The sequence below is a fragment of the Embleya scabrispora genome, assembly GCF_002024165.1.
Classification (GTDB): Bacteria; Actinomycetota; Actinomycetes; order Streptomycetales; family Streptomycetaceae; genus Embleya; species Embleya scabrispora_A.
The window spans coordinates 574,921-690,263 of sequence record NZ_MWQN01000004.1 but is presented as its reverse complement, the minus strand read 5'-3'; the positions used below and the strand labels follow the sequence as shown (position 1 = coordinate 690,263).

Here is a 115,343-nt window from a genome sequence, read left to right as displayed (position 1 = left end):
GCGCCTCGTCCGGGGCGACGGAGCCGACGAACTGCCGTCCGTGCTGGGCCGCGACACGAGCGTCGTCGTCATCGCCGCCGGTGGCCGATTCCCGGTTCCGTCGGCGTACGCGCCGGCCGCCGACGCCGTGGACACGCTGTCGCTGCTGATCAACGTCTGCGAGGCGGTGCGCACCCACAGCCCCGACACCCGGATCGTATTCCTCTCCTCGGCCGGCGGCGTCTACGCGCCGGGGCCCGAGCCGGGACTGCGGGCCGAGACGCATCGCGCGGAGCCCACATCCCCGTACGGCATGTCGCGGCTGACGGGCGAGTCCTACCTGGAGTTCTACCGAAGGGTGCACGGGCTGGCCGGCACGGTCCTGCGCTGCTCCAACGTCTACGGCCGACTGCTTCCGGCCGCCCGGGGGCAGGGCGTGGTGTCGGCGGCGTTCCGCTGCGCGCTGTCGGGCGAGCCGTTCCGGCTGCACGGAAGCGGAGCACAGCGGCGGGACTTCGTGCACGTGGACGACTTCGTACGCGCGAGCCTCGATCTGCTCTCGTTGCCGACGCGCGTGCCCGCCACCGTCAACGTCGGCTCCGGCGTGGGCTATTCCGTGGCGCAGGTGGTCGACCGGGTCGCCACCGTGTTGAAGAAGGACATCACGATCGCGCGGGGACCGAGCGCCGGCACCGACCTGGGCAGCCTGGTGGTGGACACCTCCCTGCTGCGATCGCTCGTCGATTTCGCGCCGTTGGACCCGGACACCGGCATCGAGAAGATGGCGCGCGAGCTACAAGCCGACGCCGGTGGGGAGTTGTCGTGAGCAGGACCCCGGTGGGCGGGCCGCGCGAAGGGCGAGTGGGATGTCGATTCTGATCCGCGGCGCCGAGGACTTCCTCTCCTCGGCGCGAACCCTGGAGACACCGCTGACCCCGGACCCGGAGGCCTTTCTCAAGGAGCGCGAGGCCGCGTCCACGTTCCACACGGAAGAGGTCCCGCTCGGCTCGCTGACGAACTGGCATCTCGGCGACCGGATCAGCCATTCCTCGGGCCGCTTCTTCGCCATCGAGGGGCTCTCTGTCCGGACGAACTTCGGCCCGACGCCGCAGTGGTACCAGCCGATCATCGTGCAGCCGGAGATCGGCATCCTGGGGATCCTGGTCAAGCGCATCCACGGCGTCCACCACTTCCTGATGCAGGCGAAGATGGAGCCGGGAAACAGCGCCCTGGTCCAGTACTGCGCCACCGTGCAGGCCACCCCCAGCAACTATCAGCGGGTGCACGGGGGTCGGTCGACCCCCTACCTCGACTACTTTCTCGACCCCGGCCCGCGCGTCGTCGTCTTCGACCAACTCCTCTCCGAACACTCCTCGTGGTACCTCTACAAGCGAAACCGCAACATGATCGTCGAGGTGCCCGAACACGAAGAGGTCCCGGCCGCCGACGACTTCACCTGGCTGACCCTGGGCCAGCTCCGGGGCCTGCTCGCGCAGGGCAACCGGGTGAACATGAACGCCCGGACCGTGTTGTCGGCCATCGCCTACGCGACGCCGAACCCGTCGGCGGGCGTCGCACGCGAACCGGACGGATTCCACGGGGAGATCGTCCGGTCGCACCGCAGCGGTGCCTCCGACGACGCGCTCGCGTCGGCGATGACCTGGCTCATCGACCAGAAGGCCGGCTTCAGCCTCGACGTCAAGCGCATCGACCTGCCCCGGATGGCCGGATGGATCTGCGACGAGCAGGGCATCCGGCACCACGAGGGACGCCACTTCCGCATCGTCGGCCTGTCGGTCGGGGCGACGAGCCGGGAAGTGGGAACCTGGGCGCAGCCGATGTTGCAGCCCAACCCTGGCAACGTCGTCTGCTTCGTCTGCCGGCGCCATCAAGGCACCCTGATGTTCCTGGTCCAGGCGATGGCCCAGCCCGGCGCCACCGACCGGGTCGAACTCGCCGCGACGGTGCAGTCGACCCTGGGCAGCTATCGCGGGCCGCGGGATCTGCCGCCGCTGGCCGAGGTGTTGGACTGCGATCGGTCGTGGGTGGTCGTGGACGCCGTGCAGTCCGAGGACGGCGGGCGCTTCCGGCACGCCGACACCAGGCACCTGGTCGTCCGGATCCCGGACGACCAGGTGATCGAGGCACCGGCGAACTACCGGTGGATGTCGCTGGGTTTGCTCAACCGACTTCTGCGCCTCGGCTACTACGTCAACGTCGAGGCGCGCAGCCTGATGGCCTGCCTCCTCTGATCGCGCACCGCACCACGGGCCCCGGCCGTCAGCCTCGCGGCTCCCCGGCCGGGTCCTGCGCCGCCGCGTACCTCCCCAACTCGCTGTCGCGCAGTGCCGCGTTGTCGTGGATGCCGATGACGTAGCCGTCGATGTCGCGGAAGTAGAACACACGCTGACCGACATCGTCGGTGAGGGGCCCCTTGATCACGGTGGTGTGCCGGGCGACGTGATCGTGGAATCCGTCGAAGTCCTCGACACCCATGTACAGCATGCCGGCCAGGCTGATCGGGGTCTCCGCGAGTTCGGGCAGCCAGTTCTTCAGGTCGGCGTTGCTGTACAGCAGTCCGCAGAAGTCGCCCCGGTAGAGCAGCATGTGGATGTCGTCGCCGGGGCGCGAGATCGCCGAGTCGACGTCGAATCCGAGCTTCTCGTAGAACTCAATGCTGGCCGCCGTGTCCTTGACGCTGATGCACGTCGCAAACGGCATGACAATCTCCCGTGGTGGTCGCCGGTGGTGTGGAGTAGAACTGCTCGGCCCACTTGCGATAGCGGCCGATGGGCCCGTCGCCGGGCGCCAGACGTGGGGTCTCGCGATACGTCTGGTAGTGCCACACCGGCAGGTCCAGGGAACCGCCGTGGGCGTGGATGACATAGAAGGCGTCGCGAATCAGGCGTGCGGCCACGCCGCTTGCCGGTTTCGACCACATCCTCGGCACTCGCTCGCTCGGTGCGACCCTCGCCGTGGCCGCGAACCGGAACTCGGCCCGCCAGGGATCGACGGGATTGGGGAGGGCGAAGAACCTGGTCGCGACGTGGTCCGACAGGGCGCATTCGATGACGGTCAGGCCGAGGCCGTACACCCGGAACGTGTAGGTCGCCGAGACCTGCCCGACGCGCGGGAGCCTTCGCACGACCCGGAAGCGCCCGCCGCACTCCCGGCCGTCGAAGGACACTTCGGGGGCGGCGGCGAGCGTTGCTCCGTGCAGGTGCTCCAGGTGCCCGAAGTCGACCACATTCTCCGTGATCTGCTGCGGGTGCCCGGCGACCTCGTACATCGTCCCGCGAGGGGCGCGCCAACCCGAGGTCGAGAGGGCCGGCGGCTCCCACGTGGGGGGCGAGCCGTCGCGGGCCCGCCAGACGAGGATGAGGCCGCCGGTCTCGCGCACGGGCAGCGTGTCGAGCGTCGCCCTGGGCGGTGGCCCGCCGTACGCGGTACGCCGGCAGGGCCCGTCCAGGCTGAACGCGAACCGGTGGAACCCGCAGACGATGTCGTCCCCGGTGACGGTGCCCATCACACCCAGGTGCGCGCCCAGGTGCGGACAGTGCGGGCGCAGTGCGCGGAGTCGGCCGCTCGCCCCTCGGGCCAGGACGACGTCCTCGCCCGTGGACCGCCGGGTGATCACCTCACCCGCGGCGACCTCGTGGCCGAAGCCGACGCAGAACCACCCGTCGGGGTGGGGCAGCGGGGCCGACGGGAACGCCATGTGCGCCGGCGTGGCGCCCGCTCCGTCCCGGAACAGCCGCAGCGACCTGCGATGGCCCGGAGTCCTCCAGGACATGACCTACTCCGTTTTCTCGGGTATCGGTGCGGGCGGACGCCGCGCACCGGGGCGCGACGCGGTCGCCCGCGCTCGATGTCACCACCGCACCGGAAGTTCGGCCGGCCCGCCGGTCACCGCGTCCGGGCGCATCCGCACCGCGTCCGGCTCCACCGCCAAGCGCAGCGTCGGAAGGCGGGCGGCGAGTCGGGTGAACACCGCGTGCAGTTCGATGCGGGCCAGGGGCGCGCCCAGGCAGTAGCGCAGGCCGTGCCCGAAGGTGACATGCGCCGAGGCCGCGCGGGTGATGTCCATCCGGTCCGGGTCCGGGAAGGCGGCGGGATCGTGGTTGGCGGAGCCGTTGTCCAGCAACACCAGGTCGCCCGCCCGGATCGCGACTCCGTCGACCTCCAGGTCCCGGCGCGCGTAGCGGGGGATTCCACCGCCGCCGCCCGTGTTCGACGCACGCAGGATCTCCTCGACCGCGCCGGCCACCAGCCCGGGGTCGTGCACCAGCGCCCGCCACTGGTCCGGGTTGCTCAGCAACAGCAGCGCACCCATCCCGATCTGGACCACCGTGGTCTCCTGCCCGGCGAACAGCAGCGCCATCGACAACCCGGCGATCTCGTCGTCGCGGACATCCTCGGCCGCGCACAGCCGGGAGATCACGTCGTCGCCCGGCTCGACCCGCTTGCGGGCGACCAACTCGCGTCCGTAGCCGTACAGTTCGGCCAGGCCGCGCCGTGATCGGGCGGGATCGCCGACATCGGCGGCATCGGCCGTCCAGGCGCGGAACCGCTCGCAGTCCCGGTACGGAACGCCGAGCAGCGCGCAGATGACCAGGATCGGCAGCGGCACCGCGACCAAGGCGTGCAGGTCCGCCGGCGGCCCGTGCGCGATCAACTCGTCCAGCAGGCGTGTGGTCAGGGCCTCCACGCGCGGGCGCAGCGGTCGCATGCGCCTGGGCGAGAAGTGCGGTTGCAGGAGCGCCCGGGTGCGGGCGTGATCGGCCGCCTCCGTGGCGAAGTCGCCGAGCACCGCGTCGAACAACGTCTCCCCGGTGCGGGCCGCGGTCTCCGGGGTCGGATGGGTGCGGCCGAGCCGGTCGTCGTCCAGCAGCCGTCGCACCTGCGCGTGACCGGTCACCAGCCACGCCTCGTCGCCCATGGCGGTGCGTACCCGGTGCACCGTGCCCAGGGAGCGCAACTCGCGCAGCCGGGGAGCGGTCTGCAACGGCGCCTGTGGGAACGGCAATTGCGCCACGACGTCCATGCCACCTCCGGGTGTTCGGTTCACGGGCGCGGTTCAGCCGTCGAGCGGCCGCTGTGCGACGACGAGGAGATATCCGAGCGCGGGCACGTCGATCACGGACTGCGGGTTGTAGAAGCAGGCCGCCTCGGTGTCGTCGAACTCGAAGCGGAGCTTGTCCGCGCGCTCGGCCAGGAAGGCGAACGACTTGGGCAGGGTCTCGTCGGTGATGTCCCGCAGTTCCAGGAATCGCAGGCCCGACGTGCGCATCAGCTGTGGATAGTCGTCGATCCGCACGGTCGTCGACCCCATCGTCCGCTGGAGGGCCAGCCGGTCGGGGGAGGGCGATGCGCTGCGGCCGTGGAAGTCGGTGGCCACGATCCTGCCCCCGGGGCGGAGCACCCGCCGCATCTCGCGGTAGACCTGCACCCGGTCGGGCATGTGGCACATCGATTCGAGCGCCATCACGGCATCGAACGAGGCGTCGGGAAAGGGAAGTTCCATGGCGTCGGCGACGCGGAAGTCGAGGCGGTCCGGGAACGGCGTCTCCCGTGCCAGTGCCTCGGCGCGGGCGATCTGCTCCTTGCTGACCGAGATGCCCGTCACGCTCGCCCCGGTGAGGCGGGCGATCCGCACCGCCGGCGCGCCGACGCCGCAGCCCACGTCGAGCAGCCGGCCGCCGGCGCCGATCCGCAGGCGTTCCACCATGACGTCGGTGAGCCGATCGGTGGCCTCGTCGTAGGTGAGTTCGCTGTCGGGGGTGTCCCAATAGCCCAGGTGCGCGTTGTAGCCCTGCCGTGCGTCGTCGCCGAGGAAGTCGGCGGCGATGTCGGTCATGCGGTCGTAGAGCTGCCCGACCTCCTCGGCCACGGGAGCGGTCGGCGCCGCGGTGCGTTCTTCCATCGTTGGCCCTCCTTCAGGTGTGGTGGATGCCCCGGCGACGTGGGTGGACGACGGTGTCGCGGGACACGGTGGGATCCGTCCGGCCGGCGTCCGGCGTGCGCTCGCGCAGGGACATCGGGAGCGAGCGGGGTGTGGACGACAGGCGTGGCGTGAGCCGTTCGCGGGCGCCGGGCAGCGGGTCGAGTTCCCAGCGGGCCGCGATGGAGGCCAGCGCGAGGGTGGCCTCGGTCAGCGCGAAGACCTCCCCGATGCACTTGCGGGCGCCGGCGCCGAAGGGGGTGAACCCGCCCCGGGGCGGTCGGGGGCCGTCGTCCAGCCACCGGTCCGGGTCGAAACGTTCGGGCTCGGGGAACAGGTCGGCGCGGTGCTGCACGATGTGCGGGCTGTACAGCACGACCGAACCCGCCGGCAGCCGGCGGCCCGCCAGTTCGGTGTCCTTGGTGGTCACCCGGGTGAACAGCCAGCCCGGCGGGTACAGGCGCAGCGACTCCATGATCACCCGTCGGGTCAGGTCCAGTTTCGGGATGTCGTCGAACTCGGCGACCCGCCCGCAGAGCACGGCGTCGACCTCGTCGTGGAGTCGCCCGCGGATGTCCGGGTTGCGGCCCAGCAGGTACAACGACCACGCCAGCGAGGGGGCCGTGGTCTCACTGCCGCCGAGGTAGAACGTGAAGACCTGGTCGTGGATCTCGGCGTCGGTCAACCCCCGGCCGTCCTCGTTGCGGACGGCCAGCAGGATGGACAGCAGGTCCCCGTGGTCCACGCCCGCGCGCCGGTAGTCCGCAGTGAGTTGGACGACGTAGCGCCTGAGCCGTGCGCGGGCCTGCGCGAAGCGGCGGTTGGCCGGGGTCGGCAGCCGGTTCAGGAAGGACCAGGGCAGGAGCATCCGGCGCATCATGCCGGTCATGACGGTGTGCATGCACAGCCGCAGCTCCTCGAATGTGGCGTCGTCGAGTTCGGCGGCGAACAGGGTGCGGGTGGCCAGGCTCGCGGCGAACTCGTTCACGGTGACCAGCACGTCGAGTTCGCGGTTCGCCGTCCAGCCGTCGAGCATCGTGGACACCTCGGCGGACATCACCTTGGCATAGCCGGGAAGCCGGTCGCGGTGGAACGCCGGCTGCAGCAGCCGACGTTGCCCGCGGTGGTCGTCGTGCGGGCAGGTCGCCAGGCCGTTGCCGGCCACGGTGCGCACGAGGTCGAAGATCGCCCCGCCCTTGTCGTAGGTCCGGTCGTCCACGAGGACCTGGTGCACCAGATCGGGGTCGCAGAGCACATGGAACGGCACGGGTCCGAGCCTGATCTCGACCAGGTCGCCGTACGCCGGCAGGGAGGCGAGGAAGTCGAGCGGTCGCCTGCCGAGTCGCACCGCGTGACCGAGCAGGGGCAGCGCTCCCGGAACCGGGCCGAACCTCGCGTTGTCCGTCATGTTCGCTCTTTCGTTCGGAAGGACGGTTCGCGGCGTCGTCACCCTCGCCTGCGGGCGACCCAACAGCCCATGATCACCTTGCCCGCCGTGCATGCGTCGCGAAGTGCGGGCGCCGACGCCTCCAGCAGGGATTCGAAGCTCTCCGGCCGAGAGTCCGAGCCGGCGCCGGCGCCCGCCCCGGCCGCGCTCGCCGCATTGTCGTCGCACAGCCGCCAGTTCGGGGCGACGTCGCCGTGGTCGTCGTACCGCGACACCGACTCGACCTCGAACCCGGCGGTCTCCAGGTGTTCCCGGACCGCGCCGAACGGGATCACGCGCGGGATGGCGAACGCCCGACACATCGGCTCCACCCACCGCGCGTAGTCCGCCTCCGAGAGGTCGTCCGCACAGAACCAGTCCGCGCCCACGAACGCGCCGCCCGGCTTGACGACCCGGGCCACCTCCGCGTAGGCGCGGGATTTGTCGGGCGTGTAGCACAGCGCCTCGATCGAGTAGACGCCGTCGAACTCCGCCGGACCGTAGGGGAGGTGCATCGCGTCCGCCTCGACGAAGGTCAGTCGCCTGCCCACGTCGCCGGTGTGCAGGGAACGGGCGACCCGGACCTGGTGGCCGCAGATGTTCACACCCGTCACCGTGGCACCGGTGTACTCGGCCACGTTCGCGGCCGGGCCCCCGATGCCGCAGCCGACATCGAGGAGTTCGTCGCCCGCCGTGAACCCGCCCCGGTCCGCGAGCCACCGCTGCATCGTGCGCTGCGCCTCGTGCAGTCGTTGCCCCTCGGCGAACCACGCGAGGTGAAACGAGTCCGACCACACGTCACGGCACATCGGCGTCACGAGTTCGTAGTACCGATCGACGACGCGCGCGTAATGGTTCTCCCGGCCGCCGGCCGTCTCCACCAACTCGAGATATTCGGTGTTCTGCATACGATGCCCCTTTCGGCAACGGGGACGACGATCGACGGGGACGGCGTCGTCGACGGCCGTTCCCGCGTGGGATCCTTCGTGGTGCGGGGACACGCGCGGGTCGGCCACGTGCCCGGAACTGTCAGTCGCGCGGGCCGATCACCCGTCCGTTCTCCGTCACGGTGACGGCCCGCGCCGGGCAGCAGTCGGCCGCGTCGAGCACCGTCTCGTCCGGGGCGACGTGCTCGGCCCGCGGCCGGGAGCGTTCGTCGTCCAGGACGAACAGCGAAGCGGCCAGGGCGACGCAGACGCCCGAGCCCATGCAGCGGTCGCGATCCACCACCACCCGCCAGAGCGGCACCGCCCTCACCACCCCACCGGCATGGTGTGCGGACCTCGGACGAGCGAACGACTCTTCCAGACCACGGCACCGGCCGGATACAGGCTCGGCATCCGCAGGGCCAGAGCGCGCAGCGCCTCCTGCAACTCCAGGCGGGCCAACGGCGCGCCGACGCAGTGATGCACCCCGTGGCCGAACGCCATGTGCCGATTGCCCTCGCGGCCCGGGTCGAGCGCGTCGGGAGCGGAAAAACGCCGCGCATCGCGGTTGGCGGCGCCCACCGAGACCATGACGGGTTCGCCCGCCCGCACCAGCATCCCGCCGACCTCGACGTCCTCGGTGGCCCAGCGCGCCGCGAGGGCCCCGGTGCGCAGCGGGACGAAGCGCAACAACTCCTCGACCGCCGCCGGGATACGGTCGGGCTCGTCGCGCAGCCACCCGAGCCCGCCGTACCGGCCGAGCAGAAGGTGGACGAAGTTCGGAATCAGCATCGCGGTGGCCTCGTGGCCCGCGATCAGCAGCCCCATGCACTGCTCGACCAACTCGGCCTCGGAGAGCCGCTCCTCGACGTCGCGGGCCTCGATCAACTCGGTGATCAGGTCGTCCGCGGGTCGCACGCGGTGTTCGGCGATCAACTCGACCATGTAGGCGCTCAACTCGCGCATGCTCGCCGCCACCTGCTCGGCGGCGTTGCTGGACACCGCGTCGTCGCTCCAGGCGCGAAAGAGCGGACGGTCCGCCTCGGGCACCCCGAGCAGTCGGCAGATCACGGCGACGGGAAGCGGGAGCGCGAAGGACTCCACGAGGTCGGCGGGCGGGCCCGAGTCCGCCAGGTCCTGCGCCAAATCCTCGGCCAGGGCGCGGATGCCCGGGCGCAGCCGCTCCATCCGCTGCACGGTGAACGCCTTGGCCACCAGCTTGCGCAACCGGGTGTGGTCGGGCGGGTCCGTGGCACCGATGCCCGCGGTGACCCGGCCCGGTTGCTCGCGCGGCTCGTCACGCACGGTGCAAGCGGCGCGGCTGAACCTCGGGTCGCCCAGGACCAGTCTGGCATCCGCGTAGCGCGTGACGAGCCAGGCGGGTTCGCCGTAGGGCAGTCGCACGCGCGGCAGTCCGTCGGCGTGCTGGGCCCGGGCGTACCGCGCGGACAACTCCAGGCCGGCGGCTTCGTTGAAGGGGTAGGCGACGGGGTCGCCGACGGGAATGGGCATGCGTACCTCGTGTCTCCTCACCTGGTGGTCGACCCGAGGATCAGTCGCCCGACGGGCGTCGGGGGGACCGACCGGGCTCTGCCGAGCGCACGGGCGCCGGTGTCAGCGAGAAGAAGCGCCGCTGCCACAGGGCGTACAGTTCGGTCCTGAGCGGTTCGGTCGAGGTGCCGGCCGCGAGGGCGGCGAACGTGGCGACACCGTCCGCCCGTTCCAGGAGCGCGAACATCTCCGGCGAGACCGCGGCCCGTGGTCCGGTGGCGTAGTCGAGGACGATCTCGTGGAAGACGACGCTTCCCCCGGAACTCGTCGCCTTGGCGGTCCTGATCAGTCTCGTGACCGGGCGAAGACGCGGGACGAGGTCGTCGAGGGCCGTCAGGAATCCGGGGCGCCGCCGAACCACGAACTCGTCGACGACCAGACCGTCGAGTTCGGTGGTCAGCAGACAGGTCACCGCGTCCTCGACGCTCTGCACGATGGGTTCCGCGTCGTTGTTCATCGACGTGTTCAACAGCACCGGGGTGCCGGTGAGTTCGCCGAAGCGGGCGACGAGGCGGTGGACCCGCTCGTTCACCTCCGGCTCGACGACCTGGATCCGGGCGGTGCCGTCGACGTGGGTGACCGCGCCGAGCGTTCGCCGATGCTCGGGGCGAACCCGCACCACGAACGACATGAAGTCGTAGTCGGCGGCCGTCTTCGGCAGTTCGAAGTAGGTGTCGGCCGCCTCGGACACGACCATCGGCGCGAAGGGTCGGAAGCTCTCCCGCTTCTTGATCATCGCGTTGATCCGGGTCCGGTTCTCCGCCGGCCGGGGATCGGCGAGGATGCTGCGGTGGCCCAGCGCGCGCGGGCCGAACTCGGAGCGGCCCTGCGCCCAGCCGAGCACGGCGCCGTCGGCGAGCAGCCGGGCCGTGGTGTCGACGAGGTCGGCGGGCCGCTCGTACTCGATCAGCCCCTCCCATGCCGCGAGTTGCCGTTCGATCGTATGCGTGCCGCCGAGGCCGGGGCCCACGCTCGCGCTGCGCAACCGCTCCCCGCGCCGCACCGGGCCGGCCAACGTCTCCTGCGCCAGCAGCGCCGCGCCCTCCGCCGTACCCGCGTCGTGGGAGGCGGGGTGTACGAACATCTCGTCGAAGAGCCCCGAGCGGAGAATGGCGCCGTTGAGGCTGCAGTTGTGCGCGACGCCGCCGCTGAACACCAACGCGGTGTACCGCGCGGATCGGCTCCAGTGCCCCATCAGGTGCAGCACGATGCGTTCCAACATCTCCTGCAGTCCGGCGGCGAAGTCCTTGTGTCGCTGCTCCACCGGATCCGTCGAGCGCCGGGGCGGCAGTCCGTGGGCGAGGAACACCCCGCCGACGTAGTCCAGGGACAGCGCGTGCCGGTCGAAGTCGTAGCCTCCGTCCGCGTTCAGCGTGTACATCGACTCGAACACCGCGCGGTGGACGGCGGGATCCCCGTACGGCGCCAGGCCCATCACCTTGTACTCGTCACCGAAGCGGAATCCGAGGTGTCGGGTGGCGCCCATGTAGAGCAGGCCGAGCGAGTTGTGCATCGGCAGCTTGGCCAGGGTTTCCAGCCGGCCGTCCGGCGCACCGAAGATCGTGCCGGAACAGTCCTCGCCCATGCCGTCGAGGACCACGACCAGCGCGTCCGCCATGCCGGAGCGGGCGAGGCCGGACATCGCGTGGGCACGATGGTGCGACGCGAAGAAGAGCTTGTCGTCGCCGAGTTCCCAGCCCAGGTCACGGCTCAGCCGGTCCTTGACGAGTTGTCGCGAATAGCGGGCGGGCACCGAGGGATTGTCGACGTAGAGCCCGTTGAGCATGAAGTCCAGGTAGGACTCGGGAAAGTAGTAGCCGACCGCGTCGACGTCGGCCGGGGTCACGCCCGCCGTTTCCAGGCAGGCACGGATGGCATTGCTCGGGAACTTGGTGGTGTGTTTGATCCGGTTGAGGCGCTCCTCCTCGACCGCCGCGATCAGGACGCCGTCGCGCACCAGGGCCGCGGCCGCGTCGTGGTACATGTACTCCCGTAAGCCGGGGACGAGATCCGAATCCCCGGGGGAGAAATTTCCGTTCAGCCCGATCGTCAACACGATCGTGAAGCTAACCGCAACGTTGGACGGGCACAACGCGGAACGGGGAAAAGGGCGACGGCTTCACACGTTCGGCTTAAGACGAAGTGTCGCGGTCGATGGCGGTGGGTAGGCAACCCGGCTTCGGGGCGCGGGAGTCCGCCGGGAGACACCGGTAAGTCCGCAGTCATTGCGGCGACTTGCACCGGCGCGCAGTGTGGTCCCGGTTCCGGCGACCGGGTGTCGGGGTGTGCGTCTTCGACGAGGTCGCGCAGCCGGGAGCGGGTGGTGACGGCCGGCTCGGGGAAGCTGCGGTACAGGTGCGAGCCGACCGTGCGCGGGGACGGGATCAACCGCTCGCCGAGCTCGCGGTTGGTCGGTCCGCGGGCGGCCGGCCGGATGATCCGCTGCTGTCGCGGGGAGGGTTCGGCGAGCGCGTCGGGCCCGGAGTCGGTGACGTCGAGGCCCGCGGCGCGCGCCTCGGCCCGGGCCCGTGCGAGGAGGAGCGCCGGGCCTGGGCGTGACCAACGGGTGCCCGACCGGGGATCCGGGCCGGAGTTCCGGCGCCGGATTCCCCGCGGGGGCGGTGGTCGAGGGTCAGGACACGATCTCGACGTAGCCGTCGGTGCCGTGGACCCGGATCCGCTGCCCGTCGCGGATCAGCCGGGTGGCCCCCTCCACGCCGACGACCGCCGGCAGGCCGTACTCGCGGGCGATCACCGCGCCGTGCGTCATCAGGCCGCCCACCTCCGTCACCAGGCCCGCGATCCCGACGAACAGGGGCGACCAACTGGGGTCGGTGTGGGCCGTGACCAGGATGTCGCCCGCCTCGAGATCGGCCTGGGCCATGTCCAGGATCACCCGGGCCCGGCCCTCGACGGTGCCGGCGGAGACCGGCAGGCCGACCAGGGCGCCGGCCGGCACGTCGTCGCGGCGGTAGGACCCGTTGACGGCCTCGCCGTCCGAGGTGAGCACCCGGGGCGGGGTGAGCGCGTGGTACGACCGGAAGGCTTCCTCGCGCTCCCGGATGAGCCGATCGTCCACCCGGTGTGAGCGTACGACGTCGTGGAATTCCCGGAAGGTGAGGTGGAAGCAGTCCTCCCGGTCGGCCAGCACGCCGGCGCGCACGAGGCGGTCGGCCTCGGCCAGCAGGGCCTGCTTGTAGACGAAGTAGCGGGTGATGATGCCGTACTTCGGGTACTCCCGGTATCCGATGAAGGTGCGGACCCGGTCGATCATCCGTTTGGTCTCGTCGGCCTTTCGGTCGCCGTCGGGCAGGGCCCGCAGCCGGGTCAGGACGTCCCGTTCCTTCGCCAGCGCCCGCTGCCGGCCCTCCTCGAAACGCCGTTCGGCGGCGCCGGGTTCGAAGTTCCTCACGTGGTCGAGGAGCACCGGGACGAGTGTGCTGGGGCGTTCGCGCCACCTCGGCCTGGTGATGTCGATCTCGCCGACGCAGCGCATCCCGTATCGGTCGAGGTAGGCCTCCACGGCGTCGCGTGCCTCGACTCCGCCCGCGAGCTTGGGCAGTTCGTCCAGAAAGTTCTCGTCCTCGACATCCCGAAGGTAGGCGACCACCTCCGGATGCCGGCGGATCTCGTCGGCGACGTCGAGCAACGCCAGGCCCATCTCGGAGGTGACGTTGCCGGGGGCGGACAGGGTGAGCGTGTCGGCCGCGTTCTTCTCGCCCAGCCACTCCCACAGCTTGTCGTTGAGCCACCACGTGGCCTCCATCCCCGCCATGACGACCCGAAGGCTCAGCGGATCCCCGAGGGCCCGCTTGTGCTCGGCGAAGGCCTCCGCCAGGAAGTCGAACAGCGCCGGTCCGGACTTGCTCCGGATGTCGCGCCGCAAGGTGTCGACGGACGTGCGGTTGCGCTCGATCAGTTCGGCCACGATGGCCGGATCCGTCTCGATCGGGGTGGGCGCCGCGTCGACGATCAGCGGTTCGGGGGGACCGGCGTCCGGGAGCGACGGGACGAAGCCGTCGTGGGCGAGGACGGTCTCCAGCGCGTCCCTGACCAGCGGATCGCCGCGCCCGACGAGGTCCAGGAAGGCGGTACGGCTCGCGGGTGAGGCCAGGCGCCGGGTGACGTCGACGAACAACCTCCCGCCGGCGGTGCACATCGGGGCCATGGCCGTCAGCTGCCACACGGACAGCCCCAGGGGCTTCATCGGGTCGGTCATCATCTGCCCGTGGCCGACCGAGACGTAGACGTGGTTCTCCCGGTCGTCGCTCTCGGGAATGGGGAACAGCGTCGTGATCGGCCGGCTCTGCACGATCCGGAAGCCGTCGTCGTCCAGGCACCACTCGATGTCCTGCGGGCGGCCGAAGTGCGCCTCGATCCGCCGCCCGAGCCGCACCAGCTCCAGGACTTGCGCGTCCGTCAGCGCCGGCTGCCGCTGTCGGTGCGGGTCGATGGCCACCTCGTGCGTGCCGCCGGCCGGCAGGGCGTGGAGGGCACGCTGCTTGGCGGCGATCGTCCGAGCGACGATCTCGCCGTCGCGCACCGCGAAGACGTCCGGGTTCACCATGCCGGAGACCAGCGCCTCGCCCAGGCCCGGGCCGGCGTCGACGGTGGCGACCCTGCGGTTGCCCGTGACGGGATCGGCGGTGAACAGGACGCCGGCCGCATGCGGGAAGACCATGCGCTGGACGACCACGGCCATGTGCACCGAGCGGTCGTCGATGCCGTTGCGCCGACGGTAGGCCACCGCCCGCTCGGTGAACAGCGAGGCCCAGCACCGGCCGACATGGCGCAGGATCGCGTCCGGCCCGACCACGTTCAGGTACGTGTCCTGCTGGCCGGCGAACGAGGCCGTGGGCAGGTCCTCCGCCGTCGCGCTGGATCGTACGGCGTAGCCGGCCCGCTCGCCGAACCGGGTGAGCGCGCCGGTGATCGCCGTCGCGACGTCGTCCGGAACGGCGATCTCCTCGATGGTTCGGCGAATGTCCGCGCTCAGCGTGCGGATCTCCTCCCGGTCGTCCGGGTCCGTGCGGGACAGCCGGCCCAGCCGCTCGTCCAGCGACGGCGCCTTTGCGACGACCCGTCGGAAGGCGTCCGTGGTCACGCAGAAGCCGGCCGGCACCCGGACGCCTTCGACCCCCGACAGCGCGCCCAACTGTGCGGCCTTGCCGCCGACGAGGGCGACCCGTGTCGCGTCGATCCCGCCGAGATCCGATACGTAGCGGTCGATCACCCGTTGTCGTCCTTCCCATTTGTGCAGGTAGTGGCCATGGCCGAGCATTCTGCGCCCCGACCGGGGCCTTGCCGCAAGCCCCCATGTGCGCTATAAATTGAGACAGGCAGGGAGAGGTATCTCCTTGCCTTTGCTCATTTCGCGGCCACGGTGATGCGCAACGTGCGCCGATGAGCCACACCTTCCTTCCGTCGGCTCACGCCACCCCGCCCCGGCACGCGCCCGCGCCGACCGGGCGTGTCGGCGTCGACCGTCCGGGGTGTCCCGGTTCCGTGGCGGAACTGTCACATGCCCGGGGCGAGTCGGTGACATTTCGTCCGTGTGCAGAGGGTGTTCGTATGCTGACCCGGTGCTGCCGGACCGCTGTCGGGGTACGTGGCCGACCGATCGGCACGCCATCGCGCTCCGGTACGCGCACGTCCGCGGATGTCGGGGAACGGCGATTGTCCGCTCCGGGGCATCGACACGCATCAGGACAGCGACCTGAAGGAGTCCCTTCCTTGAGCACTCACCTTCGACGCAACACCCGCCCACGAACCGTACTGGCCCTGGTGACCGCACTGTTCGGGATCATCGGTGCCACCCTGCTCGGCACGACCCCGGCGGCGGCGGCCGATTCGCGTCAGGCGATCTACGCCATCGCACACCGCGTGGACACCGTCGACGGCGTGGACTTCGCCATCGACCACGGTGCCAACGCCATCGAGATCGACGTCTGCGCCTGGTGGCAGCCGAACGAGTGGCGGGCCTGGCACGACTGTTCCTCGGCCGGTGACAACCGGTACGGCCCCAGCTTCGACAGCATGATCGACCGCATCCTCTCCAACGCCGGCCGCGGACGCCGGCTCGCCCTGGTGTGGCTGGACATCAAGGACCCGAACTACTGCGGGGAGGCGCCGAACCGCACGTGCAGCGTCGCCGGACTGCGGGACAAGGCGCAGCGGTTGACCAATGCCGGGATCCAGGTGCTGTACGGCTTCTACGAGTACCACGGCGGCAACACCCCGGACGTCGGCGGCAGGGGTTGGCAGAGCCTGGAGAACCGCCTCGGCCCGTTGGAGGGCATCACCACGACCGGGAGCCGGGATCGGGTCCGCGACGCCTTCAACCGGTCCGGATCGGGGTTCCCGAAGGGTCGCCGCGTGATGGATTACGGCGACTCCGACATCACCAACGGATTCGGCAACTGCACGGAACCCACCTGGAACACGTGCGCGGAACTGAAGAAGGGCGCCGCCGACCGCGCGGCGGGACAACTCGCGGCCACGCTGTCCTGGACGACCACCTACAACGACCCGTGGTACATCGACAAACTGCTCGGTGACGCGCGGGTGGACGGGATCATCGCGGGCTACGGGGCGTTCACCGGAGTGCGCGACTACGACAACAGTTGGCAGTGCGCCAACGCGATCAACCTCATCCGCGACTGGGTGAACCGCCACAGCGGTACGCATCGTATGGCGACCGGCGCCGACCGCATGTTCCGGTAGCGCACGGACCGTTCGTGGCGTGGCGTGGCGTGTGAGCCCTCGCGGGCCGTCGGCCGGGATTCCGGCCGACGGCCCCGGGCGGCGCCGGTACACGACGGCGGGTTCGGTACTGCGTACGATGGCCGAATGATCAAAGTATTGCTGCGGACCTCGAGCGGCGACATCACCCTGGAACTCGACGAGGCGAAGGCTCCGAAGTCGGTGGCGAACTTCGTCGACTACGTCAAGGCCGGTCACTACGACGGCACCATCTTCCACCGGGTGATCCCGGGCTTCATGATCCAGGGCGGCGGACTGACCGCGGACATGGAGCGGAAGCCGGCGCCGAACCTGGTGGAGAACGAGGCCAAGAACGGTCTGCGCAACGACAAGTACACGGTGGCGATGGCGCGGACGTCCGATCCGCACTCGGCCAGTGCGCAGTTCTTCATCAACGCGGCAGCCAACGAGTTCCTCGACTACCCGGGCCAGGACGGCTGGGGCTACGCGGTGTTCGGCAAGGTCGTGGACGGCAAGGACGTGGTGGACGTCATCGAGGGCGTCCCCACCACGTCGAGGAAGGGCAGCCGCGACGTGCCGGTGGAGCCCGTGACGATCGTGCGGGCGCAACTGGTCTGATCCGTGCGCCCGGCGCCCGGCCGTGCCGGCTAAGACGCGTCGCGCGCCGGCGCCGCGCCGGCCGGGCGGCGGGTGTGGCCCGGGGTGGTGCCGAAGTGTTCGCGGAAGACCCTGGTGAAGTGGGACTGGCTGGAGAAGCCCCATCGATGCGCCACGTCGGCGATGTTGGGTGTCGGTGATGCCGGATCCACGAGTTGGGCCCGCGCCGATTCCAGGCGCCGGGTCAGGATGTAACGCGCCGGTGTGATGCCCTCGGCGGTGAAGATCCGGCTCAGATGGCGTACGGACACCCCCAGCGCACCCGCGACGCGCCCGGCGTCCAGGCGTGGATCGTGCAGGTGGTGGTCGATGTACCGCTTCGCGAGCGCCGACCGCGCGGCGCGGGTCGAGGCGGAGCCCGCCGCCGGGTCGTCGGCCCCCGTCAGCCGCTCGGCGGTGAGCAGCCGGAGCAGGCCGAGCACGGTGTCCCGGGCCGCGACCGCGTCCGTCGTGTGCGGCTCGCGGACCAGGCCCAGGAGCAGCGAACGCAGTGTCGCGGTGTTCCCGGCTTCGCGCGCCGCGCCGCGGCCGAAGCGGGTCGGCGTCGAGACCGCGGCTCCCGGGCAGTGTTCGGTGAACAGTTCGCGGGGGATGTCCACGAGCAACTGCCGCATCGACGACGAGAATCCGAACAGATAGGGCCGCCTGGTGTCGTACAGGAGCAGGTCGCCCGGGGCGACTCGCACACTGCCGTCGCGGTGGTAGAAGACTCCGTCCCCGGCGAGCAGCAGACTCGCGAAGACGGAGTCCTTCGGGAGCGCCCGACAGGTCGCCGGGGGCCGTTCGATGACATGCTCGTTGCCCGCGATGTCGGCCATCCGCAGTTCCGCGAACCGGACGTTGACCTGGGTCGCGAGCAGACCCTCCTCCGCGTAGGACGAGCAGGTCAGACCGACGAGGGCCCGCGAGTTGTAGTCCTCCCACAGGCTCTCGCGGTCCGCGGGCGCGACGGAGCGCGTCGAGACGCGGGATGTGACCGCGGCGGTTCGGTCGGCCATGTCGGTCTCCTCGCGGTGGTCCTCACCGAGTGCGGATCGAGTCCGGGCACAGCCACGATCGTACGCCGCGGGGCTCAGCGGAAGAGCGCGTCGACGTATTCGGCGCCCAGGCCCACCTTCGTGTAGTGCCGGCGGCACAGGGCGATGTAGTCGTGGACGTCGAAGTAGCCGGTGGCGTCGCCGTTCTCGTCCAGCCAGACGAGCGGGCCCTTGACGATGAACATGGTCTTCATCGGCTCGTCGCTCTCGTAGGCCACGAGCGTGTGGCCCTCACCCGGGGCCTCGTACACGAAGTCGCCGGCGCAGGCGGTCCACGGGCGCTCCAGGTAGCCCCACTTGCCCGAGATGGTGTACGCGAACACCTCGTGCGGGTGGTAGTGCCGGTTGACCAGGCCGGCCTCCTTGGCGCGCAGGATGTCGCACCAGGAGTTGTCCTTGACGTTGATCCACAGCGGGCGGGATCCGACGGTTTCGGTGAACGGCGCGTAGTAACGATCGTCGTCGGTGGCGACCTGCGGAAGGTAGACCTCCGGGAGGGCGTCCGGCTTGAACGAGTTTTCGATCGGCTTGAGTTCCTTCCAGAACTCGCCGCGAGGGGCTTCTGGCATCTCGGTGTCCAATCGTGGAAGGACGGGTGGCGCGTGGCACGAGTGAACCCGGGCTGCGGCGGCGCGTCTTTCCGATTTCGGACCCGGGCGCCGGCCGATTCGGGACATCGGCACGGCCGGCCGACATCCACACGGCGAAGCGCCGGACGGGGGTCGAGCCCACCCGTCCGGCGCTCGGTGGTGCGGTGGTGCGGTGGTGCGGACGATCAGGGGTGCACCGTCCAGTGGTGGTTCTGCGCGGCTCGGGTGAAGGTCAGCGACGGGCACAGGTAGTCGCTGCCGCGTGGGCTGGTGCTGGTCCACGGGGAGTCGGTGGGGGTCGCGAGTTGCCACGCGCCGCCCCTGCGGAGCTTGATGTCGCTGCTGTCGAACGTCGTGTTGCGGGCCTCGGTGCAGTAGTAGCCCTTACCGGTGGCGGGGTTGACCGTGGCGTAGATCTCGAAGATGTCCCAGCCGTAGTTCAGCGCGCTCTGGTCGGTGCCGGACGAGCGGAACAGCGACTCCCAGGCCTGCGTCTTGTAGTTGTACAGGAACGACGACCACGCGTTGCCCGAGGTCGCGTCCTTGCTCAACTGCACGCTGTAGGAGGTGATTCCGTTGACGGTGGTGGTGTACTTCGCCAGGAACGCGGCGTCCACCTTCAGCGTCTTGGCGGGGCCGCTCGTGCCGCACCAGTCCCACGCCCAGATCTCGGCGCCCTGGCTCCAGTAGGCCGTGACGACCTCCATGCAGGACTTCACCGCCTTGGTGGTCGGCGCGTAGGTGAAGTTCTGCGAGTTGGTCACCTTGTACGAGGGATCCACGCTGTGCGTCGCGGTGATGCCGTCGTGGGTGCCGGCCTGCGGGAAGATGCCCCAGAAGTTGTGCGTCGGGGCCAGGCTCGCGCCTGCGGCGGCGGTCGCGGCGTCGTTCGGGGTGCCGGCGGAGTCGCCGGACAGGGTCGCGCGCAGCTGGGCGCGTTGCTCGACGAAGGCTTGAACGGCTTTGTCGCGACCGGGAGTCGGCGCGTCCGACGAGTTCTGCGCCACGACCCCTCGGTGTGGCGCGGTGGGGGACGGAACGGCGCCGGACGATCGCGAGCCCGTCGCGCCGGCGGGCCCGGCCGGGGCCAGTGCGAGGAAGGCGACGAGCGCGGCGATCACAGTGGTCACCAGGCCGAGGGGGAAGGGGCGAGGACGTAAACGTGGCGTGGTGCGGCGAGACATGCGTCTCCTCGGGAGGGGGAAGGGGTGTGGAACCGGAGGACGGGCACCGCCGCAGGGTCCGAACCAACCACCGTCGAGCGGGACGTTCTCGTACAGCTCCGGTCGGACGGCCTCAAGGTAGGGGACGGTTCCGCTCCGGGGGTAATCACATCTGTCGATAGCATCACAAGAGCCGTGCGTCACAGGGCTGTTCGAAGACCGGACGAGGGGCGGGGAGTGGTGGTCGTGGCGCTGCGGTACGCGACGAACGGTGAGCGGTACGACTTTTTGCCGTTCGCCGGCCTGCCGCCGGTTCGCTACGTGCTGGCGTCGAGCCCGCGCTGCGGCAGCAACATGCTTGCCCGCGCGCTGTGGCATACCGGGGTGGCCGGCTTCCCCGAGGACTACCTGGCCGACGCCTACGTCCTCGACTACTTCGAGCGCTGGGGATTCGACGCCGACGATCCGGACGGGCTGCCCGCCGCCCATGTCCGCGCGCTGATGCGGTGCCGGACCAGTCCCAACGGCGTCTTCGGCATCAAGGTGCACGCCGGCCATCTGGCGGCCCTGGAGGTCGACCCGCACGAACTGCTGAGCGCGCCGCGCTACCTCCACATGGTGCGCCGGGACCGCCTGCGGCAGGCGATCTCGTACACCGTGGCCGAGCAGACCGGCGTATGGATCGTCGACGGAACCCACCTGCCGACGGGGCGCGCGAGTTCGAGCCCGCGCTACGACTCCGACGGCATCCGTCGGCACCTGCGCATGCTCGATCGCGACGCGGCGACCTGGGCGCGGTACTTCGACCGCCACGGCATCACCCCCCACGTCGTCGTCTACGAGGACCTGCTCACGAAGTACGAGGACGGCGTACGGGGATGTCTGGCCTTTCTCGGCGTCCAGGCGCCCGAGCGGATTCCCGCGCCCGGCATCGCGCGCCAGGCCGACGAGGCGACGAACCGGTGGGTGGCGCGCTTTCTCGACGAGGCCGACTCCTGGGAGCGCAACCTGCTTTCGTCGAGCGGCTGTTGACACACCACCCCACACCGCTACCGTGAAGGCGTCAGCCACCATCGCGCGCCAGGGGAGGGATCATGAGTGTTGCACCGCCCGAGGTGACGGTTGAAACCGCCGCCGACGAGGAGGAGTTCACCGAACTCGACGACCTCGAAGTGATCGAGACCAGCGAGTTGAAGGTCGGTGGGGCGTACCACTCCTACACCTACATAGCGGCGAACAACGAGGAAGACGTCTCCATCTGAGACCCCGGACTGCCGAGGTGGGAATGTGCCGTCCGAACGGGCAGGCGGCGGTGATCGGGTCGACGTCCTCCTGATCTTTCCGCCGCAGACCGAGGCCAGGTTCTTCCCGTACCTGAGCCTGCCCTACCTGACCGGCCACCTGCGGCGCCGGGGTCGGCGCGTCCACCAGGCCGACCTCAACATCGGCCTGGTGCACGACGTGCTGCGGCACCCGGAGACGCTGACCGTCGCGGTCGCGGCCCGTGGCGGCACCGGTCTGGACGGCTGGTATCGGCAAGCCATGGCCGACGTGGTGATCCGGCACGCGGGCGAGATCCGCGGCCGAGTCATGGAACAACAGGCCGACGCGCTCCAGGCGCTCCACGCACCCGACGCGTTCGACGCGCTTCGGCTCGCACGCAACGCCGTCGAACTGCTTGTCGGCGACACGCTCCTCACCCGGACCTGGCGCGATCTCGGACAACTCGACGACGCCGTGCGCGCGGCCGCCGAGGCGCCGCCCGCCGCGTCCGGTGTCGCGGTCGAGCGGCTGCACCGGCACGTCGTGGACCTGCTGACCCGATACCGGCCCCGCGTGGTCGGCCTGTCCGTGGCGTTCTTCAGCCAGTTGGCACCGGCGCTGCTGGTCGCCGCCTGGGTGCGGCGGCTGCGACCCGACGCACACGTGTGCCTCGGCGGCCAGCAGGTGATGCTTCGTCACGAGGATCTGGCGGCGCTCGCCGGCGTGCGCCACAGCGTCGACGCCCTGTGTCACACGGCGGGCGAAGAGCCACTGGAGCGTTGGCTCGACGCGCTGGACGGGACCGCCGCCGAGGCGGACGTACCCGGCATGACCTGGATCTCGCCCGACGGCGCCGCGCAGCACTCGACGCGCCCGCTCCGGCTGCGCTTTCGCGATCTCGGCCCACCGGACTTCGCCGACCTGCCGATCCACGCCTACCTCACGGAGACCACCCAACTGGCCATCGTGTCCTGCGTGGGCTGCTACTGGGGCCGGTGCGCCTTCTGCTCCTACGGCAATCGTTCCCTGGCCCGCGGCGGCTACCAGCAGGGCACCCCCGGGCAACTGGCCGACGCCGTCGAGTCGGTGGTCCGGGACACGGGAGCCGAACTCGTGGCGATCGCCGACGAGAACACCAACCTCCGGTTGATCGCCCGCGCGATGCGGCTGGCCCGGGCCCGCGGCGTCCGGGTGCGCTTCGACGTGCGCGCCCGCCTCGAAGCCGGCCTGCTGGACCCGGAGTTCTGCCGCGAGTTGGCCGACCTCGGCTGCGCGCAGATCGCCATCGGCTACGAGGGCACCTCGCAGCGCCTGCTGGACCTGTTGGACCGGGGCGTGCGCGCGGCCGACTACCAACGGATCGTCGACAACCTCACCGACGCGGGCATCACCATGCGACTGTCCGTGATGGGGCACGTCCTCGACGAGACGCCGGACGAGTTCGAGGAATCCCTGCGGTTCCTCACCGACAACCAGGACCGGATCGGCATCGACGCGCTGGAACTGCTGATCGCCGAACCCGGCAGTCGACTCGCCCGGCACCCCGAACACTTCGGCCTGGCGCTGGACACCACCGGGCCGCTCACGGGCAACCCGGAACTCAACTACCTCGGCGGCCGGGTCGGTTACCCGATGACGGTCGGCGGCGGCGCGGCCCGCGCCGAGGCGCTGGGCCGACTGGAACGAGTCTTCCGCACGGTCGCCCCGGGCCGGGCCGGTCGGCTCTCGCCCCCGAGCACCACGCCGGGGGCCGGCCCGCGCGAGGCCGAACTGATCGGGCCGCACCCGTGGGTGCGGATCGTGCCCGCCGAACTCGACGGCGCCCACGACCGGATCGCCATCGCCGATCTGGTCCGGGAACGCTTCTACGCGCTGCCGCGCCGCGACGTCGCGCAGCGTGCCGACGGCCTGCTCGCGGCGCGCACCGCACGCGGCCGACTGCTCCTCGGCCGCCTGGTCGGCGCACTGGCCGGCCGACCCCATCCGGGCACCACCACCGAGGCGGACGTCGAGTACGCCGGGAGGCCGTCGTGACACCACCGTCAGCCACCACGACCAGGCTGGGTCTGGGCCTGGTCATGGACATGCCGTGGAGCGGAGGCACCCTGGGCAATCGGGGGATCGGCTTCGTCGAAACGCCCGACGGCGGCGACATCTCGCCGCGCGTGCGCGCGTTCTTCCGGCGCCACGGCCACGACTTCGCCTACGCGTGCCCCTCGTTCCAGCCGCGTTCGCGGGCCGCCGTACGCATCGCCGACTACGCCCCCGCCTACGACCGCTTCTTCGCGGAACTGCCCGCCGGGACCGGCCGCGCACTGCACCAGACCGAGCTGAACATGGGCTCGCCCGAGCCCTACGACCGCGGCCCCACCATCGAGTTCACCAACGCACTCACCGCCCGCCACGACCTGTCCTGGGTCGTCGAAGACCTCGGGATCTGGAGCCTGCGCGGCTGCCCGCTGCCGTATCCGCTGCCGCCCCCGCTGACCGAGCGCGGCCTGGAGATCGCCACCGCCAACACGGCGGACACCGCCCGGCGCCTGGTGGCGCCGCTGCACGTGGAGTTCCCCGGCTTCACCGAGGGCGGGTCCTTCCACCTGGGCGGCCTGGACGCGTTCGAATACTTCGCCAGGCTGGCCGACGACGCCGACGTGTGGGTCACCCTCGATGTCGGCCATCTGCTCAGCTACCAGTGGCTGCGCGGCCGCACCGGCCGCCACATGTTGGACGGGATCGAGGCCCTCCCGCTCGACCGCTGCCGCGAACTGCACCTGTCCGGGTGCCAGATCGTCGGCGGCAAGTTCCGCGACCTGCACCACGGCGTGCTCCTGGACGAGCAGCTACAGCTCACCGAATACCTGTTGCCGCGCTGCCCGAACCTGCTCGGGGTCGGCTACGAGGACCCGATGTACCGGGAGGACGGCCGGCTGGTGGAGCGGTCCCGGCCCAACTTCGAGCGGCTGCGCGACCTGGCCGACGCGTGGCGGCGCGGCGACGACCGCCTCGTCGGTACCTGCGCACCACCGCGCGAGGCGACGTCCACAGCGCCGGCGACCGGCGCCGGACTGGCCGGCGGGCAACTCGCCGACCTGCTCATGCGCCTCCTGCTCGACCGCGACCTGCGCACCCGCCTGGCCGACGAAGGCGCCGCCGAGGTGGCGGCGGACCCGGGCGAACTGGAATGTCTGGAGAGCCTCGAACTCGACGAACTCGACGCCGCGGCCCGCCGGTTCCGGTCCCGGATTTGGCGGCTCGGCCGCGAGGGCGGGCTCGCCGGCTCGTTCCCTCGCAGCCTGCACACGCTCCGCGCGGCCGGCCACGGCGACGCGGACCTGCTCGACGGGTTCCTGACCTCGACCCACTTCGGCGCCTTCCGGCTGGTGCCCCACCTCGGCCCCGGCCTGTCGGTGGAGGAGGCGTTCGCGCGCTTCCTGCTCGACCTGCCGGAGGCGACCGCCACCACCGTGCGCGAGACCGTCGACCACGAGCTGATGCTCTCCCTGTTCACCGCGCTCTGCCACGAGCAGCCGCTGTCGTTCCTGGTCGAGGTCGAGGGTGTCGTGCGCACCGACCACGGCCACGCGGCGCTGCGCCGGTATACCCGGGCGACCATCGCGGGCTGGGGCCCGAGCGTGGCCGGACCGCCGGAAGAGACCACGCTCTACGCGTACTTCGCCACCCCCGCCGGACTCGCGCACGGCCCGGTCTCCGCGCGGGTGGCCGCGGCGTTCGAGGCCACGCCGACACCCGCGGGAGACGCCGCCCGCGCCGCGCTGAGCCGGCGCGGGCGCTGGTGAGCGACATGCGCGTGGTGCTCGTGGACATGCCGTGGTCGTCGATCGACATGCCGTCGTTGGCCCTCGGCATCCTGCGCCGCCGCGTCCTCGACGTCTTCCCCGACGCCCACGTCGAGGTGGTGCACGCCAATCTCGACTACGTCGACTGGCTGGTCGCGCACACCGGTTTCACCGCCGAGGAGTACGAGTTCTGCGCCAACTCCTACTTCTCCGGACTCAGCGAATGGATCTTCTCGGCCGCGCTCAACGACCGCCCGCGATGGCAGGTACCGGAGTTCGCCGCCCGCCTGGCAGGTCGAGTGCCCGACGGCATGTCCGCCAGGGCGCTCGAACTGCACGAACTCGCACCGCGATTCGTCCGCGAGACCGCCGCCCGAATCGTCGCCGGCGCGCCGGACGTGGTCGGCTTCACCACCACGTTCGCGCAGAACGCCGCGACGTTGGCGGCGGCGCGTACCGTCAAGGAGCTCGCGCCGCACGCGCTCACCGTGTTCGGCGGCGCGAACTGCGACGGCCCGCAGGGCGCCGCACTGCACCGCAACTTCCCGTACGTCGACGCCGTCGTGCGCGGCGAGGGCGAGGCCGCCTTCCCGCGACTGCTCGCCGCCACCATCGGCGGAGACCGCGACGAGAAGGTCCTGGCCGATATCGCGGGCCTGTGCTGGCGCACGTCGGACGGCGCGTGTGTGGTGAACCCGATGGAGGCCGGGCCACTGCCTCCCGGGGCGCTCGTCGCGCCCGACTACGGCGACTACTTCGAACGGCACGCGAGGTCGACCGCGGGCTCCTGGGTCGAACCCCGGCTCGTCGTCGAGAGTTCGCGCGGCTGCTGGTGGGGTGCGAAGCACCACTGCACGTTCTGCGGACTCAACGGCTCGTTCATGGAGTTCCGCAGCAAGGACCCGGGCCGGTTCGTCGAAGAACTCCTGTCCCTGGTGGAACGACACCGCATCCTCGACGTGTGGGTCACCGACAACATCATCGACATGGCCTACCTCGGCTCGATGGCACCGCGCCTCGCCGAGTCCGGATACGACCTGCGGATCGGCTACGAGATCAAGTCGAACCTGCGCCGGGACCAGCTCGAAACCCTGTACGCGGCCGGAATCAGCCATGTGCAACCGGGGATCGAGAACCTGAGCAGCAAGGTGCTGCGGCTGATGGACAAGGGCGTGACGGCCTGTCGCAACGTAAGGCTGCTCCGCGACGCGCAGACGGTCGGGACCGAGGTGAGCTGGAACCACCTGTACGGTTTTCCCGGCGAGAGCGACGAGGACTACGACGACGTGATCGACCAACTCCCCGCGCTGCACCACCTCATGCCGCCCGCCGGGGCCGGCCGGGTCAAGGTCGAACGCTTCAGCCCGTACTTCGACCGGCCGGAACTGGGCTTCGGCCCACCCCGACCGGCCGCGCACTACCGGCACATCTACGACCTGCCCGAGGCGGAACTCGCCGACCTCGTCTACATCTTCGACGTACCCGGGCGCGGCATCTCGGCGGCGTGCCTGGAGCGATTGCGCTCGGCCATCGCCGCCTGGATCGCCGCGCATCCGCGCAGCCGGCTCACCCACCACGACCTCGGGGACCACATCGTCCTGGTCGACACCCGACCCGGGTTCGACTGGCACCTGCTCGAACTCGTCGACCCGGTCGAGACGACGGTGTTCCGGCTGCTCGACACCCCGCACAGCCCCGCGGCGCTGCTGCGCAAGACCGCCGCGCGCCACGTCGGCGTTGCCGCGGCGGCGATCGAGGACCTGCTCACCCGCTGGCGGTCGCTCGGCGTGGTCTTCGTCGAAGGCGGCGAGGTCGTCCAGGTCGCCCCGGCCGCGCGCAACCCGGCGCCGATCCGGCCGCGACGGCCGACCACGCGACGGAGCGCACCGCTTGTACCCGCGTCGGCTGCCGAATGAGCACCGACCTCCCGCCCGTACGGCTGACCCTGTGGCGCGACCGCGACCCGGAGGCCATGCGGATACCCGGGATGTACCTCGGCGAGGTGGACGTCGGCGGCGACCCCCTGGACGAGGTGGCCCGCCTCGCCGCGGGCGGTGCGTGCCTGGCCCGGCTGCACGCCGCGATCGACCTGTCCGACGCCGACGGCGCGGCGGCCGTGGCGGGGCTCGTGGTCGTCCGCGAACTCACCGCGCACGCCATCGCCGTCGACTGGACGCTCCGCCCGCCCGCCGGGCCCTGGGACTGGCGGCCGCTCGGCCACCTGCACCCGCCGACCACCGTGCCAGGCGGCGACGGGCTCGCCGCCGCCTGGAGTGACGACTTCCGCCCCGCGAAGTTCGGCTACCGCCACGGTCCCGGCTTCATCGAGGTCCGCGACCACCGCGCCGACCCCTTCCGGCGCCTCGTCATCCGCAATCCCCGCTACGAACAGGTCATCGAGCCGCTGCTGCGCGGCGTGGCCACGACGGACCAGACCGAGGCGGTGACCGCGCGCTACCACGGGGCGGGCCTCCTGCACCGGGTGGGGCGATACGTGTGGTGGACGCCGTACCGCGTCCGCCACAGCCCACACGGCACGGGACCGCCGTAATCGGAGCGCCGGCACCGGGCCGTGACGCCGAAAACGCCTGGGCGGGCGGCGGGTACGCGCCTTACGCTACGCCGCATGATGTCCCCGGATCGTCTCCTCGCCTTCGCGGCCATGTCGGCCCTGCTCATCGTGATACCCGGCCCCAGCGTGCTGTTCGTGGTGGGGCGAGCCCTGGCGCACGGGCGCCGCGCCGCGCTGATGACCGTTGCCGGCAACACCGTCGGGGCGTACACGCTGGTGGTGGCCGTGGCGCTGGGCGTCGGCGGGATCGTGGAGCGGTCCGTGTTGGTCTTCACCACGCTGAAACTGGTCGGCGCGGCGTACCTGATCCATCTGGGCGTCCAGGCGTTTCGCGAGCGCAAGGCGCTGCCCGCGGCGTTCACCGCGGACACGCCGGCGCCGGCCGGGAATCTGCGGACCTTCCGGGACGGATTCCTGGTGGGCGTGGCCAACCCCAAGACGATCGTGTTCTTCGCCGCGGTGCTCCCGCAGTTCGTCGACCGCGATCAGGGCCACGTCGCGGTGCAGATGTTGCTGCTCGGCCTGGTGTTCAACGTGATCGCGGTGGCGTCGGACAGTGTGTGGGGCGTGGCGGCGGCGACCGCGCGCGGCTGGTTCGTCGGCTCGCCCCAACGGCTGGCCGCGGTCGGCGGCGTGGGCGGACTCGCGATGATCGGCCTCGGCGTGACGGTCGCGGCAACCGGTCGCAAAGACTGACCGCCGACCGGTTCGGGCGCTCTCGGGCCTGCCTTCTCGCGCACGGCGTCCCGCGCCGGCGCGGGCCCGCCTCGCGTCAGTCGCCCTCGAGGTCGTGCGGGGCGAAGACGGCTGCCATCCCATTGCCGCGAGCGCCGTTGAGGATGTGATTTCGGCCCATCCGCGACGCGTAGCCGATCACCCGCCCACGCAGGATCGGGACCTTCAGGTCTCGGAGATACCGGCCCTCGTGGGTGTCGACGCGACCGGGCACGACGCGTTCCTGTACGAGCCACCCGCGCCGCGCCGGGTCCCGCAGCAGCCCCGCCCAGGTGTCCGCGTCCGTATCGGCCCCCAGATGCACGGCCTGTCCGCGGTAGCCGTAGGGAGCCTTGAGGACCAGCTCGACCCGGCCGGCGATCGCCTCGGCCGGGGACACGCCGTCGCCGAGTTTGCGACTCCAGGGCACCAACGCGTCCAGCGCCCTGTGCTGTTCGGGGGTGAACAGGTGCCGGAACCGGGGGTCGGACAGGACGGCCAGGCACAGTTTGTTCTCCGCCACCCACCGCTCCGCCGGAGGATTGGGTGCGACCAGGTCGCCTGCGGTCAACCGTGCGCAGAGCGTGTCCCACCTCTCGACCTCGGCGGCGTCGTCCGGGATGTACTTGAGGAACGCCAACGCGAACCCCGACAGGGCGGCGTCGTCGTCGGCGTCCACCGCCGTCAACGTTCGGCCGCGCGCGGCGAACTGCGCCCGCATCATGTCGGTTTCGAACCGGGTCCGCCACCGGCCCCACACGAGTGCGATCCGCTGCGTGTCCGCGTCCGACACCCCCCGCTCGCGGCCGTGGGCGAGCAGCCAGTCGGCGAACCACGCCGGCCGTTCCACCGGTGTGGCGGGCACGCCCCAGTCGGCCAGGACCGCGCCCACCGGCGACCGGCGCCACTCCCGGTTGACCGCGCCCGCCACCAGGACGCCGCCCGGACTGCTCGGATTGAACTCCAGCACCCGCACGGAATCCAGACCGGCGCCGAGCAGATCCAGCCGACAAAAGTCCACTCGAAGCCGCTTCGGATGTTCGTGCCGCAGGATCCATCGGTGCAACACCGGCGGGATGTCCAGGAAGTCCCACAGCCGCCGGACCTCGGGGTAACACTCGATCACCCGCTCCAGGCAGGCGACAACCGTCAGTACCCGACGGCGCAGCATGCGCTCGGCCCCGCGGTCCAGCACCGAGACCGCCGGCAGCAGCGCCCCGGGTTTCAGTGCGCCCTCGGCCACCAGACGCGCGCCCACGCCTTCGAACGCCGCCCGCACCCGTCTCGCGCACGGCCTCGACCAGCCCGGTGCCCCGGGCAGGGCCAACAGATCACGCTCGGGATCCCATAAAGGCAACGCATCATCCATTCCGGGACTTTAACACCGTCGTGATCACGTCGCCACGACTCGTGGTGGAGTGGTGGGAATTCGACGGCGAATCCGATACGGGCGCGGCTTTTTGATTCGATTTTCGAGGCTCGACAGATCCCGGCTCGGTGTCCTACGGTGAAAATCTTCCGCGTATCCGACGAGAAATTCGGAGGTGGGTCGTGATCGAAAATCGTCTCAAAGTCGCAGCCGAGCGGATCGCCCGAGAGATACCGACGCCGTTTTACGTCGTCGATCCGGGCGGTGTCGAACGGGATTTCACGGCGATGGACAAGGCATGGCGCGAGTGGTTTCCGCGGTTCACCCTCGCGTATTCCTACAAGAGCAATCCACTGACGGCGTTCACGCGGCTGTTGTGCGCACTGGGGGCGACGGCCGAAGTGGTCTCCGGCCCGGAACTCGAAACCGCCCTGAAGGACGGTTTCCCGCCCGATCGCATCCTCTTCGACGGGCCGGTGAAAGATGCCGCGGAGTTGACCCGGGCGCTGGCTCTCGGGGTCGGCGTACAGATCGACGCGACGGCGGAGATCGAACACATCGCCGCGGCGATTCCCGCGGGCGGTCCGCGACCGCGCGTGTGTTTACGCCTGGCCATCAGGACCGATTCGGGGGAGTGGTCGCGATTCGGGTTGATGCCCGACGAGGTGCCGCCTGCCCGGCGGATTCTGGCCGATGCGGGAGTGCGGGTGCGGGGGGTGCATCTGGGCGTCGGGACGCTGGTCCGCGGCCCGCAGACGTATCGTGCGGCGATGCGTTTGTGGCGGGAGACGTTGCCGGAATTGGCCCGCGACGCCCCGGAGCCGTTCGTCCTGAATATCGGCGGCGGGTTTCCACCACGCGGCGGCACGGCCGATCCGGCCGCGCCCTGGGCGGAGTTCGCGGCCGAGGTCGCCGAGGAGTGCGGGCTGATCGGTCTGCGGCCCCGGGACGTGCACCTGGTCGTCGAGCCGGGGCGCAGCCTGGCGGAGGAACACGGCGTGCTCGTCGCCCGGGTGGCGGTTCGCAAACGCCGCGCCGAGGGTCCCGATCTGCTGGTGCTGGACGCCGGTACCAATCTCGCCCGAACGGTGAAGTCCCGCACTCACCCGATCGAGTTCGTTCCCACCGGCGCCGACTTCGCCCGGCAGACGTACGCGGTGTACGGCAACAACTGCTACGAGGGCGACGTCTTCGCCGAAGCTGTCGACGGACCCTCGTCGCTGCGCCCGGGGCAGCTGGTCCTGGTGGGCTCCGTCGGCGCCTACGACATGCCGTTCGCCCACGTGTGGGTCAGGCCGCGTCCCCCGGTGTACGCGCCGACCGACACCGGCCACGTCCTGGTGCGCGCGCCGGGGCGGGCCATCCGCTGACCCGGTCGAGCCCCACCGACCGGTTCCGGGCGGTGGGTGGGGCTCGCGCCGGGGCCCCCGGCGGGTCGTCGGTCGCGTCACGAGTGCGTCGACTTCCGGTGGTAGTGGACGTAGCGGTCGAAGACGTTCGCGTCGATGACGGGCGGTCGCAGGCCGATTCGTCGGGCCAGCCGTTCGGCACGTGTGACGGAGAACAGCGCCGTGCCGTCCTGGAACACGTCGGCCAGCCGATCGCGGCGCGATCGCGGATCCCCGTCGGGCGCCGGCAGTACGGCCAGTGCCCCCGCCAGGGTGCGGTCCCCGGGCGCGGCGAGCGAGGCGTCGTGCAGGGCCGCCCAGAACGTCTCGTATCCGACCGGCTCCAGCCCGAAGGCCGAGCCGAACGCGCCGAGCAGCCCGCCCAGTTGCACGGGCGTGGGATGCAGGAGGTGGAACCAGCCGCGTTCGTGGTGTGCCACGGCGGCGGCCAGCAGCGCGCCGACGGTGTCCAGGGGCGTGTAGTCCAGGAGCAGCGGATTCGTGGGGTGCGCGCCCACCCGCAGGCACGCCCGGATGAACAGATCCGTGCGGGAGCCGGTGTTCGGGACGCCCGTGTCGGTCGCGGGCATGACCTCGCCGAGCCGGTGCACCGCCGTCGGCAGGCCGCGCTCCGCCGCCTGGAGGACGAGCTGTTCGGCCACCCACTTGGAGCGCCCGTACCCGGTTGTGGCGGCGTCGGCGGCGGGCCACGGTGCCTCGGGCGCCCGGGACCCGGGGCCGTCGGGGACCGGCGCCCGGCCGCGCGCGGCGAGGGTGGACACGAAGTGCAGCACCTTGGGTCGACACCGCGTGGCGAACCGCAGGATCTCCACGGTGCCCTCGACGTTCGCCGGGCGGTGCGCCGAGTATCCGCGCACGAGGTTGACCAGGGCGCCGGCGTGCACGATCGTGTCGACGCGCTCGGCGAGACGGCGCGTGTCCGCGTCGTCCAGGCCCAGTCCCGGTGCGGCCAGGTCGCCGACCACGACGCGCAGGCGTTCGGCGTGCTCGTCGCGCCAGAGGTTGTAGTGGCGCAGGTTGTCCGCCACCCGCCTGCGCGCGGATTCCGCGTCGTCCGCGCGGACCAGGCAATACGCGGTGACCCCGGGCAGGCGAAGCACGTCGTGCAGCAGTTGTGCGCCGACGAAGCCGGTCACGCCGGTGAGCAGCACGTGCTCGACGCGCGGTTCCGCCGGCGCGTACGGGAGTCGGATGTCCGGAGGGAGCACCGGATCGTGGCCGAAGTGCTCGGCGGCGTCCCGGCGGGTCCGCCGTGTGGCGATCGAGGCGCCGGTGCCGTTCCCGGAGCCGTTTGCGCCGCTGTTTCCGTCGCCGTTCGGCCCGGTTCGGCCGCCCAGGGCCGCGAGTTGGTCCGTCACGGTCGGGGCCGCGACCACGTCGCGTACGGAGAAGTCGGTCCGGAAGCGGGCCGCGATGGCCAGGGCGAGGCGCTGGGCGCTGAGCGAGTCGCCGCCGCTGTCGAAGAAGTCCTTGTCGGCGTGTACGACGGGCTCCGGAAGCACCTCGGCCCACAGGTCGAGCAGTGCCTGCCGCGCGTGTTCCGCGGTCGGGGGGCGGCGGGTCGCGCCGCCGGCGGTGCCCTGCGGGGCCGGGGTGGCGGGGGCTCCGGCCTGCGCCGGGCGGTCGAGCAGTCGTTTCAGGGCGCCGCGATCGGCCTTTCCGTTGCCGTTGAGCGGCATGTTCTCCAGGATCACGATGCGTTTCGGGGTCAACTCGGCCGGGAGCGTCGCGCGCGCGTGGCGGATCAGGTCGTCGGTCGAGGTGTCGCCGCCGACCGTGACGAAGGCGGCCAGGTAGGTGGAGCCCCCGTGTTCGTGCGCCACCACCTTCGCCTCGCGGACGCGGGGGTGTGTGGCGATCGCCTGCTCGACCTCGCCCGATTCGACCCGCACCCCGCCGATCTTGAACTGTTGGTCGCGTCGGCCGCCGAAGAAGAGCACGCCGTCCGCGTCGTGGTGACCGAGGTCGCCGGTGCGATACATCCGCGACCCGGGCAGCTCGGCGAACGGGTTCGCGACGAACGCCGCGTCGGTGCGCTGTGGATCGCCGAGGTAGCCGAGGCCCAGGCACTCGCCGCCGATGTGGATCTCGCCGATCTCGCCCGGCGCGACCGGCCGGTTCCGCTCGTCCAGGACGATCGCCCACGTGTTGTCGATGGGGCGGCCGATCGGCAGCGGACTGCGGCGGTCGCGGGTCACGTCGTGAAAGACCGACCCGATCGCGGCCTCGGTGGGACCGTACGTGTTGATCAGCGCGACGTCGGGCAACATCTCGTGGAACAGCCGGACGGCGCGTGCGTTGATCTCCTCGCCGCCGATCAGCAGCCGTCGCAGGGAGCCGAGTCGTGGCACCGACTCCGGCCGCGAGTGCAGCAGTTCGACCAGGCTGTTGAAGATCGTCGGGACGAAGTCGGTCATCGTGATCCGGTGCCGTGCGATCACGTCGACGGTGGCGGCGAGGTCGAGCATGCCCCGGGGTTCGGGGATGACCACGCTTCCGCCGTGGGTGAGCGGCCACAGGAGTTGCCACAGCGACGAGTCGAAGGTGTGTCGGCTGTTCTGGAGCACCCGTTCGGGATCGCCGGTCACGAATCGGTCGGTCATGTAGAGGAATCGATTGAGCAGGCCGCGGTGCGTGTTGAGGGCGCACTTGGGTACACCGGTGGACCCGGACGTGTAGAAGCCGTACGCGAGGTCGTCGGGGCGGGCCGGCGGGCCGAAGCGGTCGGCGGTCGGGGCGCCGAGCCGGTCGAGGTCGACCGCGAGGATCACGGGAGCGGCGGAGTCGTCGCCCCACGTCGGCCGGGCGTCTCGGCCCGGGCCGGCTCCGGCGTCCCGCGTCGTGCCGACCGCGACATCCCGCGCCGCGCCCGGGCCGGCGACGGACAGGACGACCTTCGGGTCGCACGCCCGGATCATGCCGCGCAGCCGCTGCTCGGGCCAGGTCGCGTCCAGCGGCACGAACGCCGCGCCCGTCTTGAGGACGGCCAGCATGGCCACCGGCAGGCCGAGGCCGTTGCGGGCGTGGAGCGGTACGAGGTCGCCGGGCCCGGCACCGTGTTCGTGCAGATCACGGGCCAGCGCGCTCGCCATCCGGGTCATGCGCTCGTAGTCGAGGACCCGGCCGGCACATTCGACGGCCGGGGCGTGTGGGGTTCGCGACGCCCACGCCTCGACGAGGTCCAGGACGGTCCGGTCGGGCGGGAGGGAGACGGCTCGGCCCAGGAATTGTGCAACCTGTGTCTCGCGCAACCTCTGCATGTCGATGAAGTCCCCTGTCGCATGGGTGCGAACAACTCGTGACAAGCCGCGGCCGCGACGCCGAAAAAGGTGGGAAAGCCCTCGCCGATGGGTCGCCGAGGGCCTTCCCGTCAGGAATTTCGAAACGCCGGATCAGACCTCGGTCGCCACCCAGCTGATATACCAGCCGTGACTCACCGCGTATTCCACGGGCAGCGGCCGACCGTCCTGCCAGCGCACGTAGATGCGGAAGCCCTTGGCGGTCGGCGTGTAAATGGTGTTTCCACCGGTGGTGGTCCACATGGAGTCGCGCCCGCACAGATTCGCCGTGTACACCGGGGTTTCCGAGAAGTTGCCCGCGCTGGTGTCCACGTCGATGTAGATCCCGGTGCCGTTGTCCTCCTCCACGTGCTGCTGCCAGTCGTCGATGGCGGTGTTGCCGGCGATAAACCTCGGATTGCTCATGTGATCTCCTCGGTCGCAGCGAAGACGCGTATCCGCACGTCGGCGTCGCGTTCGAGTGTTAGCGATCGGTTCCGTAGATCACAAGGCACCCCGGCAATCTTCATGGAATTCGACAGAATGATCTGTTCCGATTTCGGAGCACCGGAACGGAAGGATCAATTCCTGCTCGATCGATCGGTAGCGAACCCCGCACGATCGCTTCCCGAACGAATCATCGACAAGCCTTGACAGTCGCAGGCCCGGCGTGAAGCATGATTGTTGGCCGATGCCCAGTAAAGATCACCCGGCGGTCGATAAAGATCACTCGGCGGCCGATCGGCCGCAGCCCGCCGCATTTCGGCAATTCTCCTGTTCGGGTCGTCGATGAGACACGCACCCCGAACTCTTTCGCATGTCTGCGAGGTGCCTTTGCCTGTGGATCAGACCCGATCACGTGTCGACGGGTACGATTTCCGTGCGCCGGATTCATGGGACCAATTCGCCGACGTCGTCGCCCTCGCCTACGGCGGATACGAGGCGGTCCCGGAATACCGAAAAATCATCGGCGACATATTCGAGCCGAAACGCTCGCTGCTCGCGCACCGCGCCGGCGAGACCTGCGCCACGCTCGCCCTGTACTCGCTGGACATGAGCGTCCCGGGCGGTCGACAGCCGATCGCCGGCATCGGCTACGTCACCGTGGATCCCACGCACCGCCGTCGCGGCCTGATGCGCGACCTGATCCGACGCACCCTGACCGGCCTGCACGACCGGGGCGAAGAGGCGGTCGCCGCGCTGCACACCACGGAGCCGGCCATCTACGGACGCTTCGGATTCGGCTCCGCCACCCGCGCCGTCCGAATCCGGATCCCGCGCTCCTCCCGCGAGTTGTCGACACGACCTCCCGCCGCGCCCACCGACCCGCCGCCGTCCGTGCGCGTCCTGGACCCGGCCCGATGCGGCGCGGAGATCACGCGGATCTACGAACACGCCATCGACCGGCGGCCGGGCATGCCCCGGCGCGACGGCACCTGGATGCGCCGGGCCCTGCTCGACCTGCCGGAGCGGCGCGGCGGCGCGGGACGGTTGTTGTGCATGCTGGCCGGGGCCGACGACGGCGAGCCGGCGACGGGATACGCCCTCTACTCGCTGACCGCCCACTGGGAGAACTCCTACCCGCGCTACGAGGTGCACGTCCGCGAACTGTTCGCGAACGACCCGACCGCGTACGTGAATCTGTGGCGGGCGCTGCTGGACATCGACCTCGGCGGCACGGTGATCGCCGACCGCCCGGTCGACGACGCGATCCTGGCCCTGCTCGACGACCCGCGCAGCGCCGCACCCGTCGCACGCGATCAGCTCTACACCCGCCCGGTGGATGTCGCACGTGCCCTCGCCGGACGCGGATACGGGGCCGAGGTCGATCTGGTACTGGCGGTCGCCGACCCGATCTGCCCGTGGAACGTGGGCCGTTGGCGACTGCGCACCGGCACGTACGAGGGCGAGTGCGCGCGCACCTCGGCCCCGGCCGATCTGGCCCTGACCGTGCGCGAGTTGGGTGCCGTCCACCTCGGCGGCACCTCGTTGACGCAACTGGCCGCGGCCGGACGGGTGGTCGAACACCGGGCGGGCGCGCTCCGGGCCGCGACCCGGGCGTTCCACCACGACCCGGCGCCGTTTTGCCCGACGGTGTTCTGAGTCCACCGCACCGGCCACGAACACGACGTGAGGAGGCGGTCGCATGCCCGGTCCCGGGTACGCGTCCTTCGGTGACGAGGAACGACGCAACATCGCGGAGGTCCTCGACGCCTGGCAGAACACGGTCGGGGTGCACTCCCAACCCGTGGCACAGGACTCGCAGTGCCGCCGGCTCGAACGGGAGGCGGCGAGCCGGCTCGCGTCCCCGCACTGCCTGACGGTCAACAGCGGGACGTCGGCGCTGCTGACCGCCTTCGCCGCGCTCGGCATCGGACCCGGCGACGAGGTGATCGTCCCCGGATACATGTACGTCGCCTGCCTGTCCGCCGTGGCCTACAGCGGCGCGACGCCCGTACTCGCCGAGATCGACGAATCGCTCACCCTCGACCCGGCGGACGTGCTCGCCAGGATCACCCCGCGCACCCGCGCGATCATGCCCGTGCACATGCTGGGCGCGTCCTGCGACATGGACGCCCTCACCCGCATCGCCCGCGAACACGACCTGCTCCTGATCGAGGACGCGGCGCAGGCGTGCGGCGGCACCTACCGCGGCCGCCCGCTCGGCGGCATCGGCGAGGCCGGGGCCTTCTCGCTCAACGTCTTCAAGGTCGTCACCGGCGGCGACGGCGGTCTCCTGCTGACCCGCGACGCCGGCACGTTCCAGCGCGCCTACTCCTTCCACCACCACGGCTGGTTCCCCTACGCGCGCGAAACCGGGCCCGGCGACGTGCTGTTGGGCCTCAACCTGCGGATGGGCGAGTTCGGTGCCGCGGTGGCGCGCGCGCAACTCGCGCGCCTGGACGACGTCCTGGCCCGCACCCGTGCGCTCAAACGCGAGCTCACCGCCGCGATCGGCACCCGCGACGGCGTCGCCGAACGGGTCCTGCACGACGCCGAAGGGGACTGCGCCACCGTCGCGGTCTACGTCTTCGACGACCGCGAGGCCGCCGAGGAGGTCGCCTCGGGCCTCGGCTCCAAGACCCTGCTGCACTCGCCCAAACACCACTACGGAGGCCTGCCGGAACTGCGGGCGCTGGCCGATCCCGACCACCCGTCCTGCCCCTTCCGCCCGGTGGAACCCCCGGCCCGCGGACACACCTACCGCCCCGGCGCGCTGCCCCGTACCGACGACGTCCTGAGCCGGTCCCTGGCCCTGACGGTGGGGTTGACCGACACCTACCTCGGAGCCGACTTCGGAGTCGACGTCTTCAGCCGCCCGCACGACATCGCAGCCGCCGCCGAGAAGTTCCGGGCGACGCGCGACGCCGTCCTGGGCTGAACCGGAAGGAGTCCGCACCGTGTCGCAGCGAAAGGCGGACGGACCCGCGCCGCACACGCCGCTGATCAGCGTGGTGGTGCCGTGCTACAACGAGGGAGAGGTGGTCGCGGAGGCACATCGCCGCATCTCCACCGTCATGCGGGCGCTCGACGGATACGACCACGAGATCGTCTTCGTCGACGACGGCAGCCGGGACCACACCTGGGACGTCCTGACCTCCCTGGCCCGCGCCGACAACCACGTGCAACTCGTGCAACTGACCCGCAACTTCGGTCACCAGCCCGGCATGATGGCCGGACTGCGCGAGGCCCGCGGCGACGCCGTGGTCACCCTCGACGCCGACCTGCAGGACCCACCCGAACTGATCCCGGCCATGGTCGAACGCTGGGGCCAGGGCTGGCCCGTCGTCTCCGGTCGACGCGTCGCGCGGCACGGCGACACCCGGTTCAAGGTCGCCACCGCCTACGTCTACTACCGCCTGCTCAAGTCCCTCGCCGACCATCCCATCGCCCTCGACACCGGCGACTTCCGCCTGCTCGACCGCTCGGTCGTGGAGACCTTGACCCGACTGTCCGGCGACCCGGGCTTTGTGCGCGGACTCGTCGGCTGGGCGGGCTTCGCCGAGACCAGCATCGAATACGGGCGGGCTCCGCGCTCGGCCGGCCGCTCCAAGTACACGCTGCGCAAGATGGCGAGCCTGTCCCACCGGGGCGTGATGACCTGTACGGCCACGCCCGCCCGGCTCCCGACCGCCGTCGGCGTCGCCTGGCTCGGCGGCGTCGCGCTCACCTCCGCGGTGCGCCGGCGGCCGATGCCGGTCGCCGCATGGACCTTCGGCGGCGAAGCGCTGCTCCTGGGAATACTGGGCGAATACCTGCGCCTGGTCCACCACGAGGCGCGCGGCCGCCCGCCCTACGTGGTCGCCCGGCGCGACCGGCAACACGCGGTCACGCCGGTGACCGCGCTCGCCGAACCCGAGGAGCAGGCGTCGTGAGCCGCGAGGACACCCGGTTCGACGTGGTGGTCGTCGGCGCCGGATTCACCGGGCTCGCCGCCGCGCACGAACTGGGACTGGCGGGCCTGAAAACCCTGATCGTCGAGGCGGACGACCGCATCGGCGGCCTGGCCGGTACCTTCGACGTCGGCGACGGACACCTCGAACGCTTCTACCACCACTGGTTCGAGTCCGACCACGACATGTTCCGGCTGTGCGCCGAACTCGGCCGCGGCCACCTGGTGGAGCGCCGGCCGGCACGCACCGGCTTCTACCACGCCAACACCATCCACCGCCTGTCCAGTCCGCTCGACGTGCTGCGCTTCGCGCCGCTTCCGCCCGTCGACCGGGTGCGCCTGGGGCTGATGGTGATGCGCGCCGCGCGGGTACGCCACTGGCGCCAACTCGAAGCGCTCACCGCCGAGGAATGGCTCGTGCGCATCGGCGGACGCCGGGTGTTCGACCTGGTGTGGAAGCCGCTCCTGGAAGGCAAGTTCGGCGCCTACGCCCCCCAGGTCGGGGCCACGTGGATGTGGACCAAGCTGCACCTTCGCGGCGGCAGCCGCAGCAGGTCCGGGCGCGAGATGCTGCACTACCTGCGCGGTGGATGCGGGGCCCTGCTCGACGCCTGGCGACCCCGCTTGTGCGAACTGGGCATCAGACTGCGGCTGCACAGCCCGGTCTCCGCCGTCCTGGTCGACTCCGGCGGCGTCACCGGGGTCCGCGTCGGGGACGAAGTGGTCTCCGCCCGGCGGGTGTTGGTGACCACCGCGCCGAGCGTGCTGGCCGACATGCTGACCGGTCAGGACGACGAACACCTCGCCGTACCCGCGCTGCGCCGCCAGTTGGGCAGCATCCCCTACCTGGCGAACATCTGCCTGGTGCTGGAGAACACCCACGCGCTCTCCGACACCTACTGGCTCAATGTCACCGACCCCACGTTCCCCTATGTCGGCGTCATCGAGCACACGAACTTCGACGACCCGGGCCACTACGGCGGCCGACACATCGTCTACCTCTCCAAATACCTCCCCGAGGACTCGGCGCTGTATCGGATGAGCGACGAGGAGGTGTTCCGCTACAGCCTGCCCCACTTGCGCCGGATGTTCCCGCGCTTTCGCGACGAATGGGTGCGCGGCTACCACGTCTGGCGCGCGGAACACGCACAACCGGTGATCACCCGGAACTACTCAAGGATCGTGCCCGGCGTGGAATGCGCGGTACCCGGCCTGTACATGGCCGGCATGGCGCAGGTCTTCCCCGAGGATCGCGGCACCAACTACGCGGTGCGACACGGCAGAAACGCGGGCAGGCTCGTCGCCGATCGGGCGCGGGCCCACGAACGCACCGGTCTGGCCAGTCTACGAACGGGAGACGGGACGTGAGCGAACTGCTCGACGCCGAGGCCTGCGAGCACCTGTCGATCGACCGGGTGCACGATCTCTACCGGCGCCACGTCAGCCGCGGCCAGGTCGCCCTGATCGGCTCGTTCGGATTCGGCCGCGACCTCGTGGAACACGCGGAAGGGTGCTGGATCACCCTGCGCGACGGCCGCCGCGTCCTCGACTTCACCGGCGGGGTGGGCGTGCTCAACCACGGCCACAACCACCCGCGGATCCTGGCCGCGCGGCGCCGCTTCGCCGAGCGCAAGAGCATGGAGGTACACAAGAACTACCTCTCCCCGTACGTCGCCGCGCTCGGCCACAACCTGGCGATGCTCCTGCCGGGTGACCTGAACATCGCCTACTTCCCCAACTCCGGCGCCGAGGCCGTGGAGGGCGCCCTGAAAATGGCGTACAAATACCACCGAGGCCGGCGCGGCACCGTCCTGCACACCGACATCTCCTTCCACGGCAAACTCCTGGGCGCGGGCAGCCTCACCGCGTCGCCGGAGATCCACTTCCCCTTCCCGAGCCTGCCCGGCACCGACCGCTTCGGCTACGACGACTCGGACTCCTTCGCCCTCGCCCTGGACCGACACCGCACCGGCGACGGCGGCAGCGACGTGTACGCGGTGGTGCTCGAACCCTTCAGCGCCTCCGGACTGCGCGAGTGCTCCGAGGAGTTCCTGCGCACAGTGCGCCGGATGTGCGACGAACTCGACATCGTGCTCGTCTTCGACGAGGTCTTCACCGGGTGGGGACGCACCGGGTCGCTGTTCCACTTCATGCGCCACCGCGACCTGGTCCCCGACGTGCTCGTCACCTCCAAGTCCTTCGGCGGCGGCAAGGCGTCCATCGCCGGCTACGTGGCCCGCGAACACGTCTTCCGCCGCGCGTACGACAACCTCGCCGACGCCACCTTGCACAGCACCACCTACCACGGCTTCGGCGAGGAGACCGTCACCGCGCTCGAAGCCGTCGCGATCGCGGTCGAGGACGACTACCCCGCCCGGGCCCGGCACATCGGCGAACGCCTCGGGAACGGACTGGCCAAACTCGCCGAGACGCACCATCGCCTCGTCGCCGCGACCACCGGACGCGGCGCGCTGCACGGCGTGTTCCTCAAGGCCGGCCCCGCCCGGCTCGACCGCATCACGCGGCTGCTCCCGGGGTCCTTCGCCCGGGACCCGCAACTGCGCTCGAAACTGGTCACCGGAGCGGTGATCTCGGCGCTCTACCACGACCACGACGTGCTCACCTACTACGGCTCCAACCACGGACTGCCGCTGATCGCGGCACCGCCGCTGATCGCCGAGGACGAGGAGATCGACCTCTTCCTCACCGCCCTGGACCGGGTGCTGGACAAGGGCATCACCCGGCTGGTCACCGCCTTCGTGAAGGACCGGGTGACCGCGTGAGCGGCGGGGACGTCGCCCCCGACCCGGCGGGCCGCCGGGCACTCGCGCGGACCTCCCGGGCGTTGCGGGCGAGCGGCCTGACGCGCGTGTGGGCGGTCCGGTATCCGCCGCTGCGCGAGCCCGAGGCCGCCGCGCCGGCCGCGAGGCACGTCGCGGGCAGCCTGGCCGCGACGGCGCCGCCCTATCGGGCCGCGTTCATCGTGGTGCTGCGCCTGGTACCGGCCGCCTTCCGGCTCGTGACGGGTCGTCGGCTCGATGCCGCCTCCCCGAACGTGCTGTCGGCGGGCGCGGCGCGGCTGGAGCGGCTGCCGGTGCTGGGCACCGTGGTGCGGACCATCGGCGCCCTCGCGTGCCACGGGGCGCTGGACGGCGTTCGGCCGGCGGTCCCGGTGCCGGCGGCGGGGACCGAACTCCCGGAGCGGGCATGGCCGAACGACCCGCGGTGATCGACTGCGACGCCCTCGTGATCGGCTCCGGCGCCGGTGGGGCCGTCGCCGCACTGGAACTGGCTCGCGCGGGCCGGCAACCCATCGTGCTGGAGGAGGGGCCCGAGGTGTCCGTCGCGGACATCGCCGAAGCGTCGCCCGCCGAGAACATGCGGCGGCTGTACCGCAACGCGGGACTGTCCCCGATCCACGGGCGCCCCACGATCGCCTTCGGCGAAGGGCGCTGCGTCGGCGGTACGACCGTCGTCAACGGCGGCCTGCTGTGGCACCCGCCCGCCGACCTGCTCGACCGCTGGGCACTGCGTTCGGGCATCGACGGATATCGGGCCGAACACCTCGACGCCCACCTGCGCGAGATCACCCGCCGGTTGTCGGTGATCACGCACACGGAACGCCCGCCGGCCAACCGGGACTCGCGGCTGCTCGCGGTGGGCGCGGACGCCCTGGGGTGGCGCCGGCAGGACGCCCGCCGCGCGGTGCGCGGATGCCGACACAGCAACCGCTGCGCCACCGGTTGTCCGACCGGGGCGAAGCAGAGCATGGCGCTCACCTACCTGCCGCAGGCCCGGCGGCGGGGTGCGCGCGTCGACGCCGGCACCCGGGCGGTCCGCATCGGGCACGACGGGCGCACCGTCACGGCGGTATACGCGGTCGGCCCCGACGGACGGCGGACGACCTACCGGCCGAACGTCGTCTTCCTCGCCGCCGGCGCCCTGGGCACACCCGCCCTGCTGCAACGCAGCGGCATCCAGGCGCGCCGGGCCGGTCGACACACCGCGATCCACGTCAACCTGCGGGTGAACGCGCGCTTCGCCGATCCCCTGGCGGCCCGGAACGGGACCATCTTCACCACCCAGCTCCACGAGTTCGCCGACCTGGGCATCCTGATCATGCCCGCCAACCTCACCCCCGGCACCCTGGCCGCGAGCCTCGCCGGGCATCCGCCCCGGGTACTGGACCGGGTGCTCGCGGACATCGACCACGTCGGGACGTACACGGTCCAGGTCCGGGTGTCCGGCGGCGTCCGGGTCACCGCGCTGCCCGCCGGCGGCCTGCTCCTGCGGCATCATCTGCGGGCGGGCGACCGGGAGTTGTTGCGGTTCGGACTGCGGCAGGCGGCGCGGGTGTTGTTCGCGGCGGGCGCGGTCGAGGTGTACGCGCCCGAGCGGCGCGTGCTGCGCTCCGTCGCAGAGGCGGAGGCATTCGTCCCGCGCGCCGATCCGCGGCGCTGGGACCTGGTGTCCGTGCACGCCATGGCCTCGTGCCCGATGGGCCTGCCCGAACGCGGCGGGGTGTGCGACGGATACGGCCGACCGTACGGCCTGCGCGGACTGCACCTGTGCGACGCGTCGGTGCTGCCCGGCGCGACCGGGGTGAGCCCGCAGGGGACCGTCATGGCGTTCGCCCACGAGATCACCCACCGGTATCTGGCACTGCCCAGGATGCCCAGACTGCCCTGACGCGGAATCCGGGAAAGGAAAACACCCACGTGCCGAATACCCCTCCCGCGCACCTGCCCGGCCTGCTCGAACCGTGTGCCGACGAGATTCGGTGCGATATCGCGATCATCGGCTCCGGCATGGGAGGCGCGACACTCGCCTACGCGCTGCGGAATCTCGGAGCCCGGGTCACGGTGATCGAGCGGGGCGACTTCCTGCCGCGCGAATACGAGAACTGGTCGCCGAAAGCCGTTTTCACCCGGGGGCGCTATCGAAACAGCGAGAACTGGTACGACGCCACGAGCGGGCCCTTTCGACCCGGGGTGCACTACTACGTGGGCGGAAACACCAAGGTATTCGGGGCCACACTGCCGCGTTTTCGGGAAACGGACTTCGGCGCGGTCGACCTGCACGAGGGCGTCTCGCCGGCGTGGCCGATCGACTATCGCGACATCGAACCGCACTACGCCCGCGCGGAGCGGGTCTATCGGGTGCACGGCACCCCGGGGCAGGACCCCACCGAGCCGTGGCGGTCGGGCGACTTCCCGTTCCCCGGGGTGGCCCACGAACCCGCCGTCGCGGCACTGGCCGACTCCCTGCGCGGCCAGGGACTGACGCCGTTCGACATGCCGATCGGGGTGGATCTGCGGACCGGGGGCGGCTGTGTGCGCTGCGCCACCTGCGACGGCTTCCCGTGCCTGCTCGACGCCAAGAGCGACGCCGACGTGTGCGCGATGCGCCCCGCGCTGGCCGCCGGCAACGTCGAACTCCTGACCCGAACCACGGTCGTCCGGCTGCGCACCGACCCGAGCGGCACTCGGGTGACCGAGGCCGTCGCGACCCGGGACGGCCGGGAACTGCGCGTGGTCGCCGAACGATTCGTGCTGGCGGCCGGGGCGGTCAACACCGCCGCGCTGCTCCTGCGGTCCGGCACCGGGTCGGGGCGCGGCCTGGCCGACGGCTCGGGGCGGGTGGGCCGCAACTACATGGTGCACAACAGCACGTTCGTGGTCGCGGTCGACCCGCGCCGCCGCAACGACACGGTCTTCCAGAAGACCCTCGGCTGGAACGACTGGTACCGGGACGAGGGCCCGCACGGACCGCTGGGCAACGTACAAACGCTCGGCAAGCTCCAGGCCCCGATGGCCCGCGTGCTCGGCGACCGGGTGCCGGCGCCGATCCTCGGCGCGCTGGCCGCGCACAGCGTCGACCTGTACCTCACCAGCGAGGACCTGCCCACGCCGAACAACCGCATCACCGTCGACGGGGCGGATCGGGTGGTCGTGCACTGGTCGCCGAACAACCTGGCGCCGCATCGGGAACTGGTGCGGCGCACCACGAACGCGATGCGGCGATCGGGATACCCCGTGGTCTTCACCCGACGCATGGGAGTGGCGGTCAACTCCCACCAGTGCGGTACGGCGGTGATGGGCGAGGACCCGGCCACCAGCGTCGTCGACCCCTACGGCAAGGCGCACGACCTGGACAATCTGTGGGTGGCCGACAGCGCGGTGTTCCCGTCCTCGGCGGCGGTGAACCCGGGCCTGACCATCGCCGCGAATGCCTTCCGGATCGCCGCGGACGGCGAACTCGCCCGTTGAGGGCGGGTAATCAGGGGCCGGACGGGAGGTCGCCGGCCAGCAGGTCCCAGGCCAGCAGGCCGGCGCCCAACGAGCCCGACTCGTCCTCGAAGCGCGCGCCGAGCAGCAGCGGCGGCACCTGGAAGGTCAGCCGCCGTTCGAGCCGCGCGCGCAACGGGCCCAGCAGCAGGTCACCCGAGCGCCCGATCCCCCCGCCCAGTACGACGGCGGCGGGATCGAGCATCGTCACCGACGCCACCAACGTGTCGGCGAGGCCGTCGACCATCTCGGACCACACCCGGGTCGCGATCGCATCGCCCTCGGCCGCCAGGCGCGCGACGTCGGCGGCGCCGACGGCCGACCCGTCGCCCGGGTTCGCGAGTTCGCGATGGCGGCGCGCGATGGCGGGCCCGCCGACCACGGTGCTCACGCATCCGCGCTGACCACATCCGCAGGCGCGGCCGTTCGCCCGCAGGAGCGTGTGGCCCATCTCGCCGGCCCGCCAGTGGGCGCCGACGAACGGCCGTCCGCCGATCATGATCGCCGCGCCCACGCCGGTACCGATCGGCACGAACAGGAACACGTCGTGGCCGACGCCGGCGCCCAGCCGGGCCTCGGCGACGCCGCCGGCGCGTACGTCGTGCCCGAGCACCACGGGCAGGCCCAGCCGCTCGGCCAGCCGGTCGCGCAGCGGCACGTCCCGCCACCGGAAGGCGGAGGAGAACACGGCCACCCCCGCCGCCTCGTCCACCACCCCGCAGGCGGCGACCCCGACGGCGCGCACCACGGCGCCGCGGCGGGTCGCCTCGGCCACCGAGGCCGCGGCGTGGTCGAGCACGTGGTCCACCACGGCGTCGGGGCCCAGTTCGCGCCCGCTGCGGTGCCGGCCGACGAACTCGTGGGTGCCGTCGCGCCCGATCAGCGCCGACTTGAAGGCGGTGCCTCCGAGGTCGAGTCCGAGTACGACGTCCTCACCGGCATACGTCCGCATGACCGTGACTCCTCACTCGAGGCGGCCGTTCCGGCCCACCCGCGTCCCCGAGGGCGTCACGATACAAGGCGCCCGAGCCGTCCGGGCGCCCGATTCGTCCGGTTGCTCAGTCGGTGCGACGCAGCTGCGCGGTGCTGAACGGAACGGTCACGCGGTGACTGACCAGGCCACCGTGCACGGGGTGGCCGTCGGGGTGCAGCAGGGAGTAGGCGTCGATGCGGGCGCGGTACAGCCGATTGGGCGACGCCCCGCGGAAGTCGTCCGCCGGGCGCTCGCGCTTGACCCGCACCTCCGGGTCGGGGTAGCGCCGCGCGTAGTAGACGGCGCAGCCCTCGGCGACCTCGTCGTCGGTCAGCGGCCGGGCGGTTCCGCTGCCGAACAGAGCCTGGTCCGTCCCGGTCGTGCCGAGGTCGTAGGCCAGCACCGAAACGGCCGGATTCTCCTCGATGTTGCGCGAGTGCCGGGCGTCGGCGGCCGATATCCAGTAGAAGTGGTCCTCGAAGTCCCAGGCGTGCGCCAATGGAGTCATCCACGATTGCCCGCCCCGGGAGGCGGTCCCCAGGGTGAGATAGCGAACAGATCGCAGAACGTCTCCGGCGATGACTCGAAGATCCTCATCGGACAACGACACGTGCACCTCCGTCGGCTGGCTGATTCGGCGAGGCAAATCCCCGCCCGGCCCGCTGCATTTCCCCTGTCACTCTAACAACGGGCGCGTAGCACCATAAGCCTGCCGAGGCCGGATAATCCGGAATGCGTCTTCCCTGTTCCCTGCACTGCGCCATCGATCAAGAGGCGGCAGTCGAATGGCCGAATCCCGGGGTGGCGTGAAAAACTCCCGAGACCCGCTACAGGCCGCCGGGGCCGGGGCCGCGATACGGCAGGGGGCGTTGCCGATCGAGCGCTCGTGTCTTGGGAGAGGTGGAGCAGCCGGGGTGGCTCCACCGATCAGCCCGGCAACCGGCGGAGGCTACTCGTGGGCGCTGATCTCGCCGCCCGCACTCAGCACGATGTATATACCGTTGGCGACCGCGCCCGCGTCGTGCCGGTTCGCTTCCAGGGTGCCGTAGTCCGCGCCCCCGTCGCCGAGGATCCTTGCCCGGAAGCGGAGTTCGCCGACCTTGGTGACCTCGGCCGTCCAGCCGCCGGGGAGTTGGAAGGTGCCCGGGCCGGTGTGTTCGCCGCCCATCCAGGAGTGGATCGTGCCGTCCATCGACAGCACGACGAACATGCCGTTGGCATCGAGCCCGGCGTCCTTGTCATTGGTTTCGAGCGTGGCGAGGACCTGGCCGCCGTTGACGATCCTGGCACGGTAGCGCTGAGCGCCGAGGTTCTCGATCTGGGCGGTGCTGCCGTCCACCAGGGTCTTGCCACCGCCCGTGGAGCCGCCCTTGGGCGCCGTGGCCGGCGGGGTGCCGGTCTTCGGCTTGGTCGTGCCGGTCGGCGCGCCGGTGCCGGGCGCGCCGGGCGCGGGGGCAGTCGCGGGCGCGGAAGTCCGGTCGGCGGGCGGCACGTTGTCGGCCGGCTTGGCACCGGCGGTCGGCGCGGTGCTCTTGTCCTTGTCGTCCGAGTCGCACGCCGTTGCGGTGGGGATCAGCAGAGCCGCCGCCAGCACGGTGCCGGCCAGCGTGCGGACGGTGTTCCTACGGCGGGTCGTTACGAGGGACATGCGATTTCTCCCGAGCAATCGGTGTCGAGGACGCACACGTTGCCCGCTTCCTCCGGGGTTGGGACGGGAGTCGGCGGCGCGTCGTGCAAGATCGACGTTAGTTCGAAACAGTCGACGACTTGGGTCCCGCCATGTCACCGGATTGCTACGCCTCGGATCGTGGGGCGAGCCCCACAAGTGACTCCGGACAAGCCCCGCACCCCTCGATCCGCGCCCGCAACGGCTGCCGCCGGGTGGTGGGCTCGGGTCGGGAGCGGGTCCCGGTCCCCGTAGGGTCTGCGCATGGCGAAGTATTTCGATGTGCATCCCGAGAACCCCCAGCAACGCACCATCGGCAGTGTGGTCGACCTCATCCGCGGCGGGGCGCTCGTCGTGTACCCGACGGATTCCTGTTTCGCGCTGGGATGCCAATTGGGCAACCGTGAGGGCATCGCCCGGATTCGCGCGATCCGCGAGCTGGACGACCGGCACCACTTCACCCTCGTGTGCGAGAGCTTCGCCCAACTGGGCCGGTTCGTACACCTGGACAACGACGTGTTCCGGGCGATCAAGGCGTCGACGCCCGGCCCCTACACCTTCATTCTCCGGGCGACGTCGGAGGTGCCGAAGCAGCTGCTGCATCCGAAGAAGAAGACGGTCGGCGTGCGGATTCCCGACCACGTCGTCACCCAGGCCCTGCTCGCCGAACTCGGTGAGCCGATCCTGTCCAGCACGCTGCTCCTGCCCGGCGAGGAGGAGCCGCTGACGCAGGGCTGGGAGATCAAGGAACGGCTCGACCACGCGGTGGACGCCGTGGTGGACTCGGGCGACTGCGGCACCCAGCCGACCACGGTCATCGACTTCTCCAGCGACGAGGCGGAGATCGTCCGCCGCGGGGCGGGCGACACCGCGCGCTTCGAGTAGCGGCGCGCCGGCAGTCGGCACACGGAACGCAAAAGCCCCGGGCGACTTGACGCCCGGGGCTTTTCGCGAGGTATATTAGGGAGTTCTGAATACCGATTCCAGGTGGTATTCAGATTGCTCAATGACGACATGGTATCCGTCCGGGAGTCGAATTGTCAAACGCCGAATTGCGACACGAGCAGGAATTCGTCGATGTGCTGTATGCGCACCTCGCGGACCTGCGTGCCCGGACGGAGGTCGCCGTGAAGAGCGCGCTCGGGCGCGAGCACGACGGCACCCGGCAGGCACGCGTCGAGCGGGACATCGCGGTCTTCGAGCAGTCGGGCCTGCTGGCGGCGTTGGACGCCGGCGCGAACGGCCTGTGTTTCGGGCGATTGTTGTTTCGCGACGGCGCCGACCATCACATCGGACGCATCGGAATCCGCCGCGACGACGCCGAGCACACGCCGTTGGTCATCGACTGGCGCGCCGACGTCGCCCGGCCGTTCTATCTGGCGACCGGGCACACCCCGATGGGGCTGCGGCGCCGGCGGCACATCACCACGTCCGGGCGCCGGATCACCGGGCTGCACGACGAGATCTTGGACCTCACCGACGCCACCCGTACCGGCTTCGAGGGCTCGGACGCCGACGCCGTGCTGCTCGCGTCGCTCGACGCGGCCCGCACCGGGCGCATGCACGACATCGTGCAGACCATCCAGGCCGAGCAGGACCGGATCATCCGCGCGCCGCACGACGGGGTGCTCGTGGTCGAGGGCGGCCCGGGCACCGGCAAGACCGTCGTCGCGCTGCACCGCGCGGCGTACCTGCTGTACGCGAACCGCGAGCAGTTGACCCGTCGCGTCGTGCTCGTGGTCGGCCCCAACCCCGCCTTCCTCGGCTACATCGAGGACGTGCTGCCCTCGCTCGGCGAGACGGGCGTGCAATTCGCCACCCCCGGCGAGCTGTTCCCGGGCGTGACCGCCACCGCCGTCGACACCCCGGAGGCGGCCGAGGTCAAGGGCCGGGCCGCGATGGCCGAGGTGCTGCGCCGCTTCGTGGCCGACCGGCAGACGGTGCCCGAGACGCCGTTGTTCATCGAGCACGACGACGGCGACCTGTACCTCGACGCGGCGATCGCCGAGGCCGCCCGGAGCAAGGCGCGGGCGACGCCGCTGCCGCACAACCTCGCCCGCCCGGCGTTCGCGTCGCGCGTGATCGACGGCCTGACCGAGCAGTTGGTGGACAAGCTCGGCGCCGACCCGTTCGGCGGCCCGAACTTCCTCGGCTCGGGCGAGATCGCGCAGTTGTCGATGTCGGTCGCCGAGAGTCCGGCCGTGCAGGCGGCCATCGACGAACTGTGGCCGCGCCTGACGCCGCAGGATCTGGTCGCGGACTACCTCGCCGAACCGGTCTACCTGTCCGACGAGGACGCCGCGGCGATCCGCCGGCCGATCGGGTACGACCCGGTCTTCGGCACCCGCGACGCCGTCGAATGGACCGTCGCCGACGTGCCGTTGCTCGACGAGGCAGCCGAACTCCTGGGCGAGGACGACTCGTTGGCCCGGGCCCTGGCGGCGGCCGAACGCCGGCGGCGGATCGCGTACGCGCAGGGCGTGCTCGACCTGTCGTACGGCTCGCGCACGCAGGAGTTCGAGGACCGCGACGACGAGGAGTCCGAGGTGCTGAGCGCCCACGACCTCGTGGACGCCGAACGCCTCGCCGAACGCCAGGAGGAACTCGACCACCGCACCTCCGCCGAACGCGCCGCGGCGGACCGCACCTGGGCCTACGGCCACATCGTGGTCGACGAGGCCCAGGAACTGTCCGCGATGGCCTGGCGGTTGCTGATGCGCCGCAGCCCCACCCGGTCGATGACCCTGGTCGGCGACCCCGCGCAGACCTCGGAGCCGGGCGGGTGCGGCTCGTGGGAACGCATCCTGGTGCCGTTCGTCGAGGGCCGCTGGGAGCGGGTGCGGCTGGGCGTGAACTACCGCACGCCGACCGAGATCATGGAGGTCGCGGCCGACGTCATGCGGGCCGTCGACCCCGGGTTCGAGCCGCCGGACTCGGTGCGCTCGACCGGCGTGAAGCCGTGGTCGCGGCACACCGCGGACCTGCCGGCGGCCGTGGCGTGGGCGGTCGCGCACGAAGGGGTCGCCGCCCCGGAGGCGGACCCGGGCGACGCCACCGGCGGCGCCGACGCGCGGGTCCCGGTCGACGGCCGCGTCGCCGTGATCGCGCCGCGCGAGCTGATCGACACGCTGGCGACGGCGATCCCGCACGCCGAGCGAGGCGTCGAGCCGGACCTGACCCGGCCGTTGGTGCTGCTCGATCCCAAGCAGGCCAAGGGCCTGGAGTTCGACGTGGTGATCGTCGCGGAGCCGGCCGCGTTCACCCTGGCGGACCTGTACGTGGCCCTGACCCGCGCGACGCAGCGCCTCGGCGTCGTGCACACCCGCGACCTTCCGCCCGGCCTCACCGGTCTCGCCCAGGCGGGCTGACCGGGACGACCGCGACCCGGGCGGGGCGACCGCGGCGGACGCCGGCCACACGTGCGAGGCACATGGCCGGCGTCCGCGCGCACCGGTCGCCCGGCGCTCCCGGGCCGTCAGGTCCGGCGCCGCAGGGTGTGCCGCAGGGGCCGAGGCAGCCGGCGCGGGACGCGCAGCAGGCGGTCGGTGGGCGCCACCACCCGCCGGATGCGCTCGCGCAGCACCGGACCGGGCCGGGCGACCACGGCGCGCAGTCGGCGCTCCTCGGCCAGTCGGCGTCGCCGCTCTTCGATGCGCTGCCCCAGGTCGCCCGGAGAGCCCGCCGGTCGGGTCTCGTCGACGAGTTTGTCGACGGCGGTCAGCAGCGTGCCGTACAGCTCCCAGCGATCCGGGTTCTCGATCGAGTCGGCGAGCAGGATCGCCTCGGTGCGCGAACGGTCCTCGAGCGCCTCGGCCAGCCGTTCGCGCAGGTTGTCCTCGGCCCGGGCGGCCTCCTCCGGCGGAGCCCCCCCGTGCAGCACGACCAGATGGCCGTAGGCCGCGAACAGCGCCGCGAGCGAGTGGAACAGGCTGCGCAGCGACTGTGCGGTGGCCAACGGGATCTCGGTGTACGCCGGCTCGCCGTGTTCCCCCCGCGCGTAGAGCCCGCTCAGCGCCCGACACACCATGCGCAGCGCCACCGCGCTGATCTCGGCGGTGTCCAGGCCGCTGCGCAGCGCGAGCACCCGCACGGTGGCCCGTCTGCCACGCGGGTTGAGCCGGGTGCCCTCCTCGGCCGTCGACAACGTGGCGTCCACGCGCACGATGTCCCGGTCGATTCGGCGCGCCTCCTCCAGCCAGCCGTGCGCCCGGGCGTGGCTGACGTCCTCGCCGATCTCCCGCGCCATCGTGTCCAGGAGTCGGGTCAGCGCGTCGAAGGCCGACATCACCGCCTCGTTCGCGGGCCGGACGTGCACCGGCGGCGCCAGGACGAGGGAGAACACCATGCCGACCGCGGCGCCGATCAGGGTCTCCGCGATCCGGTCCCACGCGGTGTCGGCGACCTGGCTGACGCCCAGCACGATCATCGCGCTGATCGCCACCTCGTTGATCGAATCGCCGAGCCGGATCAGGTGCCCCAGCCCGAGCGAGGCCAACAGCAGCAGGGTCAGGCTCCACCAGTTGAGCCCGACCGCCTCGCTGAACAGCACCGCGATCAGCACCCCGGAGACCACGCTGGCCACCCGCTGCACACCCGTGGTGAACGTCGCGTACGAGGTGACCTGGACCACCAGGAGCGCGGTGAGCGGGGACAGGATCGGCTGCGGATCGGGGCCGGTCAACAACAGCGCGGCGACGTACGAGGTCACCGCCGCCACGGTGGTCCGCAGCACCTGCGCGACCAGCGAGGTCTCGCTCTCCTTGACCCTGGACAGCGCCGCCGAGAGATCGACGTCGGACGGCATTCGGCTCCCTTCTCCACGTGCTCCGCATGCTCCACGCGGTCGAATGGTGATCTTCCGATCCCCCTCGTATGCCCTGTTGGCGACCGTCACACATGTCCCTCGACCGTAAGTCGCGAAGCCGCCGCCGTCCCCGAAACGGATGGCCGCGACGCGGGCCGCCGGGCTCCGGCCGGCGTGCGGATGCGAGATCGGGGACGAGGGCGGCCGCTCCGGGAGGTGCTGCCGGTTCGGCGGGGTGGATCAGGTCGGGTCGTGGCCGATGATTCGGGTGACGTGGTCGCCACCCGCGACGACGAGGAAGCGGTGGCCGAGGGCGGTCGGCTCGGTGTCGAGGTGCAGGACGCCCTCGATGCCCGTCTCCAGGGCGGGTGTGCCGTCGATGACGGCGGTCCACCGGCGGGGGAGGGTGTCACCGTCGACCGGCCAGTCGTACAGGTCGAGCGTGACCTCGACGTCGTCGCGGTCGGGGAGTGTCACGTGGCCGTGGGCTCGGTGGATCTCCATCCTTCGAGTCTGCGTCGGCCCGTGGGATCCCGCCGGCGAGACGCCCGCCCCCCGAGGCCCCGGGCGGCACGACGCGTGCCCGCCGCGTACCCGGTGTGGGGTACGCGGCGGGCACGGCCGGCGCTCAGGTGCCCCGCGGCGCCGTCACCGGCGTCAGCTCGCGGTCACGACGGCGGGCGAGTTCTGGTACGACGCGAGCAGCCACCTGCCGGCCCGGCGGGTCAGCACCCACGTCGCGATCGCGGCGCGGTCGGCCGGTACTTCGCTCTCGCCCGGGAAGACGACCTTCGACTCGCTGACCACGAGGGCGACGTCCTCGTCGAGGAAGCGAATGCTCAATACCTTGTTGTCGGTCGTCGATCCCTTCAGGAAGCCGTCGAAACCGGCCGCCATGCTCCGGCGGACGTCCTCGCGGGAGGGGCGGTAGGAGCCCGGCAGGATCGCGCAGGCGTCCTCGGTGTAGTCGGCCACGAACGCGTCGGCGTCGTGCGCGTCCCAGGCGTCGTACACGCCCTTCAGTACCTGGAGGATGGCGGTCTCGTCCGCGCTTCGCGTGCGGTTGGCGGTCATGGTGTCCCTCGTTCCGGTCGTACTGCCACGGGTGGTCGCGATCCGCTACGCACCCGGAGTCGTGTGCGGCTCCGCGGATACATACCGGCGGCGGGATCCGGACTCATCGCGCCGAGGCGAACTTTTTTCGGCGACCCGGAAGCCGGCGGCCGTCAGACCCCGAACCGCGGCGCGAGGCCGAACGACGCGAACACCTCGGCGTCCCGGAACACCGTGTTCCTGCCGATGCCGAAAGCGGTGACGGTGAACACCTGGAGCGTGTGCACCTCGAACACGCCGTCGGCGCCGAGGTTGTAGGCCGCGAACCCCGGCTGACCGTTGGCCGCGACGGGGACCAGGCGCCACGTGGTGCCCGCCTTGTCGAACACCCAGTCCATGAACCGCCCGTAGTTGTCGCGTCCGACGAACCAGTTGAGCATCGGCGGCATCTCCATGAGCACGTCGTCGGTCACAAGCCGCTTGAGCGCCTCGACGTCGGCGTTCGCGAACGCCGCCATGTAGCGATCGATACAGGCCCGCTGTTCCGCCTGCGACGGTTCGCCGACCTCGTCCTCCAGGACACCCGCCTGATCCAGCCGCGCCCGCGCCCGCTGTAGCGAACTGTTGACGGAGGCGACCGACGTACCCAGGATGTCCGCGGTCTCGGCGGCGGAGAACGCGAGCACCTCGCGCAGGATCAGCGCGGCGCGCTGTCGCGCCGAGAGGTGCTGCAACGCGGCGACGAAGGCCAGGCGCAGGCTGCCGCGATCGACGGCCGTGCCGGCGGGATCCCCCGGGTGCAGCAGCGCGTCGGGCATCGGTTGCAACCAGGTGACCTCGCCGCCGTGGACCAGCGGATCGAGCGGTCGGCTGTCGGCGACCAGTCCCGAGGGCAGCGGCCGGCGGCCGCGGGTCTCCAGGGCCGTCAGGCAGGCGTGGGTGGCGATCCGGTACAGCCAGGTCCGCAGCGAAGCGCGGGCCGGGTCGTACCGGTCCCGGGCCCGCCAGGCCCGCAGGTAGGTCTCCTGAACCAGGTCCTCGGCGTCGTGGACCGAACCGAGAAAGCGGTAGCAGTGGGCGAGCAGTTCCCGCCGATACGGCTCGACCCGCCGGCCGAAATCCTCCGCCATGGTCGCCCCCCGGCCGATCTCCCCGCTGTTCCCGGCCGCGAACCATACCGCAATCGCACGGCACTGCCGGCGCCCACGAGTTCGGCCCCCGGGCCCGACGACCGGCTTTCCGGCGCGTCGGATGGGGCCCGTGGTGCCGGCGCGCCGATGGGCGGCGGGGTGCGTAGCCTGGCGAGAGGGGCTGTCTGGATGGGGAGCCGGTGGTGGTGTGAGGGCCGAGGTCGACTACAGGGCGTTGTTCGCCGCGACGCGGAGTCCGTATCTGGTGCTGGCGCCGGATCTGCGGATCGTGGACGTCAACGACGCGTATCTGCGGGTGACCGGCCGCACCCGGGAGGAACTGCTCGGGCGGAACCTGTTCGACGCGTTCCCCGGCAATCCCGCCGACCCGGACGCCGACGGGGTGCGAAATCTCTGGGCGTCCCTGGAGCGGGCGCTCGCCACCGGCGAGGCGGACACGATGGCGGTGCACAAGTACGACATCCCCGTGGCCGGGCGGCCCGGGGTGTTCGAGGAGCGTTGGTGGTCCTCGGTGAACGCACCCGTCAAGGGTCCGGACGGGGAGGTCGCGTGGCTCATCCACCGGGTCGAGGACGTGACCGCGTTCATCCGCTCCCGCCGCTTCCGCGACTGCGGAGAGGGGGTGCCGCGGACCGCACACGAAGAGGGGGCGGAGGCGGAACTGTTCGTCCGGGCGCGGGAGTTGCAGCGGCTGAACGAGGAACTTCGGGCGGCCAACGCCCGGGAGCGGGAGATCGCCGTCACCCTCCAGGAGGCGATGCTGCATTCGCCGGACCTGGCCCGGCACTCCGAGGTGGCGGTGCGCTATCTGCCGGCGGTGGAATCGCTGAACGTGTGCGGAGACTGGTACGACGCCGTCGACCTGGCCGACGGGCGGTTCAGCGTCGCCGTGGGCGACGTCGTCGGACACGGCCTGGAAGCGGCCACCGTCATGGGCATGCTCCGCAGCGCGCTGTCCGCGGCCAGTCGCGTGGTCGCCGGGCCGGCCGGCGCCCTGGAGGTGCTGGGCATGTACGCGCGCTCCGTCGAGGGGGCGCTCGCCACCACCGCGATCAGTGTGCTCGTGGACAGTCGTTCGAAGCTGCTCGTCTACTCCAGCGCCGGTCATCCGCCGCCGGTACTTCTGCACGCCGACGGCACCCACGAACTCCTCGACCGGGCCACCGACCCGCCGCTGGGCGCTCGACCCGAGCACGTGCCCCGGCCGCAGGCCGGTACCGGCTACCAGCCGGGCGACACGCTCGTCATCTACACCGACGGCCTGATCGAACGCCGCGACGAGGACGTCGACACCGGACTGGACCGGCTCACCACCACCCTCGGCGACCTCACCGGCCTCGGCCCCGAGTGGCTTGCCGACGAACTCCTCGACCGCCTCGGCCTGGCCGGCGGCGGCCGCGACGACATCGCCCTGGTCGTCGTCCGCCTGTGACCGCCGGCGCGTGGCCGGCCGCGTGAGCGACCACCGTCACCGCGCCACCGCCGCTGCCGGGGAGGGGCCCCGGAAGCCGTGTGCTTCCAAGGCCCCCCGGGGTCAGCGCTGTTCGCCGGTGTCCGGACGGGTGAGTCGGAACCGGGCCGTGTTCTCCTCGGTGGTCCAGCGGTGGAAGCCGGCCTTCTCCAGCACGCGGATCGAGGACGGGTTCGACAGTTCCACGGTGGCGGACACGGTGTGGACGCCGGGTGCTCCGAGGGCGAACTCCGCCAGTGCCAGGGTGGCTTCGGGGGCGTAGCCCCGGCCGCGGCGGGAGGCCACGATGCCGTATCCGATTTCGAGCGTCCCCTCGTGGGGCGGCCAGAACAGGCCGATCGAGCCCACCACCAGGCCGCTGTCCCGCTCGATGATCAGGCGGTGGCCGTGCTCGCCGAGCCAGGCGGGGTTGTCGTCGAACAGGCCCGCGATGACGCGGTCGCCTTCGGCGGGGAAGTCGTCGGCCCAGTGGGCCGATCCGGTGCCGTCGAGGACGGCGTCGGCCTCTGCCGCGGTCCAGGGCCGAAGGACGAGGCGGTCGGTGGTCAGCCGAATGCGGGCGGAGGAAGAAGAGGAAGTCACGCGTTGCTCCTGGTCGTTGAACGACCCGTCCCGCGCTCGGTCAGTAGGCGGGACGGACGAGGGCATGCCGAAGAGAGCCGACGGCGGCCATATTCATCAACCTCCCTGTCCCGCTGATCGCGCGCCTCCCGCGCGGGGAGTGACGGTAGCAACCCGGGTCGGCTCGGGCAAAGGCTTTCCGGTCGGGGGCGGTCTCGGGACGCGACGGTCGAGTGTGCGTCGGGGGTCCCGTCGGGCTTAACGGAACGTCATGATGGACCTTCGTATCGTGATGGACGTGGAAGAGTGCGCGGCGGCGAACCGCGAGACCGCGGATCGCCGGGAGTGGGCAGGTTGTCGTCGTGCTCGATGTGCGACTCGGATGGCTTGGGCGTTCGGAGGCGATTGCATGAACGGTGATCCCCGCGAGGCGGGTGAGGAGGCCGGGCGGCGCAGTGCCGCCCTTGTCGTCGAGGAGGCCCTGGGGTTTTTGTATCCGGCCGCGTTGCGCGCGGCCGCGGCGGTCGGTGTCGCGGACCATCTGGCCGACGGACCCCTCGGTGTGGCGGAACTGGCGCGGCTGACGGGCACTCGGGAACAGAACCTGTATCGGCTACTGCGACTCCTGGCCACCCGGGGGCTGTTCGAGGAGGACGACCGGGGCCGGTTCCGGCTGACCCCGGCGGGGGACTCGTTGCGTTCCGACGCGCCCGTCTCGGCGCGCGCGGCGGTGCTGATGTTGACGGACCGCACGATGTGGCTGCCGAGCGGGGAGATGACCCGCTGCCTGGAAACGGGTTCCTCGGCCTTCGAGGACATCTTCGGCGTGCCGTTCTTCGAGCACTTCGCCCGGGACGACAAGACCGCCGCCGTCTTCCACGCGGGCATGGACTCCATGTCGGAGGCGGAGAACGTTCCGATCGCCGCGGGCTACACCTTCCCCGAGGCGGCCACGCTGGTGGATGTGGGCGGCGGCTACGGCGGCTTCCTGCTGGCCGCGTTGCGCACCGGCCCGCGTCTGCGGGGCATCCTGTACGACCATGCCCACGTCCTGGCCGGCCACCGACTGGACGTCCCGGAACTGGCGGGCCGCTGGACCACGGCGGAGGGCGACTTCTTCGCCTCGGTTCCCGCCGGAGACGTCTACCTGCTCAAGCGCATCCTGCACGACTGGGACGACGAGCAGTGCGTGCGCATTCTACGCAACTGCCGCCGGGCGATGGCTCCCGGCGGCCGGGTCCTCGTCGTCGACGCGGTGCTCCCGCGGGGCAACGAACCGCACCAGGGCAAGGCACTGGACCTGATGATGATGGCGTCCCTGGTCGGCCGGGAGCGCACCGAGGCGGACTTCGCCCGGTTGTTCCACGCGTCGGGCCTGCGGTTGGCCGGGGTCGTCCCCACCCCGACCGTGCTGTCGATCGTGGAAGGGGCCGCGGCCGAGGACACGTAGGACATCGGTCGCCGGCTCGCCGACCGGTGGGCCGCCGGGGCGACGGTCGCCGCGGCGGCGGGGCCGGTCGCCGGCGTGCGGACCCGTGGGATCGGCTGCCGTGTAAGGTCGATGTCGGGTTCGGAGTGTGCTTGTTGATAGATTCGCCGGGTGGAGGTGGATCATGTCCGAGCCCCAACCGGCGTTGTTCGATGCCGTGGACGCGTTGTTGGCCGAGGCGCCCGGCGATCTCCCGTCGCCGGCCGAGCGTGCGAGGCTGCGCAAGGCCGCCGGGTTCACGCAGCAGCGGGTCGCCGACGCCCTGGGGGTCCAGCGTGTGACGGTCGTGGCGTGGGAGGCCGGGCGCAGCGACCCGCGTCCGCCGCAACGCCAGGCGTACGCCCGCCTGTTGGCGGGGCTCGCCGAGCGCTACCCCGCGCCTCGACCGTCCCCGGGCGGGGCCGACGCGGCGGAGGGCATCACCGGTCCGGCCGACGAACGCAACGGGTCCGTCGAGGGCGCGCCTGCGGCGGACACGGCCGCCGCTGCCCACACCACCTTCACCGTGGACCTCGGCCCGAGCGGCGCCGGGGCCGGGACAGCCGCCGCGCCGTGGGTGCGTAGCGCGCCACGGTCGCCGTCGCCTGCCGCGGAGTCGCCTGCCGCGCTTCCGCCGTCTGCGGGCCGGCCGCCTGCCGCGTCTCCGCCGTCTGCGGGCCGGTCGCCTGCCGCGGTGCCGTCTGGGGGTCGGCCGTCTGCCGTGCCGCCGTCTGCGGCCCAGGCGCCTGTTGCGTCTTCGCCGCCGGTGGCCCAGTCGCCTGGGGCCCGGCCGCCCGCTGCCCAGTGGGCGTCGCGTCCCGACTCGTCTCGGGCGGCTCGCCCCGCCCCGGGCTCCTCGGCCGCATCGCCCAAGTCGCCGCCCCGCACCCGTACGGCCGCCGGGGCCGACACCGCCCCCTCCGACGCGCAGCCCGCAGCCCGGTTCCCCGCAGGCCCCCTCGCCGTCCTCGACGCCGACAAGGCCCGGCTCGTGGCATACCTGGCCGACGGTCGTGTCCTGCCCGGCCCCGCGAAGTCGCTGCCCGCCGTGGTCGCCTGGGCCCTGGACGCCGGCCTCGGCGCCGAACGCCTGCACCGCGCCGGCCGCGACGCCGACCCGCTCGTGGTGGTCACCGCCGCGGCCGCCGAGCGTCTGGGTGTACCCGCCGACCTGGAGGACCGCCGCAACCTGCGCCTGCCCGACGACCACAAGCTGGTCAAGCAGGTCACCAAGGACGGCTGGCGGCTGACCCGGCGCGGCTTCGGCCCCTGGACCAAGGTCTACCGGCCGCCCGCCGACGGCGGCCGGCGGCAGTGCGTGCAGTTCGCCTTCCTCGGCTGGGACGCGCTCGACACCCGTTCCTGGGCCGCCGCCGCCGACCTGCCCGCACCACGACTGGCCGAACTCCTGAGCACCTACGCCACCCGCGTGGTCACCCCCCGCGGCTCCACCGCCGTCGCCGGCCTGACCCTGATGACCGAGCTGCGCCCGCCGACCCAGGCCGTCAAGGACCCGAGCACCGGCAGTTGGCGCTCCGGCCCGGTCGGCGGCTCGCTGACCGAGGCCGTCGACCCGGCACCGCCGGAGGCACCGGACGAGCACCCCGTCGCGCAGAACCGGGGCGGCGCCGACGTGCTGGTGGAGGAGGCGTACGACTGGCACCGCCCCATCCACCTGGTCGGCGACGACGAGGGCAACCGCGAATACGCCGTCGGCCTCGACGTCAACACCGCCTTCCTCGCCGCCGCGTCCCGCCTGCCGGTGGGCCTGGGCGCCCCGGTCCACGTCGAGGCGCCCAGCTTCGACCGGAAGCTTCCCGGCTGCTGGTACGTCGACCTCTCCGGCATCGACCTCGACCCCCGCCTGCCCAACCCGTTCACCCCGACCGGCCTGCCCCCGACCGGCCCCGGCTGGTACGCCACCCCCACCGTCGCCTACGCCGCCGAACTCGGCGCCGAGATCGACCCGTTCGAGGCGTGGATCCGTCCGGAGCACGGCGCCTACCTCGACCCCTGGTACACCCGCCTGCGAGACGCCTACCTGGCCACCATGGCCGACCTCGGCGTCACCCCCGACCTCGACGACACCGCCTTCCTGGCCGCGATGGCCGAGCACAAGCGCACCGACCCCGCCCGCGCGATCGTCCTGGCCGCGATCAAGGCGACCGTCAAGGGCGGCATCGGCAAGCTCCGCGAACGCCCCCAGGGCTCCCGCTACCGCCCCGGCGACCGCTGGCCCGCGCTGGAGCGACCGACCTGGCGTCCCGACATCCGCGCCGCCGTGATCGCCAACGCCCGCGTCGGCATGCACCGCAAGATGCGCAAACTCGCCACCGCCGCCGACCTGTACCCCATCGCGGTGCTCTCCGACTGCGTCGTCTACCTCTCCGAGGGCCCCTCCCCGCTGGACGTGCTGCCACGCACGACCGACGGCAAGCCGATCCCGGGCGGCTTCCGCCTCGGAGTCAGCCCGGGCATGGTCAAACACGAGGGCACCCGCCCCCTCGAATGGGCCCTGCGCATGCTCGTCGAGGGACAAAACCCCGCCCGCCACATCAAGGACGGCGTCGACGCCGTCGCCGAAGGCGAATAGGAACCCGCATGGGCAAGATCGGCGACGGCCTCGACCAGGCCGCCCAACACGTGCTCACCCGCAAACCGCCCCGGTCCACCAAGGCCCGCGTACGGTTCCTGATGAGCAGGAACCAAAACCGCACGCGCACCGTCGCCGCGCTCCTCGGCGTCAGTCAACGCACCGTCGAGCGCTACCTCAAGGGCGACCGCAAGAACCCGCCCGGACCCGTCGACGCCAGGATCGACGCGGAGGTCCGCCGCCTGTGGCAACCCCGGGTCCGCCGCCGCGCCGAACAACGCGCCGCCGCCGCGGGCGCCGTGATCGTCGAGACGCGGGCCCGATTCGGCTTCTCCTCCGCCGCCGGCTCCACCGACGACCCCCGCATGCGCCGCATCACCCAACCCCTTCCGCCCGACCGCGCCCGGGAGTTGTTCGACGCCCACCACGCCGGCGCCCCCGAACGCGAACTGGAACGCATCGTCGCCGCCGGCCTGCACCAGGCCTACTTCCAGGAGGGCGGCACCCGCGCCGACGACCTGGACGCGGTCGAACTCACCGACGTCGACTACTGCGAATTCGACATCCGGGGCTGACCGAGCCGAACCCCGCCACTACCCGTCGCGGCCCTCGCCGGCGAACTCCCCGCCCGGCGGGACCGCCCTGCGATCGTCCGAACCGTCCTCACCGGCGACCTCGGCCCCGCGGCCGACCGCCTCGGCGATCCGCAGGGCCGCCTCGGCGGGGGTCAGGTGTGTGGTGTCGACGACCTCCGCCTCGGCGTGCAGCCAGGTGCGGGCCGCCTCGGCGTAGGGCTCGAGGTACCGGAAACGGAACGGGGAGGGGCCGAGGAGGGTGTCGCCCTCGATCCGCCGACGGAGCGTGTCCTGGTCGGCGTGGAGCACGAAGTGCCGTATCGGGATGGCGTGTTGCCCGAGGCCCGAGCTGATCTCACGCCAGTACCGCTCGACCAGGACGGTCATCGGCATGACCAGCGTGCCGCCGGTGTAGTCGAGCACGCGGTGGGCGGTCTCGACGACCAACCGGCGCCACGGCGGCCAGTGTTGGAAGTTGTCCGTTGCCGGCAGCCCGGGCTTGATGTCCATGAGCGTCTCGCCGACCTTCTCGGCGTCGAGCACCCGTGAATTCGGGACAAGTGGTTGCAGGAGCGCAGCGGTTGTCGTCTTGCCGGCGCCGTGCGTGCCGTTGAGCCATACGATCATGCGTCGACGCTACCGGGGTGCTCGCGGGGCGCGCCGAAGCACGTCCCGAGGCGCACGGCCGGGATCTGTACGGCCGGCGCGTTGTCACTCGCGCCACCACGGTTCGCGGACCACGTCGTTCTCGTCCGCCGCGCAGCCGAGGCCGTTGGCGATCTCCCGGGCGCCGATGTCCCAGCCGACGACGCCGTTGCCGACGCGGTCGAGTTCGATGAGTCGGGCGGGTGTCGGGCCTCGGCCGTAGTCGACGGAGCAGTGCACGACCGGGGCCCACGAGCGGCCGTCGAGGGCGTCGGCGAGTGCGACGACCGGCAGCACGAGCACGGTCGGCACGAGCGCGGCGGCCCGGCCGAACGAGGCCGCGCGCCGCCACGGGGCCGGGGATTGGCCGCGGCGTTCGGGGTGCCGGCCGCGGCGTCCGGCGCGGTACTCGACGACGACGCCGTACCGGAGCAGCACCGAGGCGACCGCCGTGGTCAGCGCCCACCAGGGCCCGAAGAACACGCCGATCAGCACCCCGAACGCGAGCGGTGTCGCGAGGGACACCCCCACCACGCGGGCCCGCGACATACGATCGTCGCCGCGTGGTACGGCGCCGCGGGCGGCGAAGTACGCGAAGCTGACGCGCGAGACCACGATGGCGAGCAGAGCGGCGAACGGCGCGTCGCCGAGGAGCATGCCGAGGATGATGTCGGGCCAGTTCGCGGGTCCCATGGCGGTGACCACGTCGCGGGTCGCGTTTCCCTCGCCGACGGTCCAGGCGAGTTTGAGCGCGGGCAGCATCAGGATCAGCAGGAGCAGGATGTTGTGGCCGGGGCCGCCGCGCTTGTCCGATTCACGGTCCGGTGTGGTGCCCGTTCCGGGTTCCGGCTTGCTGTCCGAGTTGCGGTCGTCTGGGTGATCTGCTCCGGATGTCACAGGCCACAGGATAGGAATCGCGGCGTCCTCGGCGGCGGCACGGCGCGCGGTGTGGGAGAGACCCGCGGGATCAGCGTCGTCGCACGGCTCCCGTGGGATCCAGTACGCCCACTGCCGCGTCGGCGAGTTCGGTCAGCAAGTCCTCGAAGGGCAGGGGGAGTTCGGCGCCCTGATCGAGGCGGCGTTCGCTGTCGGCGAGGGTCGCGGTGACCAGGAGCAACATCAGCCGCAGTCGGGTCGCGTGCACGGCGGGCGGGGTGTCCGGCTCGGCGGTCGCGAGGGCGTCCTCGATCAGCGCGGTGACGGCCCGCACGCCGCCGGCGACGTCGGAACCCAGCGGCGGGGACAGTACCTCGCCCTCCAGGGTGAAGCGGTGCACGAACCGGGCGTAGTGGCTCTCGCGCGCACCGTCGCGCATGGCCTCCGCGAGCGGTCGCAGGTGGATGTCGACGAGCGCCGACAGATCGTCGCGGCGCTCGTCGGGGAGGGCGGCGAGCAGGTCGAGGCGGCGCAGGTTGAGCGGCGCGAGGCGGTCTTCGTACAGCGCGCGGACCAGCGCCTCGCGGGTGCCGAAGTGGTACTGGACGGCGGAGTTGTTGCGCTGTCCCGCCGCGGCGCCGATCTCGCGCAGCGACACGGCGGCGATGCCGCGTTCGGCGAACAGGCGCTCGGCGGCATCCAGGATGCGTGCGCGGGTTCGGGTCTTGACATCCACGGGAGGAGTGTAAGACATTCCGTCTCAGCCGATTCATTAAGACAATCTGTCTCACTGGCTGGAGCACATCGAGCATATCGAGCACACGGCTCGCATGGCTCGCATGGCTCGCATCCAACAACAACCTTGGAGTGTCCGTGTTCGACATCCGCCCTCTGACACCCGCCATCGGCGCCGAGATCGCCGGGATCGACCTGAACCGCGATCTCGGCGCGGACGCCTATGCCGGTCTCGCCGACGCGCTCCACACCCACCAGGTGCTGTTCTTCCGCGACCAGGACATCTCCGCGCGCCGCCAGCGCGACTTCGCGGCCGGCTTCGGGGAACTCCAGCGCTTTCCGTTCGGCGAGCCGCCCGAGGCCGACCTGCCGGAGGTCATGGTCCTGGCCACCGACGGCGACGGGCCGAAGGTCTCCAACGCCGACATCTGGCACAGCGACGCGACGTTCCTGGCCCGCCCGCCGATGGGCACGATGTTGCGCGCGGTGTCGCTGCCGCCGCTCGGCGGCGACACGCTGTGGGCGGACATGGAGAGCGCGTACACCGCCCTCTCCGCGCCGATGCGCGCGCTGCTGGACGGCCTCACCGCAGAGCACGACGTCACCAAGTCGCGCTCGCACCGCGGCGGCGACACGCAGGCACTGCCGCCGGTCGTGCATCCCGTGGTGCGCACCCATCCGGTGACCGGTCGCCGATGCCTGTACGTGAACCGCATCTTCACCACTCGGATCGTCGAACTCGACGAACGCGAGAACGAATTGCTGCTGCCTTACCTGTTCGACCACGTGACCCGGCCCGAATTCCAGGTGCGGTTCACATGGCGGCCGGGCGACATCGCGCTGTGGGACAACCGCGGCACCCAGCACTACGCGGTCTACGACTACCGGGGCCCGCGCGTCATGCACCGCATCGTCATCGAGGGCGACGAACCTCGCTGAGCCCGGCTGTCGTCGGCCGGGAGTTCGCTCGGTCCGGGGATGCGGCTAGTGCATCCACAGCGCCCAGGCGTGGTCGTTGACCTGCTCACAGTAGAAGTAGGCCCCGTGGTTGGGGTATTGGGCCACCGCTCCCGCGCGGCAGTCCTCGGCGGACGCGTAGTAACCCACGATGTACGTGAAGTCCGGCCCGCCCAGGGCGGCCGCGGGCGCGCCGGCGCCGGCCGCGAGTGCGAGGACGAATGCGAAGCCGGTCAAAACCTTGCGCATGAGCCCAACCCCATCCTCCCGGACGGTCCGGCCCGGGGAAACGACGTGCGAGGACTGACGGTTCGTGCCGCGGCGCCTCCAAGTTAGCCGCCCACCACCCGCCGGGACAATAGGTCTATACCTTTGCCGCCGGAGTTCCCCAGGCGCGGTGATCGTGGCCGATTGCCTTTCCCAGGGCCCTCGTATCGTGCCGAGCCTCATGTCCTACGACCCGGACCTGCGCCGACTCGAGGCCCGGTCGGATCGCCTGGTACTCGCGGGCGGCCGGGACTCGCGCGGTGAACTGCCCTATCGTCCGGCCGCGTTCCCGGGGGAGCGGTGTTCGGTTATCCGGCCGCGTCGATCGTGGTGAGTTGGAAGCCGTATCCGATCACCACGACGCCGGCCGCGGCGGTCAGGATCGGGACGCGGCCACCGGGAGGCTGCACGGGGAACGGGTGCTTCCACCGGGTCGTTCCGGTGGCCGCCTCGACCGCCCACAGTGTTCCGGTGGTGTCCGCGACGTACACGTTGCCGAAGTCGTGGCGCACCATGGGACCTTGCGTCCCGAACGTCGGTCGGCTCGCGGAGCCGCCAGGTATCGAACTGCGCCAACGCAGCGTGCCCTTGCGCGCGTCGAGGCAGTAGAGCGTGGTCCGGGTGGCGGCGAAGACCGTGTCGCCGTCGGTGTCGGAGGCGCAGTCCGTGAAGGTCTCGCCGGCGGTGGCGGCGGCGAAGTCCCACACCTGCTTTCCCCGGTCCGGTTCGATCAGGCGGACCCGGTCCGCGCAGTAGACGAAGCCGCCGGCGGCCCAGCAGACGGGGATCGGCGGACGGTCCACGGGGACGTACCCCTGCGTCGACACCGTCGGTACGTCGGTGGTCCAGCCGCGGGCGCCCCCGTGCGTCGCGTCGAGCGTCACGAGGCGTCCGTCCGAGCTCCGGTCGCCGTCGCCGTGCAGGAGCAGGTTGGGGCCGCGCGGGGGGACGAACAACCCGCCGATGTCCGTGCCCACGGTCTCCCATACGCCGGCCCGGGTGCGGACGTCGACGGCCCAGACGAACCCGAAGGAGGACGGCGTCGTCACATCGGCGATCCCCCGGCCGGTGACGAAGGCGATGTCGTCGACGATGCCGGCCACGCCCGTGGGGGTCCATGCGACGTGCGGCAGCGGGAGCGTCCACAACTCCCTTCCGGTGCCGGGCTGGACGGCGCTCAGCACGTCCTGCCGAACGGCCGCGTTGGTGCCGGTGAGGTAGGCGACCCGGTCGTCCCCGGCGACCCTGCCCCTGTCGTTCCAACTTCCGGTCAGCGGAATCGTCCACCGCGGTCGCCCCGCGCCGGCGTCGAACGCGTCCCGGCCGTTTTGGCTGGTGGCGATCACCGAACCCCCGTACACGGCCACGTCGGTGACGGGTCCACTCGCCTTGGCCGTCCACGACGTCGCGGCCGCCGGGCCGTCGAGGACGCCCCTGCGGCCGGTCGGGGCGGGCAGCGGCGCATGCGGGACGACCGGCGGCGGGGCCGGGACGGTGGCCGGCGGCGCGGATTCCGCGCCGGTGGCGGACGGCATCGCGGCCGCGCCCCGGACCGGATCGCCTTGCCTCGGCAGCAGGACGGCCGCCACGCCGCCGGAGACGGCCACCGCCGCGCCGGCGGCGAGACCGAGCAACAACCGCCTGCGCGCGGGCTGTCGACGATCCGGCTCCGGCGGGCTCGGGCTTTCGGGACGGGTGGACGCGCCGGGCGACGGTCCCGTGGCGAGTGGCACGGATGCCTCGGGCGGCGGCGGCCACGTCCCCGGCCGTGCGGAGCCCGCGGGCGGTGCGGCGCTCCCGGGCGGCGGCCACGTTTGGGACGGCACCGAGGCCCCGGGCGGCGCGGCGCCTTCCGGCAGTGCCGACGTCTCGGGCGCCGCCGACGTGGGTCGGTCGTCCGGGCTCGTCGTGTTCGGGGCCGGGTGGGCGTCCGCCGCGTCCCGGGAGGCCGGCAGGTCCGTCAGGACGTCGGCCGCGCGGCTCACGGCGCGCGTGACCGCATCCGGCAGCCAACTTCCCCCGCCCGCACCGCTCTCGTCCCGGCTGACGAAGTCGATCAGCGCCCGCGGCGTCGGACGCCGCACGGGGTCCTTGTCCAGGCACGCCGCCACCACGTCCCGGATGGAGGCCGGCAGCGCGCCGACATCGGCCGGATCGCCGACGACGCGCCGGAGCACGGCGGCGGGCGCCCCGTCGCCGAACGGCCGCTGCCCGGACGCCGCGTACACCATCGTCGAGCCCAACGCGAACACGTCGCTCGCCGTGCTCACCGACCGCCCCAGGGACTGTTCGGGCGACATGTAGCCCGGCGATCCCACGATGGTGCCCTCCCGGGTGAAGGAGGTGCCGTCCAGCGCGTGGGCGATGCCGAAGTCGATGACGTGGGGACCGTCCAGCGCCAACAGCACGTTGCCGGGCTTGAGGTCGCGGTGGATCACCCCCGCCGCATGGATCCCGACCAGCGCCTCGGACACCCCGGCCAGCAACATCCGCAACGACGCCTCGGGCAGCGGGCCGTGCCGCCGAACGGCGTCGTGCAGCGACAGGCCCGAGACGAACGCCGTCGCCATCCACGGCGGATCGCCGTCCGGATCCGCGTCCACGACCGGCGCGGTGAAGGCTCCGGACACCCGCCGCGCGGCCGCCACCTCGGCTCGGAAGCGGTTGCGGAAGTGCTCGTCGGCGGCGAAGTCCGCGCGGATGACCTTCACCGCCACGGCGCGCCCGGCGGCGGAGCGGCCGAGGTAGACCTTCCCCATGCCACCCGAACCGAGCGGCAGGAGCAGGACGTACGGGCCGATCCGTCGCGGATCCGAGGCGTCGAGCTGTTCCATCCGGCGACTACGCCCCGCTCGCGGCGACGACGACCAGCGAGGTGCGGTTGGCGCCCCACACCCGACCGCCGCCCACCGCCGTGAGCAGGACGTCGGTCGCGTCCTGGGTGGGGTCGCTGTACTTCCATCGGCCCTTGCCCGTCTCGGCGTCCACCGCCCAGAGGTTCGCCCTGTCGTCCGCCACGTAGACGTTGCCGTCCGCGATTCGGATCCCGGCCGAGTCGGATTCGTGGAGCGAACCCTCCTGCGGCGCGGTGGCCCACCTCGGTGCGCCGGTGGCCGCGTCGAGGGCGATCAGGCCGACGGCGCAGGTGACGTACACCGTCCGTCCGTCCGGGCTCGCGACCGGATCGCCGAAGGGGTCGCCGCCGCGGGTGGCCCGAAACGTCCACCGCTGCCGGCCGTCGAGCGGGTCGACCGCGACGACCGAGGATCCGGCGTACACGTAGGCGCCGCCCGCGAAGCAGGCTCGCGTCCGCGCATAGGCGCCGAAGGAGCCGCCGGGTACCGGGTTGCGCCAGCCGCGTCTGCCGGTCGCCGGGTCGAGCACGACGACCTCGCCGTCTCGACCGATCGCGCCGCCACCCGCGAGGATCATCGACGCGGTCGTGGGCGGTACCAGCAGCACCGCCGCCACGTCCGTGCCGGTTTCCTGCCACAGCGTGTCGCGCTTACGGGTGTCCACGGCCCACACGAGACTCCGCGCGGGGGGACCGCCCGGAAAGTCGCCGGAGACGATCACGGTGTCGCCCAGGATCCCGGCGACGACCCGCAGGAGCAGACCGCCGGTCGGCGCCGCCACCGACCACAGGAGTTTTCCGGTCGAGACGTCCATGGCGTGCAGGCCGTCGACACGCGTGGAGCCGGCGCTGCCGCAGAAGTAGAGAACGCCGTTGCGCACGAGGCCGGGCCGATGCCTGGCCGACACGCCGACGCTCGCCGAGGTCGGCCCCCAACGGGCCTTGGCGTCCAGATCCAGGCCGTTCGCGGCGAGCAAGCCGAAGGAGACCAGGACGTCGCCGCTCAGGACGAGACCCTCGCACGGATCGCCGAGGTCGCGCATCCTGCGGACGACGGCGTCGGGGGCGGTGAGGGGCGTGGTCGCCACGGCGGCCGGGGCGGACGGGGCGCCGGTCGGACGGGGGAGGGCGGACCCGCTCGTGCGGCCGGCGTTCGCGGTGTTTCCCCCGCCCCGGTTCGACAGCGCGACGGCCGCGGTGATGCCGCCGGTCACCGCGACGGTGCCCGCGACGCCGACGAGCAGGGCCCGGCGACCGATCGTCCGGGCCGTGGGCGGTGCCTGCGGCTCGGGCGGGATGCGCGGGGACGGCAGTGTCGGGAGTATCGGCGCGGCCGGGGGAGCGGTGAGGGTCGACGCGCGGACCGCCATGATGTCGGCGGTCAGCGGCGCGGGCAGCCAACTCCCGGCCGCCACGTCGACGCCTTGGCGTTCGATGTCCTCGACCACCTCGGCCGGGTCGGGCCGCTCGGCGGGGTCCTTGGCGAGGCAGCGCAGGATCAGTGCGCGCAGCGGTTCGTCGAGCCCGGCCAGCGGTACCCGGTCCGGCTCGGTGCCGGCGACGCGGAACATCAGTGCGGCGGCGTTGCCGGTCCCGAACGGGGGCAGCCCGGTGGCGGCGAAGTATGCGGTGGCGCCCAGCGAGAAGACGTCGCTGATCGGCGTGAGCAGCCGCTCCAGAGCCTGTTCGGGCGACATGTAGCCGGGTGAGCCGATCACCGCGCCGCTGCGGGTGTGCGAGGTTCCTTCCACCGCCCGGGAGATCCCGAAGTCGATGACGTGCGGTCCGTCGAGCGCGACCAGGACGTTCGAGGGCTTGAGGTCGCGGTGGATCAGGCCGGCGGCGTGTATGTTGCCGAGCGCCTCCGCCAACCCGGCGACCAGCATGCGCAGCGCCGCCCCGGGCAGCGCCCCGTGCCGGGCGACCGCGGTGGACAGGGGTACACCGGGCACGAACGCCGTTGCCATCCAGGGGACCGGGGCGTCGGGATCGGCGTCCACGACGGGAGCGGTGAAGGCGCCGGAGACGCGGCGGGCGGCGGCGACCTCCTGTCCGAAACGAGCCCGAAAGACCGGATCGTCGGCGAGTTCGGGACGGACGACCTTGACCGCGACGGTACGACCGCCGGCCGAACGGCCCAGGAACACCTTGCCCATGCCGCCCGCACCGAGCAGGCCCAGCACGGCGTACGGCCCGACCCGCCGCGGATCGGCGGCGCCCGAAAACTCCATGGTTCCCCTCTTCTGCGGCGGTCGCCAGGATACCGACCCGATGATCATGCTGCGGCGGGGCCGTGTCGCGTGAACCGGATATCCGCGCGAGTGGGGTAGCGGAAGGATCGGTGGGTCCTGTTCCTCACGTCGATCAAGGGAATCTGCCAGTGAGCAAAATGGGTCGAAGCGCCGCGGCCGTACTGGCGTCGGTGTCGTTGTTCGCCGGTGTGGGCGTCGCGCTCGCGCCGTCGGCGTCCGCCGCGAGCAACCCCGGGTGCTACCGGGATCTGCGCGACCACACCGCCAAGGTCACCGGCAACAACGTCAGCCTGCGCAAGGGCAAGGGCACCTGGACGCCGATCCTGCGGGTGCTCCAGAAGGGTGCGAAGGTCACCGTCTACTGCCAGGGCGTCGTGTACCGGGACGGTGACGCCGAGGCGAGCGAGTGGTACTACGTCAAGCACCAGGCGTCGGGCATCAAGGGTTGGGTGTCCATCAAGTACGTCCGTTGATCCACGGCTCCCGGTGGTCCACGGATCCCACCGATCCACGATCGTGAACCCCCCGGGCGGTGGTCGCCCGGGGGGTTCACGGCGATCGGCGCCTTGCTCGGAGGAAGACGCGGGCGTTGTCCAGCCACGCCCGCGCGTCCCCGCCGCCCGGACCGGCCGGTTCGACCCGGAACGGCTCCGTCGGAAGGGGCAACCCCGCGGCGTGGAACGAGAGTTCGCATCCGATCACACCCAGGGTGGCGATCTGCCGGAGTCGATCCGTGGGACGGCGTGCGGTGCCCACCGCATCGAGGACGTCCTGCCCGTGGGCCCACACCTCCATGAGCCGAAGCGGCGCCAAATGGGCGTTGCGGTGTCGATCGTTTACGTCCAACGGCGTCGGGGTGTGCGTCCCCTGTCGACCCGAAGGGACCCGATCGGGGTGGTTCGGTTCGCCAGGTCGGGTGGTTCTGCGGGCGCGGCGACGTGGCGACGGGGGAGTCGATGGGAGGCTTTCGGTGGAATCGACGTCCCCCACGCTTGGAAGGTTTGGTGAGTCGTGTCCTCGTCCTGCGCGACGTGCGACCGGGAGATCCGGGAGGATCGGGACGCCGCGGTGCCCGAGCCCCCGAAGCCCGCCGATGTGGTGGCGCGGGACCCGCAGTTGCGCGCCGCCGTGCCCGTCGACTCGGTCGGCGCGGCGTTTCGGGATTCCGCCGACAGCCTGGTGCGGAGCGTCGCGCTGCTGATGGATGCCTACGCCCGGCGTCCCGCCCTCGGCCGGCGTGCGACACGTACGGTGATCGATCCGGAGTCCGGTCGCACGACACTGGAACTGCTGCCGCGCTTCGACACGATCTCCTACGCCGAGCTGTGGGAACGGGCCGGCGCGGTCGCGGCCGAGTGGACGCGCGATGGGGGGTGTCCGGTCGGCGCCGGGGATTTCGTGGCGCTGTACGGTTTCGTCGGCGTCGACTACACGGTGCTGGACCTGGCGTGTCTGCGGTCGGGGGCGGTGTCCGTGCCGTTGCCGTCGAGCGCCGCCGTGGCCCGGTTGCGGCCGATCGTCGACGAGGTCGGGCCGCGAGTCCTGGCGGCCGGCGTCGAAGTCCTGGACAGCGCGGTCGAGTTGGTGTTGTCGAGCAGGTCGAAGCCCCGACTCGTGGTGTTCGACCACCACCCGGAGGTCGACGATCAGCGCGAGCGCTTCGAGGCCGCGCGCAAGCGCCTGGCCGAGGCCGGACTTCCGGGGATCGACGCCCTCACGGTCGTCACCGAGCGAGGACGTACGCTCCCGCCCGCCGCGTACTCGAACTCGGACTCGGACTCGGACACGATGCGCCTGCTCGTCTACACCTCCGGCAGCACGGGAGAGCCGAAGGGCGCCATCTACACGGAGCGTATGCTTCGGCGACTGTGGCTGGGCAGCATCCCGGCGGACGACGGGCTGCCGTGGATCACCGTCCACTACCTGCCCCTGAGCCATGTGGCGGGCCGCACCGCGCTGTTCCACACCCTGGGCCACGGCGGCACCGCGTACTTCACCGCGAAGAGCGATGTCTCGACCCTCTTCGACGACATCCGGCTGGTCCGCCCGACCCAGCTGATGCTGGTGCCGCGCATCTGCGACACGCTGTATCGGGAGTATCGCCGTGAACCGCCCCGACGGGCGGGGCAGTCGGCCCCCGAACCCCGCCTCGGCGGCCGGGTGTTGCGGGTGATGTGCGGCAGTGCGCCGCTGTCCCCGGAACTCGCGCGGTTCATGGAGTCCTACCTGGGCCGGACCGTGCACGACAGCTACGGGTCGACCGAGGCCGGCGTCGTGTTGTTCGACTCTCGCGTCCAGCGGCCGGCGGTACGCGAGTACAAGCTCGTCGACGTACCGGAATCGGGCTACCACACCACCGATGCCCCGCATCCACGCGGCGAGTTGCTGCTCGGGTCGGAGTTCGTCACCCCCGGCTACCACGGGCGGCCCGAGGCGACCGCCGAGGTCTTCGACGAGGACGGGTTCTACCGAACCGGCGACATCATGGAGCAGACCGGCCTGGACCGACTGGTGTACGTGGGCCGCCGCAACGACGTACTGAAGCTGGCCCAGGGGGAGTTCGTCGCACTCTCGCGGCTGGAGAGCGTCTTCGCCACCGCCGCGCTCGTGCGGCAGGTCTACGTGTACGGCAACGGCGAGCGCGCCCACCTGCTCGCGGTGCTCGTGCCCACCGAGGAGGCGATGGCGCGGGCCGAGGGCGACGAGTTGAAGCGGGCGCTGGGCGAGTCGCTGCACCGTGTCGCCAGGCAGGCCCAGCTGGAACCCTACGAGGTCCCCCGGGACTTCCTGGTGGAGACCGAGCCCTTCGACACCGGGAACGGCCTGCTGTCGGAGCTGCGCAAGAACGTCCGGCCCCGGTTGAAGGAGCGCTACGGGGACCGGCTGGAACGGCTGTACGAGCGGACGTCGAGCGGGCGGCCGGACGAACTGCGCGCCCTGCGCGAGGGCGGCGCCGACCAACCGGTGCTCGCGACGGTCCGGCGGGCCGCCGGCGCTTTCCTGGGGCTGTCGGTCGCGGACCTGGGTCCGGCCACGAGCTTCACCGACCTGGGGATCGACTCGCTGTCCGCGCCGGCGTTCGCCGAACTGCTCGGGGACGTCTTCGGGGTCGAGGTCCCGGTCGGCATGCTGCTCGGCCCGGCGTGCTCCCTGCGCGCGATCGCGGAACACATCGAGGCGGTGCGCGAGTTCGACGAGGTGCGCCCCTCGGCGACCACCGTGCACGGCGCCGGCGGCGAGGTGGTGCGGGCGGCCGACCTCACGCCGGACCGGTTCATCGACGCCGCCACCTTGAAGGCCGCCCGTTCGCTAGCGGCATCGGTACGGCCGGCGGCGACCGGGACCGTGTTGCTGACCGGCGCGAACGGCTACCTCGGCCGGTTCGTGTGCCTCGACCTGCTGGAGCGCCTGGCCGGCACCGGCGGCCGGCTGGTCTGCGTCGTGCGCGGCCGGGACGACGCCGAGGCCCGTCGCCGGCTCGACGCCGCCTTCGACGACGGCGGCGACGGGGAACTGCCGCGCCGCTACCGCGACCTGGCCACCGGCCGGCTCGACGTGCTCGCCGGAGACATCGGCCGGGAGCGGCTCGGCCTCGACGCGGGCACGTGGCGGCGGCTGACCGAGGACGTCGATCGGGTCCTGCACCTGGCCGCGCTGGTCAACCACGTGCTGCCCTACGACCAGCTCTTCGGCCCCAACGTGGCCGGCACCGCCGAGCTGATCAAACTCGCGCTCACCGGGCGGATCAAGCCGTTCACCTACCTCTCCAGCGTCGGCGTGGCCGCGGGGGCCGAACCGGCGCGGCTCGACGAGAGCGCCGACATCCGCGCGGCGAGCCCCGAGCGCCGCCTCTCGGACGCGTACGCCACCGGCTATGCGACCAGCAAGTGGGCCGGCGAGGTGTTGCTGCGCGAGACCCACGAGCTGTGCGGCCTGCCGGTGACCGTCCTGCGCTCGGACATGATCCTCGCCCACCCCCGCCACGCCGGCCAGCTCAATGTGACCGACGTGTTCACCCGGCTGATGCTGAGCCTGGTCGCCACCGGCATCGCGCCGACCTCCTTCTACCGGAGGGACGCGGGGGCACCACGACCGCGCGCGCACTACGACGGTCTGCCCGTCGACTTCGTCGCCCGGGTCGTCGACACCCTCGGCGCACGCGACGGAGACGGCTTTCGGACGTTCAACGTCGTCAACCCCCACGACGACGGCATCTCGCTGGACACCTTCGTCGACCGGCTCGTCGCGGCCGGCCACGCCATCGACCGCGTCGACGACCACGGCGTCTGGTTCACCCGCTTCGAGGCCGCGCTGCGGGCGCTGCCGGAAAAGCGGCGCCGGCACTCCGTACTGCCCCTGCTGCACGCCTTCCGGCAGCCGGCCGAACCGGTGGCCGGCTCGCGCCTCCCGGCCGGACGGTTCGCGCGAGCCGTCCGGGCGGCGGGGATCGGCGAGTCGGAGATTCCCCACCTGTCCGCCGGGCTGATCGACAAGTATACGGCGGATCTGCGCCGTCTCGGACTGATCTGATTTCGCGTCGATAATCGCCCGGCCCGGCCGGAACTCGGCCATTCGGGCGCCTTTTCGGACCCGATACTCTGAATGTGATTCGCGTTCCGCGACATACCGACATGTCCTTGCAGAGCTTTATGGGATCGTGAGTGAATAGCCGCTTCGCCGTTTCGTAAATTCCTCCGCAAGGACCGGGAGTGCATCCTGATTATGTCTACCATCGAATTTTCTCCGTCCCGATTCCTGGCGGACATCGAAACGTCCGCCGACATCCTGGGCGCCGACTACTGCGCGCCGATGACGCGCCGGGTGCTGGACGTGTTCGAGGAGAGCTTCCACCGGGGGGCGGTCCTGTGGCGCACCACCGATCGGCCCGGTGGCGCGCTGAACTATCGCTTCTACGAGCGCAGGCCACTCGACACCGTGTGCATCGCCGAGCGGGCCGGATTCATCCCCGCCCGCAGTCCGGCCGCCGGCCTGATCCGTGCCTGGAGCGGGCTGTACGCGGGATCGAGGGAGTTGTGCGACTTCGACTCGGCGCAGGGCCTGGTCAAGACGTGGGTGTATCTGGACGGGAGGCGGCCCGTCGAGGAGGTCCTCGACACGCGTGGGATCCCGGATCCGATCCGCCGGCACGAGAGTCGTTTCCGCGAACTGGGCCTGACGGTGGTGCGGAATGTGGCGGTGGATTATCAGCAGGGCACCGCGAACCTGTACTTCCGTACCGGGGAAGGCATCGACGCCGGGTCGACGAAGCGACTGCTCGCGCTGTCCGGGGGCACCATGCCGGACGCGCGGACTTTCGGGGACATGCTCGCCTTCACGGCCCCGGGCGGCTATACGTTCTCGGTGACACTGCGGATCGACACGGGACGGATCGAGCGGGTCGGGTTCTATGCTCTTCGGCTTCCCGCCGGGCGGTTCCCGCACATCGGTGGCCGGCTGGCCACGTTCTTCGACCGGGTTCCCTCCCACGACGACGCGGAGATGAATGCCGTCGCCTGGTCGTTCGGCTCGGGAAATCGCCGCTATATGAAGGCCGAGCGCAGCTACTGCGGACGACTGGTGGCCCTGATGCACGACTGCGACAGCCCGATGACCGTCCCCGTCATGCACTCGTGACGGACAGCAAGGCGGGGGGAGTGACGGGCCCAGCCCGGTCCGCGGCCGCGGACCTCGTCCCGGGTGTCTCGGCGTGCAGGCGATCATGGACGTATGACCGAGCGTGAATCCTCCGGCCGTCCCGCCGCGGCGACACTGGCCCGGGTCCTGGATCTGATCGACCCGGGGATCATCGACGTCGTGGCGGCGCCGTGCGGGACCGACGTGCCGGTGCGCGGGGTCACCCTGTACGACCTGGGCGACGAGGGCGCCGACGGCGCGGCGCTCGCCGGGACGATCCTGCTCGCGGTGGGCGTGGACCCGCGCGGGCGCGAAGCGGTGGAGGCCGTGCGGGCGGCCCGGGACGCGGGGGCGAGCGCGCTGGTGCTCCGGCGCGGGGCGGCCGGGGTGGACCCGGCCGTGGTCGAGGCGGCCGAACACGGCGGCACGGCCCTGCTCACCCGGCATCCCCGACGCGGCTGGACCCACGTCCTCGGCCTGCTGCGCAACGCCTGCGCGCAGAGCGGCACCTTCGAACTCGCCGCCGTCGACAGCCTGCGCCCGGGGGACCTGTCCGGCCTGGCCAACACGGTCGCCGACCTGGTGGGCGGCGCGATCACGATCGAGGATCCGCAGTCGCGGGTGCTGGCCTACTCGCGGATGGACCACGAGCCGGATCCCATGCGCCGGGCGACCATCCTGAACCAGGAGGTGCCGCGCTGGCGGGTGGCCGAGCTGCGCGAGAGCGGCTTCTTCCGCACCCTGTGGGGCACCGACGACGTGGTTCGGCTGCCCGCCGACGAGCGTTACGCGGAGCGGCTGGCGATCGCGGTGCGCGACGGGGGCGAGGTGCTGGGGTCGATCTGGGCCGCGGCCGACGGACGCCCGCTCGCGCCGGACGCGACGGCGGCGTTGCGTACCGCCGCCCGGGCGGCCCTGCCGCACCTGGTCCACCACGAGACGCGCGGCCGCGAGGCGGCGCGGCGGCGGGAGGAGGCGGTACACACGCTGCTCGGCGGCGGCGCGGGCGCGGAACAGGCGGCCCGGACACTGGGGGTGCGCCCGGATCGGCCGTACACGGTGATCGTGGTCGAGGCGTACGAGCGTCCCGGGACGGAGGCCGCGGCCGACCCGCCCACGCACGCCGAACAGCGGGTGCTCGACGTGCTCGCGCTGCAGGCGACCGCGCTGCGCCCGGAGTGCGTGACCGCGCGGGCCGGGCGGCGGCTGTTCGTGCTGACCCCGGCCGGCGACGCGCACGCGGACCCGGCGCGGGACCTGGTCGCCACCGCGCGGTCGGTCCCGGGCACGGTGGTCTTCGCCGGCGTCGGGCCCACCGCGGGGCGGCCGGACGCGTTGCCCGGCGCGCGCGAGGAGGCCGAGATCGTGGTGCGGGTGCTGCGCGAGCGGGCGGCGGCGTCGGCCGGGGCGCACGCGTCCGCGTCGGCGCTGTCCGCCGACGTGGTGTCCGAGGTGGCCCTGGTGCGCCTGCTGGACCGGCTCGCACCGCTGTGGCCGATGGCCGGGCCGGTGCACGAGATGGTCGAGCACGACCGCCTGCACGGATCGGAGTACTCCGCGTCGGTCGGCGCGTACCTGGGCGCCTTCGGCGACACCTCGGCCGCCGCGCGCGGGCTGAGCGTGCACCCGAACACCCTGCGCTATCGGCTGCGCCGGGCCGGGGAGCTGTTCGGGGTGGACCTGGACGATCCGACGGGCCGACTGCTCGCGGATCTCGGGCTGCGATTGGTGTACCGGGCGCGCCCGTGAATCCGGAGCGGGTCCACATCGCATTTCATGATCATTTTCTTGTCGTGGCAGACAATCGATGCTGCCGCCTTTGGTCGCCTGTGACGCTGACCCCCGCCCGCGCCCGGATCCAAGCTGTGCATGCGACTCGAACGGGCCGCGAACACTCGACATCTCCGAGGTGTGGTGCACGTGACTTCCGCAGCGGCCCGACGGCGTCGATCGGCCCGAGAGGCGGCCCTGGCCCGAGTGGTCGAGCAGGGGCTGCTGGGCCCGGAGCAGCCCCTGCTCGGACTGCTGGACGTGGACGGCATCCGGGCGTCGGTCGACGCGCTGACGGCGGCGTTCGGCGACACCCCCGTACTGCACACCTTCGCCGCCAAGGCGTGCGGCCTGGTCCCGGTGCTGCGCCTGCTCGCCGACGCGGGCATGGGCTGCGAGGTCGCCTCGCCGGGTGAGCTCGAACAGGCCCTGGCGGCGGGGTTCACCCCCGAACGGCTCGTCCTGGACAGCCCCGCCAAGACGATCGAGGAACTGCGGTACGCCCTCGCGCACGGCATCGCCGTCAACGTCGACAACTTCCAGGAACTGGCGCGGATCGACGCGATCGTGGCCGAGCGCCCGGCGACGGGGCCGATCGGGATCCGGGTCAATCCGCAGGTCGGCGCGGGCACGATCGGCGCGATGAGCACCGCGACCACCACGTCCAAGTTCGGCATCGCGCTGCGCGACCCGGGGGCCGTCGAGGCCGTGGTCGAGGCGTTCGTCCGCCGGCCGTGGCTGAACCGGCTGCACGCACACGTCGGCTCCCAGGGCTGCCCGCTGTCGCTGATCGCGGCCGGCCTGCGGGCCACCCACGAACTGGCCGAGCACGTCAACGCCGTCCTGGGCCGGCGACAGATCACCGGCCTGGACATCGGCGGCGGCCTGCCGGTGGACTTCACCGGCGACGAGGACGACCCGACCTTCGCCGACTACGTCGCCGAACTGCGCGCGTCCGTGCCCGAACTCCTGGACGGCCGCTACGAGTTGGTCACCGAGTTCGGCCGCTCGCTGCTGGCCAAGAACGGCACGATCGCCTCGCTCGTGGAGTACACGAAGAGCGCCGGCGGCCGACGCATCGCGATCACCCACGCGGGTGCGCAAGTCGCCACCCGAACCGTGTTCATGCCCCGGGCGTGGCCGCTGCGCGTGGGCGCCTTCGACGCCCACGGCCGACCCAAGCACACGCCGGAGGAGATCCAGGACGTCGCCGGCCCGTGCTGCTTCGCCGGCGACCTGACCGCCGTCGGCCGCCCGCTCCCGCTGCTCGAACCGGGCGACGTGGTCGCGCTGTACGACACCGGCGCGTACTACTTCTCGTCCCACTTCGCCTACAACTCGCTGCCCCGCCCGGCCGTGTACGGCTACCGGGTCGTGGACGACGAGGTGCGCCTGGCCACCGTCCGCGAGGCGCAGACCGTCCGCGAAGTGGTCCTGGAGAGCGGCGCGGCCCATGTGCACGCCCTGGTGGACCTGGGGTCCGCGACCTCCTCGGGGTACCCGTCCGAGCACGACTGTCCCGACCCCGAGGAGGTGGCGGTATGACCCGCGTCCTGATCTCCGCCGACATGGAGGGCGCCACCGGCACGGTGCTGCCCGCCGACGTGCGCGCCGGCAACCCGCGCTACGAACGATTCCGGCGCCTGCTCACCGGCGACGTCAACGCGGCGGTGGCCGGATTCCTGCACGGCGGCGCCGACGAGGTGATCGTCAACGACGCGCACTGCGGCATGGACAACGTGCTCCTGGAGGAACTCGACCCGCGCGCGGTGCTCATCGTCGGCCGCAACAAACCCCTCGGCATGCTCCAGGGCCTCGAACTCGACGTGGACGCGCTGGCGTTCGTCGGCTACCACACCGGCGCGGGCGAGGCGGGCGTACTCGCCCACACCTACCTCTCGCACAGCGTGCTCGGCGTGCGCGTCGACGGCCGCGCGGTCGACGAGGGGAGCTTCAACGCACTCGTCGCCGCCGAGGCCGGGGTGCCGGTGGTGCTGGTCACCGGCGACGACCTGACCTGCGCCGAGGCCGGGCGCTACGCCCCGGGCTGCCGTACGGTCACGGTGAAGACGGCCATCTCCCGGCATGCGGCGATCTGCCGTACGCCCGCCGCGACGGCGGCCGACATCCGCCGCGAGGCCGCCGCCGCGTTGGCGAGCCCGGGAGACCGGGGCCGCGCGATCCCCGCCCCGCACGTGGTCGAGGTCGACGTGGACAGCCCCTACCTCGCCGAACGGGCGAGCGCGATGGGCGGGGTCGACGTCGTCGGCCCGCGCACCGTGCGCCTGGAAGCCCCCGACGCCCGCGAGGCGCTGCGCCGGTTCCGGGCCCTGACCTGGGTGATCGGCGCCGGCCGCGAGGACGACTGGACCTGACCGGTCGCGCCCGCCTGCCCCCTACCTCTTTCGTTCCCCGCCCCGCAGGAGTCTCCATGTCGTCGCAGTCCACATCCCCGACCGAGCAACCACGACTCAGCCGTTCGCTCCGCAACCGGCACATGGCCATGATCGCGATCGGCGGGGCGATCGGGGCCGGTCTGTTCGTCGGCAGCGGCAGCGTGATCAAGACCGCCGGGCCGGCCGCGATCGTGTCGTACTGTCTCGCCGGCGCGCTGGTGTTGTGCACGATGCGCATGCTCGGCGAGATGGTCGTGGCGAGGCCGTCCTCGGGTTCGTTCTCGGACTACGCGCGCAGTGCCATCGGGCCCTGGGCGGGGTTCACGATCGGCTGGCTGTACTGGTACTACTACGTGATCATCGTGGCCGTCGAGGCGGTCGCGGGCGCCGCGATCCTGCACGCCTGGATCGATCTGCCGCTGTGGGTGCTGGCGATGGCCCTGATGGCGGTGATGACGGCGACGAACCTGCTGTCGGTGAAGTCCTTCGGCGAGTTCGAGTTCTGGTTCTCCTCGGTCAAGGTCGCCGCGATCATCGCGTTCCTGGTCGTCGGGGGGCTGCACGTGTTCGGCGCGTGGCCGGGCAGTTCGTTCGACTTCTCCAACCTCACCTCGCACGGCGGCTTCGCGCCGAACGGCTTCACCTCGATCTTCTCCGCCATCGTGGTGGTCATCTTCGCCTTCGGCGGCGCCGAGATCGTCACGATCGCCGCCGCCGAGAGCAAGGAGCCCGAGCGCTCCGTGGCCAAGGCCACGACCGGCATCATCTGGCGGATCATCCTGTTCTACGTCGGCTCGATCTTCCTGGTCGTCACGATCGTCCCGTGGGACGGAGCCGAGGTGCTGGCGAGTCCGTACGTCGCCGCGTGGGACATCATCGGCCTGCCCGGCGCGGGAACGGTGATGGACATCGTGATCCTCACCGCCGTGCTCAGCGTGCTCAACTCGTCGGTGTACGTGTCCTCGCGCATGCTCTTCGCGCTGGCCGCGCACGGCGACGCGCCCAAGTGGTCGGTCCGGACCAGCAGGCGCAACGTCCCGGTGCGGGCGATCCTGGCGGGTACGGTCGTCGGCTGGGTCTCGGTGGTGCTGGCCTACCTGTCGCCGGACACCGTGTTCACGTACCTGGTCAACTCCTCCGGTGCGATCGCCATCTTCATGTACGTCATGATCGGCGCCTCGCAACTGCGCATGCGCCGCCGGTTGGAGCGCGAGGCGCCGGAGCGACTGACGCTGCGGATGTGGCTGTTCCCCTACCTCACCTGGGTCGTGATGGCGGGCTTCGTCGCCGTGCTGGTGGCGATGGCGGTCATCGACGACCAGCGCACCCAGCTGTTCACCAGTCTGGGCAGCCTGGCGGTCGTGCTCGCCGCGTACGGGCTGCGCCGGGTGTACGGTCCGCGCCCGGTCCACTCGGGCGAGCCCCGGGACCCGGAAGCCGCCCCGGAATCCGTCGTCACGCCGTAGCGGCCGAACCCGGCACCACCCCCGCTCTTCTTCCCGGTGATCAGACGCCGATGACGGTGAGGGAGAGCCACAGTGCCGGCACCGACAACAGCAGGCCTGCGGGCACGGTCCACAGGCCGAGTCGGGTGAATCTGCCGAGTTCGACCTCGCCGTCGTGTTCGTGCACGATGCGTCGCCACAGCAGGGTGGCCAGGGAGCCGGCGTAGGTGAGGTTGGGTCCGAGGTTGACGCCGATCAGCACCGCGAGCACGGCGCCCGGCCCGGACGGCGCGGTCAACGGCAGCAGCACCAGCACGGCGGGCAGGTTGTTGACGACGTTCGCGAGCAGCGCGGCCAGTGCCGCGATGGCGAACAGGGCCGCCAGGCCGGTGCCGTCCGGGATCAGCCGGCCCAGGGCGCCGGCGAGGCCGTTGTCCACGACGGCGCGGACCACGATGCCCAGGGCCAGGACGAAGGCCAGGAACGGGATCGCGGTGGCGCGCACGATGGCGGTGGGCGTGGTGCGCCGCCGGACCAGGGCCCGCACGGCCAGGACGACGGCGCCGGCGAGGGCCGCCCAGGCGGGGTCGACGCCGATCGCGGAGGTCAGCACGAAGCCGGCCAGCGTGCAGGCCACGGTGATCAGCGCGAACAGCGGCACCTCGCGGGGTTCGGCGGTGGGCGGCGCCTGGGCGCCGGCGTCCAGGTCGGCCGCGAAGAAGCGCCGGAAGACCACGTATTCGGCGGCGATGGCGACCAGCCAGGGCAGGACCATCAGGGCGGCGAAGCGGGTGAAGCTCAAACCGCTGGCGGCGAACGCGAGCAGGTTGGTGAGGTTGGAGACCGGCAGCAGCAGCGAGCCGGTGTTCGCCAGGTGGGTGCAGGCGTAGACGTGCGGTTCGGCGCGGGCGCCGAGCCGGGCGGCGGTGGCGAACACGACCGGGGTGAGCAGCACGATGGTGGTGTCCAGGCTGAGTACCGCGGTGATCCCCGAGGCGGCGACGAACACCTGCACCAGCAGCCGGCGCGGGCGTCCTGCCGCGGTTCGGGCCATCCACGCCCCGCAGGCGTGAAACAGGCCCTCGTCGTCGCACAGCCGGGCCAGGACCAGAACGGCGGCGAGGAACCCGATCACCGGCCCGAGCCGCGCCGCCTCGTCACCGGCGTGTGCGGGCGAGATCGCCCCGACGGCGACCACGACACCCGCGGCCGGTACGGCGACCACCGCCTCCGGCATGCCGAACGGCCGAACGACGGCGCACGCGAGCACGCCCAGAAGCAGCACGACGGAGACGACCTCCGCCAACGAGGAATCCACCCGCCCGATCTTCCCCCAACCGCACGAACCGACATCCGGCACCTCCGCGCAATCGGGACGACCGACGGCTCGGGCCCTCGACCCGGCCCGGTCCCACGTTGCACGCGCTCGGCAGGATGAGGGTGGAGACGGTCACGGCACGATTGCCCGTACGCGGTTCTCCCGTCGATGAGATCGGGAACGGTCGCCGCCATCTGCGCCGCCGGCGGACGTCGGGCGGATTCACCTCTCCGGTTTTCCGCGGGGTTCGGTGGGTTTACCGCGTTTTTCCTTGGACTTACCGTCGCCTTTCGGACCCTTGTCCGAGTCTCGGGGCGGCGAGTCGGTGGCGGATGAGGGGACTCGGGCGTCGACGGTGACCGTGACGGTCGTGGCCGGCGGCGGAGGGGGAGTGGTCGTCCGCGTGGCGGGTGCCGAGGGCGGCGGGGCGGACGTGGTGGGGGGCGGTACGACGGGTGGGGCCGCGGGCTGCGTGAGGGGTGGCAGAGGGGCGGTGGTCGGTGCGGGGCGACTGTTGTCCGCGTTCGAACCGGCCTGGTGGTGCAGGACCGCCAGGGTCGCCCCGGACGCGCCCAGGATGATGCCGGCGACCAGGCCCGCGGTCGGCAGATGGCGTCGTCTTTGCCGCGGCACCCGCGCAGTCGAGGTCGAGGAGGGCGCCGCGCCCAGAGCCGCGCCGCCCGCCGCGCCCGACGGGGGCGCGCACGATGCCGCGGCCGCGTCGAGCAGGCGGGCGCACTCGGCGGCGTCGGGCCTGCCGGCGGGGTCGACACGGGTCATCGCCTCGATCACACCGGCCAGTTCGCCCGGCACGTGCGACGGGACGTGCGGCGCTCGCCGCGAGCGGGCGGGGGACGCGTCGAGCGAGAAACCCGGATATTCGCGTTCGCCCTTCAGCGCCTCCAGCAGGACCAGGCCGAGGGCATGGACGTCGCACGCGGGGCCCGAGCCGTGCCCGAGGATCTGCTCGGGCGCGAGGTAGGAGACGGTGCCGACGATCGTGCCGGGTGCGGAGCGGGTGGGCTCGTCGACGAGACGCGAGATGCCGAAGTCCGCCAGGTACGGGGTGTCGCCGGGGCCGATCAGCACGTTGGACGGCTTCACGTCCCGATGCACGATGCCGGCCGCGTGTACGTGTGCCAACGCCGAGGCCAGTCGCGCGCCGAGCCTCGCCACCCGATCGGCCGCCAGTGGACCGTCCAGTATGTGCTGCCGCAGGGTGACGCCCCGGATCAGGCGCATCACCACATACGTGCAACTCTCGTGCCAACCGACATCGTGCACCGTGACCAGGGCCGGATGTGTCAACCGGCCGAGCAACACCGCCTCCTGGCAGAACCGTTCCGCCGTCACCGCGGCCATACCGGGTCGGAAGATCTTGACCGCGACCTCCCGGCGCAGCCGCAGATCGACGGCCCGGAAGACATCGGCGGTGCCGCCCGCGCCCAGCAGTTGTCCCAGGCGATAGCGACCGTCGAGGATGCCGCCGGTACGCGGAAGGGGACGCCGTATTCGGCGCGGCAATGCCGTCATGTACTCTCCCCGATCGGTCCCGGCAATGCCCGGGTTCCTACCCGCGCTTCGCTCCGCCATACCGAAACACGACCGCACACCGAAAAGCCCGGGCAGACGCCGATTCCGAGCCCTGTCGGAGGAGACGGGGGCGCCCGGGCGGGCGTACTCCTACCACGCCGGCTCGTCCGCGTCGACCAGCGCCGTGATCACCCGGTCCAGGACCGCCAGGTCCGCCGCCGGCAGGTCGCGCAGCGTCGCCGGAGGGTCGTCCAGAATGTCGCGCGCGATCTGGGCGAGGCGCAGGCCCTCCGGGGTCGCCGCCAGCATTCGCTGCCTGCGGTCGGTGGGGTGGACGGTGCGTTCGATCAGGCCGCGCCGTTCGAGGTCGTCGACGACCAGCGTCGTGTACGGCTTGTCGGTGGCGAGTCGGGCGGCCAGTTCGCGCATCGACATCGCACCGCCGGCGATCCGCCGCAGTGCCTTGACCCGGACGAAGCTCAACCCGGTCGCCTCGGTCACCGCGCGGCGGCGATCGTGTCGCTCCACGACGAGCACGCGCATCCCCCGCCAGATGCGCCCGGCGGCATCCGAGAGGGCCTCGCTCGCCGCGTCGTGTGCGGGGGATGCGGTCATTGCCTCACGTCCGTCGTCTCCTGCGTGCCGGCGGGCGGCGCCGCGGGCATGAGTTCCGCGCCCGTGCGCTCGGCCGTGCGCAGGGCCCGGCGGCCCGTGGTGAGCATACCGAGGACGGCGACGGCGCCCGCGCAGCCCAGCACGATCCACCACCCGGTGTGGGTTGCGGCCGCCAGGTCGGCGCCGCCGGGCGCGCCCGGCACGGAGGCGATCGTGGTGCCGACCACCGCGACCCCGAGGCACTGGCCGAACTGCCGACTGGTCGAGGCGATCGCGGAGGCGACTCCCGCCTGGGCACGCGGCATTCCGGACACGGCGGTGTTGGTGATCGGCGCGTTGACGAGCCCGAAGCCGACGCCGAAGACGCCGTACGCGGCGACCATGCGCACGGTCGAGGTGTCCTGGGCCAGCCCGACCAACAACGCCGCGCCCGTCGCCATGGCGACACCGGCCGCGACCAGCGGTACGCGCGGGCCGATCCGCGCGACCAGCCGCCCGGAGATCGGTGCGAACACGACCGTCATCACCGCCATCGGCAGGGTGCGCAGGCCCGCCTCGGTCGGCGACCAGCCGCGCGCGTCCTGGAGGTAGAGCGTGTTCAGGAACAGGAATCCGGACATCGCCGCGAACGTGCACACGGCCGTCACGGTCGCCCCCGCGAACGGCACGCTGCGGAAGAAGCGCAGATCGATCAGCGGCTCCACCCGCCGCGGCGACCGGTACACCAGGCCCGCCAGGCAACCGGCGGCGAGGAGGAACAGGCCGATGATCAGCGGCGAGGACCACCCCTGGGCGCGGCCCTCGATGATCGTGTAGGTGAGCGACAGCAGGAATACGAACACCAGCACCTGTCCGACCGGATCCGCCCGCCGGGGGTGCGCGGCCTTGGACTCGGGCACGTACAGCGCGGTGAGCACGATGGCGACGAGCGCGACCGGCAGGTTCATCCAGAACACCGACCGCCAGCCGGCCGAGTCGACCAGCGCACCGCCCACGATCGGCCCGAGCGCCATGGCGACGCCGATCACCGCGCTCCACGCGCCGATCGCGCGGGCCCGTTCGCGGGGTTCGGTGAAGGTGTTGGTGATGATCGACATCGCGACCGGGTTGAGCATCGACCCGCCGACCGCCTGCACCACGCGGAACGCGACCAACCACCCGAGCCCCGGCGCCACGGCGCACAACGCGGAGCCCGCGGCGAACACCACGAGCCCGGTCTGGAACACCCGACGCCGGCCGATGCGGTCGGCCGTCGAGCCGGCCACCATGAGCAGCGCGGCCAGTACCAACGTGTAGGCGTCGATGGTCCATTGGAGCTGCGACACCGAGGCGTTCAAATCGCCCCGGATCGACGGCAGCGCCACGTTCAGGATGGTGTTGTCGAGTCCGACGATGAACAGGCTCAGACAACAGGTCGACAGCACCAGGAGCTTCTCGCGGCGGCCGATCCCGGTGGGCGACGACATGTACCACCCCATCAATCGTTACTGATCTACAATCATTATGGTTGTACAACCATCTGGGGTCGACGGTCAACCGCTCCGCCGCGGCTCGTCACAGCGAGGCCCGAGTCGGGCCGAGTGCGGCAAGACGGGGTCGAAAGATTTCTCGGAAAACCTCCGGACCGATGTCGAGAACGGGATGAGGGCTCCGACCCATCCGTGAAACCGACGCGCAAGCTCGAGGAATCGACCCCGTTTGGGAGGGCAACGACCGGGTTCGAGGGGTTCGTGGCGGGAAAGGGTGGCTGTCCAGGCGGACGGTCCCCACGCGGTCTCGTTTGTCGGCATCACAGGAGGATTACGTGTCTCAGTTGGTGAGAGTTCAAAATTTCAGCGTGTCGATCGACGGCGTCGGCGCCGGTGAGGATCAAAGTCTCGAACGCCCGTTCGGATACGATCATCCCGAGAAGGTGATCGCCTGGGCGGGAGCGACCGCCAGTTGGCCGATGCGCACCGATCCCGGGGGCAGCCGGGGGCTCGACGACTACTTCACGCGGGACTGGGACCGCAACATCGGCGCCGAGATCATGGGCCGCAACAAATTCGGGCCCCAGCGCGGGCCCTGGCAGGACCACGAGTGGCGTGGCTGGTGGGGGGACGAGCCTCCGTTCCGGACCCCGGTATTCGTCATGACCCACCACGAGCGCCCCTCGTTCACGCTCTCCGACACCACGTTCCACTTCGTCGACGGCGACCCGGCCACGGTTCTCGACAAGGCGCGCCAGGCGGCGCAGGGCAAGGACGTGCGGCTCGGCGGCGGGGTCACCGTCATCCGGGAATTCCTCGAGGCCGACCTCGTCGACACGATGCATGTGGTGGTCTCGCCGGTGAAGCTGGAGGGCGGACTGCGCCTGTGGGAGTCGCCCGACGAGTTGCTCGACCGGTTCCATCTGGAGGTCGTGCCCAGTCCGAGCGGTGTGACGCACCACCTGTTCTGGCGCAAGTAGTCGCTGACGCCGATCACGGTTCGGCGGTGGGGAATGATTCCGGGCCGGGGTCGGTTGTGATGGTCGTCGGTGAGGGTGTGCCCCCGGGCCCAACCATTGCCGCCGTGGAATACCGCTCGGCTGGAGCCACGGTGTGCCTTCCGCCGTGAGGCGGCCCCCTCACCGGCACTGACGTCACGCGCGGCGCCGCTACCCTTACCCGGGAGCGGCGCCGTCGTGCGTCGAGGCGGACGGCAACCGCCCGAATCGGATCGAGTCCGACGCGTCCGCGTCACCGAAATCGCCCGCGTCCCGGCCCTGTTCGGCGCTGATCGCCCACCCCCACCGCGTCGCCGGGGCGAGGTCGTCGTTCCCGGCAACCGGTGAACCCCCGATTGCCGCGCCGGCATTTCGTGTTGCTTTCTTCCCGTGAACATCCGCGAGTTCGGGCGTAGGACGGGGTCCGTCGGGAGAAGGATCGATCCGACCCGTTTTCCCAGTGACCCTGTGGAGGACCACTGTGCGCACGAGGCTGACCGTCTCTGCCGCCGCAGGCGCGCTTGCCCTGCTCCTGTCCGTCCCCGCCTCCGCCTCGGCCGCCGCCCAGGCCGGCCCGGGAGCCCCGGGCATCGGCGACCCCTACTATCCGACCGCCGGCAACGGCGGCTACGACGTCTCGCACTACGACATCCGGCTCAAGTACCAGCCCGCCACCGACGACTTAGAGGGCACCACCACCATCCTGGCCACCGCCGGCCAGGACCTCACCCGCTTCAACCTCGACTTCGTGCTGAAGGTGAACGAGGTGCTGGTCAACGGGCGGCCCGCCGGCTTCGCCGCCACCGGTGAGCACGAGTTGGAGATCACCCCCGCCCGGGTGATTCCCAAGGGCAGCCCGATCACCGTGGTCGTCCGCTATGCCGACCGGCCCGGCACGGTCCTGCGCGGCGGCGTGTCGGGCTGGCTGCGCACCCCCGACGGCGGCATCGCCGCCAACGAGCCCGAGGGCGCGGCCTGGTGGTACCCGAGCAACGACCACCCGACCGACAAGGCCACGTTCGACGTCTCCGTACTGGTCCCCGACGGCACCCAGGTGATCAGCAACGGCACCTCGACGCAGAGCTCGCGGGCCGGCTGGACCCGCTACAACTACCGGCAGACCAAGCCGCAGGCCACCTACCTGGCCACGGTGGCGATCGGCAAGTTCGACATCCGCACCGACACCACCCCCGGCGGACTGCCCGTCATCACCGCGTACAGCAGGGACCTCGGCGACAACGCCGGCGCGGCGCAGGCCAGTGTCGAGCGGACCGGCGAGTTGGTCGACTGGCTCAGCGGCCGATTCGGCCCGTACCCGTTCGGCACCGTCGGCGGCTACGTGCCCAATGTGCCCACCGGGTACGCGCTGGAGACGCAGGGTCAGATCTTCTACAGCCCCGCGCAGTTCGCCCGCGGCGCGAACACCTCCGTCGTGGTGCACGAACTGGCCCACCAGTGGTACGGGGACAGCGTGTCCGTGCGGCGCTGGAGCGACATCTGGCTCAACGAGGGCTTCGCCCGGTACTCGCAGTGGTTGTGGTCCGAGCACGAAAACGAGGGCACGGCCCAGGAGTTGGCGGACTACGTCTACAACCTCTACCCGGCCGACAACGTGTTCTGGACCATCAAGCCGGGCGACCCGGGCCCGGATCAGCAGTTCGCCGGCGCGGTCTACGACCGGGGCGCGGTGGCGGTGCAGGCGCTGCGCAACGCGGTCGGGGACGAGAAGTTCTTCCGGATCCTGAAGGGGTGGCCGACCGAGCGCAGGTACGGCAACGCCACCGTCCAGGACTTCCAGGCGTACGCGGAGCGGATCTCCGGCAAGCCGCTGGCCGAACTGTTCAACACCTGGCTGTTCACGCCGTCGAAGCCGGCGGCGGGGTCGGCCGGCGTGGCCGCGCCGGGCACGGCGAAGCCGAGTCTGACGCCCAGGGCCGCGGCGGACGCTCAGCCGGAACCGAAGTCCTGGAAGAAGATCCAGGAGACCAACACGGTCCACGAGCACAAGGGTTGACGGCCCGTCGGATGTGAATCCCGACAACGGCCCGGCCGGCCGCCCCGAGCGGCCGGCCGAGCCGCGTACGCCGAGGTCCGCGAACCAGCGCTACGCGGAGGGTGGTTCGGGGGGTCGGGCGAGATGGTTGCCGGACCATGCTCCGAGGGTGACGGCGGCCACCGATACGAGGCCGGCCGCGTGCGCTTCCTCGGCGACCTCGCTCCGGTCGACGTGACCGGGTTTGCCCGTCACGGGGGTGAGGACCCAGATCGCGCCCGTGTCGGACAGGAGCCGCACCACATCCGTGAGTTCGCAGGCCAGGTCGCCGTCACCGTTTCGCCACCACAGCAGCACGACATCCACGACCTCGTCGGTGTCGTCGCCGACCATCACGCCGCCGATGATGTCCTCGATGTGGGCGCGGATTTCGTCGTCCGTGTCGGCGTCCCAGCCCAGTTCCCGAACCACCATGGCTCGAACGATGCCCATCCGCCGCGCGTGATCCGGGGCGTCTGCGGCAGTCCCCATCACAGCCTCCGCATGCGGGCGCTACCAGCCGATCGTCGGGTGGAAGCCGTTGCAGTCGGGGTCCTGGAGCGGACAGAGCGGATGTGGTTCGCGCTCCTTTGGCGGCGGCTCCTCGGCGCGGACGCGCGACCGCGCGACGGCTTCGGCCGCGTACACGTACTCCGCGCACGTGCACGTCCGGCACCCGCCCCGGCGTTCGGGCGGCCCGCTGTGCGAGGAACGTCCGTGACCACAAAGGCATTCGAACCCGGCCATCCGGACCTCCGCGCCTCGGCATCACTCCATCCACCACGATAGCGCCACCCTCGGGCGCCGCGTTCGTCCCTCCGCCGCGGGTCGCGGCGGCCCGTCCGCCCGGCGACTGCCGGGCCGGACAGGCTGCCGGTGGCGAAGGCGCCGACGAGAGCACGGTGCGTGGCGGCACGCCCGCCCGGTCAGCGGCGGCGGCCGACCTCGACGTTCTCCAGGATGCCGAGCGCGTCCGGGACCAGGATCGCGGCCGAGTAGTAGGCGGTGACCAGATACGAGATGATCGCCTGCTCGTCGATGCCCATGAAGCGCACCGACAGGCTCGGTTCGATCTCGTCGGGAATGCCCTCCTGCCGAAGGCCGACGACGCCCTGTTCGTCCTCGCCCGTACGCATGCAGAGGATCGACGTCGTGCGCTGCGCGGTGAGCGGGATCTTTCCGCACGGGAAGATGGGAACACCGCGCCACGCCGGCAGTCGGTGCCCGTTGAAGTCCACCGCGTCCGGAACCAGGCCGCGCGCGTTGCATTCGCGCCCGAAGGCGGCGATCGCCTTGGGGTGTGCGAGGAAGAACTTGTTGCCGCGACGGCGGGAGAGGAGTTCGTCCATGTCGTCGGGGCCGGGGACGCCGTCGTAGGGCTGGATGCGCTGGCTGTGGTCGCAGTTGGCGAGCAGGCCGAACTCGCTGTTGTTGACCAGTTCGTACTCCTGGCGCTCGCGCAGCGCCTCCACGGTCAGGCGCAGCTGCTGCTCGGTCTGGTCCATCGGCCCGTTGTAGAGGTCCGCGACCCGGCTGTGCACCTTGAGCACGGTCTGTGCGGCCGAGAGTTCGTACTCGCGCGGCGCGAGTTCGTAGTCCACGAAGGTGTGCGGGAGGACCGCCTCGCCGACATGGCCGGCGATCAGATCGATCGCCGCCTCGCCGTACTTGTTGGTCCGCTGCCTGGGGATCCGCGCCACGCCGTCGAGATGGGCGCGCAGCGACTCGGCCCGCCCGGCGAGGTTCGCCACGTCGGCGCGGGTCAGTTCCAGCACCGTGCAGGCCGTGCTCGCCCGGAACGTGCACGCCCAGGTCGGCTCCGCCGCGGTCAGACACTCGTCGCCGAAGTACGCGCCGTCCGCCAGCGCGCCCAGCACCGTTTCCCCGCCGTACGGGCCCGTCCCCACCTGGTCTACGCGCCCGTGCGCCAGCAGGAACACCCGCTCGACGGTCGACCCGGACTCGGCCAGCACCGCGCCCGCCGGGTATTCGCGCTGCTCGCAGCGCCGGGCCAGCTCGGTCAGCACGGCCTCGTCGGCATAGTTCCGCAGCGCCGGCAGCTCACCCAGTTCGGCCGGGATCACCTCGACCCGGCCCGCGGTCTGCACGAAGGTGACCCGCCCGTCGCCCACCGCGTAGCTCAGCCGCCGGTTCACCCGGTACGTACCGCCCCGCACCTGCACCCACGGCAACATCCGCAGCAGCCATCGGGAGCTGATCTCCTGCATCTGCGGGACGGACTTGGTCGTCGTCGCCAGATTCCGCGCCGCCGCGGTGTCAAGGCTTTGTTGTTCCCGTTCCCGATCCGCGGACGGCTGCGGATTTGCGTCGACCGACATGAAGCGCCTCTTCCTCCCGAGCTTGGAGCAGACAGGAACAGCCTGACAACAACGAGGGTGAATCTGCTACTACACGAAAGAGTGAATGAGGCGCCCGACGTGTGGCAAAGGAACGGGATATCGACCGGTCAAACACGGCGGCGCCGTTCATGGAAAAGATTTGGGTTTGCCCCGGCACGAAGCAGAAAAGCGGAATCACTCGTCACGCTTTCCGGATTGCGGCGCATCATCCGTTTTTCACCGGATCGAGAAGGGCGGACCCCCGGCGGTGGTCCGGGTCCGCCCGTGCGCCCGCCGAGGCCCCACCGATGGGGCGGCACCCGCTCGGAGACGCGGGATGTGCAGGCCACCCGCGATGTGCGCCCGGCAAACATGTGACAGGAAGTTCACTATATCGAATGACAATCGACCCCTCCTCCTCGCCGAATCGGGGAGTCGCCCTAACCTGTTCCCGGATGCGAAAAGAACGCCCTCCGAGCATCCCTTCCTTCGGCCCGCCGCATACGAGAAACGCTGCCAAGACCACATCGCCTCGACACCACGGGCGGCCCCACCGACCGGATATGGGAATTCGCCCCTCGGCTGTTTTTCCCGGACCACCGGCCGTGCATTCCCCTGCCCTCCGAGTCCGGGATACCCGCCCGGAATCCGCGCATCCCGATTCCGCGGATCCGGCTTCGGGGAAACCGCCTTATTCGATCACCGCCCCATTCGAACAGCCAAGGAGTCACGGATGCCCGATCACTCGCTCCATCCGGTGCCGACACCGGGCCCACGGGCCGTGGCAGCGCCCGCCGCACTCCGCGCCGCACCCGAGGCCGACGGCTGTCGCGCGGACGAGGCGACGTGTGCCGGGGACACCGTCCCGAAGGGGGGCGCCTCGCCCCCCGTGCCGCACGGCGGTGCCCCGGAGGACGGCGCCCGGGGGAATGCGGGCCCGGCTCGCGAGGTCCTGGAGCGGGTGCTGCGCGGCCCGAGCGGCCTGGGGACGTCCGCCCTCTACGCGGCGCGGCGCCCGGGTCCGCCGGAGCCTCCCCGGGAAGGCCCGGCCCCCCGCCACCACCGCGTGACCGCGCCCGCAACCCCCGACGTCGGCGCCCGGGACGTCGCGGTCCGCGATGTATGGGAGCGCGCGTTGCGCGGCCCGAGCGGCCTGGGCACGACGGGCCTGCAACCGGCGCAGCGCGCGCAGCTCCCGACGCCGTGCCGGGAGATTCCGGGCCTGTACTACCACCCCGTGGCCGAGCCCGACGAGGTGCGGGTGGCGGAGGTCAGCCGCCGGATCAAGGACTGGGCGGTGGACGAGGTCGCGCTGTTCCCACCCGAGTGGGAGGACCAGTTCGACGGCTTCTCGCTGGGGAAGTACATGGTCGCGTGCCATCCCGACGCCCCCACGATCGAGCACCTGATGGTCGCCACCCGGCTGATGGCCGCGGAGAACGCCCTCGACGACTGCTACTGCGAGGACCACGGGGGCACACCGGTGGGCCTGGGCGGACGCCTCCTCATGGCGCACACCGCCCTCGATCCGGTGCACACCACACCGGAGTACCAGGGCCCCTGGGCGCGGTCGCTGCACAGCGACGCCCCGCGGCGGGCGTACCGCTCCGCCATGGACTACTTTCTCCGGCTCGCCGGTGCCTCGCGGGCCGACCGGTTCCGGCACGACATGGCCCGCCTGCACCTCGGCTACCTCGCCGAGGCCGCCTGGGCGCAGACGGAATACGTGCCCGAGGTGTGGGAGTACCTGGCGATGCGGCAGTTCAACAACTTCCGCCCGTGCCCCACCATCACCGACACCGTCGGCGGTTACGAACTGCCCGCCGACCTGCACGCCCGGCCGGAGATGCAACGCGTCATCGCCCTGGCCTCCAACGCCACCACCATCGTCAACGACCTGTACTCCTACACCAAGGAACTCGCCGCTCCGGGGCGGCACATGAACCTGCCCGCGGTGCTCGCCGAACGGGAGGGTCTCGACGAGCGCGAGGCGTTCCTCAAGGCCATCGACGTGCACAACGACCTGATGCACGCCTTCGAGGCCGAGGCCGCCGCGCTGGCTCTCGCGTGTCCCGTGCCCCAGGTGGCCCGCTTCCTGCGCGGGGTGGCGGTGTGGGTCGACGGCAACCACCACTGGCACCAGACCAATACCTACCGCTACGGCCTGCCCGATTTCTGGTAACCAAGAGGAGACCATCGTGACCCAGACTGCCCAACCCGCCATCTCGGTGACCATCCCCGGCCCGGCGACGCCCTATCAGGGGGACATCGCCCGCTACTGGGATCACGAGGCGCGGCCGGTGAACCTGCGCCTCGGTGACGTGGACGGCCTCTACCACCACCACTACGGCATCGGGGCCGTCGACGACTCGGCGTTCGCCGGCGCCCAAGGCGGCGACCGGGAGGCGAAGCTCATCGGCGAACTGCACCGACTGGAGTCCGCGCAGGCCGACCTGCTCCTGGACCACCTCGGGCCGATCCGGCGTGACGCCCGGCTGGTGGACGCCGGTTGCGGCCGCGGCGGCTCCATGGTGATGGCCCACCACCGCTTCGGCTGCTCGGTCGACGGAGTGACCCTCTCCGCCAAGCAGGCCGAGTTCGCCAACCGGCGCGCCCGCGAACTCGACATCGACGCCTCCGTGCGCGCCCATGTCTGCAACATGCTCGACATGCCCTTCGCGAGCGGGCAGGCGCAGGCCTCGTGGAACAACGAGTCGAGCATGTACGTCGACCTGCACGACCTGTTCGCCGAACACGCCCGCATCCTGGCCCCCGGCGGCCGGTACGTGACCATCACCGGCTGCTGGAACCCCGTCTACGGGCAACCCTCCAAGTGGGTGTCCCAGATCAACGCCCACTTCGAATGCAACATCCACTCGCGCAGGGAGTACCTGCGGGCGATGGCCGACAACCGCTTCGTGCCGCAGGCCATCATCGACCTGACCCCCGCGACGCTGCCCTACTGGGAACTGCGGGCCACGTCCTCCCTCACCACGGGCATCGAGGACGCCTTCCTCAACTCCTACCGGAACGGCTCCTTCCAGTACCTCCTGATCGCAGCCGACCGCATCTGACCGCATCCGACCGCCGGGCGGTGATCCCGCCCGGTCCCGGAACCGCTCGCATGCCGAACGGCGCGTCGGGGACCGTCCGATCCGGCGGCGCGGGGCAAGGCCCTGGCATCGTGGACATCGAGGCGCCGCCCGGTGAACCCGTGCCGCGGGCCGTCCGTGTAGGTGACGGAGACTCCGGGCCCGGCCCACCGTCGGGCCCTGCCGGAATCAGGAGGGGATCACCGATGGCGACAACTTCCACGAGACCGAGCCGGGGCGCACTGCTCGTCGCCGGGTTGGCCGCCGCTCTGCTGTCCGCCGCCGCGCCGGCGATGGCGAGCGGGACGGCGGCGTACTGCGGCGGGGGCATGGGCCCGACAGCCGACATCGCGGTTCGAAGCGCGATCGAGGACGCCCAGGACTCGGCGCGCACGGACGGCCGCCACTCCTGCGAACCGGCCGACGCGCCCCAGGTCTTCGAGGTCTTCGACGACCCGTACCGCGGCCACGTGTTCTACGCGAGCGTAACGCTGAACTGCGGGTAGACGGGCCCGCCGGGTGCCGCGGAGTTTCGACGCTCGACGGTGCCCTCGATACCCCCGGCGCCTGCTCAACAGCGGTTGGCCTCGCGGCAGTCGGACACCGCGCCGATCTGCCCTCGGGCCTTCAGTTCCTCGAGGTGTCGCTGATACTCCTCGGCGGTCACGACCTTCGTCCGAGCAGCCCCGGAAACACCGGACATCCATCGCCTCGGGCGGGTGCGGTGGTCACTCCGATCGACGCCGCGGTCGGTAGAGGTCGTCGAGGTGGAGTGGGGCGGGGGTGGGCAGGGGGGTGTCGGCCGATGGGTGGCAGGACTGGAGGAAGTAGGCGAGCAGGCGGCGGGAAGCGGCGACGGAGTCCGCCGGGGAGTCGCGCAGGACGCCGTTGTTGGCCAGGAGCAGGAGGGTGACGTCGCTGGTGTCGAAGTCCCGGCGCAGTTGTCCGGCGTCCTTCGCCCGCTGTACCAGCCGGGCCAGGCCCGCCTCGGCGCGGACGCGTTCGCGCCGGATGTCGGGCGCGTCGGGGAATTCGGCCAGGAACGCGGCGCTGAACCCTCGGTCCTGGGCCTGCATCATGCAGACCTTGGTGAGGGCGGTGCGCAGTCCGCGCCAGGGATCCTCGTCCCGTAGGGCCTCGTCGACGGTGGCGAGGCACTCGGCGAGTTGTTCGGAGAACGCGGCGGCGATGAGTGAGCCGCGGGTCGGGAAGTGCCGGTAGAGGGTGGCGGCGCCCACGCCCGCTCTGCGGGCGATCGCGCTGGAGGACACGCCGGTGCCGTCGAGTGCGTATGCCTCGCGGGCGGCTCGGAGGAGCCGGGCGCGGTTGTTTCGGGCGTCGGCCCGTTGCCCCGGGGCGGGGGCGTCGGAGGCGGTGGGAGTGGGGTTCCGAGACAGTCCGGCAGGCATGTCTCCCACTTAAGCACAAACGGAAGGGGTCGACCGTTTGGCGGGTTAGCGTGACGTGGTGCCTCGGGATTTCCCGGCCGACCGTCGGCCGCGGAGGTGCGCGGCTGCGAACTCTCCCGCCGAACGACGGGCGTGTGTACGGAGGTTGACCGTGTTTGCTGTGCAGTACCACCGCTATGGCGGTTCCGAGGTTCTCGCCGTCGAGGAGGTCGAGGAGCCGCACGCGGGACCCGGGCAGGTCCGCATCGCGGTGCGGGCCACCGGCGTCACCCCCGCCGACTGGTACCTGCGTTCGGGGAGGCTGCGGGACTTCGTCTCGCCGGCCTTCCCCCATACGCCGGGCATGGACGCGGCGGGCATCGTCGACGAGGTGGGGGAGGGGGTGGTCGGCACCGCCGTGGGGGACGCGGTGTTCGGTCTGGTGCCGTTCGCGGATCAGGGCGGCGCCGCCGCGGAGTACGCCGTGCTGGAGGCGTGGGCGGCCAAGCCTCGGGCGTGGTCCTTCGAGGAGGCGGGTGGCGCGGCGGGCAACATCGACACGGCCACGCGTGTGCTGGAGGCGCTGGCCGCCGCCGAGGGCATGACCCTGTTGATCGAGGGCGCCGCCGGAGGCGTCGGCACCATCACGGCGCAACTCGCCCGGGCCCGGGGCCTCGCCGTGATCGGCACCGCGAGCGAGGGCAACCACGGCTTCCTGGAGCGGTTCGGCGTCGTACCGGTCACCTACGGGGCGGGGCTGGCCGATCGGGTTGCCGCGCTCGCTCCGCGCGGTGTCGATGTGGTTCTGGACGCGGCCGGCAAGGGCTCCCTCGCCGACCTCGTGGCCATCGCCGGCGACCCGGAGCGTGTGGTGACCATCGCGGACTTCGACGCCGCTCGGCACGGTGTGCGGTTCTCCCGCTCCGAGGCGGGGGAGTCACCGGGCTGGGCGGGACTGCCACTGGCGGCCGAGCAGGCCGATCAGGGCCGCCTCACCGTCCCGCTGCACGCGGTGTTCCCGCTGAAGGAGATCGCCACGGCGCACGACGTCAGCGCCCTCGGACACGCACGCGGCAAGATCGTCGTCACGGTGCCCTGACGCCGGGGGGCGTGTTCTCGGCCGGATCGCGGATGTGCCGACGGCTGCCCCGGCGCGCGGGGCGTCCGGGACGCGCGTGGCCCACCGCGCTTGCGGCGCCCGGGATTTCGGCGGCCTCGCGTCGAGTGGCGCCCGGACCCGCTGCTCCGCCGCGCCGGGTCCGCCACCCGCAGAGGTGGTTGTGCGTGGGGTTGCGGCTGCCCGTCCCGGGCTTTCGTAACGGACGCGGGAGGGGCTCCGTCGCCCGGTGTTTCCCTTCCGGAGGCGCGGGCTGCGAGCGCGGCTCCGGGCCGAGGCATGGGTGGTGCCTCGGCCCGGGCAGCGGCCCCGCGGATCGGGCGCGGCATCGCACGAGGTGGCGATTCGTGTCTGCCGCGGGTCGAGGACCCTGGCGCGTCCGAGGGCGTATGGGTGTGCACTGCCGGGTGCGAGTGCCGGTCCGGCCGGTCGCATCGCCGAGTACGGATCGGCGGGAGGCCGGACCGGCGACACGGGCGCGGGCAGCGCCCTCCTCCCGGTGCTGCCCGCCCCCCGTCGACGGGCAGCCGGTCGGTCGAAGCGGCGACATCGGTACTCCTTCGTCCGTCCGCGGCCCGCCCCGAAGCCGTTTCGCGGCCGAGGAGTCGACGGTGCGGGATCGCCGCGCCCGAGTCCCAGAATGGCGCGTCGGAGGGCGCCTGTATTGCACGAATACGTCACGGCGGGGCCTGTGGCGCGTGCGGGCAGGGGGACGGTCCGCTTCCGGGCTCGTCGGCGCCGTGACCGACGCGATACCGTGCGTCGATATGCGAGAAGCCGGCCGACCGTCGGGGGAGCGGCGCCCCGAAGCGCACGGTGCCAAGAGCACGACGGGTGCCGTCCGCGCCGAGGTGGACCCCGCGGCAAACGGCGCGGAGGCAGGGGAGTTGGTGTCCCGGCGGGCGGGACCGGCACTACGCGGACACGTCTTGGGCCTGCGCGGATTCCGCCTCCGAGCCCGCGGCACCAGGCATCGTTTGGTCGTGCCGGACGGGGTCGTCAGGATGATGATCGGGTTCGGCGAACCGGTGCGGGTGGTCGACGCGATCGACCCGCGACGTGCCGTGTCCGGAACCTCGATGGTCAACGGGGGTTGTACGACGGCCGTGATCGGCGAGCACACCGGTGTCCTGGCGGGCGTCACCGTGCTGCTGACGCCGCTCGCGGCCTACCGGATCTGCGCCCTCCCGATGGCCGAATGGGTGGACCGCCCGCTGGACCCCGAGCACCTGCTCGGCACGCGGGAGCGGCACTTCGACGAGCGTCTGGCCGAATGCCCCGACTGGCCCGGCCGTTTCGCGTTGATCGAGAAGCTGCTTGCCGCCCGACTCCGGGACGGTCCGCTTTGTTGTCCCGAAGTCGTGGGCGCCTGGCGGGAGTTGATGCGGCTGGACGGACGCGTGCGGGTGGACGAACTGGCCGACGCGGCCGGCTGGAGCGTACGGCGCCTGGAGCGGCGCTTTCGGGAGCAGGTCGGCACGTCGCCCAAGACGATGGCCCAAGTCCTGCGCCTGCGCGCGGCGTTGCGACTGCACGACGCGGGGCTGTCGTGGACGGAGGCGGCCACGGAGACCGGCTACCACGACCAACCCCACTTCGTCCGCACCTTCAAGGGCCTGGTCGGGTGTACGCCCGGCCGATTTCGGTCCGACCAGGAGGTGCGGCGAAGCGTGGGCGAGGCCGGGTGGGTCGATTCGTGACCGGGTCGGTCGCGGGGTTGCCCGGCCGACGGCGGGTCACGACAACAACCGGTCCACCAACCCGTCGATGTACTCCGGAGTGAGCGCGCCGATTCCCAACAGCACCCGGATGTACATCGGGGCCATGACGTGGTCGAGTACGTCGAGGGCGTCGGGTGGGTCCTCCCCGCGTTCGGCGGCACGGTCGAGCATCGACCGCAGCTGCCGGGAGCGTTCGGCGAGGAAGTCGTCGCGTGCGCGCAGGCCCTGTTCGTCCATGTCGGACAGCGCGATGGTCAGGCGCAGCACCGCCGGGCCGTCGGGGCCGGTGATCTCGCGGGCGACGTTGGCCGCGTAGGTGTGCAGGTCGCCGGACAGGCTTCCGGTGTCGGGCATCGGCGACCGGGCGGTGAGACGGGCGTTCGTCACGTCGGCGAGCAGGTTCTCCAGGTTGCCCCACCTGCGGTAGATGCTCGTGTCGGCCACGCCCGCGCGGGCCGCGACCTCGCCGACGGTGAAGCCGCTGTAGCCGCGCTCGCCGACCAGCTCCGTGACGGCCTGGTGTACCGCCGCGCGCACGCGGGCGCTGCGCCCGCCGGGCCGCCGGGCTCGTTGTGGCTCATCCATCCGTGGCTCGTCCATGCGCTCACCTTAACGCAGCTGCTGCTTGCCTTAGCGGAGGATGCGCTTTACAGTCCTGTCTAACGCAGTACTCAACTGCGTTTGCGGGTTCTGCCGAGCCGTCTTGTGTCGGCATATCGGTCATACCCGGTGCTATCGGATGAAAGAGGGGAAACGAGCATGGCTGCATTGCCCGTGGCCGCAGGCGGTCGATCGAGCCGGACGGTGTTGCTCGCTTCGACCTGCGCGGGCCAGTTCATGGTGCTGCTCGACAACACGATCGTCGGCGCGGCGCTGCCCGACATGCAGGAGCGTCTGCACACCGAGCTGACCGGCCTGCAATGGATCGTCGACGCCTATGTGCTGCTGGTCGCCATGCTGCTGCTGTCCGGCGGAGTGTTCGCCGACCGCTTCGGCCGAAAACGTGTGTTCCTGTCCGGCGTGGCGGTGTTCACCCTCGCGTCGTTGATGTGCGCCATGGCGCCCTCGGTCGGCTGGTTGCTCGCCGGACGGGTGCTCCAGGGCGTCGGCGCCGCCGCGCTGAGCCCGGCGTCGCTGGCCCTGCTCGTCGCCGCCCATCCCGCTCCGCAGGAACGAGTGAAGGCGATCGGACTGTGGGCCGGGTTCAGCGGAATCGGCCTGGCCGCCGGCCCCCCGGTCGGTGGCATGCTGGCCGATGCCTTCGGGTGGCCCGCCATCTTCCTGATCAACGTGCCCCTGGGCGCGCTGCTCCTGGCGGCCGGGCTGCGCCTCCTGGGCGAATCCCGCAATCCGAGCGCGCCCGCGATCGACGTCCCCGGGACGGTCCTGTCCGTTCTCGGGGTGGGTGCGCTGACCTATTCACTGATCGAGGGCGGCAGCCGGGGCTGGACCTCGCCGCCGATCCTGGGCGGGTTCGCCGCCGCGGTCGTCGTCCTCGCCGCCTTCGTCGTGGTCGAGGGGCGCCGCGCCGACCCCGTGCTGCCGCCGCGGTTGTTCCGCCGGCGACTGTTCACCGTGTCCAACACCGCGATGGTCGTGGTGGGCTTCGCGCTCATGGGCTCGACGTTCTTCTTCTCCCAGTTCTTCGTGTACGTCCAGGGCAGTTCGCTGGTGCGCGCCGGCTTGCAGACCCTGCCGACCACGCTCGCGATGGTGATCGTCAGCCCGTTCGCGGGCAGGCTCGCCGCCCGATACGGCTTCCGTGTCGTGGTGACCGGCGGCCTGACCCTGGCCGGACTCGGGCTGCTGGCGCTGGGCTTCGTGCACGCCCACACCGGCTACGGGAACGTGTGGTGGCGACTGGCGATCGTCGGAATCGGCTTCGCCCTGACCATGTCCCCGCTCACCGGCGCCGCCATCGAGGCGGTCGACCCCCAGGAGGGAGGCCTTGCCGCGGGCATCAGCAGCACCACACGCCAGATCGGCGCCGTGCTCGGCGTGGCCGTGCTCGGGGCCGTCGTGCGCACGCGGCAATCCGACGGCGCCTCGTTCGAAGCGGGCCTGAACAGCGCGTTCCTGGTGGCCGGCGTCATCACCCTGATCGGCGCCGTGCTCACCGGCCTGTGGCTGACCACGACCACACCCACCGAAGCCCCCGCACGGCGCCAACCGGCCGGCGAGCCACGCGTGACCGCGACCGCCGGCGCGGTCGAGCCTCCCCGGGGTGGTTGACGAGCGCGCCCATCGCGACCGTGCCGCGCCTTCGACGACATCGCTCCCGGCCGGCCCTGCGCGGGATGGGCGTCGCGGGGTGGATCGATCGGCCGGTGCGAGGGCGGTCGTCAGGCGCCCGAGGTCGGCGCTCGGACCGCCATCGGGTGGGTGCTTCGCGGCATCGCGACGAGGGCCACCGCCGATGCGCCGGCCACGCAGCCGGCCGCCACGGCCAAGGCCGCCGCGTATCCGTCGGCGAGGGCGTGCGGGGTGGGTGTTCGGCCCGCGTCGCCGTGCGGGCCCGTCACGGCGGAGGCGATCGTGCTCAGGACGGCCAGGCCGACGGCGCCGCCGACCTGGCGGACGGTGTTGAGCAGCCCGGCCGCCACACCGCCTCGGGCCGGCGGTACACCCGCGGTGGCGGCCAGCGTGATCGGCGTGAAGGCGGCGGCCGTGCCGAGCCCGAACAGCATGCCCGGGACGGCGACGGCCCACCAGTAGGAGCCGTGCGCGCCGGCGGTCGCGGACGCCGCGAGCGCGGTGAGTCCCACCGCGCCCAGGGCGCAGTACGCGGAGACGGCGCGGCGCGGGCCGAGTCGAAGGCTCAGCGACCCGGCGGTTCGTGCCCCGACCATCATGCCGAGGCCGATCGGCAGGAATCCGCATCCGGCGCGCAGCGGGGTGTAACCGCGTACGTATTGCATGTGGAACGACAGGACGATCAGCGTCGCGACGAAACCCAGCGCCACCAGGAACATCACCACGTTGGCACCGCGCACCGACCGCAGCCGGAGCAACCCCGGCGGCAGCAGCGGATCGGCGGCCCACCGGGCCTGATGCACCGGGAAGAGGCCGAGCAACAGCACCCCGACCGTCAGCACGGCCCACACCGACGCACTCGCCCACCCCGCCACCTCGGAACGCATCACGGCGAACACCACCGCCACCAGCCCCGACGTGGCCAGCAGCGCGCCCACGACGTCGAGCCGGCCGGGCCCGCCCGATCCGCGCCGGTGCGGCGCGAGCACGGCGAGACCGACGGCCGCGGCACCGATCGCCGGCGGGACGTTCACCAGGAACACCCAGCGCCACCCGAGCCACTGCGTCAGCACCCCGCCGAGCACCGGCCCCGCCGTCGCGGCGATCCCGCCGACCGCACTCCAGGTGCCCAACACCCGGGCCCGCCGCGGCCCTTCCGCGAACGTGGCGGTGAGCACGGACAGCGTGGCGGGCATCGACAACGCCGCCCCCAGGCCCTGCGCCGCCCGGGCCGCCGACAACACCGCCGGCGACGTGGCCAGTCCGCAGACGAGGCCGGCCGCCGTGAAGAGGGCCATCCCGACGGAGAGGCTCCGGCGCAGCCCGTACACGTCGCAGCAGCGCCCGCCGAGGAGGAGGAACCCGGCGAACGCGAGCGTGTAGGCGTTGACCACCCAGGGCAGCGCCGCGGGGGAGTAGCCGAGGTCGGCTCGGATGTCCGGCAGTGCCACGGACACGATCGTCGCGTCCAGGACCACCACGAACGACACCACGCAGGCGAGCGCCAACACCAGTCGCTCCCGGCGCCGGATCGCCCGCTCGCCGATCGAGGTCGGGGGTGGACTCGTGTCGCGGACGGTTCTCATCGGCTCTCCCGAGGTGCGCGTGGCAGACCGACTCGCGGCCGGCGCGGATATCCGCGCCCGGGCCGGGTCGAGTGGGATCGACCTTGCCTTCTCAACCCGGGTTGAGGTCAACTGAGGCGATGAGGGACACCCTGGTCGCGGTCGGCGACGTCGCGGACCGCTTCGACCTGCCGATCTCGACGCTGCACTACTGGGAGCGCCGAGGGCTGATCACGCCGCACCGCCGCGCGGGCCGGCGCTACTACGACGCGGAACACCTGTACCGCATCGCGCTGATCCGCCTGTGGCGCGACACCGGCCTGATGTCGCTCGACGAGATAGCCGCCGTCCTGGCCGGCCGCACCGCGACACACAACTGGCGCGACACCGTCACCTCCAGGATCACCGCCATCGAGGCCCAACTGAATCAACTCGACACGGCCCGCGGCTATCTCTCCTACATGCTCGAATGCACTCGGGACAACCCGGCGGCCGACTGCCTCCAATTCCGTGCCGAAGTCCTGGTCCCCGCCCCGAAACACCGCCCGACCCACGACTGACCGATCCGCCGGGCCGACTCCCCGATGGGTGTCTTCAGCGTTTGGGGCGGCCTTCTCCGGGTTCGAGGAGTTGGGCTCGGAGGGATGTGAGTTGGTGGGAGTGTTCGACGGAGCGGGTTTCGTCGAGGGAGGCGACCGCCAGTAGGAGGGCGTCGCCGAGGACGAGTGCGGCCAGGGACTCGGTGGTGATGCCGGTCGGGGTGTGCGGTGCGTACAGGACCGCGTCCGCCGTGTCGGCCAGGCGCTCCACCAGTTCGTCGGTGACCACCACGATGCCGGCGCCCAGTACGCGGGCGCGGTCCAGCAGCACCTCCATGTCGTGCAGGAATCGCCCGGGGACGAACATCACCACCACGTCCTGGCGGCGCAGCGTGAGCAGTTCGTCGGCCAGTGCGAAGCCGGTGGTGCCCACGAAGCGGGCCCGCCGGCCCATGCGGTTGAGCTTGAGCGCGAGGTGGCGGCCGGCCAGTTCGGAGGCGCCGACGCCGTACGCGAGCACCTCGCCGGCGTCGGCCAGCAGTTGGGTGGCCCGGCGGAAGGCGGTCGGGTCCAGGTTGGCCCGGCCGTGCTCCAGCCGTTCGATCGCCTCGTCGTAGACCCGGGCGCGGATGCCGTCGAGGTCCTGGCCGACCTGGGTGATCCGCTGCCGGACCCGTACCTCGGGGGCCACGTCCGTGACGAAGTCGGCGGCGATGTCGCGCTTGAGCGCGGACAGGCCGCCCAGGCCCAGGCGTTGCAGGGTGCGCACCACGGTGGCGTTGCTGACGCCGATGCTCGCGCCCAGGTCCGCGGCGCTGGCGAAGAGTACCTGCTCGGGAGAGCAGTTGGTCAGGTATCTGGCCACGTTGCGCTCGGCCGGAGACAGGTCGGCCCATTGCTCACGGATCGCCGCCCGGACTCGGGCCAGCGCCGGATTCTCCAGCGGTTGTTCGCTCACGCCTCTTGACTCCCCGGTATCAGCCATTACTCTCCTCATGAAACGCGCAATACATGTTACCGCGATCTCGTAATGACTGTTACGGAATCTCGGATCGAACCATCCGACTCGGGACGGCCCGAGACGGCACGGCCCGGGACGACAAGTGTCGCCGCGACAGCCGCGACCCCGCGACACCCCGCACGGCGAACCCCCATACCCCCAGCACCCCAGGAGACGACGTGAGTGGCGTGTCCCTTCCGACCATCGAGATCGGCGGCGAGCCCCGGACCCGGGGCCGCCAGTACGGCGAAGGGGCGAGCGCGCTCATCCACACCGCCGTCGACTACTACGCCGAGGCATTCGGCGCCGCCGGCGGCCTGACCTGGCGTCAGGTCACCGCCCGCGCCGAACACTGGCTCGCCCCGTCCCGCGCCTTCGCCCCCGACCTGGTCGAGGAGATGACCGGCATCGCCGAGGGCTCCGGCCTCGACCTGCTCGACATCCTCGCCCTCAACGCCCGCGGCGAGATCATCTACGACGACACCTTCGCCGCGATGGGAGGCCCGGCCGCGGCGCCGGCCCCGGAGAACCCCGACGGCTGCACCTCCTTCGCCCTGCTCGAACCGGCCTCCGGCGACGGCCACGTGTACGCCGGCCAGAACTGGGACTGGCGCTACGGCGTGCGCGAGACGGTCATGGTCGTGCGCGTGGTCCAGCCCGGCAAGCCCACCGTGGTGATGCAGGTGGAGGCGGGCCAGGTCGGCCGGCAGGGCGCCAACTCGGCCGGCCTCGCCCTCAACGCCAACGGCCTCGGCGGACGCTTCGACCACGCCATCGGCATCCCGCAGACGCTGATCCGGCGCCGCGTACTCGACTGTGCCAACCCGGCCGAGGCGCTGGACGTGCTCTTCCGCACCCGCGCACACATCGCCAGCAACGCCCTGCTCACCCACCGCTCGGGCTTCGCGATCGACGTCGAGACCACCCCCGGCGCCAACGGCTGGATGTATCCCGAAGACGGCCTGCTCGTGCACGGCAACCACTACCAGGCCTTCATGCCCACCCAACTGGCCGCGAACTACCGCCCCTCGGCGCCGGATTCGCTGCTCCGAGTGCCGCGCGCCGAAGCCGGCCTGCGGCGCTGCCGGGACGCCGGCGACCCGGCCGAGACCCGCAAGCTGATCCACGCCGCGATGTCCGACCACCTCGGCTACCCCGAATCGTTGTGCACCCACCCGGATCCAGCCCGACCGGCGGTCCGACAGTGGGCGACGCTGCTGTCCAGTTGCGTCGATCTGACCACGGGCGAATACCGCGTCACCGCCGGTACCCCGTGCGATCACGAGTACGAACTCCTGCCCTGGAACCTGCACGACGGCCCCGGCGGCGCCTGAACCGCCGCTCCGGCCGCGCCTGAACGCCGTTCTGCCGCGCCCGAGCCGGCCGCTCCGGGCGGGGCCGAACCACCCGCTCCCGGCACCGCCCATTCGCCGCCCCTCATACCCCCACACCCCCGCGTCCCCGCACGCCCCGCATCCCCGGAGAGTCGCATGTCCCGCACTCGCACCCTCGCCGCGCTCGGCCTCGCGGCCCTGCTCGGCCTGAGCACCGCCTGCTCCAACAAGACCGCCGGCGGCAACCACGCCGCGGGCACTCCCGGCAAACCCGCCGACCTCGCGCTGACCGACACCACCGCGAAGGCCGCCGGCCCGGTGGACAGCGTCAGATGGCTGCTCGCCAAGGAACCCAAGTCGCTGGACCTGGACGTGCGTTCGGACAGCGACTCGAACGCACTGCTCGCGAACGTCTGCGAGCGGCTGCTGCAGACCCAACCCGACCTGAGTTCGCGCCCGCACCTGGCCGAGTCCGCGACCTACACCGACCCCACCACACTCGTCCTCAAGCTGCGCGCCGGCGTCACCTTCCACGACGGTTCGCCGATGACCGCCGACGACGTGGTGTGGAGCCTGCAACGGCACGCCGCCGACGGCAGGAACGAGTCGGACGAGTTCGAGCGGGTGAGCTCCATCGAACGCACCGGCGACGCCGAGGTCACCGTACGCCTGAAGGAACCCGACGCGCTGTTCACCAAGGCCCTCGCGGGCAACGCGGGCGTCGTGCTCGACCGCGAACAGGCCGAGCCCGCCGGCAAGGACTACGGCACCCCGGGCCGCACCGACGCCTGTTCGGGCCCGTACACGCTCAAGGAATGGAAGGCCGGCAGCCGGATCACCCTGGAGCGCTACGACGCCTACTGGGACAAGTCCCGCAAGCCGCTGGTGCGTTCGGCCACCTTCGGCTGGGCCGACGAGAACGCGATGGTCAACAGCATGACCACCGGCGCCGCCGACGGCACCTACCTCACCACGATGAGCGCGGTCCCGCCCCTGGCCGGCAACGGCGCGCTCACCGTCTCCTACGGCTCCTCCTCCCGCGCCTGGACGCTCATCCCCACCGAGCGCGGCGGCATGAAGGACCCGCGCGTGCGGCGCGCGCTCTCGCTCGCGCTGGACCGCCAGGGCATCGCCAAGGCGGCCTTCGCCGGACTGGCCACCCCGTGGAAGACCCCCCTGGGACCGGGCGCGTGGGGCTACGAGAAGGCCACCTTCCAGGCCGGCTACGACGCCCTCCAGGGCGCCCCGGCGCAGCCCACCGCCGCCGACCTGGACGCGGCGAAGAAGCTGGTCACCGAACTGGGCCCGGCGGCCCCCACCCTCGTGATCGCCAACGACGGCACCCCCACCCGCAACCTGATCGCCAACGCGGTGGTGGACGCCGCCCACCGGATCGGCCTCAAGGCCCAGATCAAGACCATGTCCGGCGCCGACTTCACCTCGCTGTACACCGACCAGGCGCTGCGCAAGAGCGTCGACATGTTCGCCGACGACTGGTACATCTCCAAGGCCGACCCGGCCGGTTTCTACGACAACGCGCTCACCGGCTCGAACAACAACTGGGTCGGCTTCAGTTCGCCCGAGTACGACAGCGTCGTCAACGAGGCGCTGCGCACCACCGACGACGCCGCCCGGGCCAAACTGCTGGTCGAGGCCGAGCGCCGGTTCACCGCCGACGCGGTGTGGCTGCCGCTGGTTCAGGTGCCGAACGTGCTGGTCACCAGCACCAAGCTGACCGGCGCCCCCGCGTCGATGTCCAACGTCGCCTACCCGTGGCTGGCCGACCTCGGCGCCAAGGGCTGACGTCCCGCGCCGGCCCCACCGGCGACCCGGCCCGTTCCCCCGCCCTCGGAGGTGTCTCCCATGCCCGCCCGCGCCCTGCGCATCACCCTTGGGCTGCTCGTCACCCTGCTCGCCGCGTCCTTCGTGATCTTCGGCGCCATCTATGCCGCCCCCGGCGACCCGGCCGCGTTCCTGGTCGGCGGCCAGGAGGACGCGACGCCGGAGAAACTGGCCGCCGTCCGGGCCGCCTACCACCTCGACGACCCGCTGTGGGTGCAGTACGGGGACTGGATCGGCGGCGTCCTGCACGGCGACCTCGGCCGCTCGATGCAGTACCACGACCAGGTCGCGGACCTGGTGTCCTCGCGCGTGCCCACCACGCTGTTCCTCGTCTCCTACTCCGCCGTGCTGTTCGTCGTGGCCGGAGTCGCCCTCGGCGTGGTGTCCGCGGTGCGCGGCGGGCGGGTCGACGCGGTCGTCGTCATGGTGACCACCCTGCTGGCGTCGATCCCCAAGTTCGTCAAGGCACTGGCCCTGGTCGCCTTCCTGGGCGTGCAGTTGGGCTGGTTCCCGGTCACCGGCGCCGGCGAGGGCTTCGGCGACCGGCTCTACCACCTGACCCTGCCGGCCCTTTCCCTGGCCCTGGGCGAACTGGCCGTGGTCAGCCGGGTGACCCGGCAGAGCATGCTGGAGCAGTACGCCCAGGACCACGTCGCCGTGGCCCGCGCGGCGGGACTGTCCGAGTTCAAGGTGATCCGCCGACACGTGCTGCGCAACGCGCTCGCGCCGGTGGTGACCATGTGCGGCCTGATCACCGCGAGCCTGTTCGCGGGCACCGTGGTCGTGGAGACCGCGTTCGGGATCAGCGGCATGGGCTCGCTCCTTGTCCAGGCGATCAACACGCACGACTTCCCGGTGACCCAGGCCGTGCTGCTGCTCATGGTGCTCGCGTACATGCTCGTCACCACGCTCGTCGACCTCGTCCACCCGCTGATCGACCCGCGGGTGCGCCTCGAAGGAAGCGCCGCATGACCCTCCTCCAAGCCGCCGTGCCGTCGGTCGCCACGGCATCCCCCGAACCGGCCAAGCCCAAGCGGACCTGGCCGATCCCGTTCCGGATCGCGGCCGGATTCCTGCTGCTGACCGCGGCCGCGGCGATCCTGGCGCCGCTGGTGGCGCCGTACGAACCGGACACGATCGACCTGAACGCCTCGCTCGCGCTGCCGGACGGCGCGCACGTGCTGGGCACCGACCAGTCCGGGCGCGACCTGCTCTCCCGGGTGCTGCACGGGGCCGGCCCGAGCCTGGTGGCGCCGCTGGCGCTGCTCGCGCTCGCGTCGGTGATCGGCATCGCGCTGGGCACGCTGGCCGCCTGGCACGGCGGCTGGGTGGACGCGTTCGTCTCGCGCGTCACCGACGTGATGTTCGCGTTCCCCGGGTTGTTGTTCGTGATCCTGATCGTGTCGGTGTTCGGCGACGGGCTGACCACGGCGGTGATCGCGCTCGCGCTGGCCTACTCGCCGGTGGTGGCCAAGTACACCCGCAGCATCGCGCTCGCGGAGCGGTCCAAGCCCTACATCGACGCCTATCGGGTGCAGGGCATGGGCGGATTCGCGATCTGCGCCCGACGGCTCGTGCCCAACCTGGCGCCGTCGCTGATCGGCTACCTGGTGCTGATGTTCGGCCAGGTGCTGATGGGCATGGCCACCCTCAGCTACCTGGGCTTCGGCGCCCAGCCGCCCAGCTCGGAATGGGGGCTGATGGTCAAGGAGGGGCAGGCCGCGCTGGTCCAGGGCGCGCTGTGGCCGGCCCTGGTACCCGGCACCGCGATCGCCCTGGTCGTGGTGGCCTTCAACGTCGTCGGCGTGCGGATCTCGGACCGCCTGGGGGTGAGGGAACGATGACGATGGTCGACAAGGCGAACGCGGCCGTCGAGAACCGACTCGACCACGATCGCCTGCTGGACATCGAGGACCTGACCGTCGAACTGCCCGGCGTCGGAGCGCGCCGCCCGGTGCTCGACGCCGTGCGCCTTCGGGTGGATCGCGGTGAAGTGGTGGGCCTGGTCGGCGAGTCCGGCTCGGGCAAGTCCACCGCCGCCAAGGCCGTGTTGCGGATGTTGCCGCGCGACGCGCACATCCGCGGCCGGGTGGGCGTGGCCGGGCGTGACGTGCTCACCCTGGGCCCCGGCGACCTGCGCGAACTGCGCGCCCGCCGGGTGGCGATGGTGCACCAGGATCCCCGCTCCTCGCTCAATCCGGTGCGCCGGATCGGCGACTTCCTGACCGAGCGGCTGATCCACACCCTGGGCCGGCCGAAGGCGCAGGCGTACGCCGAGGCGCTGCGCCTGCTCGAAGCGGTGGGCATCGTGCGACCGGCCGAGCGGTTGCGGCAGTTCCCGCACGAGTTGTCCGGCGGGATGCTCCAGCGGGTGGTGATCGCGGCGGCGCTCGCGGGCGACCCCGAACTGCTGCTCGCGGACGAGGCGACCAGCGCGCTGGACGTGACCACGCAGGCCGAGATCCTGGCCATCCTGCGCGAACACCGCGCCCGGCGCGGCCTGGGCCTGCTGTTCATCACGCACGACCTGCACCTGGCCGCGGCCTACTGTGACCGGGTGTACGTGATGTACGCCGGCCGGGTCGTGGAGGAGCGCACGGCCGAGCAACTGTTCGAGGATCCTCGCCACCCGTACACGGCCGGACTGCTGGCCTGTACACCGGAGTTGGGCGACCCGCGCCCGATCCGGCCGATCCCGGGCCGACCGCCGTCACTGGACGACGCCTTCCCCGGCTGCCCGTTCGTCGCGCGCTGCCCGGCGGCGCAGACCGCGTGCGAGACCTGGCGGCCGGTCGCCCGCGAACTCGACGGCGGCGGCAGCGTGATGTGCCGCCGAACCGACCTGGACCACCCCGTGGAGATGGTGCGCTCATGACTCCGCCGGCTCTGGAAGTACACGGCCTGTGTCGCGAGTTCGCCCTGCCGGGCCGACGCGGCGGGAGGACGGTCGCGGCCGATGACATCTCCTTCACCGTGCCGCCGGGCGGCTCGCTCGGCCTGGTCGGCGAGTCCGGCTCGGGCAAGACCACGATCGCGCGCATGCTGGTGGGCCTGGTCCGCCCGGACGCGGGCACCATCGCGGTGGACGGATGTCCGCGCGCGCCACGCGTACGAGGCGCGGCCGAACGGCTGCGTCGGGCCCGGGAGATCCAGATGGTCTTCCAGGACCCGTACGTCTCGCTGGATCCCCGGCTCACCGCCGCGCAGTGCGTGGCCGGCGTACTGCGGCTGCACGGCGAGGCGGATCGCGACAAGCGGGTGCGCGAACTGCTCGACCAGGTCGGACTCGGCACCCGCGAGGCGGACGCGCGTCCGCATCGGCTCAGCGGCGGACAGCGGCAACGGCTGTCCATCGCCCGGGCGTTGGCGGCCCGCCCGCGGGTCCTGGTGCTCGACGAGGCGGTCTCCGCGCTGGATGTGTCGATCCAGGCGCAGATCCTGCACCTGCTCACCGAGCTGCGCACGGAGACGAACGTCGCGCTGGTGTTCGTCAGCCACGACCTCGCGGTGGTGCAACAGGTCACCGACGACCTGTTGGTGCTCTATCGGGGCGTGGCGGTCGAACAGGGCCGCACCCGCGACATCCTGACCGATCCGCGACACGCCTACACCCGGCTGCTGGTCGGCTCCGCGCCGCGCCCCGGCTGGGATCCGGCCTCGGTCGGCGCGCTGCGCGCGGAACTCGCCGAGTGAGGCACGCGGATGGCTGCTGCGGCGACGAGCGGCCACGGGCGGTGCGAGTGTGGTCGGGGGGCCGACGGCAGTCGGCGTCTCGATGGCAGGAGGTGTCCTGACGGTCGGGGGCGCGGGACGACGAACCGGCCCACGGGCCGGTCGCCGGACGCGCTGCCGCCGGCTCGGGCCGGCGTGCCGGTGCCGGTGCCGTATCGGCACCGGCACGTGGGCGCCGGCCGCCGTCGCGAGCGGCTTGACGGCCCGGGATGCCGGCCGGGATCCGCCTCCGGGAACCGGCGCCGGCGGTGCCTCAGCTCAAAATGCGGGCCTCGATGCCGTCGAGGACGAAGTCGAGGCCCGTCCGGAAGGCCTCGTCGGGGTCCGGGTGCGGGCCGTCACGGACCATCGATTCCAGCGCCGGGAATCGGCCGGTGGCGAAGACCCGTTCCAGATAGGGCCCGAAGGTGGCCTGCCACTGCCGCTTGTCCATCCCGGTGGCCCGCTCGGCGCGCCACTCGGTGATCTCCCGGCGCACCGCGCCGATCACGTACGCGTCGACCGCGTCGACCGCCGGTACGACGATGTCCAGGCCGATGTCGCCCATCGCGGCCATCACGGCCTCCCCCCTGGCCAGCGCGTGCGGCCCGAGCCGGGGTCGTCCACCGATCAGATCGGCGAACCATTCGTGCCGGTGAGCGGCCTCGCGGGTGGTTTCGGCAAGGGAGCGCAGCACCTCGCGCCAGCCGTCTCCGACCGGCCGAATCTCCGCGTGAACCGCATCGACCATCAGGTCGAGCAACTCTTCCTTGGTGGCGATGTAGCCATACAGCCGCATCGGCCCAACGCCGAGCGCGGCGGCCACCTTACGCAGCGACACCGCCTCCAGGCCGTCCACATCGGCCAGCCCGATCGCCGCACCCAGAATCCGCTCCCGGCTCAACGGCGCCGGCACCGGCCGACTCGGCGGCTCCTCCCGCTCCCACACCAACATGCCGCCGACGATACATCGCTTGCCCCGATACGGCGTATTCCACGATACGCCGCATCGGGGCGCGACAACCATAGGTCGGCGAACGTTCGGTCGGCGGCCCGGGCATGTGTGGGTCGCGGTCCGGAGGTGTGCGGTCGGAGGCGGGCGGACGTCCGCCCGCCTCCGGTCGGGTTCGAGTCCGGTGGAGTTCCCGTTCCTCCCCGTCGGACGGGATTGTGACTCGGGTGTGGGTGCCGCGTGGCGTTGGGCGGCGGGCTTGTTCGGCCGGTGTTTCCGCCCCGTGTCGGATCGTCGGCCGATCTCGTCGCCTGCGTCCATGTGGCCTCGCACCCGGAGTCCTCCGCTCCGGCTCGTATTCGCTCGGCGGACGGACGACGTTGTCCGCTCGCCTCGTCCCTGAAGCCTGGTCGATCCGCCGTCGTCTGAAAACGCCTTTCAGGCTGGGCTGAAACCCGCTGGTCGGAGCGCCCCCGAGGACGCACACTGTCGTGGTCCTCCCGATGGGGTACGCACCGAGCGGGAGGCGGCATACAGCGCGCCCAGGACGAATCGCCCCCGACCCTCGGAGTACACGAGTGCTGCGAATCCACTTCACCGCGGAGGACCTGGCCCGGACTCGACTGGCCACGACGGTCGGTGCGGCGGCCGAGACCTATCACAGCCTGGAACTGTTGCACGGCCCGCGCAGACCGCTGCCCTTCCGGGCGTGGCGTGCCGAGGTGGCCGCACGCCTCGAGGCGGCGCCCGGTCCGCTCACCGCGCTGCTGCCCGTCCGCGGCCCGGGCCTGGATCTGCGCACGCTGGTCGGAGACTCGCCCTCCCTCGACGAGGGCATCGAGAACCTGCTCGCGGTGCCCGGCGCGCGATTACGCGCGGAGCTGGCGCACCTGACCTTCGACCCCGCCTACTCGACCTGGGTGCGCGACTTTCTGGACGGTGGCCTCGAACCGCGCCGCGAGTTCGCCGAGGCACTGCGCGCCACCCACGACGTGACGGTCGCACCCTTCCGCGAGCGGGTGCGCTCGCATCTGGAGGCGGCGCGCAGCCGCCTGACCCGCACGTTGCTCGACAGCGGTGTCGAGGGGCTGCTGGCCGGGTTGTACGTGCCGTTCATCCGCTGGAATCCGCCGGTCCTGGAGATCCGGCGGCGCAAGGACCACGACATCGTGCTCGGCGGCCGGGGCCTGGTGATCGCACCGACGCTCTTCGTCTGGCGGGAATCGGTGGTGCTCTGGGACGTCCAGGACGAAACCGCGCCGTACGTGCTGGCCGTGCCCACGGTGCGCGACCTCCGGGACGGCGCGGCGCTGTGGCAGCCCGGTACGGGCGACGACCGCGCGCTCGGCGCCCTCCTGGGGCAGACCCGGGCCGCCGCGCTGACCGTGATCAACGACGGTTGTACGACCACGGAGTTGGCTCGTCGGCTGAACGTCTCGGCGGCGTCCGCGAGCCAACACGCGACCGTGCTGCGGAACGCCCGACTGATCACCACGACCCGCCGGGGCGGCGCGGTCCTGCACGCGCTGACCTCACTGGGCCTGGAACTCCTCGGCGAAAGCCCGCCGCGCACACCCCATCCCGCGCGGACGTGATGATCGTCGTGTGAGCGCGTGTTCGCGAACGCGTCCGACACCGCAACGACGACGTCGAGGCGTGCCACCGGGCCGGATTGCGCGGCGGGCGCGGGTGGGAAGGCTGCCGGTGACCGGTTGTCGTCGTCGTGTCGGAAGGGAATCGCCCGTGATGCGCAGGGGTTCGGGTACGAGCGCCCAAAAGGGTCATCCGTTCGGCCGTCGACCCACCGGCGGTTGGGCCGACACGGTGTGGGACTGGTCGAAGTCCGGTACCCGCGACGCCGCCCGGAACCGGCTGTTACGTCGACTACCCGGTATTGGCACGGCAACCGCGTACCGGTTCGGACTGGTGGAGCGGGCCCACTACGCGTACGGCGTGCGCCGGGCCACCGAATCGGCCGCGCGCCTGGGGCACCGGGGCGTGACGGTGATGGAGTTCGGGGTGGCCGGCGGCAACGGCCTGCTGCTTCTGGCCGAACATGCCCGTCACTACGCCGCCGCCACCGGCGTCGCGGTGCGCGTGGTCGGCTTCGACGGCGGGGTGGGCATGCCGCCGGCCAAGGATCCCCGCGACCTGCCCTACCTGTTCGGCCCCGGCTTCTACGCCATGGACCACGCCCGACTGCGCGCCCGCCTGGGCGAGACCGACCTCGTGCTCGGCGACCTCGACCGGACGCTCCCCGACTACCTGGACACCCACACCCGCGAACTCCGGGATCACCCGGTGGGGTTCGTCGCGTTGGACCTGGACCACTACACCTCGACGACCACCGCACTCGAACTCTTCCGCAGGCCCGACCACGGCCACCTGCTGCCCAGGGTCACCTGCTACCTCGACGATCTCCCGGGCACCGTCGAGCAGATCGGCGAGGCGGCCGCGATCGCCGACTTCAACGCCGCCCACCCGGCCCGACCGATCGGCCGTGTCCTGGGGTTGCGCGCGTTCACCCCATTCGACCCGCCGTGGGCGGACCAGATCTACGTCCATCACCGCCTGGACCACCCCGACTACCCGACCCTGGAGACGGGCGCCACCGGCAACCAACTCCCGCTCACTCCCTGACCGCACCCGGAGCGCACCCCTCGGCGCCGACGTGTGCGCCGGGCGCTACGCCGTCTCGGCGGTCGGTTCGTCGCCGATGATCGAGTCGACGGTGATCCAGTCCGGCGGCATCGTGGACGGCGTCTTCCAGAAGATGTCGAGCTTGCGGATCAGCCCGTCGTCGTTCAACTCCAGGTAATTGGCGAAGCGCATCGCGAGCGGCTGCTCGCCCGGGGCGTACGTGATGGTCTCCACGGCCTCGTTGAACGCGTAGCGGCCGTCGTCGCTGAGGAACGTGAAGCGCGACCGCAGTTCGTGGGTCCGGGTGCGGCCGATCACGCCGGACACGAACGCGATGTACGCGTCCTTGCCGCGGCAGGTGTCCTCCTCGTTGTCGCGCATGCCGATGCGGACGAAATCGTCGGCGAGGGTGGACGCGACGAGGTCCCAGTCGTGGCTGTCGACGCCCTTCCAGAAGTTCGCGACGGTCTTCGCCCGCTGTTCGCGGTCGCTCATGACGGGGGTTCCTTTCGCTGGTGTGCCCGGCTCTGCACCGAACCACAGTTGCGACACTGACGCAACTATCTTGCTAGGATGGGCCCCGCCGGGCCGCCCGGCACCACACGACGCGACCGGGAAGTCCAGATGACCGACGCCGCCCCCCAGCCCGACCCGCGCCTCCGAC

The 115,343-nt window shown here is 71.6% G+C and carries 95 protein-coding genes (2 of these 95 only partly in view); 52 read left to right on the top strand and 43 right to left on the bottom strand.

The window, feature by feature from the left end; genetic code table 11:
* Both B4N89_RS43525 and B4N89_RS43520 read left to right on the top strand, forming a co-directional pair.
* Positions 1–805: the 3' portion of an NAD-dependent epimerase/dehydratase family protein gene (locus B4N89_RS43525; RefSeq protein ID WP_161501025.1), read on the top strand. Its footprint begins 143 nt before the window's first position; 805 of the gene's 948 nt are visible here — the last part of the coding sequence; the start codon falls outside the window, past its left edge; it ends in the stop codon at positions 803–805.
* A 40-nt stretch (positions 806–845) separates the two neighbouring features.
* Positions 846–2,231 (top strand): NDP-hexose 2,3-dehydratase family protein, encoded by a 1,386-nt coding sequence (locus B4N89_RS43520; RefSeq protein WP_078982135.1) that lies wholly within the window; start codon positions 846–848, stop codon positions 2,229–2,231.
* Between the two features lie 28 nt (positions 2,232–2,259).
* On the opposite strand, the gene B4N89_RS43515 is transcribed toward B4N89_RS43520, so the two are convergent.
* The 10 genes from B4N89_RS43515 to rph form a co-directional block, all read right to left on the bottom strand.
* Positions 2,260–2,700, bottom strand: coding sequence for a VOC family protein (locus B4N89_RS43515; RefSeq protein ID WP_078982134.1), 441 nt, complete (start codon positions 2,698–2,700; stop codon positions 2,260–2,262).
* Positions 2,651–3,772, bottom strand: a complete 1,122-nt coding sequence (locus B4N89_RS43510) for a Rieske 2Fe-2S domain-containing protein (protein WP_078982133.1) — start codon at positions 3,770–3,772, stop codon at positions 2,651–2,653. The genes B4N89_RS43515 and B4N89_RS43510 overlap by 50 nt, the downstream gene beginning before the upstream one ends.
* Before the next feature lie 78 nt (positions 3,773–3,850).
* The gene (locus tag B4N89_RS43505) at positions 3,851–5,023 is read right to left on the bottom strand and encodes a cytochrome P450 (protein WP_078982132.1); all 1,173 of its coding nucleotides are present in this window, start codon (positions 5,021–5,023) and stop codon (positions 3,851–3,853) included.
* A gap of 33 nt (positions 5,024–5,056) precedes the next feature.
* Positions 5,057–5,902 carry an SAM-dependent methyltransferase gene (locus B4N89_RS43500; RefSeq protein WP_078982131.1) on the bottom strand — a complete coding sequence of 282 codons (846 nt, stop codon included), beginning with the start codon at positions 5,900–5,902 and terminating at the stop codon, positions 5,057–5,059.
* 13 nt (positions 5,903–5,915) lie between these two features.
* Complete coding sequence (locus tag B4N89_RS43495; RefSeq protein ID WP_078982130.1) at positions 5,916–7,328, bottom strand: cytochrome P450; 1,413 nt, start codon at positions 7,326–7,328, stop codon at positions 5,916–5,918.
* Between the two features lie 38 nt (positions 7,329–7,366).
* Positions 7,367–8,254: an SAM-dependent methyltransferase gene (locus B4N89_RS43490; RefSeq protein WP_078982129.1), complete on the bottom strand. Its 888-nt coding sequence runs from the start codon at positions 8,252–8,254 to the stop codon at positions 7,367–7,369.
* A 121-nt stretch (positions 8,255–8,375) separates the two neighbouring features.
* Complete coding sequence (locus B4N89_RS43485) at positions 8,376–8,594, bottom strand: ferredoxin (protein WP_235619333.1); 219 nt, start codon at positions 8,592–8,594, stop codon at positions 8,376–8,378.
* 5 nt (positions 8,595–8,599) lie between these two features.
* Positions 8,600–9,784 carry a cytochrome P450 gene (locus B4N89_RS43480; RefSeq protein WP_078982128.1) on the bottom strand — a complete coding sequence of 395 codons (1,185 nt, stop codon included), beginning with the start codon at positions 9,782–9,784 and terminating at the stop codon, positions 8,600–8,602.
* 40 nt (positions 9,785–9,824) lie between these two features.
* A complete protein-coding gene (locus tag B4N89_RS43475) occupies positions 9,825–11,879 on the bottom strand; it encodes a carbamoyltransferase (protein ID WP_235619332.1) in 2,055 nt (684 codons plus the stop codon).
* A 576-nt stretch (positions 11,880–12,455) separates the two neighbouring features.
* Positions 12,456–15,104, bottom strand: a complete 2,649-nt coding sequence (gene rph, locus B4N89_RS43465) for a rifamycin-inactivating phosphotransferase (RefSeq protein WP_414646473.1) — start codon at positions 15,102–15,104, stop codon at positions 12,456–12,458.
* A gap of 452 nt (positions 15,105–15,556) precedes the next feature.
* Here rph and B4N89_RS43460 point away from each other — a divergent pair, with 452 nt between their 5' ends.
* Both B4N89_RS43460 and B4N89_RS43455 read left to right on the top strand, forming a co-directional pair.
* Positions 15,557–16,546 (top strand): phospholipase, encoded by a 990-nt coding sequence (locus tag B4N89_RS43460; RefSeq protein WP_078982125.1) that lies wholly within the window; start codon positions 15,557–15,559, stop codon positions 16,544–16,546.
* Positions 16,547–16,672: 126 nt separating this feature from the next.
* The gene (locus B4N89_RS43455) at positions 16,673–17,164 is read left to right on the top strand and encodes a peptidylprolyl isomerase (protein ID WP_078982124.1); all 492 of its coding nucleotides are present in this window, start codon (positions 16,673–16,675) and stop codon (positions 17,162–17,164) included.
* Between the two features lie 29 nt (positions 17,165–17,193).
* Here B4N89_RS43455 and B4N89_RS43450 read toward each other — a convergent pair whose 3' ends face one another.
* The 3 genes from B4N89_RS43450 to B4N89_RS43440 all read right to left on the bottom strand — a co-directional run bounded on the left by B4N89_RS43450 (position 17,194) and on the right by B4N89_RS43440 (position 19,960).
* A complete protein-coding gene (locus B4N89_RS43450) occupies positions 17,194–18,201 on the bottom strand; it encodes a helix-turn-helix domain-containing protein (RefSeq protein WP_078982123.1) in 1,008 nt (335 codons plus the stop codon).
* 74 nt (positions 18,202–18,275) lie between these two features.
* Entirely contained in the window at positions 18,276–18,809 is a 534-nt protein-coding gene (locus tag B4N89_RS43445; protein WP_078982411.1) for a 2,4'-dihydroxyacetophenone dioxygenase family protein, read from the bottom strand.
* Positions 18,810–19,015: 206 nt separating this feature from the next.
* On the bottom strand, positions 19,016–19,960 hold the full coding sequence (locus B4N89_RS43440; protein WP_235619331.1) for a carbohydrate-binding protein: 945 nt from the start codon (positions 19,958–19,960) through the stop codon (positions 19,016–19,018).
* 279 nt (positions 19,961–20,239) lie between these two features.
* Here B4N89_RS43440 and B4N89_RS43435 point away from each other — a divergent pair, with 279 nt between their 5' ends.
* The 7 genes from B4N89_RS43435 to B4N89_RS43410 all read left to right on the top strand — a co-directional run bounded on the left by B4N89_RS43435 (position 20,240) and on the right by B4N89_RS43410 (position 28,321).
* The gene (locus B4N89_RS43435) at positions 20,240–21,025 is read left to right on the top strand and encodes a Stf0 family sulfotransferase (protein ID WP_143658300.1); all 786 of its coding nucleotides are present in this window, start codon (positions 20,240–20,242) and stop codon (positions 21,023–21,025) included.
* A 62-nt stretch (positions 21,026–21,087) separates the two neighbouring features.
* A complete protein-coding gene (locus B4N89_RS50370; protein ID WP_161501024.1) occupies positions 21,088–21,255 on the top strand; it encodes a hypothetical protein in 168 nt (55 codons plus the stop codon).
* 25 nt (positions 21,256–21,280) lie between these two features.
* A complete protein-coding gene (locus B4N89_RS43430; RefSeq protein ID WP_078982120.1) occupies positions 21,281–23,290 on the top strand; it encodes a B12-binding domain-containing radical SAM protein in 2,010 nt (669 codons plus the stop codon).
* The gene (locus tag B4N89_RS51025) at positions 23,287–25,053 is read left to right on the top strand and encodes a DUF692 family multinuclear iron-containing protein (RefSeq protein ID WP_201261169.1); all 1,767 of its coding nucleotides are present in this window, start codon (positions 23,287–23,289) and stop codon (positions 25,051–25,053) included. Before B4N89_RS43430 ends, B4N89_RS51025 begins: the two co-directional genes overlap by 4 nt.
* Before the next feature lie 5 nt (positions 25,054–25,058).
* Entirely contained in the window at positions 25,059–26,969 is a 1,911-nt protein-coding gene (locus B4N89_RS43420; protein WP_078982410.1) for a RiPP maturation radical SAM C-methyltransferase, read from the top strand.
* Positions 26,966–27,604 (top strand): DUF5825 family protein, encoded by a 639-nt coding sequence (locus B4N89_RS43415; RefSeq protein WP_078982119.1) that lies wholly within the window; start codon positions 26,966–26,968, stop codon positions 27,602–27,604. Before B4N89_RS43420 ends, B4N89_RS43415 begins: the two co-directional genes overlap by 4 nt.
* Positions 27,605–27,679: 75 nt before the next feature.
* Positions 27,680–28,321, top strand: a complete 642-nt coding sequence (locus B4N89_RS43410; RefSeq protein ID WP_078982118.1) for a LysE family translocator — start codon at positions 27,680–27,682, stop codon at positions 28,319–28,321.
* A 76-nt stretch (positions 28,322–28,397) separates the two neighbouring features.
* Here the strand turns inward: B4N89_RS43410 and B4N89_RS48455 are convergent, their stop codons facing one another.
* Entirely contained in the window at positions 28,398–29,597 is a 1,200-nt protein-coding gene (locus B4N89_RS48455) for a hypothetical protein (RefSeq protein ID WP_143658299.1), read from the bottom strand.
* 293 nt (positions 29,598–29,890) lie between these two features.
* Here B4N89_RS48455 and B4N89_RS43400 point away from each other — a divergent pair, with 293 nt between their 5' ends.
* Positions 29,891–31,078 carry a hypothetical protein gene (locus B4N89_RS43400; RefSeq protein WP_078982116.1) on the top strand — a complete coding sequence of 396 codons (1,188 nt, stop codon included), beginning with the start codon at positions 29,891–29,893 and terminating at the stop codon, positions 31,076–31,078.
* A 77-nt stretch (positions 31,079–31,155) separates the two neighbouring features.
* On the opposite strand, the gene B4N89_RS43395 is transcribed toward B4N89_RS43400, so the two are convergent.
* Positions 31,156–34,377, bottom strand: a complete 3,222-nt coding sequence (locus B4N89_RS43395) for a non-ribosomal peptide synthetase (protein WP_078982115.1) — start codon at positions 34,375–34,377, stop codon at positions 31,156–31,158.
* Positions 34,378–34,509: 132 nt separating this feature from the next.
* Entirely contained in the window at positions 34,510–34,821 is a 312-nt protein-coding gene (locus B4N89_RS43390) for a hypothetical protein (RefSeq protein WP_078982114.1), read from the bottom strand.
* A 414-nt stretch (positions 34,822–35,235) separates the two neighbouring features.
* Here B4N89_RS43390 and B4N89_RS43385 point away from each other — a divergent pair, with 414 nt between their 5' ends.
* The 8 genes from B4N89_RS43385 to B4N89_RS43350 are packed head-to-tail and all read left to right on the top strand — an operon-like array spanning position 35,236 to position 45,057.
* Positions 35,236–36,498 carry a GNAT family N-acetyltransferase gene (locus B4N89_RS43385; RefSeq protein WP_161501023.1) on the top strand — a complete coding sequence of 421 codons (1,263 nt, stop codon included), beginning with the start codon at positions 35,236–35,238 and terminating at the stop codon, positions 36,496–36,498.
* A 43-nt stretch (positions 36,499–36,541) separates the two neighbouring features.
* The gene (locus B4N89_RS43380) at positions 36,542–37,777 is read left to right on the top strand and encodes a DegT/DnrJ/EryC1/StrS family aminotransferase (protein ID WP_078982112.1); all 1,236 of its coding nucleotides are present in this window, start codon (positions 36,542–36,544) and stop codon (positions 37,775–37,777) included.
* Positions 37,778–37,796: 19 nt separating this feature from the next.
* Positions 37,797–38,771 (top strand): glycosyltransferase family 2 protein, encoded by a 975-nt coding sequence (locus tag B4N89_RS43375; RefSeq protein ID WP_078982111.1) that lies wholly within the window; start codon positions 37,797–37,799, stop codon positions 38,769–38,771.
* Positions 38,768–40,156 carry an NAD(P)/FAD-dependent oxidoreductase gene (locus B4N89_RS52330; RefSeq protein WP_235619330.1) on the top strand — a complete coding sequence of 463 codons (1,389 nt, stop codon included), beginning with the start codon at positions 38,768–38,770 and terminating at the stop codon, positions 40,154–40,156. Before B4N89_RS43375 ends, B4N89_RS52330 begins: the two co-directional genes overlap by 4 nt.
* Positions 40,153–41,571: an aspartate aminotransferase family protein gene (locus tag B4N89_RS43365; protein ID WP_235619329.1), complete on the top strand. Its 1,419-nt coding sequence runs from the start codon at positions 40,153–40,155 to the stop codon at positions 41,569–41,571. The genes B4N89_RS52330 and B4N89_RS43365 overlap by 4 nt, the downstream gene beginning before the upstream one ends.
* On the top strand, positions 41,568–42,017 hold the full coding sequence (locus B4N89_RS43360; protein ID WP_078982109.1) for a hypothetical protein: 450 nt from the start codon (positions 41,568–41,570) through the stop codon (positions 42,015–42,017). Before B4N89_RS43365 ends, B4N89_RS43360 begins: the two co-directional genes overlap by 4 nt.
* A complete protein-coding gene (locus B4N89_RS43355; protein ID WP_078982108.1) occupies positions 41,996–43,477 on the top strand; it encodes a GMC family oxidoreductase in 1,482 nt (493 codons plus the stop codon). Before B4N89_RS43360 ends, B4N89_RS43355 begins: the two co-directional genes overlap by 22 nt.
* 29 nt (positions 43,478–43,506) lie before the next feature.
* Positions 43,507–45,057, top strand: coding sequence for a GMC oxidoreductase (locus B4N89_RS43350; protein WP_235619328.1), 1,551 nt, complete (start codon positions 43,507–43,509; stop codon positions 45,055–45,057).
* Positions 45,058–45,067: 10 nt separating this feature from the next.
* Here the strand turns inward: B4N89_RS43350 and B4N89_RS43345 are convergent, their stop codons facing one another.
* The 3 genes from B4N89_RS43345 to B4N89_RS43335 form a co-directional block, all read right to left on the bottom strand.
* Positions 45,068–46,027 carry an ROK family protein gene (locus B4N89_RS43345; RefSeq protein WP_078982107.1) on the bottom strand — a complete coding sequence of 320 codons (960 nt, stop codon included), beginning with the start codon at positions 46,025–46,027 and terminating at the stop codon, positions 45,068–45,070.
* Positions 46,028–46,133: 106 nt separating this feature from the next.
* Entirely contained in the window at positions 46,134–46,658 is a 525-nt protein-coding gene (locus B4N89_RS43340) for a pyridoxamine 5'-phosphate oxidase family protein (RefSeq protein ID WP_161501022.1), read from the bottom strand.
* 339 nt (positions 46,659–46,997) lie between these two features.
* Positions 46,998–47,696, bottom strand: a complete 699-nt coding sequence (locus B4N89_RS43335; protein WP_078982105.1) for a hypothetical protein — start codon at positions 47,694–47,696, stop codon at positions 46,998–47,000.
* A 282-nt stretch (positions 47,697–47,978) separates the two neighbouring features.
* On the opposite strand from B4N89_RS43335, the gene B4N89_RS43330 reads away from it, so the two are divergent.
* Positions 47,979–48,599, top strand: a complete 621-nt coding sequence (locus B4N89_RS43330) for an L-threonylcarbamoyladenylate synthase (RefSeq protein ID WP_078982104.1) — start codon at positions 47,979–47,981, stop codon at positions 48,597–48,599.
* Between the two features lie 167 nt (positions 48,600–48,766).
* A complete protein-coding gene (locus B4N89_RS43325) occupies positions 48,767–51,082 on the top strand; it encodes a HelD family protein (protein WP_078982103.1) in 2,316 nt (771 codons plus the stop codon).
* Between the two features lie 107 nt (positions 51,083–51,189).
* On the opposite strand, the gene B4N89_RS43320 is transcribed toward B4N89_RS43325, so the two are convergent.
* The 4 genes from B4N89_RS43320 to B4N89_RS43305 all read right to left on the bottom strand — a co-directional run bounded on the left by B4N89_RS43320 (position 51,190) and on the right by B4N89_RS43305 (position 54,701).
* A complete protein-coding gene (locus B4N89_RS43320) occupies positions 51,190–52,518 on the bottom strand; it encodes an FUSC family protein (protein ID WP_078982102.1) in 1,329 nt (442 codons plus the stop codon).
* A 240-nt stretch (positions 52,519–52,758) separates the two neighbouring features.
* Positions 52,759–53,022, bottom strand: a complete 264-nt coding sequence (locus B4N89_RS43315) for a hypothetical protein (protein WP_078982101.1) — start codon at positions 53,020–53,022, stop codon at positions 52,759–52,761.
* A gap of 153 nt (positions 53,023–53,175) precedes the next feature.
* On the bottom strand, positions 53,176–53,592 hold the full coding sequence (locus B4N89_RS43310) for an SgcJ/EcaC family oxidoreductase (protein ID WP_078982100.1): 417 nt from the start codon (positions 53,590–53,592) through the stop codon (positions 53,176–53,178).
* Positions 53,593–53,744: 152 nt separating this feature from the next.
* The gene (locus B4N89_RS43305; RefSeq protein WP_078982099.1) at positions 53,745–54,701 is read right to left on the bottom strand and encodes a sigma-70 family RNA polymerase sigma factor; all 957 of its coding nucleotides are present in this window, start codon (positions 54,699–54,701) and stop codon (positions 53,745–53,747) included.
* Between the two features lie 208 nt (positions 54,702–54,909).
* Between B4N89_RS43305 and B4N89_RS43300 the strand changes: the two genes are divergently transcribed.
* On the top strand, positions 54,910–56,154 hold the full coding sequence (locus B4N89_RS43300; protein WP_078982098.1) for a PP2C family protein-serine/threonine phosphatase: 1,245 nt from the start codon (positions 54,910–54,912) through the stop codon (positions 56,152–56,154).
* A gap of 102 nt (positions 56,155–56,256) precedes the next feature.
* Here B4N89_RS43300 and B4N89_RS43295 read toward each other — a convergent pair whose 3' ends face one another.
* The gene (locus tag B4N89_RS43295) at positions 56,257–56,775 is read right to left on the bottom strand and encodes a GNAT family N-acetyltransferase (protein WP_078982097.1); all 519 of its coding nucleotides are present in this window, start codon (positions 56,773–56,775) and stop codon (positions 56,257–56,259) included.
* Positions 56,776–57,163: 388 nt separating this feature from the next.
* On the opposite strand from B4N89_RS43295, the gene B4N89_RS43290 reads away from it, so the two are divergent.
* The 3 genes from B4N89_RS43290 to tpg all read left to right on the top strand — a co-directional run bounded on the left by B4N89_RS43290 (position 57,164) and on the right by tpg (position 61,390).
* A complete protein-coding gene (locus B4N89_RS43290) occupies positions 57,164–58,204 on the top strand; it encodes a methyltransferase (protein WP_078982096.1) in 1,041 nt (346 codons plus the stop codon).
* Positions 58,205–58,367: 163 nt separating this feature from the next.
* On the top strand, positions 58,368–60,815 hold the full coding sequence (gene tap, locus B4N89_RS43285) for a telomere-associated protein Tap (protein ID WP_078982095.1): 2,448 nt from the start codon (positions 58,368–58,370) through the stop codon (positions 60,813–60,815).
* Positions 60,816–60,823: 8 nt separating this feature from the next.
* On the top strand, positions 60,824–61,390 hold the full coding sequence (tpg, locus tag B4N89_RS43280; protein WP_078982094.1) for a telomere-protecting terminal protein Tpg: 567 nt from the start codon (positions 60,824–60,826) through the stop codon (positions 61,388–61,390).
* A gap of 18 nt (positions 61,391–61,408) precedes the next feature.
* Here the strand turns inward: tpg and B4N89_RS43275 are convergent, their stop codons facing one another.
* The 3 genes from B4N89_RS43275 to B4N89_RS43265 form a co-directional block, all read right to left on the bottom strand.
* Positions 61,409–62,017: an AAA family ATPase gene (locus tag B4N89_RS43275; protein WP_107504217.1), complete on the bottom strand. Its 609-nt coding sequence runs from the start codon at positions 62,015–62,017 to the stop codon at positions 61,409–61,411.
* 84 nt (positions 62,018–62,101) lie between these two features.
* Positions 62,102–62,932, bottom strand: a complete 831-nt coding sequence (locus B4N89_RS43270; RefSeq protein WP_078982093.1) for a hypothetical protein — start codon at positions 62,930–62,932, stop codon at positions 62,102–62,104.
* 70 nt (positions 62,933–63,002) lie between these two features.
* Entirely contained in the window at positions 63,003–63,647 is a 645-nt protein-coding gene (locus B4N89_RS43265; protein ID WP_161501021.1) for a TetR/AcrR family transcriptional regulator, read from the bottom strand.
* Positions 63,648–63,784: 137 nt separating this feature from the next.
* Here B4N89_RS43265 and B4N89_RS43260 point away from each other — a divergent pair, with 137 nt between their 5' ends.
* On the top strand, positions 63,785–64,585 hold the full coding sequence (locus tag B4N89_RS43260; RefSeq protein WP_078982407.1) for a TauD/TfdA dioxygenase family protein: 801 nt from the start codon (positions 63,785–63,787) through the stop codon (positions 64,583–64,585).
* A 45-nt stretch (positions 64,586–64,630) separates the two neighbouring features.
* On the opposite strand, the gene B4N89_RS43255 is transcribed toward B4N89_RS43260, so the two are convergent.
* The 3 genes from B4N89_RS43255 to B4N89_RS43240 all read right to left on the bottom strand — a co-directional run bounded on the left by B4N89_RS43255 (position 64,631) and on the right by B4N89_RS43240 (position 69,955).
* Positions 64,631–64,852: a hypothetical protein gene (locus B4N89_RS43255; RefSeq protein WP_078982091.1), complete on the bottom strand. Its 222-nt coding sequence runs from the start codon at positions 64,850–64,852 to the stop codon at positions 64,631–64,633.
* A 326-nt stretch (positions 64,853–65,178) separates the two neighbouring features.
* A complete protein-coding gene (locus B4N89_RS43245) occupies positions 65,179–67,704 on the bottom strand; it encodes a protein kinase domain-containing protein (protein WP_078982089.1) in 2,526 nt (841 codons plus the stop codon).
* A gap of 7 nt (positions 67,705–67,711) precedes the next feature.
* Positions 67,712–69,955: a serine/threonine-protein kinase gene (locus B4N89_RS43240; RefSeq protein WP_161501020.1), complete on the bottom strand. Its 2,244-nt coding sequence runs from the start codon at positions 69,953–69,955 to the stop codon at positions 67,712–67,714.
* Between the two features lie 158 nt (positions 69,956–70,113).
* Between B4N89_RS43240 and B4N89_RS43235 the strand changes: the two genes are divergently transcribed.
* From B4N89_RS43235 to B4N89_RS43200, 7 genes are all read left to right on the top strand, one after another.
* Positions 70,114–70,449: an SH3 domain-containing protein gene (locus B4N89_RS43235; protein WP_078982087.1), complete on the top strand. Its 336-nt coding sequence runs from the start codon at positions 70,114–70,116 to the stop codon at positions 70,447–70,449.
* Positions 70,450–70,987: 538 nt separating this feature from the next.
* Positions 70,988–74,506: a carboxylic acid reductase gene (gene car / locus B4N89_RS43225; protein ID WP_235619326.1), complete on the top strand. Its 3,519-nt coding sequence runs from the start codon at positions 70,988–70,990 to the stop codon at positions 74,504–74,506.
* A gap of 192 nt (positions 74,507–74,698) precedes the next feature.
* Complete coding sequence (locus B4N89_RS43220; RefSeq protein WP_078982086.1) at positions 74,699–75,610, top strand: aromatic prenyltransferase; 912 nt, start codon at positions 74,699–74,701, stop codon at positions 75,608–75,610.
* Between the two features lie 93 nt (positions 75,611–75,703).
* Positions 75,704–77,359, top strand: coding sequence for a PucR family transcriptional regulator (locus B4N89_RS43215; RefSeq protein WP_078982085.1), 1,656 nt, complete (start codon positions 75,704–75,706; stop codon positions 77,357–77,359).
* A 171-nt stretch (positions 77,360–77,530) separates the two neighbouring features.
* The gene (locus B4N89_RS43210; protein ID WP_101897576.1) at positions 77,531–78,925 is read left to right on the top strand and encodes a diaminopimelate decarboxylase; all 1,395 of its coding nucleotides are present in this window, start codon (positions 77,531–77,533) and stop codon (positions 78,923–78,925) included.
* Positions 78,922–79,755, top strand: coding sequence for a M55 family metallopeptidase (locus B4N89_RS43205; RefSeq protein WP_078982083.1), 834 nt, complete (start codon positions 78,922–78,924; stop codon positions 79,753–79,755). Before B4N89_RS43210 ends, B4N89_RS43205 begins: the two co-directional genes overlap by 4 nt.
* A gap of 56 nt (positions 79,756–79,811) precedes the next feature.
* Positions 79,812–81,242, top strand: coding sequence for an amino acid permease (locus tag B4N89_RS43200; protein ID WP_201261167.1), 1,431 nt, complete (start codon positions 79,812–79,814; stop codon positions 81,240–81,242).
* 40 nt (positions 81,243–81,282) lie between these two features.
* Here the strand turns inward: B4N89_RS43200 and B4N89_RS43195 are convergent, their stop codons facing one another.
* The 4 genes from B4N89_RS43195 to B4N89_RS43180 all read right to left on the bottom strand — a co-directional run bounded on the left by B4N89_RS43195 (position 81,283) and on the right by B4N89_RS43180 (position 86,153).
* Positions 81,283–82,539, bottom strand: a complete 1,257-nt coding sequence (locus B4N89_RS43195) for an SLC13 family permease (protein WP_078982405.1) — start codon at positions 82,537–82,539, stop codon at positions 81,283–81,285.
* A 222-nt stretch (positions 82,540–82,761) separates the two neighbouring features.
* Complete coding sequence (locus B4N89_RS43190; RefSeq protein ID WP_161501019.1) at positions 82,762–84,072, bottom strand: serine/threonine-protein kinase; 1,311 nt, start codon at positions 84,070–84,072, stop codon at positions 82,762–82,764.
* A 150-nt stretch (positions 84,073–84,222) separates the two neighbouring features.
* A complete protein-coding gene (locus B4N89_RS43185; RefSeq protein ID WP_078982080.1) occupies positions 84,223–84,687 on the bottom strand; it encodes a MarR family winged helix-turn-helix transcriptional regulator in 465 nt (154 codons plus the stop codon).
* Positions 84,684–86,153, bottom strand: coding sequence for an MFS transporter (locus B4N89_RS43180; protein WP_078982079.1), 1,470 nt, complete (start codon positions 86,151–86,153; stop codon positions 84,684–84,686). The genes B4N89_RS43185 and B4N89_RS43180 overlap by 4 nt, the downstream gene beginning before the upstream one ends.
* 338 nt (positions 86,154–86,491) lie before the next feature.
* Here B4N89_RS43180 and B4N89_RS43175 point away from each other — a divergent pair, with 338 nt between their 5' ends.
* Both B4N89_RS43175 and B4N89_RS43170 read left to right on the top strand, forming a co-directional pair.
* Positions 86,492–87,136, top strand: a complete 645-nt coding sequence (locus B4N89_RS43175; protein ID WP_078982078.1) for a dihydrofolate reductase family protein — start codon at positions 86,492–86,494, stop codon at positions 87,134–87,136.
* A 499-nt stretch (positions 87,137–87,635) separates the two neighbouring features.
* Positions 87,636–89,168 carry a M1 family metallopeptidase gene (locus tag B4N89_RS43170; RefSeq protein ID WP_078982404.1) on the top strand — a complete coding sequence of 511 codons (1,533 nt, stop codon included), beginning with the start codon at positions 87,636–87,638 and terminating at the stop codon, positions 89,166–89,168.
* A gap of 90 nt (positions 89,169–89,258) precedes the next feature.
* On the opposite strand, the gene B4N89_RS43165 is transcribed toward B4N89_RS43170, so the two are convergent.
* Positions 89,259–89,678 (bottom strand): DUF3052 family protein, encoded by a 420-nt coding sequence (locus B4N89_RS43165; protein WP_078982077.1) that lies wholly within the window; start codon positions 89,676–89,678, stop codon positions 89,259–89,261.
* A 434-nt stretch (positions 89,679–90,112) separates the two neighbouring features.
* Positions 90,113–91,525 (bottom strand): family 2B encapsulin nanocompartment shell protein, encoded by a 1,413-nt coding sequence (locus tag B4N89_RS43160; RefSeq protein ID WP_078982076.1) that lies wholly within the window; start codon positions 91,523–91,525, stop codon positions 90,113–90,115.
* A gap of 757 nt (positions 91,526–92,282) precedes the next feature.
* Between B4N89_RS43160 and B4N89_RS43155 the strand changes: the two genes are divergently transcribed.
* The 3 genes from B4N89_RS43155 (at position 92,283) to B4N89_RS43145 (ending at position 95,123) form a co-directional block, all read left to right on the top strand.
* A complete protein-coding gene (locus B4N89_RS43155) occupies positions 92,283–93,707 on the top strand; it encodes a family 2 encapsulin nanocompartment cargo protein terpene cyclase (protein WP_414646487.1) in 1,425 nt (474 codons plus the stop codon).
* Between the two features lie 16 nt (positions 93,708–93,723).
* The gene (locus B4N89_RS43150) at positions 93,724–94,599 is read left to right on the top strand and encodes a geranyl diphosphate 2-C-methyltransferase (protein ID WP_235619325.1); all 876 of its coding nucleotides are present in this window, start codon (positions 93,724–93,726) and stop codon (positions 94,597–94,599) included.
* A 224-nt stretch (positions 94,600–94,823) separates the two neighbouring features.
* Entirely contained in the window at positions 94,824–95,123 is a 300-nt protein-coding gene (locus B4N89_RS43145) for a hypothetical protein (protein ID WP_143658296.1), read from the top strand.
* Positions 95,124–95,188: 65 nt separating this feature from the next.
* Here B4N89_RS43145 and B4N89_RS52875 read toward each other — a convergent pair whose 3' ends face one another.
* On the bottom strand, positions 95,189–95,320 hold the full coding sequence (locus B4N89_RS52875) for a hypothetical protein (RefSeq protein ID WP_268812607.1): 132 nt from the start codon (positions 95,318–95,320) through the stop codon (positions 95,189–95,191).
* A gap of 25 nt (positions 95,321–95,345) precedes the next feature.
* A complete protein-coding gene (locus B4N89_RS43140) occupies positions 95,346–96,026 on the bottom strand; it encodes a TetR/AcrR family transcriptional regulator (protein ID WP_078982073.1) in 681 nt (226 codons plus the stop codon).
* 151 nt (positions 96,027–96,177) lie between these two features.
* Here B4N89_RS43140 and B4N89_RS43135 point away from each other — a divergent pair, with 151 nt between their 5' ends.
* Together B4N89_RS43135 and B4N89_RS50365 are read left to right on the top strand one after the other, a co-directional pair.
* Complete coding sequence (locus tag B4N89_RS43135) at positions 96,178–97,104, top strand: NADP-dependent oxidoreductase (protein ID WP_201261166.1); 927 nt, start codon at positions 96,178–96,180, stop codon at positions 97,102–97,104.
* A gap of 1,001 nt (positions 97,105–98,105) precedes the next feature.
* Complete coding sequence (locus B4N89_RS50365) at positions 98,106–98,822, top strand: helix-turn-helix transcriptional regulator (RefSeq protein WP_161501018.1); 717 nt, start codon at positions 98,106–98,108, stop codon at positions 98,820–98,822.
* Positions 98,823–98,858: 36 nt separating this feature from the next.
* Here the strand turns inward: B4N89_RS50365 and B4N89_RS43125 are convergent, their stop codons facing one another.
* Positions 98,859–99,428: a TetR/AcrR family transcriptional regulator gene (locus B4N89_RS43125; RefSeq protein ID WP_078982070.1), complete on the bottom strand. Its 570-nt coding sequence runs from the start codon at positions 99,426–99,428 to the stop codon at positions 98,859–98,861.
* A 174-nt stretch (positions 99,429–99,602) separates the two neighbouring features.
* On the opposite strand from B4N89_RS43125, the gene B4N89_RS43120 reads away from it, so the two are divergent.
* Positions 99,603–101,075 carry an MFS transporter gene (locus tag B4N89_RS43120; RefSeq protein WP_078982069.1) on the top strand — a complete coding sequence of 491 codons (1,473 nt, stop codon included), beginning with the start codon at positions 99,603–99,605 and terminating at the stop codon, positions 101,073–101,075.
* A gap of 110 nt (positions 101,076–101,185) precedes the next feature.
* On the opposite strand, the gene B4N89_RS43115 is transcribed toward B4N89_RS43120, so the two are convergent.
* Positions 101,186–102,682, bottom strand: a complete 1,497-nt coding sequence (locus B4N89_RS43115; protein WP_101897543.1) for an MFS transporter — start codon at positions 102,680–102,682, stop codon at positions 101,186–101,188.
* A gap of 119 nt (positions 102,683–102,801) precedes the next feature.
* On the opposite strand from B4N89_RS43115, the gene B4N89_RS43110 reads away from it, so the two are divergent.
* Positions 102,802–103,221, top strand: a complete 420-nt coding sequence (locus tag B4N89_RS43110; protein WP_078982068.1) for a MerR family transcriptional regulator — start codon at positions 102,802–102,804, stop codon at positions 103,219–103,221.
* A 34-nt stretch (positions 103,222–103,255) separates the two neighbouring features.
* Here B4N89_RS43110 and B4N89_RS43105 read toward each other — a convergent pair whose 3' ends face one another.
* Positions 103,256–104,158, bottom strand: coding sequence for a MurR/RpiR family transcriptional regulator (locus B4N89_RS43105; protein WP_078982067.1), 903 nt, complete (start codon positions 104,156–104,158; stop codon positions 103,256–103,258).
* Between the two features lie 230 nt (positions 104,159–104,388).
* On the opposite strand from B4N89_RS43105, the gene B4N89_RS43100 reads away from it, so the two are divergent.
* From B4N89_RS43100 to B4N89_RS43075, 6 genes are all read left to right on the top strand, one after another.
* Positions 104,389–105,534 carry a C45 family autoproteolytic acyltransferase/hydolase gene (locus tag B4N89_RS43100; RefSeq protein ID WP_078982066.1) on the top strand — a complete coding sequence of 382 codons (1,146 nt, stop codon included), beginning with the start codon at positions 104,389–104,391 and terminating at the stop codon, positions 105,532–105,534.
* A gap of 156 nt (positions 105,535–105,690) precedes the next feature.
* Positions 105,691–107,337, top strand: coding sequence for an ABC transporter substrate-binding protein (locus tag B4N89_RS43095; RefSeq protein ID WP_078982065.1), 1,647 nt, complete (start codon positions 105,691–105,693; stop codon positions 107,335–107,337).
* Positions 107,338–107,397: 60 nt separating this feature from the next.
* Positions 107,398–108,348 carry an ABC transporter permease gene (locus B4N89_RS43090; protein WP_078982064.1) on the top strand — a complete coding sequence of 317 codons (951 nt, stop codon included), beginning with the start codon at positions 107,398–107,400 and terminating at the stop codon, positions 108,346–108,348.
* Positions 108,345–109,220 carry an ABC transporter permease gene (locus tag B4N89_RS43085; protein WP_078982063.1) on the top strand — a complete coding sequence of 292 codons (876 nt, stop codon included), beginning with the start codon at positions 108,345–108,347 and terminating at the stop codon, positions 109,218–109,220. Before B4N89_RS43090 ends, B4N89_RS43085 begins: the two co-directional genes overlap by 4 nt.
* Before the next feature lie 2 nt (positions 109,221–109,222).
* Positions 109,223–110,251, top strand: a complete 1,029-nt coding sequence (locus tag B4N89_RS43080; protein ID WP_078982062.1) for an ABC transporter ATP-binding protein — start codon at positions 109,223–109,225, stop codon at positions 110,249–110,251.
* Positions 110,248–111,069 (top strand): ABC transporter ATP-binding protein, encoded by an 822-nt coding sequence (locus B4N89_RS43075; RefSeq protein WP_078982061.1) that lies wholly within the window; start codon positions 110,248–110,250, stop codon positions 111,067–111,069. The genes B4N89_RS43080 and B4N89_RS43075 overlap by 4 nt, the downstream gene beginning before the upstream one ends.
* A 292-nt stretch (positions 111,070–111,361) precedes the next feature.
* On the opposite strand, the gene B4N89_RS43070 is transcribed toward B4N89_RS43075, so the two are convergent.
* Positions 111,362–112,042 (bottom strand): TetR/AcrR family transcriptional regulator, encoded by a 681-nt coding sequence (locus tag B4N89_RS43070; RefSeq protein WP_078982060.1) that lies wholly within the window; start codon positions 112,040–112,042, stop codon positions 111,362–111,364.
* A gap of 575 nt (positions 112,043–112,617) precedes the next feature.
* On the opposite strand from B4N89_RS43070, the gene B4N89_RS43065 reads away from it, so the two are divergent.
* Both B4N89_RS43065 and B4N89_RS43060 read left to right on the top strand, forming a co-directional pair.
* A complete protein-coding gene (locus B4N89_RS43065; protein ID WP_078982059.1) occupies positions 112,618–113,634 on the top strand; it encodes a winged helix-turn-helix domain-containing protein in 1,017 nt (338 codons plus the stop codon).
* A gap of 151 nt (positions 113,635–113,785) precedes the next feature.
* A complete protein-coding gene (locus B4N89_RS43060; RefSeq protein WP_235619360.1) occupies positions 113,786–114,679 on the top strand; it encodes a hypothetical protein in 894 nt (297 codons plus the stop codon).
* A gap of 45 nt (positions 114,680–114,724) precedes the next feature.
* On the opposite strand, the gene B4N89_RS43055 is transcribed toward B4N89_RS43060, so the two are convergent.
* Positions 114,725–115,174: a nuclear transport factor 2 family protein gene (locus B4N89_RS43055; RefSeq protein ID WP_078982057.1), complete on the bottom strand. Its 450-nt coding sequence runs from the start codon at positions 115,172–115,174 to the stop codon at positions 114,725–114,727.
* Between the two features lie 129 nt (positions 115,175–115,303).
* On the opposite strand from B4N89_RS43055, the gene B4N89_RS43050 reads away from it, so the two are divergent.
* Positions 115,304–115,343, top strand: partial view of a MarR family winged helix-turn-helix transcriptional regulator gene (locus B4N89_RS43050; protein ID WP_101897542.1) — the 5' end (the start) only. Its footprint extends 503 nt past the window's final position; the window shows 40 of its 543 coding nt (coding positions 1–40); the start codon lies at positions 115,304–115,306; the stop codon falls past the right edge of the window.

Excerpts from the sequence above, each read along its gene's own strand:
- B4N89_RS43380 (WP_078982112.1), top strand. The coding sequence starts at position 36,542 with ATGCCCGGTCCCGGGTACGCGTCCTTCGGTGACGAGGAACGACGCAAC.
- B4N89_RS43140 (WP_078982073.1), bottom strand. The coding sequence starts at position 96,026 with ATGCCTGCCGGACTGTCTCGGAACCCCACTCCCACCGCCTCCGACGCC.
- rph (WP_414646473.1), bottom strand. The coding sequence starts at position 15,104 with ATGCTCGGCCATGGCCACTACCTGCACAAATGGGAAGGACGACAACGG.
- B4N89_RS43060 (WP_235619360.1), top strand. The coding sequence starts at position 113,786 with ATGCGCAGGGGTTCGGGTACGAGCGCCCAAAAGGGTCATCCGTTCGGC.
- B4N89_RS43245 (WP_078982089.1), bottom strand. The coding sequence starts at position 67,704 with ATGGAACAGCTCGACGCCTCGGATCCGCGACGGATCGGCCCGTACGTC.
- B4N89_RS43070 (WP_078982060.1), bottom strand. The coding sequence starts at position 112,042 with ATGTTGGTGTGGGAGCGGGAGGAGCCGCCGAGTCGGCCGGTGCCGGCG.
- B4N89_RS43090 (WP_078982064.1), top strand. The coding sequence starts at position 107,398 with ATGCCCGCCCGCGCCCTGCGCATCACCCTTGGGCTGCTCGTCACCCTG.
- B4N89_RS43455 (WP_078982124.1), top strand. The coding sequence starts at position 16,673 with ATGATCAAAGTATTGCTGCGGACCTCGAGCGGCGACATCACCCTGGAA.
- B4N89_RS43390 (WP_078982114.1), bottom strand. The coding sequence starts at position 34,821 with ATGAGCAATCCGAGGTTTATCGCCGGCAACACCGCCATCGACGACTGG.
- B4N89_RS43080 (WP_078982062.1), top strand. The coding sequence starts at position 109,223 with ATGGTCGACAAGGCGAACGCGGCCGTCGAGAACCGACTCGACCACGAT.
- B4N89_RS43075 (WP_078982061.1), top strand. The coding sequence starts at position 110,248 with ATGACTCCGCCGGCTCTGGAAGTACACGGCCTGTGTCGCGAGTTCGCC.
- B4N89_RS50370 (WP_161501024.1), top strand. The coding sequence starts at position 21,088 with ATGAGTGTTGCACCGCCCGAGGTGACGGTTGAAACCGCCGCCGACGAG.
- B4N89_RS43110 (WP_078982068.1), top strand. The coding sequence starts at position 102,802 with ATGAGGGACACCCTGGTCGCGGTCGGCGACGTCGCGGACCGCTTCGAC.
- B4N89_RS43505 (WP_078982132.1), bottom strand. The coding sequence starts at position 5,023 with ATGGACGTCGTGGCGCAATTGCCGTTCCCACAGGCGCCGTTGCAGACC.
- B4N89_RS43420 (WP_078982410.1), top strand. The coding sequence starts at position 25,059 with ATGCGCGTGGTGCTCGTGGACATGCCGTGGTCGTCGATCGACATGCCG.
- B4N89_RS43180 (WP_078982079.1), bottom strand. The coding sequence starts at position 86,153 with ATGTCGTCGCCCACCGGGATCGGCCGCCGCGAGAAGCTCCTGGTGCTG.
- B4N89_RS43345 (WP_078982107.1), bottom strand. The coding sequence starts at position 46,027 with ATGCGGACGTATGCCGGTGAGGACGTCGTACTCGGACTCGACCTCGGA.
- B4N89_RS43515 (WP_078982134.1), bottom strand. The coding sequence starts at position 2,700 with ATGCCGTTTGCGACGTGCATCAGCGTCAAGGACACGGCGGCCAGCATT.
- B4N89_RS43055 (WP_078982057.1), bottom strand. The coding sequence starts at position 115,174 with ATGAGCGACCGCGAACAGCGGGCGAAGACCGTCGCGAACTTCTGGAAG.
- B4N89_RS43315 (WP_078982101.1), bottom strand. The coding sequence starts at position 53,022 with ATGGAGATCCACCGAGCCCACGGCCACGTGACACTCCCCGACCGCGAC.
- B4N89_RS43510 (WP_078982133.1), bottom strand. The coding sequence starts at position 3,772 with ATGTCCTGGAGGACTCCGGGCCATCGCAGGTCGCTGCGGCTGTTCCGG.
- B4N89_RS43410 (WP_078982118.1), top strand. The coding sequence starts at position 27,680 with ATGATGTCCCCGGATCGTCTCCTCGCCTTCGCGGCCATGTCGGCCCTG.
- B4N89_RS43190 (WP_161501019.1), bottom strand. The coding sequence starts at position 84,072 with ATGACGGCATTGCCGCGCCGAATACGGCGTCCCCTTCCGCGTACCGGC.
- B4N89_RS43415 (WP_078982119.1), top strand. The coding sequence starts at position 26,966 with ATGAGCACCGACCTCCCGCCCGTACGGCTGACCCTGTGGCGCGACCGC.
- B4N89_RS43495 (WP_078982130.1), bottom strand. The coding sequence starts at position 7,328 with ATGACGGACAACGCGAGGTTCGGCCCGGTTCCGGGAGCGCTGCCCCTG.
- B4N89_RS43145 (WP_143658296.1), top strand. The coding sequence starts at position 94,824 with ATGGCGACAACTTCCACGAGACCGAGCCGGGGCGCACTGCTCGTCGCC.
- B4N89_RS52875 (WP_268812607.1), bottom strand. The coding sequence starts at position 95,320 with ATGTCCGGTGTTTCCGGGGCTGCTCGGACGAAGGTCGTGACCGCCGAG.
- B4N89_RS43450 (WP_078982123.1), bottom strand. The coding sequence starts at position 18,201 with ATGGCCGACCGAACCGCCGCGGTCACATCCCGCGTCTCGACGCGCTCC.
- B4N89_RS43200 (WP_201261167.1), top strand. The coding sequence starts at position 79,812 with ATGTCGTCGCAGTCCACATCCCCGACCGAGCAACCACGACTCAGCCGT.
- tpg (WP_078982094.1), top strand. The coding sequence starts at position 60,824 with ATGGGCAAGATCGGCGACGGCCTCGACCAGGCCGCCCAACACGTGCTC.
- B4N89_RS43395 (WP_078982115.1), bottom strand. The coding sequence starts at position 34,377 with ATGCAGAGGTTGCGCGAGACACAGGTTGCACAATTCCTGGGCCGAGCC.
- B4N89_RS43335 (WP_078982105.1), bottom strand. The coding sequence starts at position 47,696 with ATGTCCCTCGTAACGACCCGCCGTAGGAACACCGTCCGCACGCTGGCC.
- B4N89_RS43235 (WP_078982087.1), top strand. The coding sequence starts at position 70,114 with ATGGGTCGAAGCGCCGCGGCCGTACTGGCGTCGGTGTCGTTGTTCGCC.
- B4N89_RS43185 (WP_078982080.1), bottom strand. The coding sequence starts at position 84,687 with ATGACCGCATCCCCCGCACACGACGCGGCGAGCGAGGCCCTCTCGGAT.
- B4N89_RS43220 (WP_078982086.1), top strand. The coding sequence starts at position 74,699 with ATGTCTACCATCGAATTTTCTCCGTCCCGATTCCTGGCGGACATCGAA.
- B4N89_RS43520 (WP_078982135.1), top strand. The coding sequence starts at position 846 with ATGTCGATTCTGATCCGCGGCGCCGAGGACTTCCTCTCCTCGGCGCGA.
- B4N89_RS43445 (WP_078982411.1), bottom strand. The coding sequence starts at position 18,809 with ATGCCAGAAGCCCCTCGCGGCGAGTTCTGGAAGGAACTCAAGCCGATC.
- B4N89_RS43125 (WP_078982070.1), bottom strand. The coding sequence starts at position 99,428 with ATGGATGAGCCACAACGAGCCCGGCGGCCCGGCGGGCGCAGCGCCCGC.
- B4N89_RS43305 (WP_078982099.1), bottom strand. The coding sequence starts at position 54,701 with ATGGCGGAGGATTTCGGCCGGCGGGTCGAGCCGTATCGGCGGGAACTG.
- B4N89_RS43095 (WP_078982065.1), top strand. The coding sequence starts at position 105,691 with ATGTCCCGCACTCGCACCCTCGCCGCGCTCGGCCTCGCGGCCCTGCTC.
- B4N89_RS43120 (WP_078982069.1), top strand. The coding sequence starts at position 99,603 with ATGGCTGCATTGCCCGTGGCCGCAGGCGGTCGATCGAGCCGGACGGTG.
- B4N89_RS43275 (WP_107504217.1), bottom strand. The coding sequence starts at position 62,017 with ATGATCGTATGGCTCAACGGCACGCACGGCGCCGGCAAGACGACAACC.
- B4N89_RS43480 (WP_078982128.1), bottom strand. The coding sequence starts at position 9,784 with ATGCCCATTCCCGTCGGCGACCCCGTCGCCTACCCCTTCAACGAAGCC.
- B4N89_RS43355 (WP_078982108.1), top strand. The coding sequence starts at position 41,996 with ATGGCCGAACGACCCGCGGTGATCGACTGCGACGCCCTCGTGATCGGC.
- B4N89_RS43215 (WP_078982085.1), top strand. The coding sequence starts at position 75,704 with ATGACCGAGCGTGAATCCTCCGGCCGTCCCGCCGCGGCGACACTGGCC.
- B4N89_RS43165 (WP_078982077.1), bottom strand. The coding sequence starts at position 89,678 with ATGGGGACTGCCGCAGACGCCCCGGATCACGCGCGGCGGATGGGCATC.
- tap (WP_078982095.1), top strand. The coding sequence starts at position 58,368 with ATGTCCGAGCCCCAACCGGCGTTGTTCGATGCCGTGGACGCGTTGTTG.
- B4N89_RS43320 (WP_078982102.1), bottom strand. The coding sequence starts at position 52,518 with ATGCCGTCCGACGTCGATCTCTCGGCGGCGCTGTCCAGGGTCAAGGAG.
- B4N89_RS43240 (WP_161501020.1), bottom strand. The coding sequence starts at position 69,955 with ATGGAGTTTTCGGGCGCCGCCGATCCGCGGCGGGTCGGGCCGTACGCC.
- B4N89_RS43115 (WP_101897543.1), bottom strand. The coding sequence starts at position 102,682 with ATGAGAACCGTCCGCGACACGAGTCCACCCCCGACCTCGATCGGCGAG.
- B4N89_RS43490 (WP_078982129.1), bottom strand. The coding sequence starts at position 8,254 with ATGCAGAACACCGAATATCTCGAGTTGGTGGAGACGGCCGGCGGCCGG.
- B4N89_RS43330 (WP_078982104.1), top strand. The coding sequence starts at position 47,979 with ATGGCGAAGTATTTCGATGTGCATCCCGAGAACCCCCAGCAACGCACC.
- B4N89_RS43205 (WP_078982083.1), top strand. The coding sequence starts at position 78,922 with ATGACCCGCGTCCTGATCTCCGCCGACATGGAGGGCGCCACCGGCACG.
- B4N89_RS43255 (WP_078982091.1), bottom strand. The coding sequence starts at position 64,852 with ATGCGCAAGGTTTTGACCGGCTTCGCATTCGTCCTCGCACTCGCGGCC.
- B4N89_RS43085 (WP_078982063.1), top strand. The coding sequence starts at position 108,345 with ATGACCCTCCTCCAAGCCGCCGTGCCGTCGGTCGCCACGGCATCCCCC.
- B4N89_RS43290 (WP_078982096.1), top strand. The coding sequence starts at position 57,164 with ATGAACGGTGATCCCCGCGAGGCGGGTGAGGAGGCCGGGCGGCGCAGT.
- B4N89_RS43310 (WP_078982100.1), bottom strand. The coding sequence starts at position 53,592 with ATGACCGCCAACCGCACGCGAAGCGCGGACGAGACCGCCATCCTCCAG.
- B4N89_RS43500 (WP_078982131.1), bottom strand. The coding sequence starts at position 5,902 with ATGGAAGAACGCACCGCGGCGCCGACCGCTCCCGTGGCCGAGGAGGTC.
- B4N89_RS43160 (WP_078982076.1), bottom strand. The coding sequence starts at position 91,525 with ATGTCGGTCGACGCAAATCCGCAGCCGTCCGCGGATCGGGAACGGGAA.